The sequence below is a fragment of the Bartonella sp. AD24XZML genome (genome assembly GCF_042196485.1).
Classification (GTDB): Bacteria; Pseudomonadota; Alphaproteobacteria; order Rhizobiales; family Rhizobiaceae; genus Bartonella.
In genome coordinates this window covers 1-115,343 of the sequence record NZ_JBHIQH010000063.1, presented here as the reverse complement: position 1 = coordinate 115,343, position 115,343 = coordinate 1, and the positions used below count along the sequence as shown (strand labels likewise).

Sequence of the window (115,343 nt, the reverse complement as noted above, 5' to 3'; positions counted from 1 at the left end):
AATATGAATTTTTGTGTTTATAAAGGCGCAAAAATAGATCAATAAAATTATCAGGTAAGGGAATTTTCATGGCAGGCATAGAAATAAAAAAAGTTGAGGCAGATGAAAATGGAATGCGCTTAGATCGCTGGTTTAAAGTGCATTATCCAGGACTTGGTTTTGGAGCTTTGCAAAAATTGTTGCGTTCTGGTCAGATACGGGTTGATAGTGGACGTGTTAAAGCCGATACGCGTCTTTGTATAGGGCAAGCTGTTCGTATTCCACCTCTTCCTATTAATGACAAGGAAAATCTTTCAATAACGGGTAAAACACTTCGTGGGCAGGATGATGGGACCGTTTTAAAAAAAATGCTGCTTTATGAAGATCCAAAAGTATTTGTTTTTAACAAACCTGCTGGATTGGCTGTCCAAGGAGGCTCTGGTTTAACACGTCATATGGATAGTATGCTTGAGGTATGGCGCAATAAAAAAGGTGAAAAGCCGCGTTTGGTTCATCGTCTTGATCGTGAGACGTCAGGTGTGCTTATTGTTGCGCGATCAAGGGGAGCTGCTCAGTCCTTAACAGCTGCTTTTAGAGCGCGAGAAACAAAAAAGACTTATTGGGCGTTGGTTCGGGGCGTGCCTAAAAAAAAGCAGGACAAAATTTCAACGTGGATGGTTAAGGAAATCACTGCACAAGGTGACAAAATGCGTGTTTGTGAACATGGGGAGCCAGATTCACATCATGCGGTTTCCTACTATCGCGTTTTAGATACGCGAGGGCAGGCTCTTTCGTGGCTTGAAATGGAACCCTATACAGGGAGAACACATCAGCTTCGTGTGCATGCAGCCCATATGGATCATCCTATCATTGGCGATACAAAGTATTTTTTTTCTGATAGTAATTGGACATTGCCAGGAGGAATTCAAAATCGTCTTCATCTTCATGCACGTCGTATTCGTATTCCGCATCCTTCAGGAGGAATATTGGACATTGTTGCACCTTTACCACCTCATATGGTCCAAAGTTTTAATCTTTTATCTTTTAATGAGAGTGATGCTGAAACCAACTAAACAAACTTCATTTGTTCTTTTTGATTGATACAAATTTTGTCTATAAATTTGATAAGATGAATAGGGCATCATTTGAAGAAAGTTTTTGATAAGTCAATCGCTATGAGAAAATTGTGTTTTTGAGTGATGAAATTTTCGAATATCATGGCTTTCTTTCTACAGATCTTTATCCATAATTGATTGTATTGTTATTTTTGGATATGGTGTATCGTTTAATAATCTGAGTTTATGAAGCTGCTCCTTTGAATTATCTACAGAGGTCATATATTGGGGAGGCGTGTCTGTTGAGGGAGATGAGTTAGATAAAATCTGAAAGATATTTACTAAAATAGTGAAGGCGATTTTAGTTTTTTCATGGGAGATAAAGGAGGCATTTTATAGTAATGCTGAGGAAAAGTAACCTCTCAAAAAATTCCTGTTGTCAAGGAAGTTTGTTTTATTATCAATGTGGTTTGATATGCTTATAGTATAGATTTATGCTTTGTATCTTTGCTTACACAATGAAGCTTTCTTAGCAAAGCTCTCCTTTCAATGACCAATTATTTTTCTACTTACTTAGTTTATCCAAAAGACTATCTTTCATAAAAGAAGAAATAAGTTTTTAGTATCTTAATGCTGCATTGAAGTGAACTCATCACATTGAAAAAATATCTAGACAAAAAATTGGAGATAAAACGTCAGGTGCGTTTTATTGCTCTAGGGAGGGCTTGAACACTTTTGTTTTTTCTAGTGAACAAAAACAGATATTTATTATGGGAACATTTAAAGGGGGATAAATTGAAATGAGGAGTGACTGATGGGATCATTATTGATTGACGTTAATAACGTCTCAAAAATATATCGCAACATTGACAGAGAAATTGGTTTTAAAAACAAGGTGTTTTCTCTCTTCAAGCCGGATTATACAAATCATTATGTGTTAAAAGATATGAGTTTCACCCTCTTTTCAGGGCAATCGTTAGCAATTCTTGGCCCTAACGGAGCGGGTAAATCGACACTGATTAAAATACTTTCTGGTATACAATACGCTGATGAGGGATGTGTTAAAGTCCTTGGTGTTGATCCTTATAAAGCGAAGAAAAATCTGTTCAAGTCTTTGGGGGTGGTCTTTGGTCATAAGAATTGTTTATGGTGGGATTTGCCCTTACGCTACAGTCTGGATATGGTTCAACCATTATATGGTCTTGAACGCGCCTCTTTTACCCGTGATCTTAAAGAGATCGCTGAGTTACTGGGTCTTGAGCATATTATGGATAAGCCAGTGCGGATACTTAGTCTGGGTGAGAGAGTGAAAAGTGAATTGGCATTTAATCTCTCCTTTAGACCTAAACTGTTGTTTCTCGATGAGCCAAGTATTGGTCTTGATCTTACATCTAAGCATGAAATCAGGGAGCTTCTTAAAAAACTGAAAAGGGAGCGTGGCACTGGGTATATCATCACAAGTCATGATATGGGAGATATTGATGGATACGTCGATGATATTATTCTCTTGCATAAAGGAAAGAAACAGTTTCATGGTAATCTTCATGCGCTTAAAAATGTCATTCCTTCTTTGGTGAGAATGACACTTTTTTGTGAACACTTGGCGGCACCTTCAGCTGTTGTAGAAAAAATTGATGAGATTGCGTTGAAATTATCTACTCCTTTAAAAGATAAGTACTTTAACGCTGAAGAATGCTCGCTGGAGGTTTCGTTGCCCCGTGAGGATTTTGCGCGTTTTGTACGCGAAATTACAACCAAATTGAACTGTACGTTCTCTGTATCCACTCCCTCGCTTGAAGAGATGCTCCGTGTTAAATTTAAAGAATTTATCTAACCACTGCTTTGGTATGTTTCTTTTTGCCAAGAATGGATTACTGACTGTTCTAAGTGATAGAGCAATGTTTTTACCGATATTATCATTGGGACACTTTCGCCATTTGTTATTCAACTTCTATTATGGAATGCACTTTTCTCTGATACGGGCAACACCATAAATGGCTTTAGCTTTTATGATATGATGTATTATTATGCTTTTGCTTTAGTCCTAGGTCGCTTAAATAATGGTTATAATGTGATTAAGTTTTTCTCTCATCATGTTAAAGAAGGTCAATTAGAAGTATATCTTACAAAGCCCTTTAGTTATATGACACAAATGCTTTTTACTTTTTTAGGGGAGAGTGTATTATATAGCATTCCCTTATTGGCTCTTTTTGTTGTTAAGCTTGTTTTATCTTATGAAAATATTCTGGGATTGGTCATCGCTTTTCTGTTCTTTTTTTGGTTGTTATTCTATCACAATTGCTTTGTTTTTTAATCTCTTTTGGAATTGCCTTATTAAGCTTTTGGGTGATTGAGTACAATATATTACTTTCTTTCAGTATTCTCAGTTCAGCGCTTCTTGGAGGTGTTCTTTTACCACCATCTTTTTGGCCGGTGTGGCTTATTCCGCTTATGCAATTTAATCCTTATCGTTTCATGATATCAGCTCCTGCCGAGTTTTTCGCGACGCAAAATTTAGCGTTGTTTCAGCAGTTTATTTTCGGAAGTTTTACTTATATTTTGTGTTTTTTATTCTTAATTTATATTGCTTGGAATAAAGGGATGAAAGCATATAATGGAGCAGGTGGTTGAGATGAAAATCATCCTTCATTTTATCAGTCTGAATATCCGCCGACAGATTGTTTATGGTAAGAATTTGGCTGGGGAGTTTATGCTTTCTCTATGCTATTATTTTATTCAATTCATATTTATTGATAGAATATCTTCTTTTTCAGGAAAGATCGGTAACTATAGCAGAGATGAAATCCATTTTATCTTTGTTGTCTTTGTTTTACTTGGAATATTTTTGAATATTTTTACTAATTCTATTGAAACGTTTTTTGAAAAAGTAGCGGATGGTAAAATTGAACCATACTTGATAAAGCCCGTTTCAATCTGGTTGTTGATGTTGTTTGGTTGGTGTAAACCTCTTAATTTGATCAAGCTCTTTGTCCTTTATGTTAGTGCCTATTTATTTGTATCATTACCGAATATTTCTGATCTTAAGCTAAGATGGATCTCTTTTATTGTTGCAATATTTTGTGTTTTTATCGTCAATATTTGTTTTTTCATGATGTTCAATTTTATAACATTTATTATTAGCCGTAAGATGCCTGTCGAATATTTTCATGAAATGATTTACGAGCTTTCATTTGTGCCAATAGGAATTTATCCTTTAAGCATCGTAAAATGGCTTTTGTTTATGCTTCCCATGGCTTTTTCTGCTTCCTTGCCTGTGTCATTGTTGCTTGGTAAAGACGAATGGAATATTGGATATCTTCTGTTGAGCGCTTTTCTTTCCATGGTCATGACTTTCATAAGTTATAAGAAAACAATGCGTAAATTTAATGGATTAGGGGGATAATATAAAAGTCATCATGATTATAAAAATAAAAAATTGAGTGAAAATTCTATCGTACTGTAAAATATCGTTATTTATGCTGGCGGTATAAGTCATGTAAAATTTACACATGAGGATTTTTTATTAGACATATTCATGCATAAAATCGGTTGTATTTCTATAGCTATGAGCAAAGAATTTACAATAAAAATCAGATAGTTAAATTTCTTGGTTTTAGATTAGTTTGAGTTTAGATGGCTGCTTGATGACACAAGCCAATGGTAAGATGGTGTACAATATTAGTAGTGCTTTCTCCTCCGAGCAAAATTTATTTTTGTTGCGTTTATAGTACTAAAAAATTGTCAAAGATGGGTAATTTTTATATGTGCAGAATGTGGTTATTCGTGCGGATTTTGTTGGTGCATTCAATATATTATTACATGGATGAGTTTTTGCTTAAACAATAAGAAAATTGACAGAATAAAGCTTTTAAGTTGCCCGATAGAAAGCTAAGAACTTCGCCAAACAACATGATAGCAATTATCAAGACAACAATCACATAGAGATTTTTCAGTATGCTGAGCAGTCAAAATTCAGTTAATAATTGCTTGGAAATAAAAGGATCCACTAAGCCAAGCAGGAAAAAACGATGGCAACGCAACTGAGTTCAATAACATAATTAAATATATTTCTTTGTTGTTCTTGTAAACAAAGAGAATTATAATTGATTTTCTTGTGAATTCCTTATTCTATTTAATAGAAAGATAATTATTATGTAATATTTTATTGTTATTATAAATATTATTATTTAATTTAAAATATACAATTTAAACACATACAATATAAACATAATATATTTATATTATTTTAAATAGGTTATTTTAAAAAGTAATTAAATAAAATATTATTTTGTAAAAAATTATTTTCTATTATTTAAATATTAATAAGCTCATTTTTCAATTTTTCTTAACAATGATAAGAGTAAAATGAAGTTTTACATACTCTTTTACAATAAATAAAAATGATACTTTAATCTGGTGTTGCTATTTAAGCTTAGAGCTATACAGATGTTATTGCTTATCATTAATAAAACTAATGTGATTGATGGCGTAGAGATTACAAAGGGCTAAATTTTTTTGCATGTAATTCATATCTTTTACAAGACTTTAAAAATAACACAGAAAAAATGAGTGATGAAGGAATAGTGAACAAGAGTGATAAGCTTTTTCACTTTCTAGTGTTATGATTACTTTTGTATTTTACGGTTCATTCATTGTATGTATGATCAATTCCAAAATTTTTATTTTAAGCTTATAGTGAATCTATATTTTAGTCTGTTATTGAAGTGTTGTCGTGATTGAAATTACAATATCATAGTAGTGAACACTCTGATTTAATAGAGAAGATTGTTTGCTAGCAAATAATCTATCCATATCAACGTTATTTAAATTTTTATTTCTCTATTTTATCTTAAAGTCGTGAATTATATTAATGTTAGAAAGTTATAATTGTGGAAGACAATGAACTTTATTAAAATTATTCCACGTTCTTGTAGAAACGCATGGCTGTGAAATCGTTGAAATGTGTAATAGCTTATGGCATTAGATTTAGCGCATTCACCAAAGTTATCCCTTATATTACCTAATTTAGCTTTTTCAATCAAAGAATTAAGCTGGTGCTTACGCTAATTGTAGCTGGGGCAAATATTTTTTCTCAATATATACTAAGGAAAAATTATTTTATAAAAATATTTATTTTACTATATTATACAAAAAAATAAAAATATTATGTGTAACTAAAAAACAACATATTGATATTTTTTATATTATAAAATCATAATAATATTTATGATAATAAAGATAAATTTATAATAAAAACAATAAAATAATTGACAATTATTAAATAAACATGTAACGGATATATTATAAGTGTAATATAATACAAAAAACAACAATTAAAATAAAGTTATTAATTAAATTTTGTATTATATTTTTATTATAAGAAGATAAATATACTTTATCGATAGATGATGGAATGTTTTCTATTTAGAGGGGGCGGTAAAGAAAATTTATTTTATTAAATATTGTAATTAGGTGGTTATGATGAAAATATTCAAGCATTGTATAGTATGTTTTGTTGCAGTAGCGATTTTCTTTTCACAGATTTTAAGAGCCAATGCTGATTCTTTAAATGGTAGATTTCAAAATGCTGGTTTTATTTCTGTAATGACACAGGAAAATAGAGTTATTAAAGCTGTTGATATGGTTATTAGCCAGTTTGAAGGACAGGGGGGTGAGAAAAATGTCCAAAAAGTCGCGGGTTTAATGGGGATGGAGGCAGCGATTTTTGGTTTCATCGCATATCTTGTATATTTCTTTACTAGAAAGCCACCGGATCCTAGAAGAAGCGCAGGTGAAAGAGCATTCGATGCTTTTGTTTATAGTGCATGGGCTTTGTAGTAAAAGATATTTCCTTGATAAATTTTGAATTGTTCTGTTATTAAATGTTGTATATTAAATAAACCGTGAGGTTTAATCACGGTTTATTTATTTTTACTTTTAATAATATTGGTAAATTTATCCTTTAATATCATTAAGATATTGTTGGGGAGATGGCAGCATAGGGGGTTTTAAATTTAAATAATCAGCTGCTTTTTAAAGTTAATTAATTTTTTTCTCTTCAAAATACGCATTTGAGCTGAGTTTGTGGTGGATATTTTTTTATGATTAAAACGCGTATGCATTAATTGAGATATCCATAAACTTTGCATATCCACTCAAAAAATATAGGGTAATACAATACTTATGGTTATTATGGATTTCATTCTTATCAACTGAAAAAGTATAGTGATGAGATTACAAATGTTTGCAAAAAAATACTTTTATTGGAATCTTTTAGTCTCTTTGTAGTTTACAATTTTTTTTATCATTTTATCTTAAACAAGGAGAATGTGGATTCATTTCTATTTCTTAATTTTGTCTAAGAAGGGTGGAGTTATACGAATGTCAAAAAAAGTCATGATCGTGGAAGATAATGAGCTTAATATGAAGCTATTCCGTGATCTTGTAGAAGCGAGTGGCTATGAAACCGTTGAAACGCGTAATGGTCTTATGGCATTAGATTTGGCACGTTCATCAATGCCATCTCTTATCCTTGTGGATATTCAGTTGCCAGAGGTATCAGGCATAGATGTTATTAAACAATTAAAAGAAGATGAAGAACTTCGATCAATCCCCGTTGTTGCTGTAACAGCCTTTGCTATGAAGGGAGATGAAGAACGAATTCGTGCAAGTGGATGTGAAGAATATATGTCAAAACCTATTTCTGTCCCTCATTTTATTACAATGGTAAAGCATTTCTTGGACTAAAGCTTGTTAAGTGATGATAGAAAAATATTGAAAAGCTTATAAGATTGCTAAAGTTGTCGCGTAAATATTTTTGTGCTTTAGCACGTCGATATATTACAAGTTAGTAAAACAGATTTTAAAAATTGAAACTGAAGTTTTGAATTTTTTCGGTCTATTTTTCTTGCCTTTTATCTTAAGAGAAGAGGTTGTTCTGCATTCTTGTTTTTTTTAATCGGTATAGATTTGTTCCTACATTCATCTAAAAGTCTGTTTTAGCAGTTTAAAAAAGCCCCGTTTCCATCTGAGGCTTTATGCACTGAACAAAAATTGAAATTAACGCTTTGAAAATTGGAAAGAACGACGCGCTTTCGCTTTACCGTACTTTTTACGTTCAACAACACGGCTATCACGGGTAAGAAACCCACCTTTTTTCAAGATTGAGCGAAGCTCTGGTTCGTAATAGGTTAGAGCTTTGGAAATGCCATGGCGTACTGCACCGGCTTGTCCGGAAAGACCACCGCCTGCAACGGTTGCAATAATATCAAACTGGGTATCCCTATTTGTTGCAACAATTGGTTGACGAAGAATCATTCTAAGAACAGGACGAGCAAAATATTTGTCAAATTCCTTATTGTTGATCGTGATTTTTCCAGAACCTGGTTTAATCCATACACGTGCAACAGCGTCTTTACGCTTTCCTGTTGCGTAAGCACGTCCTTGTGAATCAAGCTTTTGCACGTGAACAGGAACAACATTTTCATGTGTTTCTGTAATACTTGTTACTATGCTAAGCTCAGAAAGAGAATTAATTTCAGCCATAATCAAACAATCCTTTTGTTTTTGCGGTTTAAAGCACCAACGTCAAGAGATTCAGGCTGTTGTGCTTCATGTGGATGTTGGCTTCCAGCGTAAACACGTAGATTCTTCAATTGACGGCGACCAAGAGGTCCACGAGGAATCATACGCTCTACCGCTTTTTCAATAACGCGTTCGGGAAAACGCCCCTCAAGAAGTTGACGTGCTGTACGTTGTTTGATTCCACCAATATAGCCGGTATGCCAATAATATTTTTTATCCGTATATTTTTTGCCAGTGAGAGCTATTTTATCTGCATTAATGACAATAACGTTGTCACCATCATCAACATGTGGAGTAAATGTAGCTTTATGTTTGCCACGTAAGCGGTTAGCAACAAATGTGGCAAGACGACCTAAAACAAGGTTTTCTGCGTCAATAATAACCCATTTTTTCACCACTTCAGTTGGCTTTTGTGAAAAAGTTGCCATAGAAGTATCCTTTATTAGAACCCTTTTAATATAAGGGAATTTTTACTGTTTTGCGTTGAAAATTGTTACCATAGCGAAATATTTAACGCATACCACTTGTTCTGATATAATGTCTTTTGATTGACGTCAAGAGAAAATAAAAACTTTATAAAACAACATGTTATGAGAAAGGTATTGTAATACCACATTAAAGAAGTTTGTGGACCATTTAAATTTAAAATGAATGTTGCAAAAGACTATTTTATCTTTAACGCATGATTGTATTTTATCGTTCTTCATTATAAAATAAGTAATAATGCAGTGGTCTCGTTATTTTCTCAATGTTGAATCTTCTGCTTGTGGTCAAGCTTGGTTAGATGCCCTTGATGTTCAAGGGATAAATAATGCGCGCGCTATTTCTCAAAAATTTGGTTTTCCAGATCAGTTAGCTCGAGTACTTTCAGCAAGAGATGTGGATGAAGCTGAGGCAGTTGCTTTTATTAATCCAACATTGCGTACGCTTATGCCTGATCCAGAAAGTTTTAGGGATATGCAATGCGCTGCAGAGCGTATTGTTAAGGCTCTTCTCAATCAAGAACAGGTTGCTGTGTTTGGTGATTATGATGTTGATGGTGCTTGTTCATCGGCACTCATAGCGCGTTTTTTTCGTTATTTTGGTATTGAAGTCAAAATTTATATTCCTGATCGTATTGTTGAAGGCTATGGTCCGAATGAACAAGCAATGAGGATGCTTGTGCAAGAAGGCGCTCGGTTAATTATCACTGTTGATTGTGGCGCAAACAGTCCAGATGCCGTAAAAGCAGCTAGGCTTGCTGGTGCTGATGTTGTGATTTTAGATCATCATCAAATGTCAGAGATTCATCAAGAAGCTGTTGCTCTTGTCAATCCTAATCGTCCTGATGATTTTTCTAAACAGGGGCATTTATGTGCAGCTGGCGTTGTTTTTGTTACGTTAGCTTGGGTTCACCATTTGCTGCGGAAAAAACAATTCCAAGGACCGCTGCCTGATCTTTTAAGTATGCTTGATCTTGTTGCATTGGCAACCATATGTGATGTCGTTCCATTACAGGGGGTTAACCGTGCTTTTGTGATAAAAGGGCTTCAAGTTGCTCGTTCTATGCATAATCTAGGAATAACAGCTTTAACAAAGGTTGCACGAATAGGGGAGCCGCTTAATAGTTTTCATTTAGGTTTTTTATTAGGTCCTAGAATTAATGCAGGAGGGCGCATTGGTGATCAAGCTTTGGGAGCACGTTTGCTTAGCTGTGAGAATAAAGATGAAGCGGACAGAATAGCAGAACAATTAGATCGGCTTAATCAAGAACGCCAAGAAATGGAGAACATTCAATTAGCACAAGCGGAATCTTACATTTCTTCTCTTTATCAAGATCAAGAAATACCATTGTCACTTGTGATTTCTCATAAAGAATGGCATCCGGGAATTATTGGTATTCTTGCTTCCCGTCTCAAAGAGCGTTTTTTTTGCCCTGTTTTTGCTATTGCTTTGAAAGAAGATGGAAATGGCGTAGGGTCGGGACGCTCAATTAATGGTATAGATTTAGGAGCACTCGTTCGTGAAGCTGTTACATTAAATTTATTAGAAAAAGGAGGGGGACATAGTATGGCAGCAGGAATTACAATTCAATCAACAAAAATTGAAATTTTTCGAAAATGGCTAGAAGAAAAAGTTTCTTTAATGGTTTCACAGTTGCGTGCAAAAAAATCTCTTAGTATAGATGGTTCTCTTTCTGCTTCTGGTATTAATGAAGCGCTGTTTGAATTGCTTGAAAAAGCAGGGCCATTTGGGGCAGGGAATGCAACACCTGTTTTTGTTCTTCCCTCTCATCGACTGGTGAATCTATCTGAAGTTGGTAAAGGACATCTTCGCCTCATTGTATCTAATGTTGAAGGAAAAAAACTACAAGGAATAGCTTTTCGTGCTGTAGGGACATCGCTTGGTGATTTTCTTTTTGAAAATATTGGTGAAATGATTCATTTAGCTGGTCATCTTAGTTTGAATTATTGGAATGGAACGATCAATCCGCAGCTGCGCGTGATTGACGCAGCCGCAGTGGCTTGAAAGGGATATTTTTTACATTAGATGTCTAGATTAGAAGCAAAAGTAGAATTTTCTTGTATGAAACGAAATCGTGCTTCTGGTTTTGTTCCCATGAGACTTTCTACAGTCTTTTTCGTTTCTTGCATTTCCACGGCATCAATAGAAACACGAAGCAATGTACGTTTTTGAGGATGCATAGTCGTTTCTTTAAGTTGTTCTGCGCGCATTTCACCCAGCCCTTTAAAACGCCCGATTTCGATTTTAGCTTTTCCAGTAAATTCAGTTTTGAGCAATTCATCCTTATGAATGTCGTCACGAGCATAAGCAACTTTTCCTCCTTGTGATATTCTATAAAGGGGGGGGACGGCAAGATATAAATGTCCCTGATGAATAAGGTCAGGCATTTCTTGAAAGAAGAAGGTAATGAGCAGTGACGCAATATGAGCACCATCAACATCAGCATCTGTCATGATGATAATACGTTCATATCTGAGATCTTTTTCACGATACTTGGAGCGTGTTCCACATCCAAGAGCAAGGATAAGATCGCTAATTGTTTGGCTTGAGTTCATTTTTTCATGTGCAGCACTGGCGACATTTAAGATTTTACCACGAAGAGGTAAAATTGCTTGGTTTGCTCTATTTCTTGCTTGTTTAGCAGATCCTCCTGCAGAATCTCCTTCAACAATGAATAGTTCAGCACCCACAGCATGGTTCTGGCTACAATCTGCAAGTTTACCGGGCAGACGTAATTTACGGACAGCAGTTTTTCGACTTATTTCTCTATCTTGGCGTCGTTTAACACGTTCTTCAGCACGTTCAATAACCCAATCGAGAAGTTTTGTTGCTTCTTGTGGGGAATTTGCTAACCAATGATCAAAAGGATCGCGGATTGCATTCTCAACGATACGCTGTGCTTCAATGGTTGCTAATCGATCTTTTGTTTGTCCAACAAATTCAGGGTTACTGATAAAGACTGAAAGTATTGCGGCTGTTGAAATCATAATATCGTCAGACGTAATAATCGTTGCGCGCTTGTTTCCTATTAACTCAGCGTAGGATTTCAATCCACGCAAAAGAGCTTGACGTAATCCTATTTCATGTGTTCCGCCTTCTCCTGTAGGAATCGTATTGCAGTAAGATTGCACACAAGAATCACCACCATGCCAAGCGATAGCCCACTCAACGGAGCCATGGCCATTATTGTGTTGTGTTTTGCCAGAAAAAATTTCTGACGTTACTCGAGATTTATCTTTTAGTGACGAAAGTAAATAGTCTTTAAGCCCATCGGGAAAATGAAAAACAGCTTTTTCAGGAATATTTTTTGCGCCTTCAAGTATGACGGGATCACAAGACCAGCGAATTTTTACGCCACCAAAAAGATAGGCTTTGGAGCATGTCATCTTATAGATTTTTTCTGGATCAAAAGCTGCTTTTTCACCAAAAATTTCATGATCAGGATGAAAACGAACGCGCGTACCACGACGATTATAAACATCTCCCAGATCTTCCAATCCAGATTGAGGAATACCACGTGAGAAACGTTGGCGGTAAAGTTTTCGTTCTCGTGCAACTTCAACTTCCATATCATCAGAAAGAGCATTGACGACAGAAATTCCTACTCCATGAAGTCCACCTGCAGTTTGATAAGCCTTTCCATCAAATTTTCCCCCTGAGTGGAGTTGTGTCATAATAACTTCAAGAGTCGATTTCTCAGGCATTTGAGGATGATTTTCGACAGGAATACCGCGTCCATTATCTGTAACGGTTATATAACCGTTCCTATCTAATGAGACCTCAATAGAATCTGCATAACCCGCAACAGCTTCATCCATCGCGTTATCAATAATTTCGGAAAATAAATGATGAAGCGCTTTACTGTCTGTTCCACCAATATACATTCCAGGGCGTAAACGTACGGGCTCTAAACCCTCAAGAACTCGAATAGAGAGGGCATTATAGTCATCTTCTTGCGTATCTTTTGCACTTTTTCTTGAAATCATCGCGTTTGATTTCATTGAAGACTGCAGAGTGTTTTCTTTTGTATTTACCCGAGATTGGGCTTTATTAAAAACACTAAAAAGATCCTTTTTGTTATCGCTCATAGCGTTTAACTATCCACCTCATAAAATAAAATATTTATTAAAATAATTTTATGCCTGTTTTTTGTTTAAAAATCAATGCACTTAGGAAACATCGATTGTTGGGCCAAAAATTTGTTCAAAAGCGTGTTTGAGAGCAATATCAATATCATGCATTGCTACAGGGCAACCGAGATTAAGAAAGCTTGTGACACCGTGGTTTGTAATTCCACAAGGAACAATTCCTGAATAATGGGCTAAGTTAGGATTAACATTGATAGAAACTCCATGAAAACTTATCCATTTGCGCACTCGAATGCCAATGGCTGCAATTTTATCTTCGGAAGAAAGATCATTTTGTTTTGATGGGCAATGAGACTGTTTAACCCAGACACCAACGCGATCTTCTCTGCGTTCGCCTTTAATATTAAAGTTGGCAAGCATCTGTATGATCCATTCTTCTAATGCACTAATGAAAGCACGAATGTCTTGTTTCCGGCGTTTAAGATCAAGCATGATATAAGCAATACGCTGTCCTGGACCGTGATATGTAAATTCACCTCCACGTCCTGCTTCATAAACAGGGAATAAATTAGGCGCCAAAAGATCTTTTTTATTTGCACTCGTTCCCGCTGTATAAAGGGAAGGGTGTTCAAGAAGCCAAACTTGTTCATGCGCGGTTTTTGCAAGAATTTTTTCTACACGTTCTTGCATATAACGCAGAGCTTCAGGATACTCAACTAGATGATCACTTATCTTCCATTCAACGGGTGGATTTCCTAGAATTGCATTAAAATGATGTGATAAGTGATTACGATCCGTATGTTTCAATTCAAATGTCATTGGTAATATTTATCTTGATGTTTGAGTTTATTTTGTAATCAATAAAAGTGATTACAGAGTAAGGTATAGAATTGTTGAATAAAAGAGAATACGTTCATAAATTTTATCTTAAGAAGATTTGCTACGCTTAAAAATCGACGTTCCTTTTACCATCTTCCTGTTGCACCACCACCACCTGATGATCCACCACCACCCCTAAATCCCCCTCCACCTCGAGGACCACCGAACCTTCCACCAGGATATCTGCCACCGGCACTTAAGTTAAGAAACCAAGGTGTGAAGATGATCCCCAGCCAGAGATACTTTTGTGGACCCACTTTTTTACCAAAAATCATTGCAAGAATGGGCAAACCAACGACTATAAAGAGAATGAGAAACATGATTATATTTATAATCATTTCTTCTTTTTCAGCTTGTTTACGTTGTTCTTCAACGATTTTAGCTTTTTCTTTGATGCGAAAAGTAAAATCAGAATCACTTTCTGTAATAACTTTGATAATTGCATCAACTGCTTCAGCAATTCCTTTTTGATAATTTCCTTCACGAAAATTAGGAATCATGAAGCTATTAATAATGACAGAGGAAAGAGCATCTGTTAGCTCTCCTTCCAAACCATATCCAACTTCGATACGTGCTGTGCGTTCATTCGGTGCAATGACCAGTAATACACCATTATTGATCTTCTTTTGGCCTAATCCCCATGTACGAAAAAGAGAATTGCTGTATGTTTCTATATCATTGCCCGAAAGAGTAGGGAGTGTCACAAGAACAATTTGATCTCCCGTTTTCTCTTCGAGTGCTGCCAGTTTTTTTGTCAAGTCTTCCTTGGTTGCATTATCGAGCAAATGAGCCACATCATTAACATAACCTGTTAAATGAGGAAATTTTATTTGCGAACAAGCGATACTTCCCAATGCAGCAACTAAATACAGAGAGCAGATAAAAGCCCATAATTTTGGAAATACAATACGTTGCAAAGAGTATCGAAATGATTTCATTAATTAAAATTAACCTTTGGTGTTTGTTGGCTATCAGTATCGATGGTAAAAGTTGGCATAGGTTTAGCATCACGAAACCAGAATTTTGCCCAAATCATCGTTGGCATTGTTTTGAGTGCAGTATTGTAGGCACGTACTGTTTCAATATAATCGCGGCGTGCAACGGAAATACGGTTTTCTGTTCCTTCTAATTGTGATTGAAGAGCAAGAAAGTTTTGGTTTGCTTTAAGATCCGGATAGTTTTCAACAACAGCCATAAGCCGCGAAAGTGCACTTGATAAATTTGCTTGATTTTTGAGATATTGCTGCATAACTTCTGGATTATTCAACATATCTGCATTAATGTTGACTTGCGTTGCTTTGGCGCGTGCTTCAATTACATTTGTGAAAACGCTTTGTTCATGAGCTGCGTAAGCTTTAACTGTTTCTACAAGATTGGGAATGAGATCTGTACGACGTTGATATTGATTGAGCACTTCACTCCATGCTGCATGTGCTTTTTCTTCATTTGTTGGTATCGTATTAAATCCGCACCCACTTAAAAATGGCACTAACCATGCCAAAAAAATCACGATTGGAAATTTTTTTAATATTTTAAACATTGAAGAAGTTTGTACATTTAACATAAAGATGTCTCCACAGATATTTTATGTATTATATAGGGTTTATTTTCTTGGTGGAAAGTATTTTGAACTTTATAAACAGGCGTATTTATCAATAAATTGATATCTCTATGCGTTTTAGGTACGCTTAAGTGACTTGTTGATATTAAAATAATAATAGTAATATAGATGTCATCTTATAAAAGATCAATAATATTTATATCAATTATTATTACAGAAAATTATATTATTTTCGTAGGAGTTTTGGATTTCGCAACGTGCAGATAACAATTGGAAAAGAGAAAAATGTAAGTATCAATCTTATGGAAAGATAGAAGGTCAGGGCAGTTCTTATTTTCCTCCTTTAGAAGTTTTAATACATTGGATAAAAAAGGCTTTTTTATTATGTATGGTAGTAATTGAGAAGGAGGGTGAAAGTCCTATGATAGAAAGTGTTCAGCGGCAAAGTGAAAAGTTTGATGGATTGGCTAATGATTATGATCGTTATCGTCCTCGCTATCCCCTTACTTTATTTAAAACCATGCTCCATCCTTTTAAGAACAAAAAGTATTTGTCCATTGTGGATGTGGGTGCTGGGACAGGCATCGCATTAGAGGGAATTGTTAAATTTTTAGGAAATGAGCACCAATATCATGCTATCGATGTATCGGCAGATATGATTAAGCAGGGGCGAAAAAAATTTCCTACGGTGCAGTGGTATCAGGGCCGTGCCGAAGACCTATTGCCTCAAATTGGCGAGGTTGATCTTGTCATTGCAGCGCAAGCTTTTCAGTGGATGGATCGTTCTAAGTTGCTTTGTTCTGTTTCAGATCAACTTCGGGTCAATGGTGTCATGGCGGTTATTCAAAATAATCGCGATTTCCAGCATAGCGAATTTCTAGAGGCTTATGAGACATTGTTAGAGAAAATGAGTCCGAACTATTCTCGGTATTATCGTAATTTTGATTTTTTACAGGAAATGAGTGATGGCTTTGGGGTAGATCCAGAAAAGATTTTTTTTCATACGCACAATTGGACGATGATGATCCCATCTGAAGCTTTTATTGGAATGAGCCGCTCTTCAACGCAAGCGCAACGCGCTATTGCTTTCTATGGGGAAGAATATTTGCGGCAATTGGTCGCATTGATAAAGAAATATGAAGTGCAAGGCAATTTGGAGCTTTTGTATCGAAGTGAGCTCTATATGTATGCTGGATAATCCGATATCGATGATTACTTTTGCTCTTTTAGCACATCTGAGTGGGCGGTATTCAGGAAATTAACGCATTATTAAGGCAGACTTTGAGGGGGAAAGTTTTTTTCTTCAGCATTCACATTGACATCTTATTACCGCTGATTTTCATTGTTCATTTAATATGAGAGAGTTTAAATAGAAAATTTATGCACTGCATTATAGCATCGAAGCGCTTTCTTTACTGCAGTTTAACAACAGATTATTTTATAAAATGGAAAGAGGTAGATTGAATAGAAATGTTTTATAATTCTTTGTTTTTATGATTGCTTTTTATTATTAAATGAGAGTGTTTTTAATAAATTTTGACAAAAATAACTGAAAAAGTACAAAAAATTATCATAATCAGAAATTTGTAGTAAAAAAGGTAATGGCTTGGAAGAACCTTAAAAAAACAACTCATTTTGAAATTATCTCTAAATTCAGATTGAATATAATAAAAAGTAAAATATAAATATGCTATATGAAGCATTTCTCTTTTTAGAAGATATAATATAAAAACAATATATTAATTAATTTTTTTGATATAAGAAAACTTCTTTTATTTTCTATTTTAAATAACGGGTTAGTCCGAGTCTTATGTGGTTTTATTGAAGATGTGTTTTTCAAGGTTTAATCTGGCGCTTTAAATACAATTTTAGAAGTGGCAAATAAGCTCAATTTTTTCTCTGTTGTGATGTGTTGAATAAGTTTTTTAATTTTCTATAGAGTTTAATTTTTGCAATCATGATAGATTGTGGCAGCTATCTATTTAAGGTTTTTATAAGTTTAGTAGGAATAGCTTGATGATAAATCCATTGAGTTCTCCATCTTTACGCTTCATAAAAGAATAAGCCTGCACCATCACACACTTTGTCATTTCCCAATGTTGCGACAGCCCTTGACATGGTTTATAAGAGGAGTTTTTAGTCCTTTTTTGTACAGTTTTATCCATACGACAATCTCGCTTATGACGTGCAAGCGAATGGTTTTGATTGATTCAACATACACAGATTTGGAATGAAAGAGTCTTAAGATATTCCGCTCTCTCATTTAATATTAATAATGCTAGATTATGATTATAAATTAATGTGTTGTCTATTTTTGAAATCCATGACTTTGGTTGAGCTTGTCAATATTTCATTTTCATTTATCGTGATAATAACTCCATTGTAAGGAATACCTTTAAGAAAGCATTCTCGCTTTAAAGAGTCGTTATAGTTTTTTTTGTTTTATAGAAGGATCAATAATGCTAAACATTATACTTTGATAAAAAAAGAAAGTAAATTATGGCTATTATACTGAAACCGAGCGAGGTGACGCTTAGTGAGCTTGCAGCTATTTATTTTAATGGTGAAGTGAGTAAACTTCATAATGACACGCATTTAGCTATCGAGAAAGGGGCTCAGCGCATTGCTGAAATTGCTGCTGGAAGTGAGCCTGTGTACGGTATTAATACTGGTTTTGGGAAGTTGGCTTCCATTAAAATTGATGCGGACGATGTCGCTGTTTTACAGAGAAACCTTATTTTGTCCCATTGTTGTGGGGTAGGAGAGCCTTTAGCTGAAAATATTGTGCGTTTGATAATGAGCTTAAAGCTTATCTCTTTAGGAAGAGGGGCTTCAGGAGTTCGTCTAGAATTGGTAAATTTGTTGGAAAATATGCTTGCAAAGGGCGTCATTCCTGTCATCCCTGAAAAAGGGTCTGTTGGTGCTTCAGGTGATCTAGCTCCACTTGCTCACATGGCGGCTGTTATGATGGGAGAAGGAGAAGCATTTTTTCAAAATATTCGTATGAGTGGGGCGGTTGCATTAGAGAAAGCGGGATTGTCCCCTATTATTTTAGAGGCAAAGGAAGGTCTAGCTCTTATTAATGGGACTCAAACATCAACAGCCCTTGCACTTGCTGGTCTTTTTCGAGGTTATCGGGCATTGTGTGGTGGATTGTTGGCAGGGGCTTTGACGACAGATGCCATCATGGGATCAACGGCGCCATTTCATCCTGATATCCATATTTTACGAGGACATTATGGGCAGATTGCTGTATCGAAAACATTAGAAAAGCTTGTAGAGGATTCAGAAATTCGTGCAGCACATTTACGGGGGGATGAGCGTGTACAAGATCCTTATTGTATACGTTGCCAGCCACAGGTCATGGGGGCATGTTTTGATATTTTGCTGGCAGCAGCAAAAACACTGATTATTGAAGCAAATGCTGTTACAGATAATCCATTGATTTTAAGGAATGGTGAAGTTGTATCAGGTGGGAATTTTCATGCTGAACCTGTAGCGTTTGCTGCTGATCAGATTGCTCTTGCTTTATGTGAAATAGGATCTATTTCTCAACGGCGTATTGCTCTTATGGTTGATCCAGCAGTTTCTTATGGACTTCCAGCTTTTTTAGCACATAATGCGGGTCTTAATTCAGGTTTTATGATTGCTGAAGTAACAGCGGCAGCTTTAATGTCTGAAAATAAGCAAATGGCCCATCCTGCTTCCGTTGATTCAACCCCAACTTCTGCCAATCAAGAAGATCATGTTTCAATGGCTTGCCATGGAGCGCGTCGGTTATTGGTAATGAGCGAAAATCTTTTTACACTTATTGGCATTGAAACGCTTGTTGCAGCACAAGGAATTGAATATCGTGCACCTTTAAAAACAAGTACTTTTTTGCAATCTGTTATGGAATGTCTACGAAAAAATGTTGCTTCTCTTAAGGAAGATCGCTATCTGGCTCCAGATCTTCATCAAGCACATATACTTGTGCGTGAAGGGCACTTATTATCTGTTTTACCAGAAACAATTTTTCCTTCATTAAGTTTTCAATAGTATTTGTTTTAAGGTCAATGCTGAAGGGCGGATATTGAATTTTAAAACTTCCTCATATGAAAATATAGAGTAGCGATACTATATTTGAATTATTTAATAAATTATATATTTTTTACTGTATATATCTGATTTTTGTAGTTAACTAGATATTTTGTTATTTTATAGAAACTATAAACTTAAAGCACCTATATTTTCTGATTTATATCAGAAATTTTAATATAAGTTAAATAATATCCACGAATTATATATTCTTGATATTATATTTATATAAATATAAATTATAATATATGTATTGTATAGAGTAAAAATAAAAGTTTTATTTTATATTCTTCTTATTTGTTAATACTTTATGAATTTTATAGTTCATTTTTGATATTTATAATAAAAAAGGAGAAAGGAATGTTTAAAAGTGCTAAATTATGTGTTTCAATAACAGTTCTTTTTTTTTCTCAAATTCTTGAGATTCATGCAAATTTTAGGAGAGTTAGCTTTCCAGAGGAAGTTTTCATTATGATAGTTGACCAAGAGAAAGAGCCTCTTATTTCAGCGAAAAACAAAGATTTTATTGCTATCTCAGGGCAAATTTCCAGAGGTAAGGAGAACGCTATCATCGGACCAACAATCAAAGATGCTCTTTTTACCGTATATTTTTTTTCATTGGAAAGCTTGTAGTTAAGGCAGCTGGAGTCCTTAAAAGATGGGTTGTAGATAGATTTTCTCATGCTTTTGAAAACTTGCGAGATTCGTATTATCATTAATTGAGCTATTCAATTGGCGTAAAAAGTTTTTTTATAAGCTCAAAGAAAGTTAGCTTAAAGTAACAAAAAATTAATTGTATGCATAGTTAATGTGTTTGTTATGAATTTTTAGGCTTCTATTTCAGTACACTGAAATAGAAGCCTAAAAGTTTAGATTACATTAAGGTTAATTTTCTCTGTAAAAAACTAGAGAATACGAAATGAATTAAATGACAATTATGAAAAAATTCATTATCACTTTATTTGAATAAAATAATACGAAATTGCAGGCTATAAAAGCTGAATAATTCGCAATAAAAGTATTTTTTCATTGTTTAGAGCAAAGTGTTAGATTGGCTGGTCTTCGATGTTTTTTGAAATATATTTGTGAAAGAAACATGAGGCTTTATTTCTCATAGAGCTGTTATCGTGGTGTGGATTGTCAGCATTTCAAAAAGTAAGGAAAGAAATGGCAATAAATGAACTGAAAAGAGGGATGAGTAAGCGCCAAGTTATTTTTTTAGCTCTTGGTTCTGCTATTGGAACAGGTCTTTTTTATGGGTCTGCACAGGCAATTAAGCTTGCGGGTCCCAGTGTTTTGATTGCCTATTGTATTGCTGGTTTAGCTATTTTTATGGTTATGCGGGCTCTAGGAGAGATGATACTTCATAATCCATTGCCTGGTTCTTTTGCTCGTTATGCGGCAAATTACATATCACCATTAGCAGGTTTTTTAACGGGATGGACATATGTATTTGAGATGATTCTTGTTGGTTTGGCTGATATTACAGCTTTTGCGACTTATATGGGGTTTTGGTATCCTGATGTTGCTCCTTGGGTATGGGCACTGAGTATTACATTAATCATCACAGGTATTAATTTAGCTGCTGTAGAAGTCTATGGTGAACTAGAGTTTTGGCTATCTTCTATTAAAGTTATCGCTATCATTGCGATGATTATTTTAGGAATAGCAATTATTTTTTGGGGGTGGGGTGAAGGTGCAGATTTTTCTACCGTTACTGTTCATAATTTATGGAAAAATGGTGGACTTTTTCCCAATGGTTGGTTTGGTTTTTTAGCTTGCTTTAGTGTTGTTGTTTTTGCTTTTGGTGGCATAGAAATCATTGGCATGGCAGTCATGGAAGTTCAAAACCCTCATCAAACGATTTCAAAGGCAATTAATTCTACTCCAGTTCGTATTTTGCTTTTTTACGTCATGACGTTAGCTATTTTAATGTCTCTTTATCCTTGGAATGAGATTGGTCTCATGGATAGCCCTTTTGTATCCATTTTTGAAAATCTTGGGATTTCATATGCAGCAAATATTTTAAATATTGTTGTTGTTACAGCGGCTATTTCAGCAATGAATAGTGGAATGTATGGTGCTTGTCGTATGATCCATGGTTTATCGCAGGAAGGTTATGCTTTAAAAAAGTTTCAATATTTATCAAAAAACGGTATACCAGTTTTTGTTATTTTGATGATCTTTGGTATTTTTCTTCTTGGTGCTGTCCTTAATTATTTTTATCATGAAAAGCTTTTTTTTCTTATTGCTGCAATGGCAACATTTGCGACAGTTTTTGTTTGGATGATGATTCTACTTTCACAATTTTTTATGCGAATTAAGATGCCTAAAGAAGCTCAGAATGGTTTAAAATTTCCCATTCCATTTTGGCCAATAGGATCGATTTTTTCTATTTTATTTATGGTTTTTATTTTTATTCTCCTATGGTACTTTGATGAGACACGACCAGTTTTAATTATAGGTGTTATTTGGATTGCTTGGCTTGTTATTTGTTTCTATGCACTTAAACTTTATAATTTTAAGCAAAAGAAGCTGAATAAAATGTGAATAGAGAAAAAACTCAAAACAAATAGCTGATGTCATCAGGAGAACAGGTGTTTGATTGTTTTCTCTAAAGGTTAGAACAATCTAGATTGAAAAAATCTGCTCGTTATTATTTTGCTTTGGAAGTTTTTGTGAGCCATTGCTTACGGTAACGACAAAATCATATAAATATTAGGCGTTTTTTTGATGGTGAGCTGTGCCATCAATATAAGTCTTTCAGGTTAAAATGCCTAACAGTGCAAATAGATTTTACCAGATACATGATTATAGGCAGATATCTTTTTCTAAACGTATTAATGAAGTTCTGTTTCACAAGAGAAGTTATTGTAAGAATTGTTTTTTAAGCTCTTTAAAAAATTGGTTGTTTAAATTTTGTTGTTTAGAAAATTACTATTGCTTTTAGAAGCGAAGATAAAGTTCTTTATGTATTTTTTTCTCAAAGAGGATTGGCGTTGGTAGAAAATAGTGGATAACAAAGTTACAGGAGGCATTGTGTCATCGTTTTTACAAAAACTTTAATAAACAGCAGCAAGGTATTACAATAAAATCTCATAGAAGAGTAAATTAAAGAGAACAATGAACGTGTGACAGTTTTACGATTCTTATTGTTATTGCTTTCAGAAGAGGAAGGATCAAACTTATTTTTTTAATATTGATACAAGAGTAATTTTTATTACAAGTGGAGGCGGACAAAATGCACTCCGCAACTGTATTTCGGTGCAAAATTATTCAATATTACCATAAAAGGTGCTCAAGAACACTACGACTAGCAAAAACAATCATCGGAAAATGGCTTTTTACACGAGAAATCTTCCAATAGCTCTGAAACACACACAACAACAATTCTCTCTATCCTTGAGGCAACAGGCAATGTTGATATGGATGTATAATGAGATGCTACGATTATTGCTTCTCATCTGATTTCCGGTCAAGATATCAATGTAATGGGAGAAAGTATGACGATTGTTGGCATGACAGACCATCATAGCAGCCATTCACAGACGCGTGAAACAGGTTTTGATGGGAATAGCTTTGACTTTGTAAGCAGAATTATTAGCGGTAATGGCTATACCTACGAGACGATACCTGCTGGCAGTAACGTTTGGATAGAATGGTAGAGAGTGGCTACAAATCCCATAAATCCCCATACTTGCCTTGGAGATGCGAGCCAAGCATGTCGGTATGTTCATGGCTCATTCAATCGAGTACAAGTCCCTTTAAGGAGGAAAAAATGAAACAAAGTTTAAAATTATTGAGTTGCATAGCTTTATTAGTTATAATGGGATGCCAGTTTAATAAACCTCCTGAAGAATACTTCACGGTGTGGGAGAAATCAGGAGCGGATTGGTTTGAGGTAAAAAAGCACTTTTAGAATGTGGAATGCCAGCTCCTTATGATGTGTTTCCGGAAAACAGAAATTTAAGCAACAATGCATGGGCAACCATAGAAGCTTGTATGATTCAAGCTGGTTTCCATGATAAATATGATAGGGGGGCTGGTGTGGAAATCATAAAGCCGAAAACTTGCCGATTTGTCGTCCAGGCGCTGTCATCCCGAGGCGCAGTGTCAAGAAGCGCTTAAACAGCCCTTTTTGTAAAAAGCATCCAGAACAATATGAATGCTATCCTTAAATCTTGCAGCTAGTGATAAGCAACAATCCGCTATCCTTGCCTTCGCTTGGAATGGCGGGATTGTTCCCTCTCTTTCATTATTTAACGGATGAAGAAAAGCAGCATTTGCAAGAAGGTTCTGATGGCAAGGTGCATGTGTCCTTTAATGGCATCTTTACTCCACCAGAGGAAGCCGCTGTTTATACAGAGCAACATGCGAAGGATAAAAATAATCCGCTTTATTTTGTTGTGTTCCCAGAAGCCGATTCTGCTATCTCAGAACTTCTGGTCGCGGGATACCAGAAGTTTATGGAAAATAACTTTTGGGGTTTGACTAATTCCACACAAGAAGCAAAAGACTTGATGTATAGCCATGGTATTACAGGGTTGGAACTTTATGGACATAGCCGCGGTACCATAACATTGGGGAATATGCTGAATTCTTTCAAACAAGAAGGTGTTCGCGGGATAGCCGACAACACGAATATCAATTTCTATGGACCAGCCTTTAATGTTTTAGTTGCATACGGTCTGTTAGGTTATGTGAGTGATGGCAAACAAACCATTATTGGTTTTGATGGGAATAGATTTGACTTTGTAAGCAGAATTATTGGCGGTAATGGCTATACCTACGAGACGATACCTGCTGGTAGTAACGTTTGGAAAGAATGGAGGAGAGTGATCATGAATCCCATAAGCTTCCATACTTGTCTTGGAGATGTGGGTTATAAATGCCAAAAGTTTTATGGCACATCTCATTTAGAACAAAAGCCTTGAATTAAATCATGGAGTAAAAATGAAACAAACTCTAAAATTATTAAGCGCGATAACTCTATTGAGTATGCTGGGTGCCAGTTTAATAAAACTCCTCCAGGAGAGATAGCTACGTGGGAGAAACCTGGAGCAGATTTTACTGAGGTAGCAAAAGCATTATTAGAATGTGGTATGCCAACGCCTTATGATGTTGATCCAGAAAGCAGAAAGCTCAGCTACAATGCAATAGCAACCATAGAAGCTTGTATGTTCCAATCAGGTTTCCGTGATAAAGTGGGGGGACTTGGTGCGAGAATCATAGAGCCGAAAACTTGTCCATTTGTCGTCCAGGCGCTGTCATCCCGAGGCGCAGTGTCAAGAAGCGCGTGAACAGCCCTTTTTGTAAAAAGTATAAAAATAGTCGCAAATGCCAACCTTAAGTTTTGCTGTTTGTGACGATCACAATCCCTACCTTCATGTTTCTCATACCCGTACGCGGGGGGCTTAATTCAGCATGTCAATGCTATTTATTTATGGGTACCACAACTGTTGGCGCAATAATATAAAATATCTATTTTGGTTGTAATCAAAATATTGATAATAATTATAAGCATATCGTTGATAGATATATGATTTTAGTAATAATTTTACCGTATTTTTGATATAATAATTATGGCATAATCTTCGGAAAGATAAAAATAATATAGGTTGATAATGTTCATCATTGTTTTGGAAATAAAAAACAGCATGTAAAATAATTTATAGATTGTTTCGTAATCTCAAAATTACTCAAGGATAGGAAAATGAAGCAGATTTTAAAATTATTAAGCGGGATAACCTTATTTGTTATGGCTGGATGCTACCCTGAGCAGCCTTCTCGAACAGCTGTAGATGCATGGGAAAAATCCGGTACTGATCAGCTTGAGATCAAAAAAGCTCTGTTAGAATGTGGAATACAGCATTTTGATGGTCGTCTTGATACAGAAACAAGTACGGATGAGAAATTCAATGCTGAGGAGTCTGTGAATGCATGTATGATCCAAGCAGGTTTCCAAGATAAATTGGGAAGAATGAAGTGGTGTGAGAAATATAAAAATCTTCCAATTTGTCAGCCTGATGCAGTTATTCCTCAGCGAAGTGTAGAGAGGCGTTTGAATAGTCCTCATTGTCAAGAGCATAAAGAACAACCTGAATGTCAACCTTAAGTATTGAGGCTGCTGTAATCAAAAATCCTTACATTCTTGTTTTTCCATGGGGGGTGGGATTGTTTCTTCAATATCTATATGCTAACAAAAGTCATTTTGCGTGTGAGTAAATATTAGAAGACTTATCAGTCTTTCTATCGTAAATATTGACGGAGGGGGAAATGAAAAAAACATTGAAATTATTGAGTGCTATAATTTTATTAAGCTCTGCTGGGTGTATTAGCAAACCTCCCCCATCGACGTTAGAATTATGGGAAAAGTCTGGTGTCAGTAAGTCTATGGTCCAACAAGCACTGTCAAAATGTGGTTGGAAACCAATCTACGCTTCTTCTAAAAATATGGATTTGCGTGCAAGTGATTTTGCAGCAGTTTATGAGTGCATGACTAAAGCAGGTTATCGGTACAAATTACAAGTTTCAAAGGGAATCTATTTTTCATCAACGCCGCGAAGTGATTCATTTTTAGTTAATTTAATGGTAGCAGGGTATCAGCAGGTTATGGACAATGATACTTTTGGTGTAACCAATTCGACACAACAAGAGCGAGATTTGATGTTACGTTTTGAAAATGATAAAAAGCGACAGAAAATAAAAAAGCTTTGCATAAGTGATCATAAACAGTAGAATGTTGATTTTTAAAGCAATAATTAAATAAAAATATTAAACGGGAGAAGAGAGAAATATAGCTCTTTTGTCTCCAATGTAGTTATATTCATCAGCTACGAGATTGGCAATAGTGTTGTTGTCAGATGATGCTAGCGGAGGATAGTGAGTTGTTGTTTAGAGAAATTTATTCAATATAAAGAATGGCAAATAATAGCTTTGCTAAAATATCTGCTTTAACGATAATAAACAGATAGCTTTCATAGAGCTAATTTTGATGAAATTTTATTTTGGTGTTTTTTAAGTTCAGAATAGTGAGTGTTTTACTGTATTTTAGATTTTATCAAAAGATCTAAAATATTACATTTATTAATTCAAATCATTGATGATAGGGTATTAGGAGAAGTTTTTTATTTATTCAAATTTCTTTGTTAGATATTTAGCATTTTTAATATAGAAATTGTGTACATTAGCTTATACATTAGTGTGCAATTTCTTGTTTTTTTGTTGTGGTTGAAGAGATGATGCGGTTATAGATTTCGTATATTGTATCTTTTTGTGCTGTGTTTTATTAAAACGTTTTAATCGTTTAATCTTAAAAGTTATTCTCATGTTGTTGTATTTTTATTTTTTTGTGGTGAGATAAATTGAATATTATATCTCTTCAAAATTCGCATTTTTTCACGTTTTTTTAAGATTGGTTTTTGAGACTTTTGTAATTACAGTTTTCAGCGGTTTTTGAGATACCTTCTTTAAAGGGATTTTCATCCTAAATGGTATTTTTAAACTTTTTGTTCTTTCTTTACATAAAACACAAAACATATTATTGAATGCTATGATTTTATCATAAAAAAATAAAATAATTTTGTTTGTTTTGTTCTTATTGTGTTTAATTTGTGGTTTATTTTTTTCCAGCATTTTTTGTTTTTGTTGAAAAAAGAAAGTTTTGAGAAACAATGATAGTCAAGGTATCTAACAATCACTTGTATTCGTGCTTTTTTACAGCAGCTATTTTTTCTTTTTTGTTAAATATAAATATTGAGGCACATTCTCATTCATATACATCACTGTCATGTGATGAAAACAAATTACCTTACGGATGCAGTGATGGTTCAAAGCATACAATTAGTGATAAAGTATATAAATTCACGGCGCCTGTTAAAGAAAAGAATGGGGAGGGTCGTTCTCTCATGTTACCTGCTGCTATAGTAGTGCAGGAGCCAAATACAGTTATTCAGGCAACGCGTGTAGAGGTTGAAGCTACTGCGAGTATAGAAGATATTTATGGTGTTTTTGTATCACGAGGGGGAAAAATTGTTTTGAGCGATTCAGCTTTTAAAAATGTATCAATAGGTCTTAAAGCTGATAGTGGAATGATTGAGGTTAATCGTGGAACAATTGAGGCTTCTCAGATTGCTGCTTATGCAGAGAAGCGAGGAGCATCTGTTACGTTAACGAATACAAAAATTAAAGTGGAAGGTTTGGGTATCGGTCAAGAGAGTGCTCTTTTCGTTAGTGCTGATGCGGGTATTCAGATGAAAAGTGGATTTATTGATGTGAATGATGCTGCTGCGCTTTATGTGGGGAGAGAGGGGAGTGCGACTTTAGATGGTGTTACCATTGCTTCAAAATATCAAAAAACAGAAGACAAAGAAAATACAAATGAAAAAAGTACACATACAGTTTTCAATGTAAAACATCAGGGTTCTGTTTATGTAAAAAATACGAATATTATTTCTACGGATGTTCATGTTTTAACAGTTGGACAAGATTCTAACACGCCATCCAATAACGGCAGGGAAGGAAATATTTTAATTTCGCGGGTTAATATTGAAGATTCAACAATTAAAGCAATAGGTAACAAACATGGTATGTATTTTGAGAGGGATGGGGAAAATGATGCGTATGAACAGGGGCTTGTCTTTTTGAAAAGGACGATTTTTGAGGTTCCAGATGGGACAGCTGTTCATAGTAATAACAGTCGTAGTTATATTGGAGTAACAGAAGGTACAAAAATTTTTGGTGACTTATTATTAACAGTTGAAAAGGGGGGGAGTGTAGCGATTTTGGCTAATTCTTCTTCATTGATAGGAGGGACTCGTGTTGCCGATGATTCTATTGCTGAGCTTTATTTAACAGGGGGATCAAAATGGTTTTTGACAAAAAGAAGAGAGATCGATTTGCAAGTTGCAAACCGTACAAGTTCGTCTATTTCATTTGTGAAAGTTTCTGATAGTTTTATTGCTTTTGAGACTCCAATGTTTCAGGAGTATCAGACACTTCATATTGGGAAGGGAGAAAAAGAAGTTTATAGTGCGCAAGATAGGGCAGATATTTATCTCAATACGCATCTCAGTAGTGATGGTTTGCTCGATAATAAAAAAACTGATCGGCTTTTAATACATGGTGATGTTTCTGGAAAAACAACAGTTTATGTGCAATTTGTTGCAGGAAATCAGGGTGAGATAGCAACCGGTGAAAATGCTCATAGTATTTCACTTATTCAGGTTTCTGGAAAAGCGGCAGAGGATTCTTTTCAGTTAAATCGTGCTTATATCGCATTAGAGGGTTTGCCTTACCAATATTATCTTCATGCTTATGGTCCAGCTTCTGCTCTTGGAAATGCACAAACTTCTCAAAGATTGGTTGAAGGAGATGGAGATTTTTGGGATTTTCGCCTTGAAAGTAAATATATTCAGCCTGCTTTAGAGGTGTCTGCTATTCCCCCTTCCGAGTTAAAGGTCAGAGAGGTTGTTCCACAAGTTCCAACTTATCTTTTGTTACCAAATGCTTTATTTCATGTTGGGCTCATGGATATTGGTCATCAACAAAAGCAGTTGCAAGCTACGCGGTCTATTCCTCGTAAATTATTAAAAGTTGAAGGGAACTTTGCTTTATCTGTCCACGGTTATGGTGGGAGTTATCGTTATGTCTCAGATCTTTCTATACTTAAATATGGGTACGATGGTCATGTTGATTATAACGCTATAAAAACAGATATTTTGCTCAAAACAATAGAGAGCGCATATAGTACGACATCTTTTGGGATTATGGGAACCTATGGAAAGCTTTCTTTACAACCTCGTAACGTGGAACGAAGCCAAAAGAGTACGTTTAATAAATGGTCATTTACGTCATACGGTAGTGTGGAACACAAAACTGGTTTTTATATAGATGGTCTTTTATCTTATGGTTTGTTTAAAGGGGATGTGCGTAGCCATGTTTGGGGTAAGACGGCGACATTAAAAGCAAATCCTTTGAACGTTTCGTTTTCTGCTGGTAAAACGTTTATGACAGGATATAAAGATCTTATTTTTGATCCGCAACTTCAGCTTATTTATCAACATCTTCAATTTGATAAGTTTCGTGATATTGATGGATTTGATGTTGATATGAAAAAAATGAGTCAATGGTTTGTGCGTGTTGGTGGGCGTTTAAGTAAAACATTTACAGCCTCTGATAAGGATCGTATCACTTCTTTTTATGGCAATATTCATCTTGCTCATTGTTTTGGTAAAGAACAATTTGTTCATTTTAAAGATGTTTTTCAGTTGAGTGCTTTCGGTTCTTCCTTAGAAACAGGTTTGGGTATCAATGCGCAGTTTTCTTCTAAAGTTACACTTTACAGTGATCTTAGCTATCAGCATAGGTTAACCAAGGCTGGTTTTTCTGGAGTTCATTTTTCTGGTGGTTTGCGCTATCATTTTTAATAAATCTTTTAAAAAAATAATAAATGTGATTTTCAAAGTCTTGTTCTACTATCGGAATTAAAACCATTGTTTGTGCAGAATTTTAGTTGCTTCTTTTAATAATGATATCATGTGTTTTAATAAATATGAAAATATCGTGTTGATTTATTTTTATCTACTATAGCATTTTTCAAATGCTTTAAAAAATTTGTTCATCTGATAAACAGATTTAAAATGAGAAAATCCTACGATATCGGCGTTCTCATTCAATATGAATAACGATAAATTATCATTATAAATCAGTATTTTGCCATATGATGCTTAAGGTATCATCGAGCCATTTATGGTAATTGCGTGCTTCTTCGTTTGAGTTATGAACAGAGAAAATAAAACCAGGATATCCACCAAATGCTGGTGGAGGTGGTGAAATGTGATTGGTTTCAAAAAAAATGATAGTTCTGGCGGTTTGAGGATGCTGTGCAACCTTATCTAGACCTGAAAATCCAGAAAACCGTCCATACCCATGAAGAGGAATAATATAATTTGCCGCCACTTTTTCAGTTGGGAGTATATCGGGAAGGTCTGGGGTTTGTTCAGCTAAAGCGGCATTCATACATAGTTTTGCAAATGAAATTCCTGTACCTTGCTCAACAATAAAATGGGAAACACCTGATCCACCTATACGAGCGCCTATCTCAATGATATAAGGTAAATTATTAGTATCTAGGCGTAGCTCTACATGGGCAGCTCCCATATTTATACCAAGAGCTTTAACTCCAGAGCATGCAGCCTCACATAAAGCAATAATTAAAGGATCATCTATATCACAGCGTTGACGATAAATTGTTTCTTCAAACCATGGTCCCTCAGGCTGTCCCTTGTCTCCAACGGATAGAACGTGTACACCTGCTGTATCAACAAAGCATTCTACGACAAACTCTTTTCCTGACAAATACTGTTCTACGACTAAACCTACAGGTTTATTTTTATCATTAAAACGTGCCATGTCTTTATGCTGAACATTCCATACGGCTTTAATGAGATCAGGAAGTTCGGTGGAATTTTTAGCTAACATGACGCCTGCACTTGCCCATCCAGAGACGGGTTTAATAACGAGTGGACAGTCTAAGGCATGTACTTGTGATAGGTCTTCTGGATTATCTATATAAAAGAATCCTGGTGTTCTTAAGCCTGCTTTAGCAAAAGCTTGACGCATGAGATATTTATTTCTGGTTAATGCTGCTACTTCTGGTTCAATACTTGGAGTATTGATTTTTTTTGCAGCCAAAGCTGTCCATAGAATGGCTTCTTCGCGAAGGGTCATAACCCCAGCAATATTGCGTTCTTTTGCTCCTGTTGCAAAAGTGTCTAGAGCTAGCTCTGGGTTATCAAAAACAGGAAGTTGCCAAGTTGAAGTGACTGCTGCGGGGTGTTGAGTGGGAGCGCTTTCAGCGGTATCATAGATCATTACTAATTCGATATTAGCTGCTTGTGCTGCTTCAAATATAAATGGTAATTTTGCATTGCGCTGGCAAACTAACGCGATTTTTTTCATTTTGTTTCCTTATTAAATTTGGAGTTTTGAGAATGGCGTTTATGTTGCCATGTAGATACCTTTGATGCATCTATAAATAAGAGTGTCATCCCTATAACAACTACAATCATAGCAATTATTTTGATAATGTTGAGAGAAGGGCTCGAGTCGATTATCCATTCACATGCAACCACTGCAAAAGGGGATAATACGCCGATAGTGTTGGCGTATAATACGCCTCCTTCGGCTAAAACTTTTTAGTATAATACGTAAACTGGTGCCGAGCAAACAGTTCCTAAAATCAATATTTTAAATATATCTTCTAACTTAAGATATAAGAGTGGGGCAGGATCAAAAATAAATAATGGCATAAATGATGCTGCAGAAATTATCGTGATCCAAGCCAGTGAGGTGAGCAAAGGTAGATTTTTAAGATAACGTTTAGACAATAAGCCATAAGCAGAGTAAGAAAGGGCTGCTGTTAAAGCAAGAGCTATTCCTATTAGGCTGTATCCACCTTCTCCACTGTTTATATTGAATACTACAGCTGCTACACTGAAAATTATCACTCCACTAAGCTTCAGCCATGAGAATTTAAGGACATTTGTCAATGCACCTAATATATAAGTAATTCCTGGAATAGTAGCGAGCACCATGGTTAAATCACTGGCTTTGAGTGATTTTAATGCACTAAAGCTGCATACAAAATACAGCGAGAATCCTAACACTGATAGAATTAAAAAAGAAGGTATCATGGAAAGCAATGGTAGGGATCTGAAAACAGCTTTCTCACGAAATACTGCAATCAGCCATAAGGTGGCAGCGGTGGCAAACAACCTAAGTCCAACCGCATGCATGACGGGTATATTGCTAACCAAATTCTTAGATAATAACCAACTTATGGAAAACAATGCTAGAATGGCAAAAGTAAATAATAGTAATCGTTCTTTTATAAAACTCAATGATTTAATCCTCTAATCACTCGCTGTGCATAAGATGATGTTGAAAAATTAAATCGTGACTTTGAGGTCTGTGGTTTTCCAAGATTATTTTGGATATAATCTTTAGCTCCTGCCAAATAAGCGTCATCATCTAATGCTTCAAGTGCTTCTATATCTGCTATCATCAATATTATTACTTTTTCAAGACGCTCCAAATCAAATTGAAGATAACCTTGATTTGTTTCAATCAATGCTTTGTTCCGCATCAATATTTCAAAAAGCAAGATCCCTGTACCAGCATCGAATGTCATATGCTGATCAGAATCTTTTGGATAACGGAATATGCGTTCTAATAGGACAAATTCAGTTATTTCTTTCCAAAATTTTGGATGATTTTGTAGCATAATACGGACTATAATTAAATCAACTTTAGTTTCTTCTAGAAGACCAGTGAACCAATTTAATTTTATATATAGATTTTTATCCAATGGCCGCGGTCCAGTATGATGTGCATAGTCATGATAATAGCCCCACAAACAGCGAGCATCGTAAATGTCTTCTTTAGATAAGTTACGACTCTGCAATTGACCGAACAGGAATTTACTATTACGGCCGAGTAAACGTTCAGCTTCCACAATTGTTTGCTTGTTGTAGATATCAAAGAATTTACTGAAAAAAAACAAAGCAAATGCTTGCTTATCAATTTTTTGAGCAGTCGCTACAGATTCTGGGAATAGAACAATGCAATTGCCTTCTAAAAAACCTCTTGATGCTATTCCCATTTTTATACATTGAAAAGGTGATAGATAATTCTTTGTATATTTTGAGGCGTCAGCAAGATAGGCCGTTTCATGACGATATCCTGTAACTAATTCCAGCCGGAATCCTTCTGGATCAGGTCTATTTGTTGCACGCATTGGAGCCAAGAAAAACAAGGGAGCATCTGGTAATAGGGCTTTGAAAGCAGCCAAAGTGTTATCAAATTGAGGAGGGGGCGTTAAACCGCTGAGCATCCACTGATGAAGATCATCAGAAATGGTCGCTAAAAGTTTTGGAGATAATCTGTCAAGAATATTAGCATGGTGGTTCAGCAGAGTGATCAATTTATTGATCATATTACTATCTGCTGAAGTTGGTTCCTTAATGCTCCCATCTCGTTCTTGGCGCATACGGAATTTGTCAACCAAGTTAACAATGGAAAGAAGCGCTTCAGATTTTTTCATGATTAGTTGACTTTAGTGAGTGGAGCAAAAAGGCCATTGGCACTTGTCCAAAATTTTCGACAATATTCAGCTTATAGCGATTTGCCGCAACCGATGTTGTGATACAAGCATCGGCTTTTTCAGCCTTACAAAGAACGGCTGTATCAGCATGGCTGTTGGCAAATACTTTGTCATATTGATGAGCTACCAGAGATTGCGGGGCAGGATGAGTCGCTATGGTTTTAATTTCATCAGCGTTATTGCGTTTAGCTAAAACCATAGAGTGAGTAGGCATGATAAAGCTGTCAAATAATTGCATATCACCTAAACGGGTAAATATGAGTGTATGCAAATCAGGGTAAGCAGCACAACTTAAGAGATAAGCATCTTTTTTTGAGCAAGTTCATTAAATGCTTCTTCAAGAGTTGCGTATAAGATAATACGGAATCTCGAGTTAGTGGACAAAATATTTTTATTGTGATTGTTAAGCCACTATTGTTCTGCAGCTGCACAGTTAGTATCTGCAGGGCCAAGTGTATAAATAAAAGTATTATTTTCAGATTGCATGATCTCTATTCTTTTAATTATGCGACTAAATTTAAACTAGTGTGATATGATAGAGTATATCAAGCACAATGCGTTAAGTAATTTAGTGCTTTATAAAATAATGTATATGTGAAAGCAAATTTACGATAAATTTTGTCTGTTCATTATTCTATCATGCCGTAAAACAGCGTCTTTTAAGGGAGTAATTGAGCAGAAAAATTCTATGCAGGGTATTTATTGGATATGTTAGAGAATTATTGGAATGGTTAAGCGAAGGTGAATGACACGTAAACCGTACTGCTCTATCATTTTTTGGATGAGCAGCGTTTTTGAATCTGTTCATATTGATAATACTATTATAGGTGAATAATAAGCAAATTGGTAAGGCGTGAACATCTTTGCCATAAAACTCAATATATTTAACTTCTTAATTAAGATAATACTTTTAAAAATTGTTTTACTATTATGATTGTATTAAATATATAAAAGGCAATCATCATTGTCTTGTTTGTAAAAGAAACATGAAATATAACTCTTAAGTTAGATTGAGATTGGCAAGATTTTTTTTCTTCTTTGGAATCGTTAAGAAGGTCAGATTAAACCTTATTGAAGCTACAGAACCTAAAGAAACAGTCGCTTTCTTGAAAAAATCAGAGGTAAACAAATATGCGTGAGATTTTGGATCATTTTGATATGCCATTGAATAAAAAGAGTTCTGTTCAAAAAATTCAAAATCTTTCATTCCAATCACACCCAAAATGGTTTTATAAGCAAGTGAAGATCGCTTGTGGGGAGGGCGGCTTTACGATTTTGTTGGATGAACGTCCTGTAAAAACGCCCGCAAGACGTCATTTTCATGTGCCAACAGAAGTGTTTGCTGAATACGTTGCTCAGGAATTTGAGAACCAAAAGCACGTTGTTGATCCTGCAAAAATGCCGATGACGCGTTTGGTTAATACTGTGATTGATGGTATCGCTGATGATATGCAGGCGGTTTTTGAAGATTTATTGCGTTTCGTTGCATGTGATATGATCTTTTATCGTGCACAGACACCTAAAGAGTTGGTGCAAAAACAATCTGAACAATGGGATCCTTTATTAGATTGGGCAGAAAAAAAACTGGGTGCGCGGTTTTATTTGACAGAAGGGCTGATGCATGTGGAACAATCACCAGAAGCACTTCAAGCGGTGAGTCATTATTTACGAAGAGTTGAGTCTGCTTATATGCTTGCTGCACTTCATATGATGACAACATTAACGGGATCTGCTCTCATTGCTTTTGCTGTTGCTGCGGGAAATATTGATGCTGATCATGCTTGGTCTATTGCCCATTTAGATGAAGATTGGATAATGGAGCAATGGGGAACGGATAAAGAAACAATAGCACGCCGTGCTCATAAAAAAGTTGAATTTAATGCTGCTGCTACAATTGTTACAACTTGTTTATAGGGGAAAATCTTTTATTTACGTGCATTCTTTTCGCTCAGAGTATTTTTGTGACTTTTTGAGGATTGGTTTTTACTTTATCAAGTCCAGGAAATAGTTCATTGGTTATGGTTAAGAGCGCTTCGTCATTACCACGGATAAAATACCATTGGTTATTGTGAAGTAGGGCAATAATTTCAGTTTGAATAGAGCATTTTTTTCCAGCATTTGTTGTGGTTACAAGCTCCACGGGTATAACAAAATAAGGGGTACCATTATCAAGGGTACCTTCACGTTTTTGTTTTTGATCAATGTTGATCGTTTCAATCTTGTAACTTTCTGCCAACCGTTCTATTTGGCTTTTCATGATTTGTAGAAATTGTGATTGATTAAGATTTTTTTTGGCGATTAAGCGGTTGATGACTTGGGGAGGAATAGCATTTAAGATGGCATTTGCATCGGCATTTTTAAGTGCTTTACTATAAGCAGATGTTGCTTTCTCAAGAGTTGTAAGTTTTTGGTTGGTTATTGTATGTGCTTTAGTTGTTGATGTGATAAAGACAATGCATAAAAGAACGGGAACGAGAAAACAAATTCGCGGCATTAGAAACCTTTGTTAATTCATTTGAAGAGATTCAACACATTATAAAGGAAAAGCGGACGAGCAAAAAGCCTCTTGCGCTTTTGCATGAGACGAATATCCACAAAAATGGAGGCTTTTGCCTCCATTTTTAAAATCAAAAGAATGCGTATTGATTGTTTAAACAGAATAGTACATATCAAATTCAACAGGATGGGGTGTTGTTTCGTAACGCAAGACTTCTTGCATCTTTACTTGAATGAAGGAATTAATCTGATCATCATCAAAAACGTCGCCAGCTTTAAGAAATCCACGATCTTTGTCAAGTGCTTCAAGCGCTTCACGCAGGCTTCCTGAAACAGTAGGGATTTCTTTAAGTTCCTTTAAGGGAAGATCATAAAGATCTTTATCCATAGCATGTCCGGGATGAATTTTGTTTTTGATACCGTCAAGACCAGCCATTAAAAGGGCTGCAAATGCCAAATAGGGATTTGCTGTTGGGTCTGGAAAACGAACTTCTACGCGTTTTGAATTTGGTGAGGAGCTCATAGGAATACGGCAAGATGCAGAACGATTACGTGCTGAATAGGCAAGAAGAACAGGAGCTTCATAACCAGGAACCAAACGTTTATAGGAGTTTGTGGATGGGTTGGTAAAAGCATTTATTGCTTTTGCGTGCTTAATAACACCACCGATAAAAAACAGACAGGTTTCTGATAGTCCGGCATATTCATTTCCTGCAAAAATGGGTTTGCTATCTTTCCAAATGGAAATGTGGACATGCATTCCAGAGCCGTTATCACCAAAAACTGGTTTTGGCATGAAGGTTGCTGTTTTCCCATAACTGTTTGCTATTTGATGTACAACATATTTAAAAATTTGCATCTTGTCAGCCTCGCGAACAAGTGTATCAAAACGAATACCCAATTCATGTTGGCCTGCTGCTACTTCGTGATGGTGTTTTTCGACCTGTACGCCCATATCCTTGAGTGCTGTGAGCATTTCAGAACGCATATCTTGGCAGGAGTCAATCGGCGGAACAGGAAGGTAGCCTCCCTTTATTCGTGGGCGATGCCCTAGATTTCCTGTTTCATATTCCGTATCATCATTAGAGGGAAGTTCACTTGAATCGAGTTTAAACCCTGTGTTGTAAGGGTCCGTTTTATAGCGTACATCATCAAAGATAAAAAACTCAGCTTCTGGACCCACATTGATTGTATCTCCAATGTTTAAAGATTTCATATAAACCTCAGCCCTTTTGGCGATAGAACGAGGATCTCTACGATAAAACTCACCAGAGACAGGATCAAGTACATCACAAAATATGACCAAAGTAGATTGAGCAAAAAAAGGATCAATATGTGCTGTTGCTGGATCTGGCATTAAAACCATGTCAGATTCATTAATTGTTTTCCAACCAGCAATTGAAGAACCATCAAACATGACACCATCACTAAAAGTATCCTCGCTGATCTCTGCGATATCCATTGTAATGTGATGCAATTTTCCTCGTGGATCAGTAAAACGTAAATCAACAAAACGGATTTCGTTGTCTGTAATCTGTTTGATAATATCTGATGCGGTTGTCATATTCAATTTCCTTAATATGGCGTTGAGGTGGATAAAAAAGTGAATTTTCTCGTTATTTATTAAAGGGCATCGATACCGGTTTCGTCCGTGCCTATACGAATTGCATCATCAATGGAAAAGACAAATATCTTTCCATCCCCTATATGTTTGGTTTGAGCTGCTTTACGTATTGCATCAACAGTTTGTTCCAGTTTTTCATCGGACACAACAATTTCAATCTTTACTTTAGGTAGAAAGTCAACAACATATTTCGTACCACGATAAAGTTCTGTATGTTCCCTTTGACGACCAAAACCTTTCGCTTCTGTTACTGTAATACCATGTAACCCAATTTTTTGAAGCGCTTCTTTCACTTCATCAAGTTTGAAAGGTTTTATAATGGCTTCAATTTTTTTCATGCTGAAATTATCTCCAACGTTATTTTGTCTTTTTAGACTGCATCACATTATATTGACAACTGTAAGATGTCCAACAGATACTTTGTGCACAAAAAGTCGAAAATAATGATACTCTAAGCTCTTTTAGGAGAGTTTCTTTTGTAGAATACAGCCAAATACTGTTTTTTGGGAAAAAAACTTACAATTCTTATACAAGAATTCAAATAATATAATAAAAGAGTTTTGTTTCTTTTTTGTTAGATAATATCTTGACTTATAAGGATAATTAGACTCTCTCCACATTAAATGAGAAATTCTAATAGCGTAAGATTTTCTCATTTTAGATCTTTTTATCGTCAATCAATCAAAACGATACTTTTATATATCATAAATAGTTATGAGTGTGTGGATAACAACATTTGAAAAAATAAATAAAATGCTTTTTATGAAAGCTTTCGATAACTAAAGGCTTTACAATATTAGGGAGTAGGGAAGACAAATATTGGAAAAAAGTGTGATGATGCCGATTATGCTTCTTCATAAACGTAAAGATGGTGGTGTACAATAATGAATTTATCATTATAGCATTCATAGGAGCCGTCGTGAAATGGGCTTGAGAGCATTGAGAAATGTTTCTTTAAAACAGATGTGGGAATTGGCAACGCAAATATATTCCGTTTGGGGCGTTTTGTCCCTTCGTGAGGAATGTGATCTTCATTAAGGAACGCGATAAATAAAAGTGTGAAGCAATGGCAATCTTCATTATAAGATATTGCTGTGGATGTCTTTGAAAATCATAAAGATAAATTAAAAGGAAATGGAAAGATAGGAACTTATTTATACCCTTAAAACTTCGTATTCTTCCCAGTTTAGGCTGTCTGATCGTTTCAGGTATAAACAAAACAGAGAATAAATACGCAATTATGTGCGCGTTCCTATTTGGCAATACGACAACTGAAACAGCTTATAAAGCGCTAAATTGTTTTTAGTCTTTGCTTCAAACGTGTTGCACCACTGGAATTAGGTGTTGGTTTACAGGTAATAATAAAAGTACAGGCTTTGTTAGTATGCTGTATTTTACAATAGAAAGCGTTTCTAAGAATCGGAATTATAGAGAGATGGGCGCAGTAAAACATCTTTTAGAAATTTTCCCGTATAGGAAGCGGGAACCTTAATGATGTCTTCAGGGCGTCCAATGGCAACGATTTCACCACCGCGATCTCCACCTTCTGGTCCTAAATCAATAATCCAGTCGGCTGTCTTTATAACATCAAGGTTATGTTCAATGACTATAACTGTGTTGCCTTGCTCGACTAGTTCGTGAAGCACTTCAAGAAGTTTGGAAATATCATGAAAATGTAAACCTGTTGTCGGTTCATCCAAAATATAGAGTGTACGTCCCGTTGTTTTACGAGAAAGTTCTTTCGCAAGTTTTATACGTTGTGCTTCCCCACCAGAAAGTGTGGTTGCTTGCTGTCCTACTTTTATGTAACCCAATCCTACTTTAATGAGAGTTTCCATTTTATTATGAATAGCGGGAATAGCTTGGAAAAATTCCTCCGCCTTTTCAATTGTCATATCCAAAATATCGGCTATAGATTGTCCTTTGAATTTTATTTCTAGTGTTTCTCGGTTATAGCGTTTTCCTTTACAGACATCGCAAGTAACATAGACATCAGGTAAAAAGTGCATTTCAATTTTGATAACTCCATCGCCTTGACATGCTTCGCAACGTCCTCCTTTAACATTAAATGAAAAACGCCCAGCTTTGTAACCGCGGGCTTTTGATTCTGGAAGATCGGCAAACCACTCACGAATCGGTGTAAAAGCGCCTGTATAGGTTGCGGGATTAGAGCGTGGGGTGCGTCCAATAGGGGACTGGTTGATATCGATGACTTTATCAAGAAATTCTAATCCTTCAATTTTGTCATAGCTGGCAGGGCTGTGATGAGAGCCCATGATATGATGTGACGCTGCTTTGAAAAGCGTTTCAATAAGAAATGTTGATTTTCCTCCTCCAGAAACACCAGTTATGCATGTGAAGGTTCCAAGAGGGATGTTTGCATTGATATTTTTGAGGTTATTGCCTTTGGCGCCAATAACTTTAAGTATTTTCGTTTTTGATATTTTGCGTCGCTCTGTCGGCATTTTAACAGCCATTTTTCCTGAAAGGTATTGGCCTGTGAGAGAGGCTGAATTTTCTATAATTTCCTGCGGTGTCCCTTGCGCTATGATTTCTCCACCATGAACGCCCGCGGCAGGCCCCATATCGACAACATGATCCGCTGTGAGAATAGCATCTTCATCATGTTCAACAACAATAACTGTATTGCCAAGATTGCGCAAATGGCGCAGCATTTCCAACAGGCGTTCGTTATCGCGTTGGTGTAAACCGATAGATGGTTCATCTAAAATATAAAGAACGCCTGTAAGACCAGAACCAATTTGGGATGCCAACCGAATGCGTTGGCTTTCTCCACCTGAAAGCGTTCCTGAATTTCGAGACAAGGTAAGATATTCCAATCCTACATGATTTAAAAAAGCCAAACGTTCACGAATTTCTTTTAAAATACGTACGGCGATATTACGTTGTTTTTCTGTGAGATATTGATGAACATTGGCAAACCAATCATCTGCTTTTAGAATAGAAAGATCTGATATTTGCCCAATATGCATTCCGTTGATTTTTACAGCAAGTGCCTCTGCTTTTAAACGATAACCGTGACAAGCTGGGCAGGGCGAAGAAGACATATAACGTTCGATTTCTTCTCGAGACCAAGCAGAATCGGTTTCTTTCCAGCGTCTCTCCATATTAGGGATGATTCCTTCAAAAGGTTGGGTCGTTTTATGCGAACCAGAATTATTTTTATAGATAAAAGAAATTTCATCTCTTTTTGTACCGTAGAGAATAGCCTGTTGTGCTTCATTAGAGAGTTCACACCATTGATCTGTGAGTTTGAAACCGTAAGCTTTTCCTAATGCTTCTAGGGTTTGGCTATAATAAAGTGAATCCGATTTAGCCCAAGGAGCAATGGCGCCATTTTTGAGGGTAAGATTTTTATTGGGCACAATTTTCAGTGGATCCATTGCTTTTTTGATGCCCAGTCCATCGCAGAGAGGACAGGCGCCAAAAGGATTATTGAACGAAAAAAGGCGTGGTTCAATTTCAGGAATAGAAAAACCCGATACAGGGCAGGAAAACTTTTCTGAAAAAATGAGCCGTTTGTGTGTATTATTTTTCGACTTATGAGCAGATTCCTTTATCGTTTCTTTTTGTGCTAAGGGTTGGTCTGCCATTTCAGCAATGGCAAGCCCATTTGCTAGCTGTAAACAGGTTTCTATACTATCAGCTAAGCGAGAGGTGATATCCTTCTGTACAACAATGCGGTCTACCACGACATCGATGTCATGTTTATATTTTTTATCAAGAGGTGGAATATCAGCGATTTCATAGAATTTTCCATCAACTTTAGCGCGTTGAAATCCTCTTTTTAAAAGTTCTGTTAGCTCTTTTTTATATTCTCCCTTTCGTCCTCGCACCAAAGGGGCCATAATAAAAATTCGCGTTCCTTCTGGTAAGGACATAATTTGATCCACCATTTGGCTTACTGTCTGGCTTTCAATAGGAAGTCCTGTCACAGGAGAATGAGGAATACCAATACGTGCAAAGAGAAGACGCATGTAATCGTGGATTTCAGTAACGGTACCTACCGTTGAACGAGGATTGCGACTGGTTGTTTTTTGTTCAATGGAGATAGCTGGAGAGAGACCGTCTATGCGGTCGACATCGGGTTTTTGCATGACTTCCAAAAATTGGCGTGCATAGGCTGAAAGGCTTTCGACATAGCGACGTTGTCCTTCAGCGTAAATTGTATCAAACGCTAAGGATGATTTCCCTGATCCAGAAAGTCCTGTTATAACAATGAGTTTATCACGAGGAAGATCGAGATCAATATTTTTAAGGTTATGCTCACGTGCACCGCGAATGGAGATATATTTTTGATGAGTCATACTTTATCCTTGGCATATGTGGCAAAAATTGAGCACCTAAAATGGAATAAAACTGTTTTTTTAGAATTATAATGTGTTTAACTGCTTTAATGCAAAAGGAAGGTATAAGTTTTGTGAAAAAAATACAAATGAGCAGCTTTTTATTCTCTCGTGGTGGAATAAACTATGCGTTTTTATCATCTTTTGTTATAATTACACTGAATACAATATTGGTAAAGGATAGCAATACCCATATTGATGGTCAATTGCGACATGTAAATTGAAGCTCAAGATGGTTATAACTGTTATAGAACAGAGTATTTTACAAATTAAAATTTTGGAGTTTATGCGATGGCTGGTAGCCTTAATAAAGTTATTTTGATTGGTAATCTTGGTGCGGATCCTGAAATCCGCCGTTTGAATTCTGGTGATCAAGTGGCAAATTTGCGTATTGCTACTTCAGAAAGTTGGCGCGATCGGAATACAAATGAGCGAAAAGAACGCACTGAGTGGCATAATATTGTTATTTTTAATGAAAACCTTGTCAAAGTTGCAGAGCAATATTTAAAAAAAGGCAGCAAAATTTATATTGAGGGGCAGTTACAGACACGAAAATGGCAAGATCAAAATGGAAATGATCGTTATACAACAGAGATTGTTTTGCAAAAGTACCGTGGCGAATTACAAATGCTTGATGGTCGGGGAGCTGCGAGCGGGGAGCAAGGAGCAAGTCAAGGGGGGAGTTATAGTGGTGGCTTTGCCGATAGTCACTCAAATCAGAGAAATGCTTTTGGTCAAAATAATAATCAATTGGGAGAAAGTTTTTCACACAAATTAGATGATGACGTCCCTTTTTAAGAGTCTTTAAATTGCAGTATTATGATCATTTTATGGTTTGCTTGTTTCAGATTTTTGAAGTTTATCGAAGTGAAAATTGTTAATTATTATTGGTAATTTAAAATATAAATTAATAACATCTTGAAAAATATTGTTAAATTTCTTTTTTGTCATGGGAGAGAAATTAGCATTTTTGTGTATTTTTCGCTATAAATAAAGTGAAATGATTCTTTTTTGAAAGTTTTGAAATTGTGACCGATCTTACTCCACACCCAGAACGTGATGTGCTAACCGGTATTGAACCAATCAGTATTATTGATGAAATGCAACGCTCCTATCTCGATTATGCGATGAGCGTGATTGTTTCACGTGCACTCCCTGATGTTCGTGATGGTCTTAAGCCTGTTCATCGACGTATCCTTTATGCTATGAATGAGATGGGGCTTTCTTTTAATAAGTCATATCGTAAATCTGCTGGTGTTGTTGGTGAGGTTATGGGGAAATTCCATCCCCATGGTGATGCTTCAATTTATGATGCTTTAGTGCGTATGGCGCAGGACTTTTCTTTAAGAAATCCATTGATTGATGGTCAGGGAAATTTTGGTTCCGTTGATGGTGATCCACCCGCGGCTATGCGCTATACTGAGTGTCGTTTAGAAAAAGTTTCAGAAGAACTTTTAGCTGATATTGATAAAGATACTGTTGATTTTCAGGATAATTACGATGGGCGTGAGCGTGAACCGGTTGTCTTGCCAGCGCGTTTTCCCAATCTTTTGGTTAATGGGTCAGGGGGGATTGCTGTGGGAATGGCAACCAATATTCCTCCCCATAATCTTGGTGAAGTCGTTGATGGTTGTATCGCTTTGATTGATAATCCCGATATCACACTCGATAAAATAATTGAAATTATTCCTGGTCCGGATTTTCCTACAGGGGGTATTATCCTTGGCCACTCTGGTGTTCGTGCAGCTTATGAAACAGGGCGTGGCTCAATCATTATGCGTGCTAAAGTTGAGATCGAAGAAATTCGCAGTGGTCGACAAGCAATTATTGTGAGTGAGATCCCTTATCAAGTTAATAAGGCAACAATGATTGAGAAAATGGCTGAATTGGTGCGCGATAAACGCATTGAGGGAATCTCTGATTTGCGTGACGAATCTGATCGTGATGGATATCGCGTTGTTATTGAGCTGAAGAAAGATGTTGTTGCGGAAGTTGTTTTAAACCAATTATATCGGTATACGCCGCTACAAACTTCCTTTGGTTGTAATATGGTTGCTTTGAATGGGGGAAAACCCGAACAGATGACGTTGCTTGATATGCTTCGTGCATTTGTTTCTTTTCGGGAAGAAGTTGTCAGTCGGCGAACAAAATATCTTTTGCGTAAAGCGCGTGAGCGAGCACATGTTTTGGTTGGTCTTGCTCTTGCTGTTGCCAATATTGATGAAATTATAGCGCTTATTCGCAAAGCTCCTGATCCGCAGACAGCACGTGCACAGTTAATGGAGCGACGCTGGCCAGCAATGGATGTCGCGCCTTTGATTAAACTTATTGATGATCCTCGTCATATTATTCATGAGGATGGTACTTATAATCTCTCTGAAGAACAGGCGCGTGCTATTTTAGAATTGCGTTTGCAACGATTGACAGCCCTTGGGCGTGATGAAATCGCTGATGAATTGAATAAAATTGGTGTGGATATTGCTGACTATCTTGAGATCTTGGCATCACGTGTACGCATTATGTGTATTGTTAAGGATGAGTTGAGTGCTCTTCGTGAGGAATTTGCAACGCCGCGACGTACCGTATTTGGTTTTGGTAGCGCTGAGATGGAGAGTGAAGATCTGATCGCATCAGAGGATATGGTGGTAACGGTAAGCCATAGTGGCTATATTAAGCGTGTGCCTCTTAATACCTATCGTGCACAGCGACGTGGTGGTAAGGGGCGTTCTGGTATGTCCACGAAGGATGAGGATTTTGTAACGCGGTTGTTTGTTGCCAATACGCATACTCCGGTTCTTTTCTTTTCATCACGTGGGATTGTTTATAAGGAAAAAGTTTGGCGACTGCCGCTGGGGACACCCCAATCGCGTGGGCGGGCTTTGATCAATATGCTTCCCTTACAACAAGGTGAGCGTATTACAACGATTATGCCTTTGCCTGAAGATGAAGCGAGCTGGAGTGCATTAGATATTATGTTCGCGACAACACGTGGAACTGTGCGTCGTAATAAATTATCAGATTTCGTTCAGGTTAATCGTAATGGTAAAATTGCGATGAAACTTGATGAAGAAGATGAAATTCTTTCTGTTGAAACCTGTACAGAACATGATGATGTTGTTCTAACAACAGCCAATGGACAATGTATCCGTTTTCCAGTTGTTGATGTTCGGGTCTTTGCTGGGCGTAATTCTGTGGGAGTTCGTGGTATCAATTTAGCTAAAGGCGATAAAGTCATTTCGATGACAATTTTAGAGCATGTCGAGGCGAAGTCCATTGAGCGTTCTGCTTATATTAAACGTGTAATGAATGAACGGCGTGCTTCTGGTACAGATGCTGATATTGAAGATATTATAACTCTTGATGAGGAAGATGGGGGTGCTGAAACAGAGTTAACAGATGAACGTTATGCAGAACTTCATGCACGTGAACAAATGCTTTTGACGGTGAGTGAGTTTGGTTATGGTAAACGCTCTTCTTCCTATGAGTTCCGGATTTCGGGACGTGGCGGAAAAGGGATTCGCGCAACAGATCCATCTAAAACAGCTGAAATTGGTAAATTAGTAGCGGCTTTTCCGGTGAAGGCGCAAGATCAAATTATGTTGGTATCAGATGGGGGGCAGCTTATTCGTGTCCCTGTTGAGGGAATTCGTACTGCTGGGCGCTCAACTAAGGGAGTCACAATTTTTAATACAGCCAAAGGTGAAAGAGTCGTATCGGTTGAACGTATTTCTGAACCTGAAGATGATACGAGTTCATTAGATGATGAAGGTGAGAAGCATTCTGATACAGTTGATATGAGCGAAGAAAAATAATTTTTAAGAGGAAGGAGTAAAGTCATGAAAATTGCTCTTTACGCGGGTTCTTTTGATCCTCTTACAAATGGTCATCTTGATGTTTTGAAAGGGTGTTTTGTGTTAGCTGATAAGGTGGTCGTCGCTATAGGGATACAGGCTGACAAAAAAACACTCTTTAGCTTCGAAGAGCGTGTTGATTTCATTATGCAGGTCGGGAAGGACTTATTTGGTGCAGATTCTAATCGATTGCAGGTTCTTTCATTTAGTAACCTTCTCATTGAAAAGGCGCGTGAAGTTGGTGCTTCATTTCTCGTTCGTGGATTGCGTGATGGTACTGATCTTGATTATGAAATGCAAATGGCAGGGATGAATGGCATTCTAGCTCCTGAATTGCAAACTGTTTTTTTGCCGGCAAGTGTTTCTGGGCGTGCGATAACTTCTACATTGGTACGCCAAATTGCCTCTATGGGAGGTGATGTGACACCATTTGTACCGCCCAATGTTGCACAAGCTTTAAGCTCGAAATACCAATCTTTTAAGGGAGAATAAGTGTGTTTCGTAGAATTTTTGCTGTTTTGATATGTTTTTTTTCATTGTCTGCTGTCGCTGGTAATCCTAGCCCAGCAAGTGATGCAAGCCTTCTTGTTTTATCTCTCAAAGATGGTGATGTCATTATTCGTCTGCGTCCTGATTTGGCGCCAAAACATGTTGCGCAAATCAAAAGATTAACAGAGGAGGGGGCCTATAATAATGTTGTTTTTCATCGTGTAATTCCTAATTTCATGGCGCAAACTGGTGATGTAGAATTTGGAAAAAAAGGCAGTAGAGATTTTGATCTGAAACGCGTTGGTATGGGTGGCTCAAATTATCCTAATATACCGGCAGAGTTTTCAAAACAGTCATTTAAGCGTGGTACAGTTGGGATGGCACGATCACAAGATCCGGATTCCGCGAATTCTCAATTCTTCATTTGTTTTGATGATGCTGCTTTTTTAAACGGTCAGTATACGGTTGTTGGAGAGGTTATAAAGGGGATGGATGTTGTTGATAAAATAAAAAAAGGTACGACAAGTAATAATGGATCTGTAAAAAATCCTGATGTTATTAATGCTGCTACTTTACAAGTTGAGAAATGAATCAAGGGAGCTTTCCATATGGCTGAGAATAAAAATCCAGAGAATACTTTAATTCTTGAAACAACAAAGGGCAGAGTTGTTATTGAGCTTTTTGCTGATTTAGCACCTTGTCATGTTGCACGTATTAAAGAACTGGTACGTGAAGGTGCTTATGATAATGTTATTTTCCATCGCGTTATTGATGGTTTTATGGCGCAAACAGGGGATGTGCAATTTGGAAAGAAGGATAGTGATAAATTCGATTTATCACGTGCTGGTATGGGGGGGGCAGAAAAACCAAATTTAACAGCAGAGTTTTCAAATCTTTCTCATAAGCGTGGTACAGTTTCTATGGCACGGAGTCAGAATCCAAATTCTGCTAACTCTCAGTTTTTTATTTGTTTTGCAGATGCTCCGTGGCTTGATCGTCAATATTCCATATGGGGGCAGGTTGTTGAAGGTATGGAAAATGTTGATAAAATTAAACGTGGTGAACCTGTTGCAGATCCAGATTCAATTACCAAAGCCATTATTGCTGCGGATGTAGAATAGTATAAACTATACTGATTTTAATTATAAGTTTCTAAGAAAAAATACTCTTTTCTGATCAATAAAGGCACACGAAACTCTTTTGTAGTATCACGCTTACCTTTTATAATTTCTAGCTAAGCATTGTCCATATATTTTCTTCAATTGGATCTTCCTGAAGAATATAACGCAAAGGATTTGTACAAATACCTGTCAGAATAAGAAAACGCAAAGTCTATTGTATTATGGTTGTTGTTTGGCAAAGTGTTTTATAAAAAATTCGGCATTTCTCTTCAATCCATTGCCGCTCTTAATGGTTTTATGATGTTACTTTCCTAAGAGAGCGTGTGCTTTTGTTTCTGCTCGTAAATCAACATTCAATCCTAATGCAGAAGCATATTTGAAACACATATTAAGACGGATAAGAGCTTTACTAGCTCATCCAGTTTTCCTAGTAAGGTGGAAAACCAGCATTTATATATTATCGTAATCTTTAAAATAAGAATTAATCTTAGAAGAATATAATAAAGGCGCAGAAGTGAAACAAATGGCTAGTCTTGCCATCTCCTTTTTAATGCAGCTTTACTTTTTTAAAAGTATCTAATGCAATATCTTTTAAATAATGAAGATTATGCATGGACTTACGCTTTTATTTTTCTCGTTTTTTAATAGAGGAATGCTCCAAACGGAATACACTTGTGTTGCTTATTTACGTGTTTTTAAGAAGCATTTCTTAGTGCATATCAACATTCACTTCCACGATGACCTTCATGGCGTGTATAGTTTTAAAGCTATAAATAGTATAAAATCTATTATGCACTACCTTCTTTAAAGCTTGTGAAGGAACAAGCAGGTACCATCATACGTTTTTTCAGACTCTAATGTTACGATAGAGCTTTTGGTATTTGAGAATCTTTACAAAAAGCATTTTTAGTTTTTTTAAGTATTTTTATTTACACGTTAATTTCTTTTGTGAATTATCTTAAATGCCAAGAGCTATCTCAATATTGTGAGTGGATAAGTGATTATGCTCATTTGCGCTTTTATTAAGCGTGAGGATCGCTGTATTCAGTAGATGAAAAATTTTTTATCTGTAAAAGTTAAAGAATATTGTAAGCTGTACAATGCATTCAGAATTTTCTTCTATGGGTACAAAGTTACTGCTTATGGAAGTATGTGAAGATGAAATTATTGTGATAATAATTTTGCAGTTCTGTTAAGGCTTTAGTGCGTTAAGCGTAGGTATTTTGAGGTATGGTATTATAAGGATTTTACTATTTTTTTGGAGCTAGATTATTACTTTTATTATGGTGATTTCTTAACAAGAAATGTTCTTTTATCTCGTTTAATTTTTGATGCTGATTACAATATTGAGCGAATCAAAAATTAATTCATAAAGCTTATGACAATGCTCGTAGGGGATATCTTTTTTCTTTCTATAGAGATATGCATTGGTGGAATCAAAAAGACGAGAGTTATGATAAAGACATTTCAGTATAGAAAAATTGCTCAAGATGGGTATGCACGTCGAGGCGAAATTATAACGGGGCGAGGATGTGTTCGTACACCCGCATTTATGCCTGTTGGGACGGCAGGAACCGTTAAGGCTATGTATATGGATCAAATTCGTGATCTTGGTGCAGATATCATTTTGGGAAATACTTATCATTTAATGTTACGTCCAGGAGCTGAACGTGTTGCGCGTTTGGGAGGATTACATGAATTTTCACGCTGGAGCGGACCTATTTTAACCGATTCTGGTGGCTTTCAGGTTATGTCATTGGCGGGAATCCGTAAAATTACTGAACAAGGTGTGATTTTTCGCTCTTACATTAATGGAGCTTACTATGAAATGAGTCCAGAGCGTTCTATCGAAATTCAAGGACTTCTTGGTGCTGATATCCAGATGCAGTTGGATCAATGTATTGCATTACCAGCAACTGAAAAAGAAATGGAAGAAGCTATGGAACTTTCATTGCGGTGGGCGTTGCGTTGTAAAACAGCTTTTGGAGATCAGCCAGATAAAGCATTGTTTGGGATTGTTCAAGGTGGTGATAATATGAAACTGCGTGAACGTTCTGCTCAAGCATTAAAAGAAATCGATTTAAAAGGTTACGCTATTGGAGGGCTTGCTGTTGGTGAGCCGCAGAGTGTTATGACAGCAGTATTGGATACTACTTGTCCGATTTTACCAGAGGATAAACCACGCTATCTTATGGGAGTAGGGACACCTGATGATATTTTACAAAGTGTTGCACGTGGTGTTGATATGTTTGATTGTGTTATGCCAACGCGTGCAGGACGTCATGGTTTAGCTTTTACCCGCTTTGGTAGAATTAATTTGCGTAATGCGCGTTATGCAGAAGATCCACATCCTCTTGATCCACAGTCACTTTGTCCAGCAGCACATGATTATAGTTGTGCTTATTTGCATCATTTGATCAAATCTGGTGAATCTCTTGGGGGGATGTTGTTGACTTGGAATAATCTTTTTTATTATCAAAAACTTATGCAGGGAATTCGTGATGCCATTGAGGAAGGCTGTTATGCTGATTTTTGCGCTGAAACGTGTGCTCTATGGGCACAAGGACGCTAAAATATTAATCGTAATATAGCACCTCATTTTTTTATTGAATTTATTCTCGCACTTACAAATTTAGTTAAAAATATGAAATTAGAAACATCTTCCAAAATTATAAAATTTCACTATCTTAGGATATAACAGTGCGGTTTTATAAGGGCACATATTCTTTTCTAATTACTATATAAAACAGAAACTGTTACTCCGGTACGCGCTACCTGATCCGGAGAAAAACAGTTTTTCTGTTTCTGATGACTGTTTACAGCAACAATGTTAATGAGGCGTTAGCGAACTCTTAAAGAAGTATGAAAATTGTACTTTTATGAGCTACTTGGTGTTTTTTATTACTAAAGGTAAAGAATGGATTATATACAATCGAACAGATAAATTTTTAGAAAATTAAAATAAAGCTAAAATAAAATTACAAAATTTAAAATGTTATAATTTTATTTTTTAAGTTTTTATATATAAATTTTATTTAAAATAGCTTTATTTAATATTATAAAACTATATATATTATGTCATAATAAATTAAATATTAATCACAATAATTATAATATATTATAAAATATCAATAGATATATTGAAATAAAAATTATTATATTTATTTTATACTTTGTTTATAGAATTTATCTGAAAATAATCAATAATATATTTACGTGAATATTTTAATTTACAGATAGTGAGTTAGATATCTGATGCGATTCCTCTGTGAGGGAGGGGGAAAGATGCCTAAAAGAGGATATTTAATAAATCTAGAAACCAAGCACTATTATCATGAGAATTTTTAAAAGACTCTATAATAATTTATAAGAATGGCCTAGAGTTGAAATTATAGCTTATCGATTTGGGGGATCTGCATTTAGATAGCAAAAATAAAGCAACAATAATTGGGGGAGAGGTTTTATCTTTGTATCAAGATAATGATGAGATATTGTTCACTTGTTTGAAATGCATTATTCAGCAAATTTTAGAATTATTTATAGGGTATAGTATATCGTTGTAAAATAAATTTTTCACCGTAAATTTCAACGGCTAAAAAGAGGAGACAAAGTTTATTATCTGGTAGATCTGATAGAAATAGGTGAATACGTCTATGATCTTGAGGTTTTCAAAGATTTTCCATTAAAGAATCTTACTTAAAACTCCATAAAATGCTTTATATATCAAAATATTTCTAAAACTTTATTGGGGACTATTGGGCATGCGTATAACAATGTTTTGAATTTTTGTTTGTGTGTATTACAGATATTTACAGTTAAAACTCCTATTCAGAAGTGATGATATGAGGGATTCTTATCAACAAAAGGTTCTTGTATTGGGAATTGATTCGAGAATACGACGTTTAATAATTTTAGCTCTTGCCGTGGGCAGTTTTGCTATTGGTACTGCAGAGTTTGTTGCAATGGGGCTACTGCCAGAGATGGCACGAAGTTCCTATGTTGATATTCCTACCGCTGGTCAATATATTTCTGCTTATGCATTAGGAGTTGTGATTGGAGCACCTCTTTTAGCTGTGGCAACAGCTCAGGTATCACGCAAAACTGTTTTGATAGGATTGATGCTTTTTTATGCTTTAGCAAATATTGCTAGTGCCTTTTTTTCTGATTTTAGCATATTAGTAGTATTACGCTTTCTCAGTGGACTTCCCCATGGAATCTATTTTGGACTTGCGGCTATGGTTGCTTCTTCAATGGTAGAAATGAAAGAACGTTCTAAAGCTGTTGGATATGTTATGCTCGGCTTAACAATTGCAACCGTTTTGGGAGCACCAAGTGCTACTTGGATTGGTCAACTTATTGGTTGGCAGATTGCTTTTATCCTTGTGGGTATGATTGCTTTATTGTGTAGCTTGCTTATTTGGAATTTTTTTCCTTGTGATTCAATTTTTCCAAAAACGAATCCTTTGCAAGAAATGGGTGCATTAAAGCAAAAGCAGGTGTGGCTTCTTTTGTTGATGGTTTCGGTGGGAGCGTCAGGATTATTTTCTGTTTTTACTTATATCAAGCCAACGTTAATGCATATTTCTGGTGTTTCACTTGAGTTGGTACCATTTATCATGCCGTTAGTTGGATTGGGTATGGTGGTAGGAAATCTCTTGGGGCCTAAATTGGCCGTTAAAATTGGTATTTCGCCGATGATATTTTTGTCTATGCTTTGGAGCGTATTTGTTTTTTTTGTTTTTTTCTTTTTATCCTATGCTCCGTTAACAGCGGCAATAGGATGCTTTTTTGTTGGAACTTCTTTTGCTGCTATGCCTTCTATACAAACAAAAATTATGGATGTTGCACTACAGGGACAGATTTTGGCAGGAGCATTAATGCAGTCTGCTTTTAATATTGCCAACGCTCTTGGTGCAGAATCTGGAGCATTAGTTTTAAAATTGGGTTATAATTATGAATATACAGCTGTTTTAGGAAGTGTTCTAACTTTGTGTGGATTAATGGTTTTTTGCGTCTCATGGTATATGGAAAAGCATGCTTAATATTTTTCATTTTTAAAATGAAGAAGGAATTTTTATATTTATTTTTAGTTATTGGAATGTCCTGTTGGGTTTTTTAATATGCAGTAAGAAATGCGCAGTGCTAATGGAATAGCAAGACAAAATAAAAGACCCATGAGCACTATAAGAAGAGTTTTTGCTGCTAAGATCATTCCTATTGTTCCTCCAGGATTAAAGAGACCAGCAAGATTGGTGATGACTCCTGCTAGAGTTGCACTTAAGGCCGCTGAAAATAGTTGTACAGAGGTAAGGGATTCACTGGCACGGAGAGCATCTTCATCATTTGCACATTGTAAGATCCTTGTGAGCAAATGTGGCCATGCTATGCCCGCACTGATTCCAATAGAAAACAGTGCTAAGCAAATAATAAAAATATATTTAAGCGCGGAAACTTCTGTTGGGATGAGCCATAAAAGAATCACTATGCCTAACAGTTTTAATAGGGGCGAGTATACAATGATGTTGCGAATTTTTTTTGTGGAGACACCAGCACTTGAGATGGCTCCACATGTCCACCCTAGGCTCATAAGTGCTGCTATATAACCAGCAATAAGTGGAGCTTGCCCATGAAGCTCTTGAAGAAAAAGTGGAAAATAAAGTTCTATACTGTATACGACTGTTGTCATAACAAGTATCAATGCGTAAACAGAAAAGATTTCAGAAGAGAAAGAAAAGGATTTGCGGGGCAACATAGGATGAGGGGTAGATGATTCGATTTTTGCTAGAACAAAGAGAAGACTAAGTCCGATAACTAATCCGCAAATTTTTGCTATTGTAGACTCCATAGCCCCTCCAACAGAAATAATAAAAATCAATAAGGTGAGTATGAAAAGCTGGAGAAGAGGAAGAGGGGGTGTTGGAACATCGTTTTCATTCTTTTTTGGTAAAAATTTAAAGGCGATGAGTGAGAAAAATATAGCTAATACGCCAATGACCAAAAAGGATGCTCGCCATAGGCCATAATATACAGAAAGCCCCCCGATTGCTGGTCCTAACAAGGTTGATATTCCCCACATTCCAGAGATAATACTTAATGCATGTGACCATAAAGATGGGCTGAAAACAATCCGTACCATGGAATAGGATAGGGATAACAAAGAACCACTTCCAAATCCTTGAATAAAGCGTCCTATTAAAAACAATGGCATAGATGAAGAAATGCTGCACATAAAAGTACCTAGGGTGAAGATAAGTCCAGAAATAACATACGCATTGCGAGGACCTAATTTCCCTAATATTTTTGTTGCAAGTGAAGTACCCACGAGTGAAGCTGTAATAAAGACAGTAGCTACCCAAGAATAATATATTTCACTGCCAATATGATTCATAAGAGAGGGTAAAATAGTAATAACAATATAAACGTTGGTGGCGTGTAACACAACTCCACCTGTAAACGTTAAAAAGCAAAGACCATTTTTACCCAATAAAAGCGCAGACCAGCCCTGTTTTTTCACTGTTTTTTGCTATTTAATAAAAATTTATCCTCTTTTTACTTATAAGGTACTTCTTTGAATTTGCCAAGAGAAATTCAAAGCTCTGTTTAGAGCTTTGAATTTTAATTTAAGTAATAACTTAATTGCCCATTGCTTTTTTGAGATTCTCATCAATTTTATCGAGGAAACCTGTTGTAGAAAGCCACTTTTGTTTAGGCCCAATCAAAAGTGCGAGATCTTTAGTCATAAAACCTTCTTCGACGGTTTTAATACAAACTTCTTCCAATGTCGTGGAAAAGTTTTTTAACTTCTCATTGTTATCTAGTTTAGCACGGTGCGCTAGTCCACGCGTCCATGCAAAAATAGATGCAATAGAGTTCGTTGATGTTTCTTCATTCTTTTGATGCTGACGATAATGGCGTGTTACAGTGCCGTGTGCTGCCTCTGCTTCAACAATTTTGCCGTCAGGTGTCATGAGAACAGAAGTCATGAGACCCAGAGAACCAAAGCCTTGGGCAACAATATCAGATTGGACATCACCATCATAGTTTTTACATGCCCATACGTATCCACCTGACCACTTTAATGCAGAAGCAACCATATCATCAATAAGACGGTGTTCGTAATATAATTTACGGTTTTCAAATTCAGTTTTAAATTCTATATCGAATATTTCTTGAAAGATATCTTTAAAACGACCATCGTAAGTTTTTAGAATGGTATTTTTTGTTGAAAGATAAACTGGAACATTCCGTTGTAGTCCATAATTAAAGGATGCGCGGGCAAAATCACGAATTGACTCATCAAGGTTATACATAGCCATGGCAACCCCTGCGCTTGGAGCATCAAAAACATCATGTTCAATAATTTGATTATCATCACCGACAAATTTAATACTTAATTTCCCTTTTCCTGGAAATTTAAAATCTGTTGCCTTGTATTGATCACCGAAAGCGTGACGTCCGATAATAATTGGCTTTGTCCAGTTAGGAACAAGGCGAGGGACATTTTTACAGATAATGGGTTCGCGAAAAATGACTCCTCCTAAAATATTGCGGATTGTGCCATTAGGTGATTTCCACATTTTTTTTAGGTTAAATTCTTTAACGCGTGCCTCATCAGGTGTGATGGTTGCGCATTTTATACCAACCCCATATTTTTTGATAGCATTGGCAGAATCGATAGTTACCTGATCATTGGTTGCATCACGATTTACGACGGAAAGATCATAATATTTTAGATCAATGTCGAGGTAGGGATGGATTAATTTATCTTTGATATATTTCCAGATGATGCGGGTCATCTCATCCCCATCAAGTTCAACAACGGGGTTTTCTACTTTGATCTTTACCATTAGAAATCCTTTTTCTTTTAAGCGATACTACTTGTATAACACTTTCAAGTTTATAATGAAAAGTAAAAACAAGGGAAAAAAGCTTTCAAATATGAGCTTTTAGAATATATATCAATAGAGTGTAAAATTTTGTTGGAGGGTTTAATTTTTGAAAAGAAGTGATGTGTTTGCAAATCTATAATTATTCTATGATTGATGAAGAATCTGTTTAATAGATAAGGTAGTTAGATCACCGGGGGACAGGGATTATGCATCTTTATTATCAGAGATTCCATTTAATAAGTTGATCGTATTCTGAATTATAGTTTCTTGATTTGTTGTGTTAGGTGAATAAGAAACTATTTTTATATTGCTATTTCAATTCTAAACTTATGGTCTGTTTGTTTATAAAAAGTTTAATGTGATAACAAAGGCACTGTAATTAGAAATGCTTCATATAAAATGCGTTTGGGAGAAACTTCAATTTTGAAGGTTGGAAAAAACGTATAAATAATGCGGCTGGTTTTAATTTAAAAATTAACAACAGACGCAAAAATATGACTTATAAATTACCGTATCGCGAGCTAGAATCTTCTAATTCTTATGTTTTATCGATTCTTATTGTTATTAACTGTGTGCAGTAAAGCACTATCCTCGAAATGCAACAAAGAAATTAATCACCTAATGATTCTTGTATCCTTTTTACGAAGAGATTCCTTTTAAAATCTTATTCCCTCATTTTTATTTATGCATCCCTCATTTTAAAAAAAACAAATAAAATGAATATATTACACATAGAAAAAAGAAACATGGTACGCCCAAGGGGAATCGAACCCCTGTTTCCGCCGTGAAAGGGCGATGTCCTAACCGCTAGACGATGGGCGCAAACCAATGATGAGGCTTATAGAGAGGATCTTTTTACTTCGCAAGCCCTCTGTGTCATTTTTTTTGAAAAAAGTGTGTTTTATTGAATAATTTTTGAGCGATTCCTGTTTGGATCATTTTATTTTCTAAGATTTTTTGTAGAAAAAATATAAAGTTATCATGATTGATAGAAAATTTTGATGTGGGTATCATCTCAGGGAATGATATTTTCAGTTTGAGGAGTAGGCAAAAATGATCAAAAGCAGCATTTTTAATGTATTTATTTTTTGCATATTTTATTGTTTGTTATCTTTGCTCACCACATGAGAATATTATTTAACTTGCTTGAAAGAGCCTTTATACAGAAAGACTTCTCATTTGAGCTTATCATAAAGCAAAAACTGTATAATTTATGAAGTGGCAAGACAATATTTATTACCAAATTAACAAATAATACCAATCATACAAAAGTTTTTTTGAGGAACAAGCCACAGATTCCTTTCAGTTTAACAAAATATAAAAAGATTCTTTACAATAAAAATATTAAAGCAATTTTTACAGAATATATTAAAAAATAATTTTCTTATATTTACTTTTACATGACTGTAAAATTTTTAAAATTAAAAACCATTCATTTGTTCTTTCACATATTGAGAAGTTCTTGATTTGAAAATGAATTAGCGTGGATAAACGGTAAATTGAGTTTTTTGTCATTTCAATTCGCTAGTTTTGCAAAGAGGTGGTAATAAAAAGAGGTGGTAATAAGTTGAGATAAAATATTCGAATTTTGCAAATTTATTCTCCATATTTATAATATTTCAGAATTATGATGTACACATATCAAGTCTTGTTTTTTACTTTAATGTAAGGTTCTATTTTGATATATGAGTGCGTTAAGATTTTTGCATTAAAGATTTATAGTTAAAGCTATGGAATGGTAGGAAGGAATGTGTTATCATTTACTGATCTACTTTATTTTGTCCATTCCCTTAATTTATCATATGAAAGAATGTTTTTTGTTCCATACTTGTTGATTTAGAAGAGATTTTTTTATTATTTCTTACCAAGTCTTCAATATTCTTTAACTTGTTATTGATTATTTTTAGAACTTTTCTTTATGGAAACTTGTATTTATAAGTTTTACAGATTTTCATTCTGAATTAGATATTTTATAAAGATTCTGAAAGCTTTGAAGACAATAAATATTATATTTTTAGGAATGTTGATTGAACAAGCGGGGATAATTCTATTAGAGAAAATGAATGAATAGAGCAGGGTATTTCTTTTGTTCTTATGAACATAAGTACTTTTTGTGTTGATTGGCACATCATTTAAACGATTTTTCAATGAAGATAGGGATCAGTGGTTAATAATGGCAGAAGCTTTAAAAGTTGGTGTTGCGGGACTTGGTACAGTTGGTACTTCAGTTGTTCGAACTCTATGTGAAAAAGCGAATAGTTTAGCTTGTCAATGTGGACGATTCATCAAAGTTGTTGCTGTTAGTGCGCGTGATAAAGGTCGCAATCGTGAAATTGATCTTAGTGGTATAAAATGGTTTGATTCACCTGTGGAGTTGGCTGCTTCTGATGAGATTGATGTTTTTGTAGAGTTAATTGGTGGTGAATTGGATGTGGTGTATACCGCTGTTAAGAGAGCGCTTGAGGCGGGACATCATGTTGTAACAGCCAATAAAGCTCTTCTTGCTCGACATGGAGTAGAGCTCGCTATAATTGCAGAAAAAAAGGGTGTTTTTCTTCATTTTGAAGCAGCTGTTGCAGGGGGAATTCCTGTTATCAAAGCGATGAGAGAATCACTTGTTAGTAATCGCATATCGCGAATTTATGGTATTCTCAATGGAACCTGTAATTATATATTAACACGTATGTTTACGGAAGGTCTTTCATTTAAAGATTGTTTAGCAGATGCACAGAGACTTGGGTATGCTGAAGCAGATCCAAGTTTTGATATTGAGGGAAATGATACTGCTCATAAATTAGCTTTGTTGACAAGCTTGGCATTTGGGACTGCTGTTTCGTTAGATGATGTTTATGTTGAAGGAATTCATAATATTTCGCAAATTGATATTCGAGCAGCTGATGAATTGGGGTATCGGATTAAGCTTTTAGGGGTTGCATTAAAAACGGATTCTGGAATAGAGCAACGCGTTCATCCAACAATGGTACCAACATCCTCAATGATTGCACAGATAAATGGTGTAACCAATGCTCTTTCTATTCAAAGTGATTTATTAGGTGAATTACTGTTTTCTGGTCCTGGCGCCGGAGGAAAGGCAACAGCATCAGCCGTTATTGGTGATTTGGCTGATATAGCAAAAGCGCGTTCTGGTTTTCAGTATGCACCTGTTTTAAGACGCCCAGCATTAGAACTTGCTCCTCATAAAAAAGCACGTATTTCGCATCATGCAGGTGGTTATTTTATTCGTTTAAATGTTCATGATCGTACTGGTGTTTTTGCCGCGGTCGCAAGGCATATGGCTGATAATCACATCTCATTGGAGTCGATTGTTCAAAGATCTTTTGTAGAAGATCAAATTGAAAAAACAATTATTTTAATTACGCATGAAACAACAGAGGTGAATGTACGACAGGCACTTGCAGAAATTGAAAAAGATGGACATCTTGTTGCAAAATCTCAATTTATTCGTATTGAACCTATGGCAGAGAATTGATAACTTATCTTGATAATGACAAAAGTCACGCTTGGGTTCCTTTATCTCTTGTGGAAAATTTTCATTTTTGCCAAAAAACTTTATTCTTAGTATTTAATAAGGACTCATATTTTTTCTGGTATTCATTCGGTAGGATTTTTTCATATGCCCACAACTCAGAAGATTTTAAATGGACTTGATCGTATTTTGACGCTTGAATTGGTACGTGTTACTGAACGTGCTGCTGTTGCTGCTGCACGCTGGCGCGGACGTGGCGATGAAAAGGCAGCGGATCAAGCTGCTGTAGATGCAATGCGGCAGGAACTTAATCGATTGCCTATTGATGGTACAGTGGTGATTGGCGAAGGTGAGCGGGATGAAGCGCCTATGCTTTATATTGGAGAAAAAGTAGGTCTTCAAAGTGGATTGGCGATCGATATTGCACTTGATCCACTAGAGGGAACAACACTTTGTGCTAAAAATATTGCCAATTCTTTGGCAGTAGTTGCAATTGCTGAAAAGGGTAATCTCCTTTATGCCCCTGATGTTTATATGAACAAAATTGCTATTGGTCCTGGTTATCCAAAGGGAGTAGTCGATATAGATGCTTGTCCTACCGATAATATACATGCTCTTGCGAAGGCTAAAGGAGTGACTGTTAATCAGATTGTTGTTTGTATTATGGATAGACCTCGTCATGAAAAATTGGTTAATGAAGTACGAGCGACAGGGGCGTCGATTCGCTTGATTGGGGATGGAGATGTGGCTGCTGTTATTGATACAACTGATCCAGAAGAAACAGGTATTGATATCTATATGGGGATTGGTGGAGCACCTGAAGGTGTCTTAGCTTCTGCTGCTTTGCGCTGCATTGGAGGACAGATGCAAGGTCGTTTGCTGCTTGATACAGAAGAGAAAATTGCTCGTGCAGCTAAAATGGGGATTAGTGATCCCAATAAGGTTTATACAATGGAAGAAATGGCAAAGGGTGATGTTTTGTTTTCAGCAACAGGGGTGACAGATGGCAATATGCTTTCTGGTGTTAAATTTACATCTCGTTACATTCAAACGGAAACTCTCGTAATGCGCTCCCATACGGGTACAGTCCGTAATATTAAAGCAAAGCATAGAAATCATTCGAAATTTGATTAATGCTTTCTTTTTTTGTCACTAAAAATAGAGGGAGTTTTTCTAGGAAATACGCTTCCATGAATCTACTTTCATGGAAGCGTTTATAGATATGAGAATACCTTATTATTATGAGAGCTGGACAGAATGTACCCAGCCATTTTTATCTTCTATGTTCCCTTTTTGAATGCCAACCAATTGTGTACGAAGCTGCTTTGTAACTTCTCCAACTGTTTCATTTCCAATAATAAATTCTCCCCCTTTATACCTAAAACGACCAATTGATGTGACAACGGCAGCTGTACCACAAGCAAAAACTTCTTTAAGGTGTCCACTCTTTGCATCTTCTTGAAGCGCTGCAAAAGAATAAGGACGCTCTTCTATTTTTAATTCCATTTGTTGCGCTAACCTTAAGATTGAATCACGGGTTATCCCTGGAAGGATAGTTCCATTAAGTGGGGGGGTTACAAGTGTATTATTGTCCATAATAAAGCAGACATTCATACCACCAAGTTCTTCAATCCATTTATGTTCAATCATATCAAGGAAAAGTACTTGGCTACAATTATTTTCAGTTGCAGTTTTTTGTGCAAGTAAGCTTGCTGCATAGTTTCCACCACATTTGGCAGCTCCTGTTCCTCTTGGACCGGCACGACTATAATCTGTTTCAATCCAGACGCTGACAGATTTTTCTTCTCCTTTGAAATAGGATTCAACTGGAGAGGCTATGACACAAAAAAGATATTCTTGAGAAGGGCGGACTCCCAAAAAGTTTTCATTGCCAAACATAAATGGACGGATATAGAGGCTAGCGTTGGGCTGATCAGAAACCCATTTTTGATCAATCTTTACTAATTGATGAACGGCATCCAGAAAAATATCTTTTGGCAATTCTGGCATAGCTAAACGCCTCGCTGATTCTATAAAGCGTTGTGCATTGGCATCAGGACGGAAGAGCAAGATGCGTCCATCTTTTGCGCGATATGCTTTTAAACCCTCAAAAATTTCCTGTCCGTAATGTAAAACGGTACTTGCAGGGTTAATTTCTAAAGCTTTGTATTGAGAAATGATGGCATTATGCCAGCCTTTGTCTTCAGTCCATTGAATAGTACACATGTAGTCTGTAAAAAATTGACCAAAACCGGGACTTTTTAAAATTTCTTCACATTTTTCTTCTGACAGAGGAGATGGGTGTTTTTCTATTTTAAAGGGAAGCGACGATATAGGAGATTTCATAAAAAACCTTTTGAGTATGTTTCATTTTTATTAATAAAAATAATGAAATATTTTGATTATAACTCTATTATTAACAAAACCTTTGTGTCAATGTTTTATTATAGAACATAAAGGAGTTTATTATAGAATTCAAAGGTATGGTAGGTATTTTAATTCTACTCTCGCCTCTTTTTCTCAACTTTATGAAGTAAGCTGGAACTTTTTTCTATAATTATCGTTTTCTCACAATAAGTATCTGAATAATTTCATATATGCATATTTTCTAGAAATTAAAAGGTAAGGGAATTGAGAAAAGGAATCTACTATGATTGATAAAAATTATTACACATATGAAGAACGTATGGCAGCAGAAAGAAGAGATAGTGAACAACGTGTTTCAATTGCTAAGGGTATTTTTGCTATTCTTCTTGCGGTCGTTATTCTCTGGTTTGTTTTTGGTTTTTTAGGATCTTTTTTTGCAAAATCTCCTGAACATAGTTCGCGTTATAATACTCCAGAAACAAGCCAAAGCGTAACAACGCCCAAAAAAGATTTAAATTCGCTTCCTTCTGTACCTTATACTTATAAGGGTACGGAGTGATTTTTTATAAATATAATCTTTTAGATAGGACGAAAATCGACGTAGACTAAAGAATAAAGTCAGCGCAAAGACATAAAAAAGATTAGACGATTTTAATTTCTGAAGTTTTTGATAAGTAATTAAATGGTATGGAAATAAATAATGCAACGGTTTTAATAACCGTTGCATTATTTATTTAGCGCGTGATGAAGCAACTTCCTCCAGAACTTTTAATGGTTTCACAAAGGATTATGGCTTCATTACGGTCTTGTGTTTGAATCCGAACACGGTAATAAGTGCCTTTTCCTGGTATAAAAGCGGATTGAATATTTAAAGAACGGGTACCGATAAGCAATCCAAATTTAGATTTCATATTTTTTAAAGAATTTCTAGCGAGCTCATACGTTGGTTGAGATGCAAGTTGTACGTAATAACTTTCTGAATTTTGTGCTGCGACTCTGTTTCGTGATATGGGGCGAGACGCGGCTGGTGTTTCAACTTGTGTATTTCTTTCTGCATGAGAAGGGATAGGGATAAATTTTTCTTCAATATTTGAGCTAGAATTATTTTCTGCGATTATTTTATCAATATTATTTTTGAGATCATGATCTTTTTCTTGGTCGTTTATATCAGAATCATGCGACGAAACAAGGGACGAATCTTGAAGTTCATTAGAAGTTTGATCAATGCTTTCTTCAGATTGAGCAGCAGTTTTGCTGTTTGTTTGATGCGCGGGGGCTAGTGTAACTGTACCATCTTGATTGACAATAACAGTTTGTACTTCTCGCATTGGAATAGTATGGTTTATGGCTTCTGTGACTGCATCTTCAACATCAGATTCATTTAAAGACGATGAGGAAACGTTTGAAGATTCTTCAGGGTTTAATTCTTTTAAATTTTCAGGTTGTTCAGAGTTATCAATAAGAAATTGTTGTGTATTTTCTTGTTTCTCATTTTGTTCAGTTGTTTGTTTATAGATATCTAAATTATGTGCAACATCATTTTTCGTTTCAGTTGTTTCTGGTTTGAATTTAAAAGGCGTATTATCAGCGTGGATAATGACCGTTTCTTCATTTTTTTGTGATGGCATAAAAAAATGAGAATAACCAGCAAACCCAAGTCCTATTAAAATAAGTATAAAAAAACCTTTAACGAAAGTTTTACTAAAAATAAAACTTTTTAAGGGAGGAGGAGCTGGTGGATGCGTGGGAACCTCATCTGAGCTTGTATATGATGAATTCTCGCTAAAAGGGGGAAAATTATATTCCATATTGGCAGAAGAAAAATAGTCGGAATTTTGTTCTTTAGAGTTTATATAAACACCTTCTTTTGAATTTTGCATAGACTGATGAAAAACTTCACTAAAAACCTCATTTTTCTGTTGTTTTTGAGAAAAATTATCCGTTGGGACATTTCCTACATTAAGTACATCAGCAAATTCTTCTTCTAAACCACCACTAGTTGGCACATCATATTCTGGCGCTTCATACGGGATTTCTGGAACCATAATAGGACCAGTTTTTTCTACGATTTCCTCTGAAAATTTATAAGTATCAACATTGGGAGGGGGAGTATCTCTGTGCGTATAGTTATAGGCAAAAAAGCCATCCGTTTGTTTTGTATTTAAAGAGGGGGATGAGGAAAGAAACTCATCTAAATTATTTTCATTATATGAAATTTCTCTATTTGGGTTAGAGGCATCTTCGGCGTTATTGATGTATTGGGCTCGAGCCTCATCATATATCGGAACTTTTTCGCCATAAGTTTCTTGTTGTGAGGGGGGGGCTGCAAAAAAATGGGGATAATTGGTTGTATGATCTTCTTGTGAAGCCCCCTTTAAATAAGATTGTCTATCAACTGGTGGAGAATCTAAAGGTGAGGAGAAGGTACTTGTTGTTTGATTTCTTGCAGTGTTTTGTCTTTCTGACACAAGATTAGAAGATGAGAAAAACTCATTTTCCTCTGTAGAAGAGGAGACATCAGGATAATCTTTTTTAATCCAATTTTCTTGATCAGCTGAAATTTTATAGGGATAGTTTATAGGAGTGTCATAGAGGTTTTGATTGTCCTCATAAGTTTTTTGTATATTCGTAGTCTCAGTTTGTTGTGAATTTATTTGTGAAAAACGATTGGTTTGTTCAACATCTTCTGGCATCTCTCTCTTATTTTCGTGCTTTTCAGATTTATCAAAAAAGAAATTTTCTGATTCTGATTGTGACATAAGATTACTTTTTTCAAGAAAAGGATCAGCGCTGGTTGCTGTTGTTTTTTGTTGAGGTGATTGATTTCTTGGGATTGGTAATGGAGAAAGCGCATCTAAAATTTGTTCTTCATCATGACTGCTAGGTGAAGAATATTCCTCTTCAGATAAATTATTTTGTTTTGAATGGTTGAAAGAAGCAGCTTGTGCAATATCTGAGGCTGTTGCGTTGCTGGTTGCATGCAAGTCCCATTGTTTTTTTTGATTATCAAAAGGTAAGTCATGTGCTAAATTATTTTCAAGTTCCTCTTCTAGAAAGGACAAATCAAAATCATCATCATGGGATGATGTTTCGGGGTGAGATGTTGATCGATCTGTTTTTAAAGAAGATTGCTCATTTTGGTTTCCGTTTTGTTTGTGCGGATTAAAAATGCGCGTAAGCCTTTCTAAAGGATCATGGTGTTCATGATCGTGTTTTGTTTCGTGTAGATTTTTGCGATCGTTATCGCTCATAGCTTTTCTCACATGATGGTTTGCACTTACGTGCAATCAATGGTTGATTTTGATTTGTTATATTAAAATTATAAATTTTCCCCCTCTCATGCAAGGATACATGAAAAAGTTTATCAATAGAGTACCTATTGTATGTATTTATAGAACTTTTTCAACGCATTTCTATCGGTGCTTCGACTCCTATGATGGTAAGCCCTGATGATAAAATATTGATAACAGCTTGTATCAATCCTAATCTTGCAAAGGATAACTCTTTATCATCAGGTTGAATAAAGCGTAAATTGAGATTTTCACTCCCTTTATTCCAATGGGTGTGAAAGCTGGAGGCAAGGTCATAAAGATAAAACGCTAATCGATGCGGTTCTTTATGAATTACGGCCTGTTCAATGATACGTGGATATTCAGAAAGTTTGCGTATTAACAATATTTCATGGTCATCTGTTAATCGATGAAGATGGGCAATCAATGTATCATTTGAAAAGCTTTTAATATGAAGCACTTCTTGTGCTTGACGAAAGACTGAGTGACAACGTGCACTTGCATATTGTACGTAAAAGATGGGGTTATCTTTTGATTGTTCTGTTACTTTTGCAAAATCAAAATCAAGAGGTGCTTCACACTTACGGTATAGCATCATAAAACGCACAGGATCACGCCCAACCTCTTCGACAACATCCCGTAGAGTGACGAAAGATCCTGCTCTTTTTGACATGCGTACAGGATGACCGTTGCGAAAAAGTTTTACCAATTGACACAAGAAGACACTTAATTTAGCTTTATCCCCAGAAATTGCTTTTGCCATTGCCTCTAGCCGCTTTACATAGCCAGCATGGTCTGCGCCTAGAATATAAATCATTTCATCAAAATGACGATTAAATTTATCCCGAAAATAAGCAACATCAGCAGCAAAATAAGTGTAAGAACCGTCAGATTTGACTAAAACACGGTCTTGGTCATCACCGACGTTTGTTGAACGGAACAAAGTTTGTTCGCTTGGTTCCCAGTCTTCTGTATTTTGTCCTTTGGGAGGGGGGAGTTTTCCTTTGTAGATATAACCATTTAAAGTGAGGTCGTTGATGGTGTTACGAATGGCGCGTGCATTATCTGCATAAAGCATTCGCTCAGAGAAAAAGATATCATGATAAATATTAAGAGCAGCCAAATCTTCGCGAATCATGGACATCATTGCATGAATTGCACGTTCTTTCACAAGAGATAAGACTTCATCTTTATCCATCGTGAGGAGTTGGTCACCAAACTCTTGAGCAAGCGATTGACCCAATGGTATCAAGTATTCTCCAGGATAGAGTCCTTCTGGAATTTCATTAATTTCTTGCCCAAGAGCCTCACGATAGCGCAATAGTACAGAATGGGCGAGGACTTCGATTTGTTGACCCGCATCATTGATATAGTATTCTTTTGTAATGTTATAGCCCGTAAATTGTAGCAAATTGGAGAGAACATCCCCAACAACCGCTCCGCGGCAGTGTCCTACATGCATTGGTCCCGTGGGATTTGCTGAGACATATTCAACATTGACGCATTTTCCTTGTCCCATTGGAATACGACCATAAGAAGAGCCTAATTCAAGCATGGATTTTATAGCATCTTGCCAAAATAATTTTGTAAGCTTTATGTTTATAAAACCAGGACCGGCAACATCTATATTTTCGATAGAGGAATCATTTTTAAGAAGTTCTATGATTTTATCTGCAAGTGCACGTGGATTGATTCCAATAGATTTTGCAAGCACCATAGCAGCATTGGTTGATAAATGACCATGAGAGGAATCACGCGGAGGATCAACAGTGATTTTTGATAAATCTGGAGCTTCTCCATTTTTTCCTTTTATATCAGATAATTCAATTGATCTCTTAATTTTTTTTTCGAAGTTTTTAAAGATATTCATATTTAGCTTCCATGATGATGCCAAAAGCCATTAAACGAAATTATCTGTATGGTCAAATAAACGCTGATATTCACGTAGAGCGTAGTGATCCGTCATGCCTGAAAGAAAGTCAGCAATCAAACGTGCTAACTCTTGATTTTTTAAGTGCACTGTTTTGCTCTGCCAACTTTCAGGCATTGTATTTGGATTTTCATAATAACAATTGAATAATTTTTGTACAATGCATTTTGCTGCATTGCGACGACTAAGAACTTGTTCATGGTAGTAAAGATTTTTAAATAAAAAGTTTTTTAGTTCTTTTTCATAAACGGTCATTGTCGGTGAAAAGGTGACAATAGTTTGTTTTGCTTGGTGAATATCGTTTATGCTTGTTGGTTTGATGCGTGCTAAATTTTTTTGTGACTGTTTGATAACATCTTCAACCATGGTTGTTATTTGTCTTCGTACAAGTGTGTAACCGCGACGCGTTTGGTCGAGGTGGGGATGCTCATCTGTTATATCTTTTAATATTGCTGCTGTTAGTGAAACATGTTCAAATTGATCGAGTGTTAAAAATTGCGAACGTAGACCATCATCAATATCATGCGCATTGTATGCGATATCATCTGCAATAGCAGCACATTGCGCTTCTAGTCCTGCAAAACAATCGAGTGCAAGGTCTTGCTCTGCATTGTATTGTAAAATATCGATAGGAACTTCCTTATTCTTCGCGTGAGGACCTAAAAGGGGACCATTATGCTTTACAAGTCCTTCGAGGGTTTCCCATGTAAGGTTAAGTCCATCAAAATTTGCATAGCGCTGTTCTAGTTTTGTGACAATGCGTAATGCTTGTGCATTATGATCAAAGCCGCCATAATGTACCATGGCTTCATTAAGTGCATCTTCTCCAGCATGGCCAAAGGGCGTGTGTCCAAAGTCGTGAACAAGGGCAATGGCTTCGGCAAGGTCTTCATCAAGACACAGGGCACGGGCTAATGTTCTTGCAATTTGAGAGACCTCTATGGAATGGGTTAGGCGAGTACGATAATGATCGCTTTCGTCAGCAATAAATACTTGCGTTTTATGTTTAAGACGTCGAAATGCATTAGAATGGATAATACGATCTCTATCTCGTTGAAAAGGTGAGCGTGTGGTACTCATCGTTTCATGGTATAATCGACCACGGCTTGTTTGCGGATGAGCACTGTACACTGCTCGAGATTGGTAATTAAAGTTGATATTGCCTATATCCATTGCAAGTTGCCCATTATCATCTTAAAATTGAGAGTGTTTTATGACAAATAAACTGCTCTTTGAGTATGGGATACTCTTTCTTGATGGTTTAATGCAAGGATATATAAAATGAATGTGAAAATTTCAGATGTTGCTGCCAAAAAAATTGCACAGATACTTTTGCGTGAACCCGATAAAATAGCATTACGTATTTCTGTTGAAGGTGGTGGGTGTTCTGGTTTTTCTTATAAATATGACTTGGTTTCTGAAATGTGTGAAGATGACCTCGTCCTCAAAAAAGACGGGGCAGTTGTGTTTATTGATTTACTATCACTTCCTTTTATGGAAGGAGCTGAGATTGATTTTTTTGATGATCTTATGGGGCAGTCTTTTCAAATCCACAATCCCAATGCTGTTTCATCGTGTGGTTGTGGTGTAAGTTTCTCAATTTAAAATGATGGCTGTGTGATATTGTTTCTTGAAAAAAAGATCATGTTGGTCAACAATGCAAAAATGGGTATTCTTATAAAAATAGTGCACCGATGTGTATGGTTGTGCGTGGTGCTTGCTTTATTGACTTGGAGCCACTGTGCTTTTTCTGAAGCAGGAGAAGGACAAGATCAGCAGCAGAGACAATCAAGGAGTTTTATTGTAAAGACTCAAGAGCAGGAGAACGAAAACTTAGCATCTCAAACACAACTCATTTTGAATGCTCGATTAACAAATAGTCATCCGGATATTGAAAAAGGGCTTGTCTGGCGGGTTTATGCCCCTATTCTAGGGATTGATAATAAATTACCATTAGTGGCAACCTATAAGGGGGGAAGTGCACGTTTTGATCTCGAACCAGGAAATTATCTTGTTCATGTCTCATTTGGTCATATGAGTGCTGTGCGCCATATTCGTTTAGAAAATGGGCAGAGTCTTGTAAAAAACTTTAATCTTGAGGCTGGTGGTGTCATTTTAAATGCAACACTGCTCAATGGCGTAATGAATGAAAAGGAACTCCGTTTTACCATTTATGAGGATGAAAAAGAAAATGATGATACGGGAGTGATTATATCAAATGTTAAACCCCAATCAGTTGTGCGTTTAAAAGCTGGCCGCTACCATGTTGCTTCCCATTATGGTTCTATTAATGCGACGGCTCGTTCCGATATTCAAGTGGATGCGGGTAAAATAACAGAAGTTACTCTTGAACATCAGTCCGCTCAGATTGTCTTAAAGTTGGTGCGACAAGAAGGAGGGGAAGCGCTTGCAGATACAAGTTGGTCTCTTGCCAATGATTCTGGTGATATCGTTTATGAAACAGTTGGTGCGTATGTTTCACTCGTATTAGCGGAGGGAGAGTATATTGCAATTGCTAAAAATAAAGATAAAATCTATCAAAAAGTTTTTTCAGTCGTTTCTGGTCATGATGAAGATATAAGTGTGGTGGCGAATGAAGAAAATATGCAACAAATTGATGAAGATGTGGATTGATCGTTGTTCATGGGGGTAAACTATGATGAAAGACGGGGTATGAATTTTGATTGAAATTTCAACAGTTGGTGTGTTTTTTGCTGGGGCACTCTCTTTTTTGTCACCATGCGTTTTGCCATTAGTTCCTCCTTATTTGTGCTATATGGCAGGGGTTGGTATTGATGATTTTCGTTCAGAAAAGCCTGATGAGAAAGTCTTTATCCGGTGGGCTTTATTATCTTCTGTTATTGCTTTTGTTCTTGGGTTTACGACTGTTTTTGTTGCTTTAGGTGCCAGTGCTAGTACAATTGGGAAATTCACCGGTTATTATCGTGATTGGTTTGCCCTTGCTGCTGGAATTGTCATTATTATTTTTGGTTTAAATTTTTGGGGGATTTTCAAGATCGCTTTTTTATTTCGTGAGGCGCGTTTTCAGACCAAAAAAACACCTGCTGGTCCTTTAGGCGCGTATATTATCGGTTTAGCTTTTGCCTTTGGTTGGACACCGTGTATTGGCCCTATTTTAGGTCCTATTATAACGCTTGCTGGAACAAAAGAAACTGTGGGAGAGGGAGCTGTTCTCTTAGCGGTTTATGCATTAGGTCTTGCTATTCCTTTTATGTTAGCAGCTTTATTTTCGAGCAGTTTTATGCGATTTTTAGGAGCTTTTCGTATTCATTTAGGAAAAGTTGAAAAAATCATTGGTGTTTTTCTTATTCTTACAGGGATTTTGTTTTTAACAGGTTCTATGCAGGATCTTTCATTTTGGCTTTTAGAACATTATCCTTCGTTGAATTATATTGAAGATATTCGTTGGCACAGTATTATGAATTTTTTTGGATTTTCTCGTTAGTCTTATGTGTTTTATGGTTAGAAGTTGTCTTTCTATTGTTCTTGCCGCAGGTGAGGGGACGCGCATGAAATCGTCTCTGCCTAAGGTACTTCATAAAATTGCTGGATTGCCTCTTATATGCCATGTTCTAAAACAAATAGAATTGGCAGGCTCTTCACAATTAGCGGTTGTTGTGGGATATGGTGCTAAGGAGGTTATGCACGTTGTTCAGTCATTTGTAAAAGATGTAATGATTTTTGAACAAAAAGAGCGTTTAGGAACTGCCCATGCTGTTTTGTCTGCTCGTTTAGCTTTGCAAAAGGAGGTGGATGATGTGCTCATTGTTTTTGGGGATACTCCTCTCATTCAGCAAGATTCATTGCACCAAATGCGTGCACAGCTTGCTGATGGAGCAGATGTTGTTTTTGCAGGTTTTCATACCAAACATCCAACAGGTTATGGGCGTCTTCTCGAGAAAAATGGTCAATTGATTGCAATTGTAGAAGAAAAAGACGCTAGCGATGAAGAAAAAAAGATTTCTTTTTGTAATGGTGGAATACTCGCTATGCGTGGAAAACATGCACTTTCTCTTTTAGAGAAAGTTGGTAATAATAATGTGAAAAAAGAATATTACTTAACAGATATTGCTTCTCTTGCAACACGCGAAGGATTAGATGTGCGTGTTGTTGAAGTTCCTTTTGAAGATATTGTAGGAATTAACAACGGTCTTGAGCTTTCTGAGGCTGATTCTTTGTGGCAAAAACGTAAAGCGCGCGATTTAATGTTATCGGGTGTTACACTCTTAAAGCCAGAAACACTCTATTTTTCTTATGATACAGAAATTGAACCAGGGGTGGTGATAGAACCAAATGTTTATTTTGGGTTAAACGTAAAAGTACAATCTGGTGCGGTTATTCATGCATTTAGTTATCTCGAAGGTGCTGTGGTTGGTAGAGATGCACAGATTGGTCCCTATGCACGTTTGCGTCCTGGAACAGAGTTGGCTAAGTCCGTAAAGATTGGAAATTTTTGTGAAGTCAAACAAGCTAAGGTAGGAGAATCTTCTAAAATCAATCATTTAAGTTATATTGGTGATGCCGAAATTGGTGCACATACCAATATTGGAGCCGGTACGATTACTTGCAATTATGATGGATTTAACAAATATAAAACCATGATTGGTGATCATGCTTTTGTTGGGTCTAATACGGCACTTGTTTCCCCATTGGTAATAGGGGATGGCTCTTATGTTGCTTCAGGAAGTGTTATTACTGAAAATATTCCTATGAACAGTATGGCTTTTGGGCGTGCACGACAGGTTATAAAAGAGGGCTATGCGATAAAATTTCGAGAGCGTTTGTTAGAAAACAAACAGAAAAAATGATTATTTTCAGCTTATTCTTTTGTTTCGTGTTAATCTAACGATGGATGGAAGATTTATTCTTAAAGATTGCCGTATTCCATGTTTGAATTATTTTTATTATTTATAGTTTTAAATAAAGGCTGTTGGATTGTTTTGTAAAATTTGAATCTTAAGATGTGGGTTGGAGCTTTTTAATGTGTGGAATTATTGGAGTTCTTGGAAAGAGGTGTGTTACGTCCTCTTTGGTTGAGGGGTTAAAACGTCTTGAATATAGAGGGTATGATTCATCTGGGGTGGCAACGGTCCATAATGGGCATCTTTATCGTGTACGTGCTGAGGGGAAGCTTGTTCATTTAGAAGAAAAATTAAAAAAAACACCTCTGGAGGGAAGTTTAGGGATTGGTCATACCCGTTGGGCTACGCATGGAATTGCTGTTGAACGCAATGCGCATCCCCATGTGACTGAAAAGCTTGCGATTGTTCATAATGGTATTATTGAAAATTTTGTAGAACTGCAAAAGGAACTCATAGAGGATGGTTGTATCTTTGAAACAGAGACGGATACGGAAGTTATTGCACATTTAATAACGCGTGCATTAAAAGATGGTCTTTCTCCGCAAGAAGCCATACGTACCAGTTGGAAAAGGCTGCAGGGGGCTTTTGCTATTGCTCTTATTTTCGAAGGTGAAGATAACCTTATGATTGCGGCTTGTTCTGGTCCACCTCTGGCAATTGGTTATGGAAAAGATGAATTTTTTGTGGGGTCAGATGCCATTGCTTTGGCACCATTCGTTGATTATATTAGCTATATGGAAGATGGGGATTGGGCTGTTCTCACACGGGAAGGTGTTACAATTTATGATGCTAATAACCAACCGGTAAAACGTCCTGTGACGACATTACTTGAAGGGGCTTTATTGATTTCTAAGGGTAATCATCGTCATTTTATGCACAAGGAAATGTTTGAACAACCTGAAGTGATTTCTCATAATTTGGCACATTATCTTGATCTTGGAAATTATGTCGTTCGACCGCTTGAGAATTTGATTGATTGGAAAAATATTCATCGGCTTCTTTTTGCGAGTTGTGGAACGGCATATTATTCAACCTTAGTTGCGCGCTATTGGTTTGAGAAATTTGCCGCTTTAAGTGTTGATAATGATGTTGCTTCGGAGTTTCGTTATCGTGAACCTCCTATAACGTCTGATGTGTTATCGCTGTTTGTTTCTCAATCTGGTGAGACAGCTGATACATTGGCTTCTTTGCGTTATTGTCGTGAGCGGGGTGTAAAAACAGCAACAATTGTGAATGTAGAGCAATCAACAATGGCAAGGGAGGCTGATTTTATTCTCCCAACACTTGCCGGACCGGAAATAGGTGTTGCTTCAACAAAAGCTTTTACCTGTCAATTGGCAACGCTTGCTTCACTCGCTCTTAGTGCGGCTAAACAACGTGGCTATCTCTCGGCTCAAATAGAAAAGCAACTGGTTCAACAGTTGGCAGAAATTCCACGTATTTTAAATGAGGTCTTAAAATTAGAGAGAAAAATTGAATGTATTTGTCGTGATTTGGTGAATGCAAAAAGTGTTCTTTATCTGGGACGTGGAACTTCTTATCCGATTGCTTTGGAGGGAGCTCTTAAACTGAAAGAGCTTTCTTATATTCATGCTGAAGGTTATGCGGCAGGTGAATTAAAGCATGGACCAATTGCTCTGGTGGATGAGACAATACCCGTTATTGTTGTTGCACCTTATGATCGGTGGTTTGAAAAAACTTTTTCTAATATGCAAGAAGTGGTAGCGCGTAATGGTCGTATTATTTTAATAACCGATAAAAAAGGAGCAGAGGTGGCTTGTCTTAAGACTTTATCAACGATCACTTTGCCAGATGTTCCAGAATTTATTTCTCCTATTATTTATGCACTCCCTGTTCAGTTAATCGCTTATCATACGGCTGTTTTATTAGGAACAGATGTTGATCAACCCCGTAATTTAGCAAAATCAGTCACGGTTGAATAACAGTATATTTCTGAATCTTTTGGAGAATAATCAAGTGTAAGAAATTGATTTATAATGAAACTTATTTTTTCATTTTCTCTGTTGAACGAGAATGCTGTAGACAGTTTTTTTCTTTCTCAATCCTTTACGATAAAACGAAAAATATTTTCTTACCTATCAAAAAATGGATCAGCTATGTGAATATAATGGTAAAAAAGACACAATATTGCTTCTACTGTTTTAATGCAGTTGATTTGTTATTCGTTCATGAAGCATAAAGATGGTAAGAGACTGCGTAGATCATTTATGGGTAATTCTAAGAAAAAACCATATTTGAACAGAGAGATATTTAAGTTTTTTATTAGAGGGTCTTTGTTATCCTGCTCGTAAGAGGCGTGCAGCATCGTTGTGTCCGAAAAGATAAAGGAGCAACCGTAAAGCTTGTCCTTGCTCAGAAGAAAGATGAGGATCGCGTTGTAAAAATAAACGAGCATCTTTTCTTGCCATTGACAAAAGATCGCTATGAACTGCAAGGTTTGCTATATGAAATTCAGGGACTCCAGATTGTTTTGTACCTAAAAGCTCTCCTTCGCCTCGTAGGCGCCAATCTTCTTCAGCGATTTCAAAACCATCTTCTGTATTGCGGATAATATTAAGGCGTGTTGCTGCTGTTTTAGTCAGTGGATCTTTATAGAGCAAAATGCAGGAAGACTTTTTATCGCCTCGTCCTACACGTCCACGTAATTGGTGCAATTGTGAAAGGCCAAAATGTTCCGCATGTTCGATGATAATGATCGAAGCATCTGGAATATCTACTCCCACTTCAATGACTGTGGTTGCAACTAAAATACGTGTATTTCCACATTTAAAAGATGCCATAGCGGCTTCTTTTTCTGCTGTAGACATTTTTCCATGGATCATACCAACGTGTGCTCCAAAGCGCTCATGGAGAAATGCAAAGCGGTTTTCAATTGAAGTGAGATCAAGAGCTGTCGATTCCTCTACTAAAGGACAAATCCAATAGAGCTTTTCTCCTTTTTCTAATGCAATTGCGATTCTCTCTATAAGCTCATGAAGACGTTTCAAAGAAAGCGTTGCTGTTGTAATGGGTTGTCGTCCCATTGGTTTTTCGGTAATTTTAGAGACATCCATATCACCAAAAGCTGTTAAGACAAGTGTGCGCGGAATGGGCGTGGCGGTCATAACCAGCATATCAGCTTTATTGCCTTTTTCTGTAAGAGCGATACGTTGATGGACACCAAAACGGTGTTGTTCATCGATAATGGTTAAAGCGAGATTATTATAAGTAACACTGTTTTGTATGAGAGCATGGGTTCCGATGACAATAGAAACTTGACCTGACAAAATATCATTCACGATGTTTGTCCGCAATTTCCCTTTTTCTCGTCCTGTTAAAAGCGTTGTTTGTAATCCGACCTTTTCGGCAAGAGGAGCGATGGTGGCAAAATGTTGCCTAGCAAGCACTTCAGTTGGTGCCATTAAAGCTGATTGTCCTGAATTTTCAGCAATTTGTGCCATTGCCATCAATGCAACAACAGTTTTTCCTGCGCCTACATCACCTTGAAGTAGTCTTAGCATCGGTTCTGGTGAAGCAAGATCATTTGCGATATCTTCTACTGCTTTTTTTTGTCCGGTTGTGAGTTGAAAGGGGAGGATATTGAGCAATTTTTTAGTATAAATGCCTGTTGATGGTCGAGAAGTGCCAACAAGAGATTTAGTTTTCAAACGCACGAGTCCTAGTGCCAATTGACAAGCGAGCAATTCATCATAGGCAAGACGTTTGCGTGCTGTACTTTCTAAGGATAGATCATCGGGGTTAATGGGCGTATGGATACGGCGTAAAGCAACAGAAAAAGAAGGAAAATTTTGCTGCTTTTTTACATTTTCATCTATCCATTCTGGTAGAAGAGGAATAAAATCAAGAGCGTTTTGTATGGCGCGTCTTAGTGTCTTTACAGTTAGTCCTGCAGTAGAGGGATAGACAGGTTCGATGAGAGGTATCTGATTTGATTGTTCGCTTGGGGCAATATAGTCTGGATGCGCCATTGAAAGCTGTCCATTAAACCATTCAACTTTTCCTGATATAATGACTTTTTTTCCTTTGGGGAGTTGTTTTTTTAGCCAAAGAGGTTGAGCATGAAAAAAGACTAAATTTATTTTTCCTGTGTGATCATGGGCAATAACACGATAGGGAATTCGGTTGTGACCACGGGGTGGTGGTTGATGCTGATCGATGATAATTTCGAGCGTAACAGTATCTCCTTTTTTTGCACAAGTAATGTTGGGACGCATTCTGCGGTCTATAACGGAATGGGGCATTAATTGAAGAAGGTCAATAAGGGTTGCTTCGCGTTGTGTGGGATTAACATCTAAGAGTTTGGTCAATAAACCATAGACTTTAGGTGTAATACCAGAAAGAGTTCGGATAGAATTAAAAAGTGGGGTAAGAAGACTTGGAGGCATGAGCAAATTTAACCTGCCCTTTTTGTTTTTTCTAGACCTTTAGAAGAGCTTTTTGGGGATAAAGTCATAAAGAGGAGGTTGCTTTATTTACACATTGAACTTTAGGAAGAGAAATTAATATTTAAAGAAAAATACAATTAAATGGTCAAAAATTAAAGTGCTTAGATGAGGTATATTGTTTTTCTTTTTATTTTAGGTGTTTATTTGCTGTGAATAGAAGCATTTTCTTGATAGAACTCTCTTATAAATATTAATAAAATTGGGATATTGCTCCTATGTAGGATGATGAATTTATAGCTTTAAAGTTTGATGATGAACAGAAGTTTTTTCTTTTATAAGGGGTGCTGTTTAGCATTTATTTTGTAGTGGGAAATTGTGAGAGTGGTAAAAAATAAAATGCAAATGCAAGAGAACAAAAATTCTCTTCCTCGCTTTATTCATTTGAGAGTGCATTCAGCTTATTCCTTGCTCGAAGGGGCTTTAAAAATCCCCCAAATTATTCAACAGACGATTTCAGATCATGCACCAGCGGTTGCTATTACCGATACCAATAATTTATTTGGTGCTTTGGAATTTTCACAGCATTGTCTTTCTCATGGGGTCCAACCTATTATTGGTTGTCAGCTTACTGTTGATTTTTGTGATGAAAATGATCATTCACGTTTGGCTAAATGGCGTAATCCTTCTGATTTTTGCTCTATTGTTCTTTTGGCAGCTAGCGAAACCGGTTATGCTCATTTGGTTCGTCTTGTGAGCCGTGCTTATCTTGATAAGTGTGATACTGATCCTCCTCATATTAAAGCTGATTGGTTGTCAGAACACAGTGAAGGTATAATCGCTTTAACGGGTGGAAAGGGAGGACCTATTAATCTTTCTTTGGCAGAAGAGAAAAAAGAACATGCTGTTGAGCGCTTAATTTATTTGAAAAAATCTTTTGCGGATCGTCTTTATGTGGAGTTACAACGGCATGGCTCTTATGACCGGAGTGTAGAAGCTGATCTTATTGAATTGGCTTATGCGCATGAAATTCCTCTTGTTGCAACGAATGAAGCCTTTTTTCTGAAAAGAGAAGGGTATGAAGCGCATGATGCGCTGATGGCTGTTTCAGAAGGACAAATTGTCTCTAATCCAGATCGCAAACGTGTGACGCCAGATCATTATTTGAAGTCACAAGATGAAATGGTTACACTGTTTTCTGATCTTCCAGAAGCTTTGGAAAATAGTGTTGAAATTGCATTGCGTTGTCATATTGCCTCGCCTCTTCGAAAACCGATATTGCCTCGTTTTATAGAACAATCTGTTAATTCAGAAACTACTTTAGAAATAGAAGATAGTGAGTTGTTAAATCAGGCTAAAGCTGGTTTGAAGATGCGGCTTGAAACAATAGGGTTGGCTGAAGGGTATACGATTGCAGATTATGAACAGCGGCTTGATTATGAAATTTCAGTTATTACGCGTATGCAATTTTCTGGATATTTTCTTATCGTTTCAGATTTCATAAAATGGGCAAAGGTTCATGACATTCCCGTTGGACCAGGACGGGGTTCTGGTGCTGGTTCACTTGTTGCTTATGCATTGACAATTACTGATGTGGATCCCTTGCGGTTTTCTCTTCTCTTTGAACGTTTTCTCAACCCAGATCGTGTTTCGATGCCAGATTTTGATATCGACTTTTGTCAAGAGCGGCGCGAAGAAGTTATTCAATATGTTCAAAAAAAATATGGACGTGATCAAGTTGCTCAAATTATTACCTTTGGTAAGTTACAGGCACGTGCAGTTTTGCGTGATGTGGGGCGTGTTTTAGAAGTTCCTTATCGTCAGGTGGATTATCTTACAAAATTAATTCCTGCCACGCCAGGAAGCCAGGTAGAATTAGCTGATGCTATTAAGGATGAACCTAAATTTGAAGAGGAAAAGAAAAAAGATCCCGTTGTTGGCCGCGCATTAGATATAGCACTTCAGTTGGAGGGACTTTATCGTCATGCTTCAACTCATGCTGCTGGGATTGTTATCGGAGATCGTCCACTTTGGGAGCTTGTCCCGATGTATCGTGATCCTCGTTCTGATATGCCTGTTACACAATTTAACATGAAATATGTGGAACAGGCGGGGCTGGTAAAATTTGATTTTCTTGGATTAAAAACGCTTACTGTTTTGAAAATGGCAGTCGATTTTGTTGCCAGAAAGGGGACTAAAATAGATTTATCAAATATTTCTCTGAATGATGAAGCAACCTATGCTATGATGGCACGTGGTGAAACGGTTGGCGTGTTTCAGGTGGAAAGTTCTGGTATGCGCAAGGCGTTGATTGGAATGAAGCCAGACCGTATTGAAGATATTATTGCGCTGGTTGCACTTTATCGTCCAGGTCCAATGGAGAATATTCCAACCTATAATGCACGCAAACATGGGGAAGAGGAAATTTCTTCTATTCATCCTAAGATAGATCATCTGATTAAAGAAACACAAGGTGTTATTGTCTATCAAGAACAGGTGATGCAGATTGCTCAGGTTCTTGCTGGCTATTCGCTTGGAGAAGCTGATTTACTACGTCGTGCTATGGGGAAAAAAATTCATGCTGAAATGCAAAAACAGCGTACGCGTTTTATCAATGGAGCTGTTGCAGGTGGTGTGGATAAAGATCAAGCTGATATTATCTTTGATCTTTTAGCAAAATTTGCCGATTATGGTTTTAATAAATCGCACGCTGCTGCTTATGCAATTGTTTCTTACCAAACAGCTTATATGAAAGCAAACTATCCCGTTGAGTTTTTAGCTGCTTCAATGACATATGATATGACGAATACAGATAAGCTCAATGATTTTCGGCGTGAAGCATTAAGGTTGGGTATTGAAATTATTGCACCTTCTATACAAACATCTCATCGTGTTTTTGAGGTTGGTGATAACTGTATTTATTATTCTCTTGCTGCCATTAAAGGTGTGGGAGAAACTGTTGTAGATCATATTGTTTCTTGTCGTGGGAATAAGATTTTTAAGGATTTGGAAGATTTTTGTGCGCGTGTTGATCCTCGTATTGTTAATAAGCGTGCGATGGAAAGTTTAGTTTGTGCTGGTGCTTTTGATTGTTTTAACATTGCACGTGAGGTTTTATTAGCCAATCTTGGAACCCTTCATGCGCGTGCACTTCGTATTCTCGATGACAATTCTAGCGGGCAGGTTGATATATTTGGAATGGCAGGCGGATTAAAAGAACCATTGATTTTATCGCAAACAACCCCTTGGTTGCCGGCTGAGAAACTTTATCGAGAATTTCAAGCTATAGGTTTTTACTTTTCCGCGCATCCTTTGGAGGAGTATCAAGTTATTCTGGACAAAAAACGCATTCAGACTTGGGGTAATTTTGCCAATGCCGTTAAAGGGGGAGCAACAGCTGCACGGCTTGCTGGAACTGTTGTGGCAAAAAGCGTGCGCAAAACAAAATCTGGTAAAAAAATGGGAATTATTCATTTTTCTGATACAAGTGGACAATATGAAGCAGTTCTCTTTTCTGAGGCACTCTCGGATTATGAAGAGATGCTAGAACCCGGAAAATCTTTTATTATTACGGTGAGCGCAGAAAATCGTTCTGAAGGAGTTAGTTTGCGAATTGAAACAATTCAGTCTTTGGAAAATGAATCATTACAACAGCATAAAATGATGCGTCTCTTTATAAAAACAGTTGATATGCTTCCACAAATTGAACAAAATTTAAATCTTGGGGGGAATGGAGAGGTTGGGCTTATTTTAATTCAAGAGGATGGATTGCGAGAAGTCGAAATTGCGCTTCCTAAGCGATATAAGGTAAATTCACATGTCGCAAATGCTATGAAATTAATTCAGGGTGTTGTTGATGTAGAATTGAGTTAAAGAAAGATTAAAGATGGGAGCTGATTTTGAGTGGTGTTTTTGCTTTTAGGAGAGCTAAAAATTGAGCTTTTAAAATCGGATTGTAGATTTCGAAAAATATTGCGTTTATTTGAGTAAATTATGATATTTTTTTAGTGTCATAAAATTAAAAAAATCTCGTTCTTTCGTAATATTCAAAGTGCCGGAAGAATTTTATAAGTTTTTATCATTATTTTTTATAGAATTCATCGCATCATACATGTAAAGCCAATTGAGATCTGACATAATGCTCTCTGGTGTACGAATTTTCATCATGAGATTGCGTGCAATTGCTATGGGACCGGTTGCGTGATAGGCTAATCTATTGAAATCTGCGCGTTTTTTTACTGCTGCAATACGGGGGGTGCGTATTGTTTCGTAAAGCGAAAGTGCTTTCGTTAATGAAAAATCTTTCAATGAAAGTGCTTTTGCTAATGTGGCGGCATCTTCGATTGCCATAGCGGCACCTTGTGCTGCAAAAGGTAAGGCAGCATGTGCGCAATCGCCAACAAATACTTGTTTCTCTAAACCGATAAAACGATTTTGTTTCATTTGAAAAAGTGGCCAATAGCTCCATTCATCAATATGATCGAAGATTTGTAAGATTTTTGAATTCCAATCTTTAAAAAGAGATTTGAGTTTTTCTTTATCTCCTTTATGGGCCCATCCTTCTTTTGAATTTTCTCCATGCGTAATGGCGACAAAATTAAAAATTTTTTCTGATGATTGAATGGGGTAGACAACAAGATGATTTTTTGGTCCCATCCAAGCCGTAATTGTCTTCATATTTTGCAATGAAGAACGAAAGTTTTGAGGAAGATTATCAGATGTTGTTGTTGCACGCCAAGCAATAAAGCCACTAAAATTTGCTTTTTCATGAAAAGGAGATTGTTGCCGTAATGTTGACCAAACGCCATCACATCCGATCAGGAGGGGCGTTGAATGAAGCTGTTCTGTTGCCGTATCTGTTTTTATTGTCGTGATTTTAATGTTGCTTGCAGATTGGGTAGAAGATACAACCGTTTCGCCTGCTTTGTATTTGATCAAAGGATTTTCAATCACTGCATTATATAAAATTTTTTGTAAAGCCGCGCGGTGAATCGTCAGATAAGGGGCTTTCCAATATTTTTCTGTTAGATTAATAAGATGAGCCCGTAGATGTATTTTTAAAGATAATCCATCTTTTAACTCAAAAAAATGTGGGATTGTCGCGACTTCAGAGAGTTTGTTAAGAAGTTTCCAGCGAGCAAGAATAGATGTTGCATTTGGTGTCAGTTGAATACCAGCGCCTATCGTTTCAAGTTGTTTACACTTTTCGATAATGGTGCTTGCAATTCCTTTATGAGCGAGTGCTAAAGCGGTGCTTAAACCAGCAATTCCTCCCCCAACGATGATGGGTGATTGTTCTACAAATGATTTCATATTAAACAAGCAGAATTAAAAGAGTAGTTATTAAGAAAGCCAAAAAACGCAATTATAATAGCTTTTCTGGATTATATAAGCATCCTGTTGGGTTTGTTTGATTGTATGATAGTGAGGGAACATAACGATAAAGGGTTGAGCAGTAAGGGCAAATTTTTTCATCTGCTGTTCCCATGTCGATAAAGATATGAGGATGATCGAATGGTTGTGTAGCGCCTACACACATAAATTCTTTCACACCAATTTCGATTGTTTTATATCCAAGGTCATTTTGAAAATGAGGAATGTTGTGATCAGACATGGTGTACAAACTCCAGAATAAATTTTCTCATCAGCTATGATTGGGCTCTTCTATTTTATAGGCGTGAGTTTGTAATAAAGCGTAGAATAATGCAAGCTGCTTTTTAAGACAAATTTCTCTTCTTTTATGCTATATTAGAATAGTTGTCTTACTTTTAGTACTTTGCGCATAGCAATAATTCCAAGTATTTTAAAATATTAAATGGAAAAATGATGAGGGAAGTTAGGCATTGATATATTATTATAATTATAACATATTATCAAATATTATGTGAGATATTTCATCAGGGATTTTAGAAAATGTAAAAGAAAATTATTTAGGATATATGGAACAGAGGGTGGTAGATAAAATTTCTATATCGAATATAACAATGAAAAATCCGGTACGGTTTATTAATCGAGAGTTTTCATGGCTACAATTTAATAATCGTGTTTTGATGGAAGCGGCTAATTCGAAACATCCTTTATTAGAACGTCTACAATTTCTTTCTATTTCAGCTGCAAATCTTGATGAGTTTTTTATGGTTCGTGTTGCAGGACTAGCAGCTCAAATTCGTGCTCGCGTTACAGCGTGCAGTGCAGATGGGCACACTCCACAGGAACAACTTGATATTGTATTAGCTGAGATTTCAAAGCTGCAGGCTCACCAACTACGAGAATTGAATGTTTTATGTGATGAATTAAAAAAGAATGATATTGAAATTATTTGTTCTGATGATCTTTCAGAAATTGAAAAGTCATGGCTTGAAAAATATTTTCTTGAGACAATTTTTCCTGTTTTAAAACCTTTGCCTGTTGATTCTACTCATCCTTTTCCATTTATTCCTAATTTAGGGCTTTCTATTGCGCTTCAATTGTCTGGAGAAACTGATCAGAACTCACACACAGTGTTGTTGTCTATTTCAATGCTTTTAAGGCGTTTTATTCTTCTTCCTCAAGAAGGCAATCATTTTCGTTTTATTGCATCTGAAGATGTTATTTGCCTTTTTATTAAATATGTATTTCCTGACTATGAGGTTAAAGAAATTGGTACATTTAGAGTAATCCGAGATAGTGATATTGAAGTAGAAGAAGAAGCTGAGGATCTTGTTCATTTTTTTGAAACTGCTCTTAAAAGGCGGCGCCGTGGGCAGGTTATTCGAGTTGAGTTTGACGCAAAAATGCCAGAGAGTTTACGCCAATTTATAGCGAATAGTCTCGCTGTTCCTGATAATTGTATTAATGTTCTTGATGGATTTTTAGCGCTTAATACGGTAACAGAAATTGTTTCTATTCCCCGTGATGATCTCAAATTTATTCCTTATATTTCTCGTGTTCCAGAATGTATTCGTGAACATAAAGGAGATTGTTTTGCGGCTATTCGTGAAAATGATATTGTGATTCATCACCCCTATGAGACATTTGATGTTGTTGTCCAATTTTTACGTCAAGCTGCTTGCGATCCTGATGTTGTGGAAATCAAACAAACACTTTATCGTACATCAAATGATAGTCCAATTGTTGGCGCTTTGATTGAAGCAGCTGAACAGGGAAAGTCTGTGACTGCTTTGGTAGAACTTAAAGCACGTTTTGATGAGGAAGCCAATATTCGTTGGGCCCGGGATCTTGAATGTGCTGGGGTTCAAGTTATTTTTGGTTTTATTGCATTAAAAACGCATGCTAAGATGTCATTGGTTGTGAGACGTGAGGGAAAACGTCTTCGCTCTTATGTTCATCTTGGGACAGGAAATTATCATCCCATTAACGCTAAAACTTATACCGATCTTTCTTTTTTTTCCACGGATGATGATATCGCTCATGATGTTGCGTTATTATTCAATTATATTGCGCAATATGAGCGTCCAAATGAAACAATGAAGATTGCTTTTTCACCCTTAACATTGCGTGGTCGTATCTTAAAGCATATTGAGGGAGAAATTGTTCATGCACAACAGGGAAGGTTTGCTGCTATTTGGATGAAAGTTAATGCATTGGTTGATCCTGAAATTATTGATGCTTTATATCGTGCCAGTCAAGCAGGGGTGCAAATTGATTTGGTTGTGCGGGGGATATGTTGTTTACGTCCTGGTATTCTAGGAATTTCAGATAATATTCGTGTAAAATCAATTGTCGGGCGTTTTCTTGAACATAGTCGCATTTTTTGTTTTGGGAATGGTCAAGATTTGCCTAATGAAAATGCACTCGTTTACTTAGGCTCTGCTGATATGATGCCTCGTAATTTGGACTATCGTATTGAAATATTGGTTCCAGTTTTTAATAAAATAGTGCGTCAAAAAATTCTTTTACAGATTATGTTAGCTAATATCATTGATAATCAACAAAGCTTTGATATACTTAAGAATGGAACATCAAAACGTATTACACCGCAGATAGGTGAAAGTCTATTTAATGCGCAGGAGTATTTTATGGCCAATACAAGTTTTGCGGGGGAAAATGAGTCTTTTGAGTCTTCTGTTTCGCGCTTGGTTGCGTTGCATCGGCAACAAGCCGAAATACATAAAGACTAAAATCCAATGACATATAGAGATGCTCAAGGTCGGTTAAAAGGGCGTAAGCCTGTTGCTGTTATTGACATTGGCTCAAATTCTGTTCGGTTGGTTATTTATGAGGGGCTTGTTCGATCACCAACAGTTTTATTTAATGAAAAGATTCTTTGTGGTCTCGGTCATGGTGTGGCGAAAACAGGATTTTTAGAAGAAAAATCGATGAAAATGGGGTTGCAAACACTGAAACGGTTTCGTACGCTTTGTCGACAGATTGGGGCAGATGAGGTCTATACTTTAGCAACAGCAGCAGCACGAGATGCACAGAATGGCGTAGCATTTATTCAGCATGCTGAAGATATTTTGCAAAATAAAATATATCTTCTTTCAGGAAGTGAAGAAGCTATGTATTCAGCATATGGAGTTGTGTCTACTTTTTATCAACCAAAAGGTATTTCTGGGGATCTTGGTGGTGGAAGTCTTGAGCTGATTGATATTGATCATTCTGATGTTGGTGAAGGGATAACGCTCCCATTGGGTGGTTTAAGGCTACAGTATATGTCAAATAATGATAGTGCTGTAGCTAAAAAAATTGTACATGAGCAATTTTATAAATCGTCTGTTGTTCGTACTCGTAAAGGTATAGCACGTTATTTTTATGCAGTAGGGGGGACATGGCGTAATTTGGCAAAACTCCATATGGCAATGAAACACTATCGGCTTCCTGTTATGCATGGCTATGAAGTTGATGCTGTTGAAATGGAGAACTTTTTACGTCTTGTAGCATGTGGCAATATTGATAATATGAGAGGGATTGCAGCGGTTTCTCAGAACCGTCGAAAACTTTTATCTTATGGGGCAATAGTTCTTATTGAACTCATTCAGTGTATGGAGTTTGAAAAGATAATCTTTTCTGGTGCTGGCGTTCGTGAAGGTTTTCTTTATTCACGATTGCCGCAGGCGATTCGACTTTCAGATCCTCTCATTGCAGCATGCACAGAAATGGCTATTTTACGGGCACGTTCACCAAAACAAGCAGAAGAACTCATTGATTTTACGACGAATGCTTTTGAAGTTTTTGGAATTTCAGAAACGGAAAATGAATGCCGTTATCGTCAAGCCGCTTGTCTTCTTGCGGATATTGGTTGGCGTATACATCCAGATTATCGAGGCAATGAAGCAGCAAATCAAATAGCTTTAGGATCTTATCCAGGAATTTCTCATGAAGGGCGCCTTTACGCGGCGCTTGCTGTTTTTTTTCGCAATACGAGTTTATTGGTTGATAAAGAATCTCTTCCCATTTTTCAATTAGCAACTCAAAATATAATTGAAAAAGCACGTATTCTTGGCGAAACTATGCGTATTGCTCATCTTTTCAGTGCTTCTGTTGTAGGAATTTTACCTCATTTATTGTGGCATAGAAAAGCAGATCATATTATCCTGCAGATCCCAAAGAATTACGCTGGATTATTAGGAGAACGTCCTTTTGGACGATTACAGAAGTTATCAAAAATAATAAAACAACCTCTCGCTTTTGAAATTTTTTGATTTTTTTCCTAATTTATTCGTGTTTTATGTCTTATAATATAGGGCTATTGACGAGGGATAAACTAGGTAGCCTATCATCATGAGCTGGACAATAGGACTTGTTCCATAACGCGCCCATGCTAGACACCACGCAAAGCATTTGTTAATGCCTGAGCATTCATAAAAGAAAACATAATTTTTTATTCTGTTATTTGCGTCACAGGATGGATTTTTCACTTCATAAGCTTCATGTGAAAATGAAAAGTTTTGTCCATTTTTACGTGAAAAGGTTTTCTTTTTATGCTGCGTCGTTATAATGTTTCTGTTTAGCTTGCTCGATTATCTTGATAAGATTCGATTGTAACCAACGCGATAAAAAACAAGTTTTAAAGATTTTGGGAGAGATCCATTGGTTACATGACGCTGGAATGTTGAAATACTCATATGAAACAGTTTTGCACTTTTACGGTCTGTCAAAAGAATATCATTTCAGTCATTATAAAATCCTTTCAATATAAAAAATAGAAATAAATCATAACTATTTATTAACCATGATTTTTGAATCCTTTGAAAGGTGTTTAATTTATAAAAAACAGTGCTTTATCATATAATTTCTTATGTGAAAATTTATGAGTCTTATTGAGATGAAATGAGAGAATCTTACGATATTCGGAGGTCTAATTCAATATAAATAACGCTAGATTATCGTTAGAAATCAATATATTGCTTTTGTTAGGTATTTTAGTTGTTATGCTGGCTTGTTTTTGATTGTTAGATTGCAATCTCGGTAGTTTTTTAATATGATATGGTGACGTGAGGCATTATATCTTTGTTTGTTCCTATTTCTAGGCTGCTATTTTTGTAATGAATGCGCTTTTATATCAGAACTTTTTCTTTTCAAAACTTTTAAATAAGGAGCTGTTTGTTTTTTTAGATTATTTTAAAAGGGATTGCTATTTGATTGACCTGATAAAGATTTAGCTATCATTTTAATAAGAGTTTACTATTTAATTTTTTAACTTTGTCAGAAGTAGGCTTTATTTATCCTATTTCCGTTGGCCTATAGGGTATACCAATTGATGTAGATAATGAGTAGCATATAATGGATTTTTCAAAATGAAAATGTAAATTAAAGCTGTTTTGTGTTTATTTTTCCATCGTTACAGTAAAACCCTATCTGGCCCTTTAGCAGTTGTTCGGCTTTTTGACCAAATATTTCATAGCGCCAGCCATTCATAGCGGGAATATTTTTCTTTATTCCTCCATTGGCAATTTTTTCTAAATCATTAGATGTTGCAATAAGTTTAGGGGCAATGCTGTTTTCATTTGCAACAATTTTTAATAACACTTTGAGCAGATCGATAACAGCGGCTGTCGTATCATTGAGTGGATTATGTTTAGGAATGGGGGGTAAAGTAGAAAGATCTACCTCTAAGCCTTCGTGGACAGCTTTGATTAATGATTGAGCAATTGAGAGTTTATCCCAATTCTTATTAAGACTGCGCAACCGTTTTAATGCAGATTCATCTTTTGGTTGTTGGGTTGCTATTTCTATAAGACATTCATCTTTTATGATATGACGGCGTGGCATATTGTATTTTCGTGCTTCACGTTCCCGCCAAGCTGCTATCTTTTGTAATACAGCAAGTTCACGTGGCTTTTTAATTTTTCCTTTCACTTTTTTCCATGCTTCATCTTCTGGCATATCATAGGTTTTAGGATTTAAAAGGATTGTTATTTCATCGTTCATCCAGTGAGCACGTTGATTTTTTTCTAACCTTTTTTTCAATAACAGGTAAACATCTCTTAAGTAAGTTACATCGGCAAGTGCATAGAGCAGTTGTTTTTCAGACAAAGGGCGATAACTCCAGTCTGTAAAGCGGGAGGATTTATCAAGATGATGCCCCGTGCAGCGTTGTACAATTTGATCATAGGAGATAGAATCACCAAATCCACAAATTGATCCTGCTATTTGCGTATCAAAGAGAGGGGAAGGAATAACACCTCCAAGATGATAAATTGTTTCAATATCTTGGCGCGCAGCATGAAAAACTTTTACAACTTTTTTATCGATCATAAGGTCAAAAAAAGGTTGTAAATCAATATTTGGTGCTATGGGATCAATCAAAACTGTGACATCTGGTGATGCGAGCTGGATTAAACACAGTTGAGGCCAAAAAGTTGTTTCGCGAATAAACTCAGTATCGACTGTTACAAAATCAGAGGTACGTAGAGCGTTAAGTGCAATTTCAAGATCTGTTGTTTGTGTAATAAGATTCATCATTTTATTATAATTCGATAAATTAAATTTGTGCTTTATTGACTTTATTTCTGAGTTTTTATTCTCATATCTTGACAAATGGTTATTAAAAAGCGTTTGTAGCGCATGTGAATATTATAATCAAAGGCAAAAAACATGCACCGTTATCGCAGTCATCATTGTGCGGCTCTTCGTAGATGTGATGTAGGAACACAAGTTCGTCTTTCGGGGTGGGTTCATCGTGTTCGTGATCATGGAGGAATTCTTTTTGTAGATTTACGTGATCATTTTGGAATCACACAAATTGTTGCTGACCCTGCTTCACCAGCTTTTAAATTTATTGAAAAAGTGCGTTCTGAATGGGTTATTCGTGTGGATGGGGAGGTATGTGCTCGTTCTGATGAGGTTATTAATGCAACGCTTCCAACAGGTGAGATTGAAATTTTTGCACAAGAGGTAGAAATTCTTTCAAAATCTGATGAGCTTCCTTTACCGGTTTTTGGTGAGCCTGATTATCCAGAAGATATTCGATTAAAATATCGTTTTCTTGATTTGCGTCGGGAGACTATGCACAAAAATATCATGCGTCGGACTGAAATTATTGCGGCCATGAGACGGGCTATGCAAAATAATGGTTTTACGGAATTTACGACGCCGCTTTTGACAGCTTCATCGCCGGAAGGCGCACGTGATTTTTTGGTTCCAAGTCGTGTTCATCAGGGAAAATTTTATGCGCTACCGCAAGCGCCACAGCAATATAAACAGTTGTTGATGATGTCAGGTTTTGATCGTTATTTTCAGATTGCTCCATGTTTTAGAGATGAAGATCCAAGGGCCGACCGTCTTCCTGGTGAATTTTATCAATTAGATGTTGAAATGAGTTTTGTTGAGCAAGAAGATGTTTTAGCAACTATGGAACCTATTATGCGTTCTATTTTTGAAGAATTTGCAGATGGAAAAACTGTGACACAAAGCTTTCCTCGCATTTCCTATGATGAAGCAATGCGAAAATATGGTTCTGATAAGCCTGATCTACGTAATCCGATCATTATGGAAGATGTTTCTCAGCATTTTTATAATTCTGGTTTCAAAGTTTTTGCTCAAATTTTAGCGAATGATGAGAATGCACAAGTGTGGGCTATCCCAGCTAAAACGGGTGGAAGTCGTGCTTTTTGTGATCGTATGAATGTATGGGCACAAGGCGAGGGGCAACCAGGACTCGGCTATATTTTCTGGCGTGAAGAAGAAGGAAAATTTGAAGGAGCAGGGCCTATCGCCAAAAATATTGGTGAACAGAGGACTGAAGCAATTCGTATACAGCTTGGACTTGAAAGTGGGGACGCCTGTTTTTTTGTAGCTGGCGATCCAAAAAAGTTTCCATCTTTTGCCGGAGCAGCACGCACAAGGGTAGGGGAAGAATTAGATCTTCTTGATAGAGATAGTTTCTCTTTGGCGTGGATTGTTGATTTTCCATTTTTTGAATGGAATGAAGATGAAAAAAAGATTGATTTTGGACATAATCCTTTTTCCATGCCTCAAGGGGGAGAAAATGCTCTTGCCTGTCAAGATCCTCTTACTATTAAAGCCTTTCAATATGATCTTGTTTGCAATGGTTATGAAATTGCATCAGGTGGAATTCGTAATCACTTACCAGAAATGATGCTTAAAGTTTTTGAACTTGTAGGACTTTCTAAGGAAGTTGTGAAAGATCGTTTCGGTGGTCTTTATCGTGCATTCCATTATGGGGCTCCGCCACATGGTGGCATGGCTGCGGGAATTGACCGCATCATTATGCTGTTGCAAGGTGTTAAAAATTTGCGTGAAGTTGCTTTATTCCCTATGAATCAACAGGCGCTTGATCTTTTGATGAGTGCTCCGTCTGATGTTTCTCCTACACAATTACGTGATTTAGGAATCCGCATGGCTCCTACTCACAAAAATAGCTCATAAAGTTGATAATGGATTGTTTTCATCTTTTCTACGTAGAGTGAAGTTTTGATGCCTCTCAAGAGCCATCGGTGTGTGTGTACTGTTTGTGAAATTTAGATAGGCAAAACGCTATTGTTTAATTTTTTACGAGGCATTTTTATTCCTTGTTTCTATAGTGGCTCTTCTCCTTGTGATAGGTGAGAAAATAATTATGATTGCTTGGTCATGAATAAATTAGAAATAAAAGAATTCTATAATATTCGAGAGTCTCATTTTAGTTGAAAAAAATGAATTATCTTTATATGTCAATATATTATTTGTTTTTTATTGAAGTTTTTACAACGTTGTAGCAGAGAATTGTGTCTCTTCGTTTTTATGAGAATAATGTGATTTTCCATTCTATGGACTTACTCTGAAAAGTTTAAATTTCATAAGTTTTGAATATTTTTTAGTTTTTCATAGAAAAACTGAATGTGGTTGTTATACAATTTATCTTTATAATAAAAGATGATGTTTGAAAGGTGCTTTTGTCATTCCAGAAAAGATGAAATAACTCTTTGTGGGCAGTTAAATTATCGTCGAATTTGACAAAGCTTTCAATAAATTACTTAGGACAAGGGGGGAAGGACATGTATAAATTTTTCAAATTGATATAATTTTCTGTTCATGTTCTAATTGCAGCGTTTGTTTTTATGTAATTGACTTTTAATAAAAAAGCCGACTCATAGAAGCTTTCATTAAATAAATCCTATAAAATAATTTCTTATTATTGTGGGAATTGTTGTTTTAATACTATGTCTGATAAAATGAATTTACCTTTTGATAAAGAACATATTGAACCAATAGAATTACGTTCTGCTTTACAGGAACGTTATTTGGCTTATGCACTTTCTACGATTACACACCGTGCATTGCCTGATGTGCGTGATGGATTGAAGCCTGTCCACCGGCGGATTGTTCATGCGATGCGTCTTCTCAAACTAAATCCTGGACAGTCTTATGCGAAATGTGCGCGGATTGTTGGTGACGTCATGGGAAAATTTCATCCTCATGGGGATTCGTCTATTTATGATGCCTTGGTGCGCTTGGCTCAAAATTTTGCTGTTCGTTATCCGTTGGTTGATGGGCAAGGCAATTTTGGTAATATTGATGGTGATAATGCTGCTGCCATGCGTTATACGGAAGCACGTATGACTGAAGTGGCTGCATTGTTACTTGAAGGAATTAATGAGAATGCTATTGATTTTCGTTTAACCTATAATGAGGAAGATGAAGAGCCTGTTGTTTTACCAGGAGCTTTCCCTAATCTTTTAGCAAATGGTTCTTCTGGTATTGCTGTTGGTATGGCAACATCTATTCCACCCCATAATGTTGCTGAGCTTTGTGATGCAGCGCTCCATTTGATTGCGCATCCCGATGTAAATGATGAGGAATTAAATCAATTCGTTCTTGGTCCTGATTTTCCGACGGGGGGAATTTTAGTTGAACCTAAAAAAAGTATTGAGGAATCCTATCGTGTTGGGCGTGGATTCTTTCGCTTGCGTTCACGTTGGCATCAGGAATCTGGTAGCCGTGGTTCTTATGTGATTGTTGTGACTGAAATTCCCTATCAGATTCAAAAGTCACGTCTTATTGAAAAAACAGCAGAGTTATTGCTTGCACGCCGATTGCCAATGCTTGAGGATATCCAAGATGAATCAGCAGAAGATATCAGAATCGTGCTGGTTCCTAAAAATCGGTCGGTTGATCCGGAGCTCCTTATGGAGTCTCTTTTTAAATTGACTGACTTTGAAGTAAGATTTCCCCTTAATCTTAATGTTTTGTCTTTGGGAAAAATACCCAATGTCCTTTCTTTGCGAGAAAGTTTGCAGCAATGGCTTGAACATCGTCAAGAAGTGCTTATTCGTCGCTCTCATTATCGGCTTGATCAAATTGATAGCCGATTGGAAATTCTTCATGGATATCTTATTGCCTATTTAAATCTCGATGAGGTCATTCAGATTATTCGTGAAGAGGATGAACCTAAAAAGCAGCTGATCAGTCGTTTTGAATTAACAGAAAATCAAGCTGAAGCTATTCTTAATATGCGCTTGCGTTCTTTGCGTAAGCTTGAGGAATTTGAAATTCGTAAAGAATTTGAAAGTTTGAAAGCTGAAAAAGAAAAGCTACAGAATTTGTTAGCTTCTCCTATAAAACAGTGGAAAATAATTTCAGAAGAAATCAAAAAAGTTCGAAACACTTTTGGTCCTGAAACACTCTTAGGGAAAAGACGTACGACGTTTGAAGAGGCACCAAGTCATGATCTTGATGATATTCAACAAGCAATGATCGAAAAAGAACCGATTACTATTGTTATTTCTGAAAAGGGGTGGATGCGCGCTTTGAAGGGACATTTGACCGATTATAAAGCGCTTTCTTTTAAAGAAGGAGACAGTTTAAAGTTAGCATTTCCAGCATTTACGACCGACAAGATTGTGCTGATCAGTACGGGGGGAAAGTTTTTTGCTATTGGTGCAAATAGTTTACCTGGAGGGCGGGGACATGGTGAACCTATTCGTCTTTTAGTTGATATGGATGATGAGCACGATGTTCTTACAGCTTTTGTGCATCACGCCGAGGAAAAATTGCTCTTGGTTTCATCTCACGGTAATGGTTTTATTGTTTCTTCTTCAGAAGTGATCGCCAATACACGAAAAGGAAAGCAAGTAATGAATGTGAAAGCTCCTGATAAGGTAAAGCTTTGTGTTCCGGTAAATGGTGATCATGTTGCTGTAGTCGGTGAAAACCGTAAAATGCTTATTTTTTCTATTGAACAAATACCAGAAATGAATCGCGGTAAGGGTGTTCGTTTACAGCGTTATAAAGAAGGTGTTGTTGTTGATGCCAAGACTTTTAATTTATCAGAAGGCTTAAGTTGGCAAGATACAGCTGAACGAATCTTTAACCGTCAAGCTGATGATCTCATTGAATGGATGGGAATGCGTGCGGGCGTCGGGCGTTTGGTTCCAAGAGGATTTCCAAAATCAGGAAAATTTATCAATTAAATGTATTTTATACACGGGAAAGTTCCCTATGGTTTTATGATTGTGTAAGATATTAATTTATAAAGATAATTTATTATTTTTTATATTGAACGAAAGACCTAAAGCGTAAGTTCTTCTCTTATTTCGATCTTGTTTATGTTAAATCAATCAAAACTGTTTGTTTGCCTGTCATGAGATGAGGGGCCAGCCCGTCTTCATAAAAACTATTGAAGAAAAGAATCAAAATATTTTTTAATAAACTGTTTCACAGACAAGAGTTGTTGCAACAATAGATATGTTTATTTTTTTACATTATACCATTTATGGGTGCTGTCGTGAAATGATTTGATATTTCGAGAGCTGTACCTTTAAACAAACAATGTGAATGTTTAACACAAGAGTGTTCTATTTGGAGATGTTTTATTTTGTCTGATAGGTTTATCCTCTTATTGTTCAAGAGAGATGTTATTAATCTTTCGTAGTAATATTTATTCGTTAGGATTACTATTATATTGCCTAAAAAGATGACCACGTTCAGCCCATAAGACGAGAAGTATGGCAGTGAGACTCAGAAAGAAAAATCCTGCTGAGTTTGGGATGGTTGTTTCATCAAATTGTTGGGCAATAAAAAAGCTAAGTCCTGCACCGATAGATGTTTGAAGAAAGCCGGATACAGAAGAAGCTGTTCCAGCAATTTCTCCTACAGGTTCAAGAGCGAGTGTATTGAAATTGGCCATAATACCACCGCAGGTAAACATTAATATACAATATAACGTCATATAAAAAGGAAAAGGGATAACACCACCTGCTAAGATGGACCCAATAAACCAAATGCATGAAGTGGCACAAAAGAGCAAAAGCATAGTATGAGCAATACGCCGCATTCCAAGGCGTCCAACGAGTTGAGAGTTAAAGAATGATGATAGAGCTTGAAATGCAGCACCAACTGCAAAAGCAATAGGGAACCAAAGTCCTAGATTATAGATCCCTTCATACGTTTGTTGTGATGTATTAACGGCGGTAAAGATACAGCCTAAAATAATGGAAGTTGCAAGTGTATAGCAAAGTGTTGTGCGATTGGTTATTACAATCCATAAGTTGTGTTTAACTGAAGAAAAGGAAAGAGAGCGTTGCGCATAAAGAGTTTCAGGCAAGCGCAGTTGAATCCAAATCATCAGTCCTAAACCAATCATTGCCATGAAAATAAAAATATATTGCCAATGTCCGAGTAGTAAAATGATCTGTCCTGTTGCGGGACCAACCATTGGTGCAACAAGAAAAACCATCATAACAATAGACATAACTTCTGCCATTTTTCGACCACTGTAAAGATCACGTACGACGGAAACTGTAAGAACCCGCATAGCAGCCCCTCCAATACCTTGCAAGATACGTAAAATAAGTAAGAGAGAAAAATCAGTTACAAAGGCACAGCCAATCGCTGTAAATGAATAAAAAGCAAGCCCGAGAAGAATAAGTTTACGTCGTCCATATCTATCGCTTATTGGACCGAAAAATATTTGAGCAATGCCATAGCTAATAAGATAACTTGAAATGATATAATGTTGATCATTTTCATTGAGAACATTTAAGCCGTCTAAAATATTGGGCATAGCTGGCAGCATAATATCAACAGCTATAGCGTTAATAGCCATGAGCGAAGCAATAAGAATAACAAATTCTTTATAGCCAATTTTGTTTCTAATCGCATCTCTATGCATTTGTTCATCGACTGAATATGACATATGGCATCCTTGAAATAAAGATTTCGTCTGAAAACAGCTCTTTTTAAGAGTCTGAATAAAATGAAAGATACCTATGATTGATTACATGGAATATTTTTTTCTTTCAAAAGTTCCTGTAACTCATTGTTTTGAAACATCTCTTTAACAATATCACAGCCTCCGATAAATTCACCCTTGATATACAGCTGTGGAATTGTTGGCCAATTTGAGTAATCTTTAATCCCTTGACGCAATTCGTTAGAAGTTAAGATATTAATCCCTTTATAATTCAATCTTAAATAATCAAGAATTTGAACAACTTGTCCTGAAAACCCGCATTGCGGAGCGTCAGGTGTTCCTTTCATGAATAAAATGACGTCGTTTGTTTTAATTTCTTTGTCAATAAAATCATGAACAGTGGTCATTTTTATCCCTCGATATTTCAGATTTTTATCAGTGTGTAATTTATATTCATACTGCTTTTAATCGTATTAAATGTGTGAATGCAAGAAGAAATTTTAGATTATTTTGGGACATTTGTTTGCAATATTAAGGCGTGAAGGTCATTTCCCATATTGCCTTTAAGGGCATCATAGACCATTTTATGTTGTTGAACACGGGTTTTACCACGAAAACTTTCAGAAATAACTTCTGCAGCATAATGTTCTCCATCTCCAGCAAGATCATGAATTGTTACAGTAGCATCAGGAATGCCTTCACGAATAAGCGTTTCAATTGCATGGGCACTCATTGCCATCATTATTCTCCTATGTTGTTCATTTTTTTATAAAGGCTGTTTAAGAGAAAAAACAATTTTTACTCTTCACCCATAAATTGGGGAAACCAGTTTTCATAGGCTTTTGTGAGTTTGTCTATAGAAAGTTTTAGTATTCCATCTATATCAAGTGCATCACCTGCAACTTGACCTAGCTCTGTTAAAGAAACTGCACTTATTTGTGCGAGCTCTTTAAGACTATTAAGAGAGTGAGGTTTGACGGCTAAAAGATAACGTCCTTGGTCTTCTCCAAAAAGTTCTGCATGATGGGGTGATTTATTGCTTAATTTTACTTTGATTCCTTTACCTGCTTTAATCACCATTTCAGCAAGTGCTATCGCTAATCCTCCGTCAGAAATGTCATGAGCAGCATGAACAAAACCACGATGTATGACATCTCGAATAAATTGACCATGCTTTTTTTCAAGTTGTAAATCTACAAGGGGGGGGGCACCTGCATCAATATTTAAAATGTTACGTGCATAGATTGATTGTCCTAAATGGGAGCCGCAATTTCCTACTAAAACAAGAATATCTCCATTTTGCATACCACTTATTGTTACCATTTTAGACCAATCATTAAGAAGACCTACACCAGCAATTGTAGGGGTTGGAAGAATGGCTTCCCCATTTGTTTCGTTGTAAAGAGAAACATTGCCTGAAACGATAGGAAAATCGAGGATTCTACAAGCTTCTCCTATACCTTTAATAGCAAAAACCAGCTGTCCCATAATTTCAGGTTTTTCAGGGTTACCAAAATTGAGATTATCTGTAGCAGCCAGTGGTGTTGCACCTGTCGTACTAATGTTTCGCCAGCATTCTGCGACAGCTTGTTTTCCTCCTTCATAAGGGTCTGCTTCACAATAGCGAGGTGTTACATCAGAAGAAAAAGCAAGAGCACGTTTGCTGTTGTTTCCTAAACGGATAACGCCTGCATCACCTCCTGGACAAGCAAGGCTATTTCCTTGGATAAGAGTATCATATTGTTCATAAACCCATCGCCGAGAACTTTGATCAGCAGAATTCAATAAGCTCAGAAGCGCATCACCAAGATTTTCAACTTTTTTGACGTCTTCTGCTTTCAAGGATGTTTTTTTTGCCGGCTCACTCCAAGGACGATCATAAACAGGCGCTTCATCACCAAGCTCTTTGATGGGAAGATTGATAACTTCTTCCCCTTGATGAAATACACGAAAACGTAAATCATCGGTTGTTTTTCCAATGATAGAAAAATGTAGTCCCCACTTATGAAAAATTGCTTCTGCTTGCTTTTCTAGTTCTGGTTTAAGGACCATGAGCATACGCTCTTGACTTTCAGAAAGCATCATTTCATAGGCTGTCATGTTTTCTTCTCGAACAGGAACTGTATCAAGATTAAGCTGTATCCCCAGATTTCCTTTTGCTCCCATTTCAACGGCAGAAGAGGTGAGTCCTGCTGCCCCCATATCTTGAATAGCAACCACGGCTCCAAGTTCCATGAGCTCTAAACATGCTTCAAGAAGACATTTTTCTGTAAAAGGATCACCTACTTGAACAGTTGGGCGTTTTTCACTGATTGAATCATCAAATTCAGCAGAGGCCATTGTTGCTCCACCGACACCATCACGTCCTGTTTTTGCACCCAGATAAACAACAGGGAGTCCAATACCTTGCGCTTTAGAATAAAAAAGAGCGTTTGTCTTTGCAATACCGGCGACAAAAGCGTTAACAAGGATATTGCCATTATAACGCTTATCAAAATTTACTTCTCCACCAACCGTTGGAACACCAAAAGAATTGCTGTAACCACCTATTCCAGAAACAACACCAGAAACAAGATGGCGTGTTCGTGGGTGATCAGGAGCACCAAATCGCAATGCATTCATAGCAGCAACAGGACGGGCTCCCATTGTAAAGACATCACGTAAAATACCACCAACACCTGTCGCTGCACCTTGATAAGGTTCAATATAAGAAGGGTGGTTATGGCTTTCCATTTTGAAAACAACACATTGTCCTTCGCCAATATCAACAACACCAGCATTTTCACCAGGTCCTTGGATGACACATTTTCCTTCTGTCGGAAGAGTTTTTAGCCATTTTTTAGAGGATTTATAGGAACAATGTTCGTTCCACATTGCAGAAAAAATTCCTAGTTCAGTAAATGTTGGTTCTCTACCGATTAACGTCAGGATACGTTGATATTCATCTTCTTTTAGCCCGTGTTGTGCAATGAGTTCTGGTGTAATAGTGATGTTATTGCAAGGCTTCATGAGTATTTATCCGTCAAATTAATCGAAATTTAGTGTTTTTATTTTTTTAACCTAGCAGCTTATATTATAAACAATAATGTTGTTTAATAATAAAAATATTTATAGACCGTAAGCTGAAGATTTTGTCCGTTTGTTTGGTGGGATTTAAGACTAAAAATGGTCTTAAATAATTATGTTTTTAGAAAATAATATCCATTGTTGTTTGTGAAGAGCTTTGTTTAATAAATTTACGATGCAAGAAATGGTATAAATCCTTGTTTTTTTTAATTATGGAGCGCGAGTATTTTTGCAGTATTATCCATTTACTAACTCTAAAGCACTTTGAAAAAGTAAACGACCGTCAGTACCTCCGTGGGCGGGTTCAATAAAGTTTTCAGGATGAGGCATCATACCAAGAATATTACCAACTTTATTAACAATACCAGCAATATCTTTCATTGAGCCGTTCGGGTTTGTATTTTCTGCATAGCGAAAAACAATTTGTTCATTGTCTTCCATTTGTTTCAATGTTTCACTATCAACAAAATAATTTCCGTCATGATGGGCAACAGGACAACGAATAATTTGTCCTTTAGAATAATATTGAGAAAATTTTGTCTTGGCGTTGACGACTTCAAGTTTGATTTCACGACAAACAAATTTTAAAGAAGCGTTACGCATTAAAGTACCGGGTAATAATCCTGCTTCCAACAAAATTTGAAATCCATTACAGATACCTATTATTGTTGTACCTTCTTGTGCTTTTTCACGAATGGCTTTTAAGACGGGAGTTCGCGCTCCAATTGCACCACATCTTAAGTAGTCGCCATAGGAAAAACCACCAGGAATAATAATAACATCTACATCTGGAATTGTTGTTTCTGTTTGCCAAATTTTTAGTGGCTCAACTCCCGTTATATGATGTAATGCTGCAACCATATCTCGATCACGATTTAATCCAGGAAGTTGAATGATGGCAGTTTTCATGAGCGTTTCACTTACAGAAGTTCGATTGTATAATTTTCAATGACAGTATTTGCGAGTAACTCTTCACACATTTGTTCAAGTTTTTTCTTTGCAGTTTCAGAAGGTAGATCATCAAGAACAATATCAAAAACCTTTCCTTGACGAATGGATTGAATGCCTTCGAAAGCCAAACTTTTTAAAGCACCGACAATCGCTTCTCCTTGTGGATCAAGAACGCTTTCTCTTAAAGTAACTGTAATGCGTGCTTTCATTTTTTGCTTCCTGCTTTTTAAAAGAACCTCTCCTTTGAAGAGGGGGGGTTGTATAAGGTGATGTTTTTTACCTTGTTTTTACTTTACGAGAACGGGACCACTTGGTCGTGTTGGTTCGTTTTCATTCATAATACCAAGACGTTTGGCAACTTCTTGATAGGCATTAATAAGCCCTCCCATATCACGACGAAAACGGTCTTTATCCATTTTTTCTTGTGTGTGCATATCCCATAGTCGTGCAGAATCAGGAGAGATTTCATCAGCAAGAATAATGCGCATTGTTTCATCTTCCCACAGGCGACCAAATTCCATTTTAAAATCAATTAATTGGATGTTAACACCGGCAAAAAGCCCAGAAAGAAAATCATTAATACGAATTGAAAGTTGCATGATATCTTCTATCTCTTGTGGGACAGCCCACCCAAAAGCTGTGATATGTTCTTCCGTTACCATAGGATCATCGAGAGAATCATTTTTATAGTAGAATTCAATGATGGATTGCGGAAGCGGGGTTCCTTCTTCCAGTCCTAAACGCTTAGCAAGAGAGCCGGCAGCAACATTGCGAACAACAACTTCCAACGGAATGATTTCCACCGCTTTAATAAGCTGTTCGCGCATGTTTATACGTTTGATAAAATGTGTTGGGATGCCCAAACGTCCAAGATGGCTAAAAATATGTTCCGAAATTCGGTTGTTTAAAACCCCCTTTCCGTCGATAATTTCATGTTTTTTTGCATTAAAGGCAGTTGCATCATCTTTAAAAAATTGAATATAAGTCCCTGGTTCAGGTCCTTCATATAAAATTTTAGCCTTGCCTTCATAAATACGGTGGCGACGATTCATCATGATTCTCTATTTATCTTGAGAGGTTTTTAATAACATTGATAAATGATACTATCCTAATTGATAGAATTTCTCAATGATATTGCTATGATACTTTTATAATTTTTATCATTACACGTTTATCCAAAGGTGAAGATACATAAGCGATGAGAAAGAAGATCACCTCTTTTGGATCAAATTTTTGCAAGAAAGTGAGAGAGGACCATAAGCCCTTCAGGCCAAGGTCCGTGTCCGGATTCTGCGTTAATATGGCCAGAATACCCAGCATCAACAAAGAGTGATCCCCAATCATTGGCAATTTTTTCTGCTACTGAAAATTGACAAAACTCATCGTTGCGACTGGCTATGACAATAGAAGGAAAAGGAAGCTTTTGGCGATGATAGGGGCCAAATGTCATTAAATGTTTGGGACGTATTTTTTCATTGGCGACATCTGGAGGGGCAACAAAGAAAGCACCACAAATTTTTTCTGTATTTTGTACAGTTGCATGAATAACACTGGGAACTCCTAATGAATGAGCAATAAGCATAACAGGTCTTTGAGCTTTTGCGATGGCGGTTTTAACTTTGTTAACCCACTCTTCACAAACAGGCTTTGACCAATGGAGTTGTTCAATGCGGCGGGCTGTCGACAATTTTTTTTCCCAGCGTGTTTGCCAATGATCTGGACCAGATCCTTTGTAGCCAGGAACAATAAGAATATCGAGTTGATTTGCTTTCATGAATTGTTTTCTTTGTTACAACAGATTTTTGATCATAGGTGGAATGGATTTTGGTTTTCTATGTCGCTTTATTGTTCTTCAAAAACACGTTTAAAAATCGTATTGATATGTTTGGTGTGGTAAGAAAGATCAAATTTTTCGCGAAGTTCTTCTTCACTTAAAGCTTTGGTAACATCTTTATCGTTGAGGAGTTCTTCTAAAAAATCTTTTCCTTGTTCCCAAACTTTCATCGCATTTCGTTGTACAATCCGATAAGAATCTTCACGACTAATCCCTGCTTGTGTGAGTGCTAAAAGAACCCGTTGTGAGTGAACAAGACCGCGGAATTTATTGAGATTTTTTTGCATATTTTCTGGATAGACAATGAGATTTTCAATGACAGATGTGAGGCGAGAAAGAGCAAAATCAAGTGTAATAGTCGCATCTGGAGCAATATAACGCTCAACAGATGAATGGGAAATATCACGTTCATGCCAAAGAGCTACATTTTCCATGGCTGGGAGTGCAAATGCACGTACCATACGGGCTAATCCAGTTAAATTTTCTGTTAAAACTGGATTACGTTTATGAGGCATTGCCGATGAACCTTTTTGCCCAGGTGAGAAATGTTCCTCTGCTTCAAGAACTTCTGTTCGTTGTAAATGGCGTATTTCTATTGCTAGCCTTTCAATAGAGGAAGCAATAACACCAAGTGTTGCAAAAAACATAGCATGACGATCTCTTGGTATTACTTGGGTGGAAACCGGTTCAGCACGCATCCTCAAGGCTTTTGCTACATGTGCTTCAACGCGTGGATCGATATTTGCAAAAGTTCCTACAGCTCCTGAAATCGCGCAAGTAGAAATTTCTTCTCGTGCGGCAAGAAGACGTTTGCGACAACGGGAAAATTCAGCGTATGCAAGAGCAAACTTGATTCCAAATGTTGTCGGTTCGGCATGAATGCCATGACTCCGCCCAATGGTGATTGTCTCTTTATGCTCAAAAGCCCGTCTTTTTAATGCTTCAAGAAGTTGGTCTATATCCTCTAGCAAAATATCACTCGCACGCATCAATTGAATGTTTAGTGTTGTATCGAGAACATCAGATGATGTCATGCCTTGGTGGATAAAACGTGCTTCTGGTCCAATGAATTCAGCTAGGTGGGTTAGAAATGCGATAACATCATGTTTGGTAATTGCTTCAATTTCATCAATGCGATTGATATCAAATTTAGCTGCTGCCCCTTTTTCCCAAATGACTTTGGCGGCTTCTTTCGGAATAATCCCTAATTGAGCAAGGGCATCACAGGCATGGGCTTCAATTTCAAACCAAATACGATATTTTGTTTCAGGAGACCAAATTGTTACCATTGCAGGGCGGGAATAACGTGCGATCATCATTTTTTTCCTTGTTGTGAGAGGATTGCGGCTTGCCGCAATGCATTAATACGTGTTTTGTAAAGCTCTTTATTTCCATCTTTATAAATTGCAGAGCCTGCGACAAATACATTTGCACCAGCTTTTGCAGCTATCCCAATTGTATCAACGGTGATACCACCATCAACTTCAAGATCAATAGGGCGGTTTGCAATCATGCTTTTAACGCGCTTAATTTTATCTTTTATTTCTGGAATAAAACTTTGTCCACCAAAACCGGGATTGACCGTCATGATGAGAATGAGATCTAATTGATCAAGCAAATATTCAAGGATATGTTCAGGGGTGCTTGGATTGAGTGCGATTCCTGCTTTTTTCCCCATTTTTTTGATTGTTTGTAATGAACGATGAAGATGTGGACCTGCTTCAGCATGAATAGTTATAATATCGGAACCTGCTTTTGCAAAAGCTTCTAAATAAGGGTCTACTGGTGCGATCATCAGGTGGACATCAAATATTGCTTTTGTTAATGGGCGCAGAGCTTTGACAATTTCAGGACCAAAGGTGATGTTAGGAACAAAGTGCCCATCCATAATATCAAGATGAAGCCAATCTGCACCAGCATCAACAACATCTAACATTTCTTGTCCAAGTTTAGAAAAATCAGAAGCCAAGAGAGAAGGCGAAATGAGATGTGCATGGGGCATTAAAATCTCCTTAGATTGGCAGTTTTTATCATATCGCTGTGTATACACAAATATTTTTTGTGTTATGACGGAAAAGAAAAAATATGTATTATAGGTCTTTTTATGGAAAGATCGCTTGAAATTTTAAAGCTTTATAAGTGAAAGATATGTCGAATCATAAAACATATTTGATGCCTGAACTTCAACATAAACATACTATTGCGGTTTCTTCCCAAGAATATCGAGATGCCATGAGTCTTTTTGCAGGAGCTGTGCATATTGTGACAACAAATGGTATTAAGGGAAGACGCGGGGTGACTGTTTCGGCGTGTTGTTCTTTATCTGATAATCCTCCAACCCTTCTTGTTTGTCTCATGCGCCATAATTTAAAGAATCAGGTGTTTATGGAGAATGGAAATTTTTGTGTTAATAGCTTGGCAGGAAAACATCGCTCATTAGCGGATGTTTTTTCGAGGCGTTGCAATTCTACACAAAATGAGCGTTTTGATGTTGCTCAATGGGGAGCTTTGCAAACGGGGGCGCCTAGTCTTTCAGACGCTCTAGCGTCGTTTGATTGTCGTTTGATTTGTTGGCACGAACACGCAACCCATTGTGTTTTGATTGGTGAGGTTGTTGCAATCAACTGTAATAAAGAAAAAGATGCTTTGATGTATTTGAAACGTGAATATCACACTTTGCCTTTATAAAGATTTTATTTTTTTGCATTGATGAAATGATTTATTGTTGCTTCATTTAGATTTTAAACAATGTAGAGAGCAGAGGAGGGATGGCTCTGATATCTGATTTCCTTCTTTTTAAAGTTTTTCAATAAGCGAGAAAAATGATTTTGGATGAGATTTGATCAAGAATTCAATCTACATAAAAAAGCGATCAAACCTAAACAGTGCATTTAGATATATTCGTCGATTGTTATGAAAAAACATTTTACTCTTGTGTTGATGGGTATTGCACAATATATAGACCGCACATAGCATATGTGGAGGTTTTTTATTGCATGAGCGAAGAGATTGATGGTCAATATCGCCCTAGTGAAGATGAGCCTTTTATGAATGAGCGGCAAAAGGCGTATTTTCGTGCTAAATTGGTTTCTTGGAAGAATGATATATTAAAAGAAGCTCGTGAGACTTTGGAAAATTTGCAGGAAGAGAATGTTGGTCAGCCCGATTTGACTGATCGGGCTTCTTGTGAAACTGATCGTACAATCGAATTACGTGCTCGTGATCGTCAGAGGAAACTTATTTCAAAAATAGATGCTGCTTTAGAGCGCATTGATAATGGGACATACGGTTTTTGTGAAGAAACCGGCGAACCCATTAGTATAAAGCGTCTTGAGGCTCGGCCGATAGCCGTTTTGTCATTGGAAGCGCAAGAACGTCATGAACGACGTGAAAGAGTTTATCGCGATGATTAAGGTTATTGAGATGATAAACAAACGAAATTCGTGGTGATAAAATTGTATATTTTATTTTTGAGGGGTAGGAATGAATAAAGATGGTTCTTGCCGCCCCTCAATTTCGGCGGTGATGGCTGAATCTTTTACCGCTTGATTCGTAAAAGGAGAGGGACTTTTATCCGATATATCGTTTCTTTCTGGAAGGGCGGAATTTAGATGTGTGTGTGTTTCTCTTTTTTGTATTTTTGATGTACCAGTAATATCAGATTCTACAACCACATCTGTTAATCCGCCAATAAGGAGCAAATGTTCTTTATTATCGCAACGGACTAAAACAAGGCGGCGTGCCCGATCTATAGAAATTACTTCACATAATGCTAATCGTGATAGACTTTTTTTTCTATTAATGCTGTATCTTCCCGTACTTAAGCGACGTAAAAACACGATAATTACGGTAATAGCTGCGATTGTTATTATAAAAAGCAAAAAGCTTATCGTTATGTTTGCAGCAAATACACCTATTTGCTCTGATAACCAGATATACATAGATTTTCTCCCATTTTGGATGGAAATATTATTTTTTATTGAGATAAATTTATAAACATACCCTCAAAAGGTTCACTTATAATGGTAAGAAATAAACTTTTGAATATTAAGCGAGCTTATCTTAGATAATATCATACCATATACTTTATAACAACATAACAACGAATATAAAGGAAGTTTTGTGACATAAGAAATAGCTATAAGCTAAGGCAAAGAGAGATGGATAAAGATTTTGAGAATAATGAAAGATCAGCGTCTTCGTTTCATCGGAGAGTTGTGATTTTTGGTGTTGTTTTTGTATTAGGTTTTCTTTTCATTGTGGGTATTTTAGGTTTTTTTTATACACAAAACTATTTGCAACAGGCGATATCAATATCTTTTTTGATTCTAGCAATGATCGGTGTTGCAACACTCGTTTTGTGTGGAATGGGAATTTTAAGATATCATGTGTGGTTGCATGAAGATTTTGATTTTAGCATCTTTAATAGGAGCGATGATGCAATTGTAATCTCTGATCTTTCTGGTTTTGTTTATTATTCTAATCAAAACTATCGAAAAATTCTGACCTATAAGCCTGAAGTGTCTTGTTATAGGGTTATTGCGGATCTTCCAGGAGCTGGTGGACTCTCGTACCGCTTAAAGGTTGCAGCCTGTAATAATCTTGCAGCGCAAGAGGAATTAAGAGTAGAACAGCCAATTTTTACTGATTCTACACCAAAAAAATCTGTTTGGTATAATATTTCCGTTCAACCTATCACAAAACAGAAAAAAAAGCTTTTATTTTGGCGTATTACTGATATTTCGCACTTACAACAAACGCGAGAAGTTTTTTTCTCGAACCTTCAAGAGGCTATCAATCACTTGGATCAAGCTTCTATTGGTTTTGTATCCGTTAATAAACAAGGAACTATTCTTTATGCCAATGCGACTTTTGCAGAATGGTTCTCAATTGATTTAGCGAATTTCTCAATTGGTCAACATAATTTTGATTCGTTATTTGATAGCGTTGGTGCTAAGAGCTCATGGAGTGATATCTGTTTGCAAACCAACAGATATCAAAGTTCAGGTTACTCTTTACCTTATAGGTTTTCGTTATGTTTAAATTCATACACGACTTGTGAGAAAATATTCCATTGTCTTATATCTGTTTCTTCTCTCTTAGAAGAGGAGGCCATTTATCGTATTGTGATCATTCCACAACAAGTACAAAAAGAAGAAGATGATCAATTAAAATTACCCAGTATATTAGGAGAATATTTTGATGCGAGTCCTTTTGCAATAGCTGTGGTGGATCATGCAGGGCAATTGGTTCATATGAATAAAGCTTTTTCATCACTTACGGGATGTATGGACAAAGCTGTCAATTTTTATGATGTTATTTCTCGTCGTGATTGTGTGCAGTTAGAGCGTTCTTTTCAGAGAATTGCGACAAATAAAAATTATTTTGTTTCTCTAGAAACTGTTTTAGAAAAAAATGAAGAATGCCATTTACGGCTCCATATTATGTCTGTACCGCCCTATCACGGTGATGCATTGCAAGATTTGCTTATTATCTCTGTGATTGAAACAACCGAACAAAAAACTCTTGAAGATAAAATGATGCAAAGTCAGAAGATGCAAGCTGTAGGACAATTGGCTGGCGGCATTGCTCATGATTTTAATAATGTTTTAACAGCAATTTTAATGTCGTGTGATCTTCTTTTAAATACGCATCGTAGTTCTGATCCTGCTCATGCTGATCTGATCAATATTAAAAACAATGCTAATCGTGCAGCTGCTCTTGTCCAGCAATTGTTAGCGTTTTCTAGAAAGCAAACACTTCGACCTGAAGAAATTGATTTTACTGAATTTTTATCAGATATCCGCAATCTTATTTTACCACTTTTGGGGAATAATATTCAGTTAAAAATTATCCATGGAAGAGATTTGTGGAGCGTTGAAGTTGATCAAGCATCTTTTCAGCGTGTTATTATGAATTTGGTTATTAATGCGCGTGATGCCATGTTAGATGGAGGTATTGTTACGATTGCGACAAATAATATTACAAAGCAACAAAGTGCTGAATTTAATCATCTTGGATTAGCAATTGGCGAGTATGTGCAATTGACTATTTCAGATACAGGGGCTGGTATATCTGCTGCTATACAAGAAAAAATGTTTGAGCCATTTTTTACAACAAAAGAAGTTGGAAAAGGAACAGGACTTGGTTTATCAATGGTTTATGGAATTATCAAGCAGAGCGGTGGGTATATTTATTGTGAAAGTAAAGAAGGTGAAGGAGCAACATTTCATATTTTTCTTCCCCGTTATATCCCCAATATAAAAGGAGAAATTTCTCAAAAGATTGAAAAAGATGAAGAGAAAGATATAGACTTAACAGGATCTGCGACTGTTTTATTGGTTGAAGATGAAGATGCGGTCAGAATGGGGGGGGTAAGAGCTCTTCAAATGAGAGGATATACGGTTTTAGAGGCAGCAAGTGGGGTGGAAGCACTCTCTATTCTTGAGGAACAAAAAGGAGATGTTGATATTATTGTTTCCGATGTGGTAATGCCAGAAATGGATGGGCCCACTTTATTGAAGGAAGTCCGTAAAAACTATCCTGGTATCAAATTTCTTTTCGTTTCTGGATATGCAAAAGATGCTTTTGCTAAAAATCTTCCACAAGATGCTGTTTTTGGTTTTTTATCTAAACCTTTTACACTCAAACAGTTAACTCTAACAGTTAAAGAAACACTTTCGTCATGAGCAAAAAATTATGCAATAGAAAATTGCGTATTTTAAGATTTTTTAGGCGAAATACGAGAGTATTTTGATAAATAGTGTTTATGATAATGTCATAGAACTGAATAAAGAAGAATTTTGAAAATGAACTAAAATTCAAAAACACCACATATTTTGTGCAAAAATTTATGAAGAGATGGACTCTATTATGTCAACATTTCATAGAGATTTTCAATTGTAGAAACTGAGTAAAAACTATGTGTAAAGCATTGAAATATGCTGATTAATAGATTGTTGATACACTCAAAAAGATAAAAGCTGTTGTTGCGTATCTATCATTTTGCTCTTTCCTTCAATAAATGCTTTTAAAGCTTCGGGGTAGAGTTTATGCTCTACTTTAAGAACTCTTTGTGCTAAGCACTCAGCAGTATCATGGGGATAGACTGGAACGGCTGCTTGGGCAAGGATTTTTCCTGCATCCATGTCTTCTGTAACAAGATGAACAGTGCAACCCGTGATTTTTACACCTGCTTGTAAAGCTTTTTCATGTGTGTTTAAGCCTTTAAATGAAGGCAAAAGAGAAGGATGAATGTTTAAAATTCGTCCTTCATAAAGTTTTACAAAACGTGGTGAGATAAGACGCATATACCCTGCAAAGCAGAGAAAATCCGGTTTATATTGATCTAAAATCGTAAAAATATTTTCTTCATGCTCTTCTTTTGTTTTGTAAATTTTACGATCAACAATATGAATAGGTAAGTTATGGTTTTGCGCCTTTTCAATACCGTTTGCGCGCGGATTATCGCAAATAACCGCGACGATTTCAGCAGGATATTCTTTTTGTTGACTAGCTTGAGCAAGTGCGACCATATTGGACCCATTACCAGAAATAAAAACAACAATTTTTTTTTTCATAAATGCAGTACCCCTTTATAAAGTATTCCTTTATTTTGATCTTGGCATTTTGTTAAAATGCCAAGGGGAGTTACAGTTTCTCCTTTTCTTTCAAGAGCTTGTGTAATTGTTTCAGCTGCATGCTGTGCTACGATAATGATCATGCCAATACCACAATTGAATGTTCTTAACATTTCTCTTTCTTCTATTTTACCTTGTTTGGCAATCCATGAAAATACTGCTGGAACATTGATGGTAGAAAGATTAATTTCAGCGCAGAGAGAAGATGGAAGGACACGTGGAATATTTTCAGGAAAGCCTCCACCCGTAATATGAGCAAGAGCTTTAATCCCTTCATATTTTCGCATGATGGGAAGAAGCGATTTTACATAAATGCGTGTTGGTGTAAGAAGTGCTATACCAAGGCTGTTTTCGGGGGAAAAAGGGGCAGGGTTATTCCATTTGAGATAATTTTGCTGGATGATTCGTCGAACAAGCGAAAAGCCATTGGAATGAATTCCAGAGGAGCTTAGACCTAATATAACATCACCTTCTATCAAATCTTTTGAAGGGAGTAGCTTGCTGCGTTCGCATGCTCCTACAGCAAAACCGGCTAGATCATAATCTCCCTCTGCATACATTCCTGGCATTTCTGCAGTTTCTCCTCCAATAAGAGCAGCACCGGCTTGTTTACATCCTTCTGCAATACCAGAAACAATCGCAGCACCTTGTTCAGGGTCGAGCTTTCCAGTTGCAAAATAATCCAGAAAAAAGAGAGGTTCAGCTCCTTGTACGAGTAAATCATTGACACACATAGCTACAAGGTCAATACCTACAGTGTTATGGTGCCCCACTTCAATGGCAATTTTTAATTTTGTTCCCACACCATCATTGGCTGCTACTAGGATAGGATCTGTAAAGCCAGCTGCTTTTAAATCAAAAAGGCCACCAAACCCGCCAATTTCTGCATCTGCTCCGGCTCGTTTTGTCGCGCGTATAAAGGGTTTAATTTTTTCTACCATAGCATTACCCATATCGATGTTTACACCGGCTTTTGCGTAGGTAAGACCAGCTTTGGATTTATCCCCAGCCTTGGATTTATTATTTGTAAGATCTTGATTGCTCATTGGAGCCTTCCTTTAATGGAAAATCAGGTTTTGATATTATGCAATGCCATGATAGAGTTCTCTCTGCAAGAGATATTGATAAGAAAATAAGCAACTTTTCTTGTACCTTATTTTGAAGTTGTTTATAATTTTTTGTGAAGATTTTTTTAGGATATTTTATGAGCAAGATATCAGATAATCACGAACAGTCTTCTTGGCAACTTATGAGAAAGAAAGTGAGTGAGAATACATCTCGTGATCGTTATAAGACTTATGTGCCAGCGTATACTCAATTACCGTTGCCGAATAATATGAAAAGACAAATCTTTTTTTGGCTTGGTACGCTGATTTTTTTCATTCTTTTTATGTTTGTTTTTGGATCGATTTTGCTTCCTTTTGTGGCAGGGATTGTGTTGGCTTATTTTCTCAATCCCATTGTTCAATTACTTGAAAAATTTGGTATTCGTCGTGTGTTTGGGACTGTCCTTATTACCTTATTTATTGTTATTACCTTTGTTGCTGCTTTAGTTATTTTGATTCCTGTTATTAGTTGGCAAATACAGCAATTTATGAGTGATGGTTTACCTGTTTATATTAATCGTATTCAAACCTTTTTTGTTGAGCATGATTTTGATTGGTTAAGGCGCTATTTTGGAAGTGATCCAAATGAATTACGGAATAATATTAAAGGATTTTTGGGCGAAGGTTCGGATTTTATTACGTCTCTTTTGAATTCACTTTTAAAGTCAGGAAAGTCAATCGTTAATATCGTTAGCCTATTTGTTGTGGCACCTGTGGTGGCATTTTATATGTTATTAGATTGGCCACGTATGGTAACAGCAATCGATTCGTTAATACCGCGTGATCATCTTGAAACCGTCCGTAGTATTTTTCATGAAATGGATAGAGCTATTGCAGGCTTTGTTCGTGGACAAGGAACAGTTTGTCTCATATTGGGAGGCTATTATGCTATTGGTTTAACGATTGCAGGACTCAATTTTAGTCTTTTGATTGGTATGTTTATTGGTCTTATTAGCTTTATTCCTTATATCGGCACAATGAGTGGTTTGGTCCTTTCTGTTGGTATTGCATGGGTCCAGTTTTATCCCAATAATTGGGGGGGAATCATTGTTGTGATGGCACTTTTTTTAATTGGTCAATTTATTGAAGGTTATATTCTTCAACCCAAGCTTGTAGGTTCATCAGTGGGATTACATCCTGTATGGTTGATGTTTTCACTTTTTGCTTTTTCTTCACTCTTTGGTTTTACTGGTATGCTTGTTGCTGTTCCTGCGGCAGCGGCTGTTGGCGTTTTAGTTCGTTTTGCTCTTCATACTTATCTGAGTTCTCAGATGTATTCGCGAAGCGGAAATTCGGAGCCGCTAAAATGAATGGGCGTGAAACGCAATTATCTTTAAATTTTCCTTATGATCCGATTTTTCAATTTGAGGATTTAGTGGTAACGGAAAGCAATCGTATGGCTTTTCAGCTTATTGATCACTGGCCCAATTGGAGCTTACCTATTGCAGTTTTGGTTGGTAAAGAAGGATCTGGAAAAACGCATTTTTCTAATATATGGCTCCAAAAAGCAGATGCTTTCAGGATTCAGCACAATGAACTTGATCAGGCTGTTACTATGGCTTCTTTAGGCAGATCATTTTTAATAGAGGATATTGATACAGGTGAAATCAATGAGACAGAACTTTTTCATTTAATTAACAGTATTAAGCAAGCAAATCTTGATGCACGACAAGCTACTTTATTGATGACGGCACAAACACTTCCTTCCGCTTGGAATTTAATGTTAAATGATCTAAAAAGTCGTCTTAATTCGGTGATGTTCGTTGAAATTAATCAGCCTGATGATGCATTGTTAACAGCTGTTGCATTTAAGCTTTTTTCCGATAGGCAACTTATTGTACATCCAGATACGGTTTATTATCTTGTAAGCCGTTGTGAACGTTCTTTATTTTCATTGAAGCGTGTTATTGATTCTGTTGATCAGTTGGCATTACAAAGAAAAAGAAAAATAACACGTGCTGTTATTGCTGAAGTTTTAAATAGAAGAAATCCGTAAATACTCCTTATCATGGCTTACTTATTCTGTCCTTCTATTATCGTTTCAATATGTGGAAGACAAGTCATTTAAATTTTTTTCTTTTTGGATATCTATATAAGAGTAAAAAATAGTATTTTTTACTCTTATCGTGTTTTTATTTTAAATAGCTTTGAGATTTTATTGTATGATGTTGAATTCTTACCATCTTCGTATTTGAAAATTTTTCTAAAAAGAGCGCTTTATTTTATTTATAATAAAACCTTTGTGCTTTGAAAAAATGTTTGTTGTTTATGGATTTGGATTGTAGAAGATTCTAGAATTTTTAATAAAAGAGTCTCTGGGAAGATAGAAAAAGAGGGGGAAAAAGCTTAATACAGCTGAATTTTTTGGCTTATGTTCTCTTTGGGAAAGTTTTTCTATGATATTTAAGTCATTTTTTTCTAAAATTGTATCTGTGGAATGTGTTTTGATACAATGAGAGCTTGATTAAAACAGGATAAAAATTATGAAATACTTATAGAGAAATTCGTTATTTTTTAATATAGATTGGATTTTCTTACGGAAGTTATTTTCTACTATTTGTCAATAAATTTGTTATTGAGTAGGGGGAAAAATTAAAAAATGTGCTTTTTTGTAAAGAAATGCAACAAAATTAAAAAAAAGTGTGTTTTTCTCTTGCACTTCTGTTGTGAAAATTTTAGGAAATGTGCATCAAGTAAATGTAAATGGCGGAGCGTAGCGCAGCCTGGTAGCGCACCTGATTTGGGATCAGGGGGTCGTAGGTTCGAATCCTATCGCTCCGACCATATTTGATTGAGTGTGTGAGAATGACCCAATTGGGTACGTGTGGTGAAAACTATCATCCAAGTGTTGTGTAATCTGAAGGAAAAAGGCATGATCGCACGTATTTATAGTCCTGCTAAGACAGCTATGCAGTCAGGTAAGGGGAATACAGGTTTTTGGATTCTAGAGTATGAGCCAATGAAAGCAAAAATGCTTGAACCTCTTATGGGCTACACGGCAACGTCTGATATGAATAATCAGGTAAGGATTCGATTTAATAGGAAGGAAGAAGCGATTGCTTTTGCACGTAAGAATGCTATCTCTTACCGTGTAGAAAAGAAACATACATCGATTCGACGTGCTATTTCTTATTCTGATAATTTTCGCAGTGATCGGCAGCATTCTTGGACACATTGAATTGAAGATGCTATTTTGAATTGAGAAAATAATCAGTTGGGTCCCGTAGCTCAGCTGGATAGAGCAACGGCCTTCTAAGCCGTGGGTCACAGGTTCGAATCCTGTCGGGATCACCATGTTTAAATGATATTTATAGGCTATAAAAAGTTAGAGAGTTTTCCTTTTATTCTATTAGCTTATTTTTCTGTATAATCCCGAACCTTTTTGATGTTTTTTGGTTTATTTTGTTGTTAAACGTTTTCTGTTGACTGTTTTAGTATAAAATGATGCTGTTTTCTCTTTTTTCAGTAAAAATTGCTTTTGATTGTTGAAACTTTAGCATTGCATATTCTTGCCGCGTGTTGCTACTATATCACATGCTTTAGGAAACAGATTACAAAAATTCTTTTTTATGAGCTTCTTTTCATCTTTCTGAAAATGAATATTTTATTTCTTAGATTAGATTTAAGCATTAGCCGCAATGCTGGTGAAATTGCCAAAAAACATCTATTGTGATTTTTTTATTTTTTATGAATAATATTATTACGTTTTTTAGCATGATCTTTGGTAAGATCGATTTTGATTAGATACAAGGCATGATGGATTCGATTTAGAACAGTTTATGAAACATTGAAGAATAAAAACGATATCTGTTTATGATGAGAATTTACAGATGGCACAAGAGGTGGAAAATATCTTCTTGTCTTGGAAGCTGTGATTCATAACGAATTACTTCTTTATAGTTTTTTCGTATAAAAAGATGTTATATGTGCCGTCCAGATAAGATATTGTTTTTTTCAATGAGAGACACTTGCGGACAATTTGATTTAACATGATTGTCACTGTTTCTCAGGTAGGGTTTGCGACAGATCTTGCATTAAGACGGTTCATAAGAGCCATTTTTAGTCCTTTCTTGTATAAATTTTACCCACACACCAGCCCCGCTTTTGATGTGCGAGCAAGTGATATGAATTGATTCAATCTGAGAGGGTTTAGAATAAGAAAATCTTACTATATTCGGGACTCTCATTCAATATGCAAAACAGTGAATTATTATTATAAATCAATTCGTTGCCNAAATCAGAGAAGGGACTTCGCAAGACAGCGTTGTTGTTCCGAAGCTTTTAGGGACGGCCTCTTTGTATTCGTATGAAACCTTTGCGCCGTTAGAGCAGGTTGTTAATGCACGTCAAGAAGCAGAAAAAGCCATGTCGCGTGCGAATGGTGCGCAACAGGTTGCAGAAGAATCGAAGAGGGTTTCGGAACAAGCGCTTAGCGAAGTGACGAAAACAGTTCAAACAGCGACAACAGCGCTTACGACGTCTCATGAAGCGAAGGAAGAAGCTAAAGCAGCGACGACAACGGCTAGCCTTGCGAAAGAGACAGCGGATACAGCCAATGGCTTAGCAGAAGAAGCCAAGAATACTTCTGATGCAGCGAAGCGCATGGCAGAAGAGACAAAAGCAGCAGTCGATAGAGCCTCAGGGGAAATCAATAGTACGAAAGGTTCCCTTTCTACGGCATTACAACGTTTTGAAGAGGTCAAACAGAGCAGTGAGAATGCTGTTAATTTATCGACCGAAGCCAAGAGGTTAGCCGATGAATCGAAGACCATTGCAACTCGTGCAGAACAAACAGCAAGAGAAGCTTCACAAACAGCAACAGAGACGATGCAAGTAGCAGCGACGGCGGTAGCAACGTGTCATGAAGTTAAGACTGTAGCCATGCAAGCAAGTCTAAAGGCAGATGGAGCCAAACAGGCAGCCGATGAAGCCAAGGATATTGCAGAACAAGCAAAAGAGTTATCAGAAGGTGCGACATCTTCTGTTACAGAACTCACAAAAACAGCCTCACAAGTACAAGCGGGAGTAGAGACAGCATTAACAGCTTCAAGAGAAGCCAAATCACAATCAGAGGCAGCTGTAAGCACGTCAGAAGAGGCGAAAGGTTTAGCGGAAAAAGCGAATACGGCATCTACAGAGGCGCAAAAGGCATCAGAACAGGCATTAAGAGAAGCGACTTCTGCGAAAACAACAGCGGGCGGGGCATCTAGTATAGCCAATGATGCGAAAGGGAGTGCTGAGGCAGCTAAAACATTATCAGAAGAAGCAAAACGGTTGGCAGCAGCATCACAGGAGACAGCAGAAACAGCAAAGGCTAAAGCCGAAAGTGTAGAGGCAGTTGCGAATGAAGCAAAATCTACAGCGACTACAGCATTAACAGAAGCAAGAGAAGCTAAGAGTACGGCATCTGAGGCGAAGGGTTTGGCGGAGGAAGCGAAAAGCGCCGTTGATAAGGCGACAGCGAAAGTAGAGCAAGCTGTAAAAGAGGCTAGCGATGCGAAATCTAAAGCAGAAAATTTAGAGACTGTTGCGACTGAAGCGAAATCCACGAGTGAACAAGCAAGTCAAACCGCCTCTAGTGCAAAAAGCTTATCAGAAGAAGCAAAAGAAGAAGCAAGGAGCGCCAAAGCGACAGCCTTAGAAGCCAAAAGTGCGTTGGATAGTGCACAGACGAAAGCCGAGCAAGCGCAACAGAGTGCAACAGAAGCAACACGAATAGCCAACGAAGCGAAGGTAGCAGCAGAAGCATCGGTGCGTTCAGGAGAAACGGCAGGTGAAGCGAGTGTGGAGGCGTTGAAGGGTATAGCTACAGCAGCAAAGAGTAAAGCGGAAGCGGCAGAGAAGGTAGCAGAAGAAACGAAAGGTGCTTTGGATGGTCTAAAACAAGTAGCAGGTAGTGCGAAGTCTATAGCCGAAGAGGCAAAGAAGGTAGCTGATGGTGCACAAAAGAAGGCATCACAGGTAGAGACAGTAGCGGGTGAAGCTGAAAAGATAGCAAAAGAAGCCAAGGAGTCTGCTGGTTATGCAAGACATGATGCGACGCAAGCGCGCAATCAGGCAGAAAATGCAGAGAAAATAGCC

The 115,343-nt window shown here is 36.6% G+C and carries 82 protein-coding genes, 3 tRNA genes and 4 pseudogenes; 49 read left to right on the top strand and 40 right to left on the bottom strand.

Annotated features, from left to right (window positions below):
• The first annotated feature begins 68 nt into the window (after positions 1 to 68).
• From ACFIMX_RS06315 to ACFIMX_RS06285, 7 genes are all read left to right on the top strand, one after another.
• Entirely contained in the window at positions 69 to 1,052 is a 984-nt protein-coding gene (locus tag ACFIMX_RS06315; protein ID WP_375694193.1) for an RluA family pseudouridine synthase, read from the top strand.
• A 796-nt stretch (positions 1,053 to 1,848) separates the two neighbouring features.
• A complete protein-coding gene (locus ACFIMX_RS06310) occupies positions 1,849 to 2,868 on the top strand; it encodes an ATP-binding cassette domain-containing protein (protein WP_375636967.1) in 1,020 nt (339 codons plus the stop codon).
• Positions 2,869 to 2,946: 78 nt separating this feature from the next.
• A complete protein-coding gene (locus tag ACFIMX_RS06305; protein ID WP_375694201.1) occupies positions 2,947 to 3,348 on the top strand; it encodes an ABC-2 family transporter protein in 402 nt (133 codons plus the stop codon).
• A 32-nt stretch (positions 3,349 to 3,380) separates the two neighbouring features.
• Entirely contained in the window at positions 3,381 to 3,665 is a 285-nt protein-coding gene (locus tag ACFIMX_RS06300) for a hypothetical protein (RefSeq protein ID WP_375639893.1), read from the top strand.
• Entirely contained in the window at positions 3,649 to 4,437 is a 789-nt protein-coding gene (locus ACFIMX_RS06295) for an ABC-2 family transporter protein (RefSeq protein WP_375633785.1), read from the top strand. The genes ACFIMX_RS06300 and ACFIMX_RS06295 overlap by 17 nt, the downstream gene beginning before the upstream one ends.
• Before the next feature lie 2,078 nt (positions 4,438 to 6,515).
• Positions 6,516 to 6,872 carry a hypothetical protein gene (locus tag ACFIMX_RS06290; RefSeq protein WP_375694200.1) on the top strand — a complete coding sequence of 119 codons (357 nt, stop codon included), beginning with the start codon at positions 6,516 to 6,518 and terminating at the stop codon, positions 6,870 to 6,872.
• Between the two features lie 543 nt (positions 6,873 to 7,415).
• On the top strand, positions 7,416 to 7,781 hold the full coding sequence (locus tag ACFIMX_RS06285) for a response regulator (RefSeq protein ID WP_273724078.1): 366 nt from the start codon (positions 7,416 to 7,418) through the stop codon (positions 7,779 to 7,781).
• A 77-nt stretch (positions 7,782 to 7,858) separates the two neighbouring features.
• Here the strand turns inward: ACFIMX_RS06285 and ACFIMX_RS06280 are convergent, their stop codons facing one another.
• From ACFIMX_RS06280 to rplM, 3 genes are all read right to left on the bottom strand, one after another.
• Positions 7,859 to 7,936, bottom strand: a complete 78-nt coding sequence (locus tag ACFIMX_RS06280) for a hypothetical protein (RefSeq protein ID WP_375606729.1) — start codon at positions 7,934 to 7,936, stop codon at positions 7,859 to 7,861.
• A 157-nt stretch (positions 7,937 to 8,093) separates the two neighbouring features.
• Positions 8,094 to 8,579 carry a 30S ribosomal protein S9 gene (gene rpsI / locus ACFIMX_RS06275; RefSeq protein WP_015856545.1) on the bottom strand — a complete coding sequence of 162 codons (486 nt, stop codon included), beginning with the start codon at positions 8,577 to 8,579 and terminating at the stop codon, positions 8,094 to 8,096.
• Between the two features lie 2 nt (positions 8,580 to 8,581).
• On the bottom strand, positions 8,582 to 9,046 hold the full coding sequence (gene rplM / locus ACFIMX_RS06270; protein ID WP_375617739.1) for a 50S ribosomal protein L13: 465 nt from the start codon (positions 9,044 to 9,046) through the stop codon (positions 8,582 to 8,584).
• Between the two features lie 295 nt (positions 9,047 to 9,341).
• Between rplM and recJ the strand changes: the two genes are divergently transcribed.
• Positions 9,342 to 11,126 carry a single-stranded-DNA-specific exonuclease RecJ gene (recJ, locus tag ACFIMX_RS06265; protein ID WP_375639891.1) on the top strand — a complete coding sequence of 595 codons (1,785 nt, stop codon included), beginning with the start codon at positions 9,342 to 9,344 and terminating at the stop codon, positions 11,124 to 11,126.
• A 17-nt stretch (positions 11,127 to 11,143) separates the two neighbouring features.
• On the opposite strand, the gene parE is transcribed toward recJ, so the two are convergent.
• From parE to ACFIMX_RS06245, 4 genes are all read right to left on the bottom strand, one after another.
• Positions 11,144 to 13,210 (bottom strand): DNA topoisomerase IV subunit B, encoded by a 2,067-nt coding sequence (gene parE / locus ACFIMX_RS06260; RefSeq protein ID WP_375639890.1) that lies wholly within the window; start codon positions 13,208 to 13,210, stop codon positions 11,144 to 11,146.
• A gap of 81 nt (positions 13,211 to 13,291) precedes the next feature.
• Positions 13,292 to 14,029, bottom strand: coding sequence for a lipoyl(octanoyl) transferase LipB (gene lipB / locus ACFIMX_RS06255; protein ID WP_375639889.1), 738 nt, complete (start codon positions 14,027 to 14,029; stop codon positions 13,292 to 13,294).
• A 146-nt stretch (positions 14,030 to 14,175) separates the two neighbouring features.
• Complete coding sequence (locus ACFIMX_RS06250; RefSeq protein ID WP_375617743.1) at positions 14,176 to 15,027, bottom strand: TPM domain-containing protein; 852 nt, start codon at positions 15,025 to 15,027, stop codon at positions 14,176 to 14,178.
• Positions 15,027 to 15,653: a LemA family protein gene (locus ACFIMX_RS06245; protein WP_375617744.1), complete on the bottom strand. Its 627-nt coding sequence runs from the start codon at positions 15,651 to 15,653 to the stop codon at positions 15,027 to 15,029. Before ACFIMX_RS06245 ends, ACFIMX_RS06250 begins: the two co-directional genes overlap by 1 nt.
• Positions 15,654 to 16,071: 418 nt before the next feature.
• Here ACFIMX_RS06245 and ACFIMX_RS06240 point away from each other — a divergent pair, with 418 nt between their 5' ends.
• The 11 genes and pseudogenes from ACFIMX_RS06240 (at position 16,072) to ACFIMX_RS06190 (ending at position 30,154) form a co-directional block, all read left to right on the top strand.
• A complete protein-coding gene (locus ACFIMX_RS06240) occupies positions 16,072 to 16,848 on the top strand; it encodes a class I SAM-dependent methyltransferase (protein WP_375617745.1) in 777 nt (258 codons plus the stop codon).
• 1,301 nt (positions 16,849 to 18,149) lie between these two features.
• Positions 18,150 to 19,688, top strand: a complete 1,539-nt coding sequence (gene hutH, locus ACFIMX_RS06235) for a histidine ammonia-lyase (protein WP_375639887.1) — start codon at positions 18,150 to 18,152, stop codon at positions 19,686 to 19,688.
• A gap of 399 nt (positions 19,689 to 20,087) precedes the next feature.
• Positions 20,088 to 20,360: a hypothetical protein gene (locus ACFIMX_RS06230; RefSeq protein WP_375694192.1), complete on the top strand. Its 273-nt coding sequence runs from the start codon at positions 20,088 to 20,090 to the stop codon at positions 20,358 to 20,360.
• Between the two features lie 534 nt (positions 20,361 to 20,894).
• The gene (locus tag ACFIMX_RS06225; protein ID WP_375613124.1) at positions 20,895 to 22,277 is read left to right on the top strand and encodes an amino acid permease; all 1,383 of its coding nucleotides are present in this window, start codon (positions 20,895 to 20,897) and stop codon (positions 22,275 to 22,277) included.
• Positions 22,278 to 23,230: 953 nt separating this feature from the next.
• Positions 23,231 to 23,392 carry a hypothetical protein gene (locus tag ACFIMX_RS06220; protein ID WP_375694191.1) on the top strand — a complete coding sequence of 54 codons (162 nt, stop codon included), beginning with the start codon at positions 23,231 to 23,233 and terminating at the stop codon, positions 23,390 to 23,392.
• 113 nt (positions 23,393 to 23,505) lie between these two features.
• Positions 23,506 to 23,905: pseudogene (locus tag ACFIMX_RS06215) on the top strand (hypothetical protein).
• A gap of 51 nt (positions 23,906 to 23,956) precedes the next feature.
• On the top strand, positions 23,957 to 24,661 hold the full coding sequence (locus ACFIMX_RS06210; RefSeq protein ID WP_375694190.1) for a filamentous hemagglutinin: 705 nt from the start codon (positions 23,957 to 23,959) through the stop codon (positions 24,659 to 24,661).
• Positions 24,662 to 24,680: 19 nt separating this feature from the next.
• A pseudogene (locus ACFIMX_RS06205) lies at positions 24,681 to 25,077 on the top strand (hypothetical protein).
• A 363-nt stretch (positions 25,078 to 25,440) separates the two neighbouring features.
• Entirely contained in the window at positions 25,441 to 25,842 is a 402-nt protein-coding gene (locus tag ACFIMX_RS06200; protein WP_375617749.1) for a hypothetical protein, read from the top strand.
• 161 nt (positions 25,843 to 26,003) lie between these two features.
• A complete protein-coding gene (locus tag ACFIMX_RS06195; protein WP_375694189.1) occupies positions 26,004 to 26,465 on the top strand; it encodes a hypothetical protein in 462 nt (153 codons plus the stop codon).
• A gap of 935 nt (positions 26,466 to 27,400) precedes the next feature.
• Complete coding sequence (locus tag ACFIMX_RS06190) at positions 27,401 to 30,154, top strand: autotransporter outer membrane beta-barrel domain-containing protein (protein WP_375694188.1); 2,754 nt, start codon at positions 27,401 to 27,403, stop codon at positions 30,152 to 30,154.
• A gap of 271 nt (positions 30,155 to 30,425) precedes the next feature.
• Here the strand turns inward: ACFIMX_RS06190 and ACFIMX_RS06185 are convergent, their stop codons facing one another.
• The 4 genes from ACFIMX_RS06185 to ACFIMX_RS06170 all read right to left on the bottom strand — a co-directional run bounded on the left by ACFIMX_RS06185 (position 30,426) and on the right by ACFIMX_RS06170 (position 34,105).
• Positions 30,426 to 31,688, bottom strand: coding sequence for an acetyl-CoA carboxylase biotin carboxylase subunit family protein (locus ACFIMX_RS06185; protein WP_375639881.1), 1,263 nt, complete (start codon positions 31,686 to 31,688; stop codon positions 30,426 to 30,428).
• Between the two features lie 236 nt (positions 31,689 to 31,924).
• Entirely contained in the window at positions 31,925 to 32,629 is a 705-nt protein-coding gene (locus ACFIMX_RS06180; protein WP_375694187.1) for a DMT family transporter, read from the bottom strand.
• Positions 32,626 to 33,831 carry a DUF6421 family protein gene (locus tag ACFIMX_RS06175; protein ID WP_375694186.1) on the bottom strand — a complete coding sequence of 402 codons (1,206 nt, stop codon included), beginning with the start codon at positions 33,829 to 33,831 and terminating at the stop codon, positions 32,626 to 32,628. Before ACFIMX_RS06175 ends, ACFIMX_RS06180 begins: the two co-directional genes overlap by 4 nt.
• Positions 33,818 to 34,105: a hypothetical protein gene (locus ACFIMX_RS06170; protein WP_375639877.1), complete on the bottom strand. Its 288-nt coding sequence runs from the start codon at positions 34,103 to 34,105 to the stop codon at positions 33,818 to 33,820. Before ACFIMX_RS06170 ends, ACFIMX_RS06175 begins: the two co-directional genes overlap by 14 nt.
• A gap of 917 nt (positions 34,106 to 35,022) precedes the next feature.
• On the opposite strand from ACFIMX_RS06170, the gene ACFIMX_RS06165 reads away from it, so the two are divergent.
• Positions 35,023 to 35,805 (top strand): ATP12 family chaperone protein, encoded by a 783-nt coding sequence (locus ACFIMX_RS06165; RefSeq protein WP_375694185.1) that lies wholly within the window; start codon positions 35,023 to 35,025, stop codon positions 35,803 to 35,805.
• Positions 35,806 to 35,839: 34 nt separating this feature from the next.
• Here the strand turns inward: ACFIMX_RS06165 and ACFIMX_RS06160 are convergent, their stop codons facing one another.
• The 4 genes from ACFIMX_RS06160 to uvrA all read right to left on the bottom strand — a co-directional run bounded on the left by ACFIMX_RS06160 (position 35,840) and on the right by uvrA (position 42,339).
• Positions 35,840 to 36,385 carry a hypothetical protein gene (locus ACFIMX_RS06160; RefSeq protein WP_375617758.1) on the bottom strand — a complete coding sequence of 182 codons (546 nt, stop codon included), beginning with the start codon at positions 36,383 to 36,385 and terminating at the stop codon, positions 35,840 to 35,842.
• A 156-nt stretch (positions 36,386 to 36,541) separates the two neighbouring features.
• Complete coding sequence (gene glnA / locus ACFIMX_RS06155) at positions 36,542 to 37,951, bottom strand: type I glutamate--ammonia ligase (protein ID WP_375639875.1); 1,410 nt, start codon at positions 37,949 to 37,951, stop codon at positions 36,542 to 36,544.
• Positions 37,952 to 38,010: 59 nt separating this feature from the next.
• Positions 38,011 to 38,349 carry a P-II family nitrogen regulator gene (locus ACFIMX_RS06150; protein ID WP_015856528.1) on the bottom strand — a complete coding sequence of 113 codons (339 nt, stop codon included), beginning with the start codon at positions 38,347 to 38,349 and terminating at the stop codon, positions 38,011 to 38,013.
• Between the two features lie 1,074 nt (positions 38,350 to 39,423).
• The gene (uvrA, locus tag ACFIMX_RS06145; protein WP_375694184.1) at positions 39,424 to 42,339 is read right to left on the bottom strand and encodes an excinuclease ABC subunit UvrA; all 2,916 of its coding nucleotides are present in this window, start codon (positions 42,337 to 42,339) and stop codon (positions 39,424 to 39,426) included.
• A gap of 330 nt (positions 42,340 to 42,669) precedes the next feature.
• Here uvrA and ssb point away from each other — a divergent pair, with 330 nt between their 5' ends.
• The 7 genes from ssb (at position 42,670) to ACFIMX_RS06110 (ending at position 52,881) form a co-directional block, all read left to right on the top strand.
• Positions 42,670 to 43,176, top strand: a complete 507-nt coding sequence (ssb, locus tag ACFIMX_RS06140; protein WP_375617760.1) for a single-stranded DNA-binding protein — start codon at positions 42,670 to 42,672, stop codon at positions 43,174 to 43,176.
• 230 nt (positions 43,177 to 43,406) lie between these two features.
• Positions 43,407 to 46,190, top strand: a complete 2,784-nt coding sequence (gyrA, locus tag ACFIMX_RS06135) for a DNA gyrase subunit A (RefSeq protein ID WP_375639872.1) — start codon at positions 43,407 to 43,409, stop codon at positions 46,188 to 46,190.
• 24 nt (positions 46,191 to 46,214) lie between these two features.
• The gene (gene coaD, locus ACFIMX_RS06130) at positions 46,215 to 46,721 is read left to right on the top strand and encodes a pantetheine-phosphate adenylyltransferase (RefSeq protein WP_375617762.1); all 507 of its coding nucleotides are present in this window, start codon (positions 46,215 to 46,217) and stop codon (positions 46,719 to 46,721) included.
• 2 nt (positions 46,722 to 46,723) lie between these two features.
• Positions 46,724 to 47,308, top strand: coding sequence for a peptidylprolyl isomerase (locus ACFIMX_RS06125; RefSeq protein WP_375639871.1), 585 nt, complete (start codon positions 46,724 to 46,726; stop codon positions 47,306 to 47,308).
• A gap of 18 nt (positions 47,309 to 47,326) precedes the next feature.
• Positions 47,327 to 47,839, top strand: a complete 513-nt coding sequence (locus ACFIMX_RS06120; protein WP_375617764.1) for a peptidylprolyl isomerase — start codon at positions 47,327 to 47,329, stop codon at positions 47,837 to 47,839.
• Positions 47,840 to 49,292: 1,453 nt separating this feature from the next.
• Positions 49,293 to 50,411 carry a tRNA guanosine(34) transglycosylase Tgt gene (gene tgt, locus ACFIMX_RS06115; protein WP_375639869.1) on the top strand — a complete coding sequence of 373 codons (1,119 nt, stop codon included), beginning with the start codon at positions 49,293 to 49,295 and terminating at the stop codon, positions 50,409 to 50,411.
• Positions 50,412 to 51,681: 1,270 nt separating this feature from the next.
• A complete protein-coding gene (locus tag ACFIMX_RS06110; RefSeq protein WP_375617766.1) occupies positions 51,682 to 52,881 on the top strand; it encodes an MFS transporter in 1,200 nt (399 codons plus the stop codon).
• Between the two features lie 44 nt (positions 52,882 to 52,925).
• On the opposite strand, the gene ACFIMX_RS06105 is transcribed toward ACFIMX_RS06110, so the two are convergent.
• The 3 genes from ACFIMX_RS06105 to ACFIMX_RS06095 all read right to left on the bottom strand — a co-directional run bounded on the left by ACFIMX_RS06105 (position 52,926) and on the right by ACFIMX_RS06095 (position 56,550).
• Positions 52,926 to 54,353: an MFS transporter gene (locus tag ACFIMX_RS06105; RefSeq protein ID WP_375617767.1), complete on the bottom strand. Its 1,428-nt coding sequence runs from the start codon at positions 54,351 to 54,353 to the stop codon at positions 52,926 to 52,928.
• A gap of 118 nt (positions 54,354 to 54,471) precedes the next feature.
• Positions 54,472 to 55,686, bottom strand: coding sequence for an NADP-dependent isocitrate dehydrogenase (locus tag ACFIMX_RS06100; RefSeq protein ID WP_375694183.1), 1,215 nt, complete (start codon positions 55,684 to 55,686; stop codon positions 54,472 to 54,474).
• Between the two features lie 789 nt (positions 55,687 to 56,475).
• Positions 56,476 to 56,550: transfer RNA gene (locus ACFIMX_RS06095), tRNA-Glu, on the bottom strand.
• Positions 56,551 to 57,901: 1,351 nt separating this feature from the next.
• Here ACFIMX_RS06095 and ACFIMX_RS06090 point away from each other — a divergent pair.
• Positions 57,902 to 59,218: a homoserine dehydrogenase gene (locus ACFIMX_RS06090; protein WP_375617769.1), complete on the top strand. Its 1,317-nt coding sequence runs from the start codon at positions 57,902 to 57,904 to the stop codon at positions 59,216 to 59,218.
• A gap of 144 nt (positions 59,219 to 59,362) precedes the next feature.
• Positions 59,363 to 60,349: a class II fructose-bisphosphatase gene (gene glpX / locus ACFIMX_RS06085; protein ID WP_375617770.1), complete on the top strand. Its 987-nt coding sequence runs from the start codon at positions 59,363 to 59,365 to the stop codon at positions 60,347 to 60,349.
• A 105-nt stretch (positions 60,350 to 60,454) separates the two neighbouring features.
• Here glpX and ACFIMX_RS06080 read toward each other — a convergent pair whose 3' ends face one another.
• On the bottom strand, positions 60,455 to 61,561 hold the full coding sequence (locus ACFIMX_RS06080) for a branched-chain amino acid aminotransferase (protein WP_375617771.1): 1,107 nt from the start codon (positions 61,559 to 61,561) through the stop codon (positions 60,455 to 60,457).
• Between the two features lie 304 nt (positions 61,562 to 61,865).
• On the opposite strand from ACFIMX_RS06080, the gene ACFIMX_RS06075 reads away from it, so the two are divergent.
• Positions 61,866 to 62,141, top strand: coding sequence for a hypothetical protein (locus tag ACFIMX_RS06075; RefSeq protein ID WP_375617772.1), 276 nt, complete (start codon positions 61,866 to 61,868; stop codon positions 62,139 to 62,141).
• Between the two features lie 175 nt (positions 62,142 to 62,316).
• Here the strand turns inward: ACFIMX_RS06075 and ACFIMX_RS06070 are convergent, their stop codons facing one another.
• The 3 genes from ACFIMX_RS06070 to ACFIMX_RS06060 form a co-directional block, all read right to left on the bottom strand.
• Positions 62,317 to 64,833: an SPOR domain-containing protein gene (locus ACFIMX_RS06070; protein WP_375694182.1), complete on the bottom strand. Its 2,517-nt coding sequence runs from the start codon at positions 64,831 to 64,833 to the stop codon at positions 62,317 to 62,319.
• Positions 64,834 to 64,984: 151 nt separating this feature from the next.
• A complete protein-coding gene (gene argS, locus ACFIMX_RS06065; protein WP_375639863.1) occupies positions 64,985 to 66,742 on the bottom strand; it encodes an arginine--tRNA ligase in 1,758 nt (585 codons plus the stop codon).
• Between the two features lie 30 nt (positions 66,743 to 66,772).
• Positions 66,773 to 67,975, bottom strand: coding sequence for a deoxyguanosinetriphosphate triphosphohydrolase (locus ACFIMX_RS06060; RefSeq protein ID WP_375694181.1), 1,203 nt, complete (start codon positions 67,973 to 67,975; stop codon positions 66,773 to 66,775).
• Between the two features lie 108 nt (positions 67,976 to 68,083).
• Here ACFIMX_RS06060 and ACFIMX_RS06055 point away from each other — a divergent pair, with 108 nt between their 5' ends.
• From ACFIMX_RS06055 to glmS, 5 genes are all read left to right on the top strand, one after another.
• Positions 68,084 to 68,407 carry a HesB/IscA family protein gene (locus ACFIMX_RS06055; protein WP_375639862.1) on the top strand — a complete coding sequence of 108 codons (324 nt, stop codon included), beginning with the start codon at positions 68,084 to 68,086 and terminating at the stop codon, positions 68,405 to 68,407.
• A 39-nt stretch (positions 68,408 to 68,446) separates the two neighbouring features.
• On the top strand, positions 68,447 to 69,436 hold the full coding sequence (locus tag ACFIMX_RS06050; RefSeq protein ID WP_375694199.1) for a carboxypeptidase regulatory-like domain-containing protein: 990 nt from the start codon (positions 68,447 to 68,449) through the stop codon (positions 69,434 to 69,436).
• A gap of 43 nt (positions 69,437 to 69,479) precedes the next feature.
• Positions 69,480 to 70,268, top strand: coding sequence for a cytochrome c biogenesis CcdA family protein (locus ACFIMX_RS06045; RefSeq protein ID WP_375694198.1), 789 nt, complete (start codon positions 69,480 to 69,482; stop codon positions 70,266 to 70,268).
• Between the two features lie 13 nt (positions 70,269 to 70,281).
• Positions 70,282 to 71,631 (top strand): bifunctional UDP-N-acetylglucosamine diphosphorylase/glucosamine-1-phosphate N-acetyltransferase GlmU, encoded by a 1,350-nt coding sequence (gene glmU, locus ACFIMX_RS06040; protein WP_375694180.1) that lies wholly within the window; start codon positions 70,282 to 70,284, stop codon positions 71,629 to 71,631.
• 173 nt (positions 71,632 to 71,804) lie between these two features.
• Positions 71,805 to 73,628, top strand: coding sequence for a glutamine--fructose-6-phosphate transaminase (isomerizing) (gene glmS / locus ACFIMX_RS06035; RefSeq protein WP_375694179.1), 1,824 nt, complete (start codon positions 71,805 to 71,807; stop codon positions 73,626 to 73,628).
• 354 nt (positions 73,629 to 73,982) lie between these two features.
• On the opposite strand, the gene recG is transcribed toward glmS, so the two are convergent.
• Positions 73,983 to 76,091 carry an ATP-dependent DNA helicase RecG gene (gene recG / locus ACFIMX_RS06030; protein WP_375694178.1) on the bottom strand — a complete coding sequence of 703 codons (2,109 nt, stop codon included), beginning with the start codon at positions 76,089 to 76,091 and terminating at the stop codon, positions 73,983 to 73,985.
• A 402-nt stretch (positions 76,092 to 76,493) separates the two neighbouring features.
• On the opposite strand from recG, the gene dnaE reads away from it, so the two are divergent.
• Positions 76,494 to 79,961, top strand: coding sequence for a DNA polymerase III subunit alpha (dnaE, locus tag ACFIMX_RS06025; protein WP_375680623.1), 3,468 nt, complete (start codon positions 76,494 to 76,496; stop codon positions 79,959 to 79,961).
• A 192-nt stretch (positions 79,962 to 80,153) separates the two neighbouring features.
• Here dnaE and ACFIMX_RS06020 read toward each other — a convergent pair whose 3' ends face one another.
• Together ACFIMX_RS06020 and ACFIMX_RS06015 are read right to left on the bottom strand one after the other, a co-directional pair.
• Complete coding sequence (locus ACFIMX_RS06020; RefSeq protein ID WP_375639858.1) at positions 80,154 to 81,401, bottom strand: FAD-binding protein; 1,248 nt, start codon at positions 81,399 to 81,401, stop codon at positions 80,154 to 80,156.
• 52 nt (positions 81,402 to 81,453) lie between these two features.
• Entirely contained in the window at positions 81,454 to 81,702 is a 249-nt protein-coding gene (locus tag ACFIMX_RS06015) for a zinc-finger domain-containing protein (protein WP_375617781.1), read from the bottom strand.
• A gap of 325 nt (positions 81,703 to 82,027) precedes the next feature.
• On the opposite strand from ACFIMX_RS06015, the gene ACFIMX_RS06010 reads away from it, so the two are divergent.
• Both ACFIMX_RS06010 and ppx read left to right on the top strand, forming a co-directional pair.
• A complete protein-coding gene (locus ACFIMX_RS06010; protein WP_375639856.1) occupies positions 82,028 to 84,208 on the top strand; it encodes an RNA degradosome polyphosphate kinase in 2,181 nt (726 codons plus the stop codon).
• Between the two features lie 6 nt (positions 84,209 to 84,214).
• The gene (gene ppx, locus ACFIMX_RS06005) at positions 84,215 to 85,732 is read left to right on the top strand and encodes an exopolyphosphatase (RefSeq protein ID WP_375639855.1); all 1,518 of its coding nucleotides are present in this window, start codon (positions 84,215 to 84,217) and stop codon (positions 85,730 to 85,732) included.
• A 277-nt stretch (positions 85,733 to 86,009) separates the two neighbouring features.
• Here ppx and ACFIMX_RS06000 read toward each other — a convergent pair.
• Positions 86,010 to 86,194: pseudogene (locus ACFIMX_RS06000) on the bottom strand (DNA-binding protein).
• Between the two features lie 646 nt (positions 86,195 to 86,840).
• Positions 86,841 to 87,995, bottom strand: coding sequence for a ribonuclease D (gene rnd / locus ACFIMX_RS05995; RefSeq protein ID WP_375639854.1), 1,155 nt, complete (start codon positions 87,993 to 87,995; stop codon positions 86,841 to 86,843).
• 132 nt (positions 87,996 to 88,127) lie between these two features.
• Between rnd and aspS the strand changes: the two genes are divergently transcribed.
• Entirely contained in the window at positions 88,128 to 89,921 is a 1,794-nt protein-coding gene (aspS, locus tag ACFIMX_RS05990) for an aspartate--tRNA ligase (RefSeq protein WP_375617785.1), read from the top strand.
• A gap of 773 nt (positions 89,922 to 90,694) precedes the next feature.
• Positions 90,695 to 92,944, top strand: coding sequence for a DNA topoisomerase IV subunit A (gene parC / locus ACFIMX_RS05985; RefSeq protein WP_375639852.1), 2,250 nt, complete (start codon positions 90,695 to 90,697; stop codon positions 92,942 to 92,944).
• 467 nt (positions 92,945 to 93,411) lie between these two features.
• On the opposite strand, the gene ACFIMX_RS05980 is transcribed toward parC, so the two are convergent.
• From ACFIMX_RS05980 to rpe, 10 genes are all read right to left on the bottom strand, one after another.
• Complete coding sequence (locus ACFIMX_RS05980) at positions 93,412 to 94,668, bottom strand: multidrug effflux MFS transporter (protein WP_375617787.1); 1,257 nt, start codon at positions 94,666 to 94,668, stop codon at positions 93,412 to 93,414.
• A gap of 71 nt (positions 94,669 to 94,739) precedes the next feature.
• Entirely contained in the window at positions 94,740 to 95,072 is a 333-nt protein-coding gene (grxD, locus tag ACFIMX_RS05975) for a Grx4 family monothiol glutaredoxin (protein ID WP_375617788.1), read from the bottom strand.
• A 98-nt stretch (positions 95,073 to 95,170) separates the two neighbouring features.
• A complete protein-coding gene (locus ACFIMX_RS05970; RefSeq protein ID WP_375639915.1) occupies positions 95,171 to 95,404 on the bottom strand; it encodes a BolA/IbaG family iron-sulfur metabolism protein in 234 nt (77 codons plus the stop codon).
• Between the two features lie 59 nt (positions 95,405 to 95,463).
• Positions 95,464 to 97,674 carry a phosphoribosylformylglycinamidine synthase subunit PurL gene (gene purL / locus ACFIMX_RS05965; RefSeq protein WP_375694177.1) on the bottom strand — a complete coding sequence of 737 codons (2,211 nt, stop codon included), beginning with the start codon at positions 97,672 to 97,674 and terminating at the stop codon, positions 95,464 to 95,466.
• Positions 97,675 to 97,968: 294 nt separating this feature from the next.
• Entirely contained in the window at positions 97,969 to 98,640 is a 672-nt protein-coding gene (gene purQ, locus ACFIMX_RS05960; protein WP_375639851.1) for a phosphoribosylformylglycinamidine synthase subunit PurQ, read from the bottom strand.
• 11 nt (positions 98,641 to 98,651) lie between these two features.
• Complete coding sequence (gene purS, locus ACFIMX_RS05955) at positions 98,652 to 98,891, bottom strand: phosphoribosylformylglycinamidine synthase subunit PurS (protein WP_375611546.1); 240 nt, start codon at positions 98,889 to 98,891, stop codon at positions 98,652 to 98,654.
• Positions 98,892 to 98,969: 78 nt separating this feature from the next.
• Entirely contained in the window at positions 98,970 to 99,734 is a 765-nt protein-coding gene (purC, locus tag ACFIMX_RS05950; RefSeq protein ID WP_375617805.1) for a phosphoribosylaminoimidazolesuccinocarboxamide synthase, read from the bottom strand.
• Positions 99,735 to 99,907: 173 nt separating this feature from the next.
• Positions 99,908 to 100,456 (bottom strand): alpha/beta hydrolase, encoded by a 549-nt coding sequence (locus ACFIMX_RS05945; RefSeq protein ID WP_273791178.1) that lies wholly within the window; start codon positions 100,454 to 100,456, stop codon positions 99,908 to 99,910.
• Positions 100,457 to 100,524: 68 nt separating this feature from the next.
• Positions 100,525 to 101,832 carry an adenylosuccinate lyase gene (purB, locus tag ACFIMX_RS05940; RefSeq protein ID WP_375617806.1) on the bottom strand — a complete coding sequence of 436 codons (1,308 nt, stop codon included), beginning with the start codon at positions 101,830 to 101,832 and terminating at the stop codon, positions 100,525 to 100,527.
• Entirely contained in the window at positions 101,832 to 102,518 is a 687-nt protein-coding gene (gene rpe / locus ACFIMX_RS05935; RefSeq protein WP_375633165.1) for a ribulose-phosphate 3-epimerase, read from the bottom strand. Before rpe ends, purB begins: the two co-directional genes overlap by 1 nt.
• A 146-nt stretch (positions 102,519 to 102,664) precedes the next feature.
• Between rpe and ACFIMX_RS05930 the strand changes: the two genes are divergently transcribed.
• Positions 102,665 to 103,204, top strand: a complete 540-nt coding sequence (locus ACFIMX_RS05930) for a flavin reductase (protein ID WP_375606632.1) — start codon at positions 102,665 to 102,667, stop codon at positions 103,202 to 103,204.
• Between the two features lie 308 nt (positions 103,205 to 103,512).
• Positions 103,513 to 103,929 (top strand): RNA polymerase-binding protein DksA, encoded by a 417-nt coding sequence (gene dksA, locus ACFIMX_RS05925; RefSeq protein ID WP_015856486.1) that lies wholly within the window; start codon positions 103,513 to 103,515, stop codon positions 103,927 to 103,929.
• Positions 103,930 to 103,980: 51 nt separating this feature from the next.
• Here the strand turns inward: dksA and ACFIMX_RS05920 are convergent, their stop codons facing one another.
• Positions 103,981 to 104,457, bottom strand: a complete 477-nt coding sequence (locus ACFIMX_RS05920) for a hypothetical protein (RefSeq protein WP_375617793.1) — start codon at positions 104,455 to 104,457, stop codon at positions 103,981 to 103,983.
• A 219-nt stretch (positions 104,458 to 104,676) separates the two neighbouring features.
• Here ACFIMX_RS05920 and ACFIMX_RS05915 point away from each other — a divergent pair, with 219 nt between their 5' ends.
• The gene (locus tag ACFIMX_RS05915; RefSeq protein ID WP_375694176.1) at positions 104,677 to 107,205 is read left to right on the top strand and encodes a response regulator; all 2,529 of its coding nucleotides are present in this window, start codon (positions 104,677 to 104,679) and stop codon (positions 107,203 to 107,205) included.
• Positions 107,206 to 107,484: 279 nt separating this feature from the next.
• On the opposite strand, the gene purN is transcribed toward ACFIMX_RS05915, so the two are convergent.
• Positions 107,485 to 108,096 carry a phosphoribosylglycinamide formyltransferase gene (gene purN, locus ACFIMX_RS05910; RefSeq protein WP_375633163.1) on the bottom strand — a complete coding sequence of 204 codons (612 nt, stop codon included), beginning with the start codon at positions 108,094 to 108,096 and terminating at the stop codon, positions 107,485 to 107,487.
• Complete coding sequence (purM, locus tag ACFIMX_RS05905) at positions 108,093 to 109,202, bottom strand: phosphoribosylformylglycinamidine cyclo-ligase (protein ID WP_375617796.1); 1,110 nt, start codon at positions 109,200 to 109,202, stop codon at positions 108,093 to 108,095. The genes purN and purM overlap by 4 nt, the downstream gene beginning before the upstream one ends.
• A 158-nt stretch (positions 109,203 to 109,360) precedes the next feature.
• Here purM and ACFIMX_RS05900 point away from each other — a divergent pair, with 158 nt between their 5' ends.
• The 6 genes and pseudogenes from ACFIMX_RS05900 to ACFIMX_RS05875 form a co-directional block, all read left to right on the top strand.
• The gene (locus ACFIMX_RS05900; RefSeq protein ID WP_375617797.1) at positions 109,361 to 110,572 is read left to right on the top strand and encodes an AI-2E family transporter; all 1,212 of its coding nucleotides are present in this window, start codon (positions 109,361 to 109,363) and stop codon (positions 110,570 to 110,572) included.
• Positions 110,569 to 111,258: a DnaA regulatory inactivator HdaA gene (gene hdaA, locus ACFIMX_RS05895; protein ID WP_375617798.1), complete on the top strand. Its 690-nt coding sequence runs from the start codon at positions 110,569 to 110,571 to the stop codon at positions 111,256 to 111,258. The genes ACFIMX_RS05900 and hdaA overlap by 4 nt, the downstream gene beginning before the upstream one ends.
• Positions 111,259 to 111,969: 711 nt before the next feature.
• A tRNA-Pro gene (locus ACFIMX_RS05890) sits at positions 111,970 to 112,046 on the top strand.
• 88 nt (positions 112,047 to 112,134) lie between these two features.
• Positions 112,135 to 112,440, top strand: coding sequence for an ETC complex I subunit (locus tag ACFIMX_RS05885; RefSeq protein WP_375617799.1), 306 nt, complete (start codon positions 112,135 to 112,137; stop codon positions 112,438 to 112,440).
• A 39-nt stretch (positions 112,441 to 112,479) separates the two neighbouring features.
• Positions 112,480 to 112,556, top strand: a tRNA-Arg gene (locus ACFIMX_RS05880).
• 1,002 nt (positions 112,557 to 113,558) lie between these two features.
• Positions 113,559 to 115,343: pseudogene (locus ACFIMX_RS05875) on the top strand (hypothetical protein); the annotation flags it as partial.

Excerpts from the sequence above, each read along its gene's own strand:
- ACFIMX_RS06120 (WP_375617764.1), top strand. The coding sequence starts at position 47,327 with ATGGCTGAGAATAAAAATCCAGAGAATACTTTAATTCTTGAAACAACA.
- recJ (WP_375639891.1), top strand. The coding sequence starts at position 9,342 with ATGCAGTGGTCTCGTTATTTTCTCAATGTTGAATCTTCTGCTTGTGGT.
- ACFIMX_RS06190 (WP_375694188.1), top strand. The coding sequence starts at position 27,401 with ATGATAGTCAAGGTATCTAACAATCACTTGTATTCGTGCTTTTTTACA.
- ACFIMX_RS05970 (WP_375639915.1), bottom strand. The coding sequence starts at position 95,404 with ATGGCAATGAGTGCCCATGCAATTGAAACGCTTATTCGTGAAGGCATT.
- purQ (WP_375639851.1), bottom strand. The coding sequence starts at position 98,640 with ATGAAAACTGCCATCATTCAACTTCCTGGATTAAATCGTGATCGAGAT.
- ACFIMX_RS06220 (WP_375694191.1), top strand. The coding sequence starts at position 23,231 with ATGACGATTGTTGGCATGACAGACCATCATAGCAGCCATTCACAGACG.
- ACFIMX_RS06150 (WP_015856528.1), bottom strand. The coding sequence starts at position 38,349 with ATGAAAAAAATTGAAGCCATTATAAAACCTTTCAAACTTGATGAAGTG.
- purL (WP_375694177.1), bottom strand. The coding sequence starts at position 97,674 with ATGAAGCCTTGCAATAACATCACTATTACACCAGAACTCATTGCACAA.
- ACFIMX_RS05885 (WP_375617799.1), top strand. The coding sequence starts at position 112,135 with ATGATCGCACGTATTTATAGTCCTGCTAAGACAGCTATGCAGTCAGGT.
- ACFIMX_RS06010 (WP_375639856.1), top strand. The coding sequence starts at position 82,028 with ATGGAACAGAGGGTGGTAGATAAAATTTCTATATCGAATATAACAATG.
- ACFIMX_RS06315 (WP_375694193.1), top strand. The coding sequence starts at position 69 with ATGGCAGGCATAGAAATAAAAAAAGTTGAGGCAGATGAAAATGGAATG.
- glmU (WP_375694180.1), top strand. The coding sequence starts at position 70,282 with ATGGTTAGAAGTTGTCTTTCTATTGTTCTTGCCGCAGGTGAGGGGACG.
- ACFIMX_RS06070 (WP_375694182.1), bottom strand. The coding sequence starts at position 64,833 with ATGAGCGATAACGATCGCAAAAATCTACACGAAACAAAACACGATCAT.
- ACFIMX_RS06080 (WP_375617771.1), bottom strand. The coding sequence starts at position 61,561 with ATGAAATCTCCTATATCGTCGCTTCCCTTTAAAATAGAAAAACACCCA.
- dksA (WP_015856486.1), top strand. The coding sequence starts at position 103,513 with ATGAGCGAAGAGATTGATGGTCAATATCGCCCTAGTGAAGATGAGCCT.
- glnA (WP_375639875.1), bottom strand. The coding sequence starts at position 37,951 with ATGACAACCGCATCAGATATTATCAAACAGATTACAGACAACGAAATC.
- parE (WP_375639890.1), bottom strand. The coding sequence starts at position 13,210 with ATGAGCGATAACAAAAAGGATCTTTTTAGTGTTTTTAATAAAGCCCAA.
- ACFIMX_RS06055 (WP_375639862.1), top strand. The coding sequence starts at position 68,084 with ATGAATGTGAAAATTTCAGATGTTGCTGCCAAAAAAATTGCACAGATA.
- ACFIMX_RS06100 (WP_375694183.1), bottom strand. The coding sequence starts at position 55,686 with ATGGTAAAGATCAAAGTAGAAAACCCCGTTGTTGAACTTGATGGGGAT.
- ACFIMX_RS06195 (WP_375694189.1), top strand. The coding sequence starts at position 26,004 with ATGAAAAAAACATTGAAATTATTGAGTGCTATAATTTTATTAAGCTCT.
- ppx (WP_375639855.1), top strand. The coding sequence starts at position 84,215 with ATGACATATAGAGATGCTCAAGGTCGGTTAAAAGGGCGTAAGCCTGTT.
- ssb (WP_375617760.1), top strand. The coding sequence starts at position 42,670 with ATGGCTGGTAGCCTTAATAAAGTTATTTTGATTGGTAATCTTGGTGCG.
- ACFIMX_RS05945 (WP_273791178.1), bottom strand. The coding sequence starts at position 100,456 with ATGAAAGCAAATCAACTCGATATTCTTATTGTTCCTGGCTACAAAGGA.
- recG (WP_375694178.1), bottom strand. The coding sequence starts at position 76,091 with ATGCCTCCAAGTCTTCTTACCCCACTTTTTAATTCTATCCGAACTCTT.
- dnaE (WP_375680623.1), top strand. The coding sequence starts at position 76,494 with ATGCAAGAGAACAAAAATTCTCTTCCTCGCTTTATTCATTTGAGAGTG.
- ACFIMX_RS05930 (WP_375606632.1), top strand. The coding sequence starts at position 102,665 with ATGTCGAATCATAAAACATATTTGATGCCTGAACTTCAACATAAACAT.
- glpX (WP_375617770.1), top strand. The coding sequence starts at position 59,363 with ATGCCCACAACTCAGAAGATTTTAAATGGACTTGATCGTATTTTGACG.
- ACFIMX_RS06020 (WP_375639858.1), bottom strand. The coding sequence starts at position 81,401 with ATGAAATCATTTGTAGAACAATCACCCATCATCGTTGGGGGAGGAATT.
- ACFIMX_RS06015 (WP_375617781.1), bottom strand. The coding sequence starts at position 81,702 with ATGTCTGATCACAACATTCCTCATTTTCAAAATGACCTTGGATATAAA.
- ACFIMX_RS05900 (WP_375617797.1), top strand. The coding sequence starts at position 109,361 with ATGAGCAAGATATCAGATAATCACGAACAGTCTTCTTGGCAACTTATG.
- ACFIMX_RS06170 (WP_375639877.1), bottom strand. The coding sequence starts at position 34,105 with ATGCCTACTCACTCTATGGTTTTAGCTAAACGCAATAACGCTGATGAA.
- glmS (WP_375694179.1), top strand. The coding sequence starts at position 71,805 with ATGTGTGGAATTATTGGAGTTCTTGGAAAGAGGTGTGTTACGTCCTCT.
- ACFIMX_RS06210 (WP_375694190.1), top strand. The coding sequence starts at position 23,957 with ATGGCGGGATTGTTCCCTCTCTTTCATTATTTAACGGATGAAGAAAAG.
- ACFIMX_RS06090 (WP_375617769.1), top strand. The coding sequence starts at position 57,902 with ATGGCAGAAGCTTTAAAAGTTGGTGTTGCGGGACTTGGTACAGTTGGT.
- purS (WP_375611546.1), bottom strand. The coding sequence starts at position 98,891 with ATGAAAGCACGCATTACAGTTACTTTAAGAGAAAGCGTTCTTGATCCA.
- hdaA (WP_375617798.1), top strand. The coding sequence starts at position 110,569 with ATGAATGGGCGTGAAACGCAATTATCTTTAAATTTTCCTTATGATCCG.
- ACFIMX_RS06060 (WP_375694181.1), bottom strand. The coding sequence starts at position 67,975 with ATGGATATAGGCAATATCAACTTTAATTACCAATCTCGAGCAGTGTAC.
- ACFIMX_RS06165 (WP_375694185.1), top strand. The coding sequence starts at position 35,023 with ATGCGTGAGATTTTGGATCATTTTGATATGCCATTGAATAAAAAGAGT.
- ACFIMX_RS06250 (WP_375617743.1), bottom strand. The coding sequence starts at position 15,027 with ATGAAATCATTTCGATACTCTTTGCAACGTATTGTATTTCCAAAATTA.
- lipB (WP_375639889.1), bottom strand. The coding sequence starts at position 14,029 with ATGACATTTGAATTGAAACATACGGATCGTAATCACTTATCACATCAT.
- ACFIMX_RS06225 (WP_375613124.1), top strand. The coding sequence starts at position 20,895 with ATGGCAATAAATGAACTGAAAAGAGGGATGAGTAAGCGCCAAGTTATT.
- ACFIMX_RS06230 (WP_375694192.1), top strand. The coding sequence starts at position 20,088 with ATGTTTAAAAGTGCTAAATTATGTGTTTCAATAACAGTTCTTTTTTTT.
- ACFIMX_RS06200 (WP_375617749.1), top strand. The coding sequence starts at position 25,441 with ATGAAGCAGATTTTAAAATTATTAAGCGGGATAACCTTATTTGTTATG.
- ACFIMX_RS06245 (WP_375617744.1), bottom strand. The coding sequence starts at position 15,653 with ATGTTAAATGTACAAACTTCTTCAATGTTTAAAATATTAAAAAAATTT.
- ACFIMX_RS06310 (WP_375636967.1), top strand. The coding sequence starts at position 1,849 with ATGGGATCATTATTGATTGACGTTAATAACGTCTCAAAAATATATCGC.
- tgt (WP_375639869.1), top strand. The coding sequence starts at position 49,293 with ATGATAAAGACATTTCAGTATAGAAAAATTGCTCAAGATGGGTATGCA.
- purB (WP_375617806.1), bottom strand. The coding sequence starts at position 101,832 with ATGATCGCACGTTATTCCCGCCCTGCAATGGTAACAATTTGGTCTCCT.
- ACFIMX_RS06175 (WP_375694186.1), bottom strand. The coding sequence starts at position 33,831 with ATGAAAAAATCTGAAGCGCTTCTTTCCATTGTTAACTTGGTTGACAAA.
- hutH (WP_375639887.1), top strand. The coding sequence starts at position 18,150 with ATGGCTATTATACTGAAACCGAGCGAGGTGACGCTTAGTGAGCTTGCA.
- parC (WP_375639852.1), top strand. The coding sequence starts at position 90,695 with ATGTCTGATAAAATGAATTTACCTTTTGATAAAGAACATATTGAACCA.
- aspS (WP_375617785.1), top strand. The coding sequence starts at position 88,128 with ATGCACCGTTATCGCAGTCATCATTGTGCGGCTCTTCGTAGATGTGAT.
- ACFIMX_RS05920 (WP_375617793.1), bottom strand. The coding sequence starts at position 104,457 with ATGTATATCTGGTTATCAGAGCAAATAGGTGTATTTGCTGCAAACATA.
- ACFIMX_RS06290 (WP_375694200.1), top strand. The coding sequence starts at position 6,516 with ATGAAAATATTCAAGCATTGTATAGTATGTTTTGTTGCAGTAGCGATT.
- purN (WP_375633163.1), bottom strand. The coding sequence starts at position 108,096 with ATGAAAAAAAAAATTGTTGTTTTTATTTCTGGTAATGGGTCCAATATG.
- ACFIMX_RS06285 (WP_273724078.1), top strand. The coding sequence starts at position 7,416 with ATGTCAAAAAAAGTCATGATCGTGGAAGATAATGAGCTTAATATGAAG.
- uvrA (WP_375694184.1), bottom strand. The coding sequence starts at position 42,339 with ATGACTCATCAAAAATATATCTCCATTCGCGGTGCACGTGAGCATAAC.
- ACFIMX_RS06185 (WP_375639881.1), bottom strand. The coding sequence starts at position 31,688 with ATGAAAAAAATCGCGTTAGTTTGCCAGCGCAATGCAAAATTACCATTT.
- ACFIMX_RS05915 (WP_375694176.1), top strand. The coding sequence starts at position 104,677 with ATGGATAAAGATTTTGAGAATAATGAAAGATCAGCGTCTTCGTTTCAT.
- rpe (WP_375633165.1), bottom strand. The coding sequence starts at position 102,518 with ATGCCCCATGCACATCTCATTTCGCCTTCTCTCTTGGCTTCTGATTTT.
- ACFIMX_RS06075 (WP_375617772.1), top strand. The coding sequence starts at position 61,866 with ATGATTGATAAAAATTATTACACATATGAAGAACGTATGGCAGCAGAA.
- rnd (WP_375639854.1), bottom strand. The coding sequence starts at position 87,995 with ATGATGAATCTTATTACACAAACAACAGATCTTGAAATTGCACTTAAC.
- argS (WP_375639863.1), bottom strand. The coding sequence starts at position 66,742 with ATGAATATCTTTAAAAACTTCGAAAAAAAAATTAAGAGATCAATTGAA.
- ACFIMX_RS06050 (WP_375694199.1), top strand. The coding sequence starts at position 68,447 with ATGTTGGTCAACAATGCAAAAATGGGTATTCTTATAAAAATAGTGCAC.
- purM (WP_375617796.1), bottom strand. The coding sequence starts at position 109,202 with ATGAGCAATCAAGATCTTACAAATAATAAATCCAAGGCTGGGGATAAA.
- rpsI (WP_015856545.1), bottom strand. The coding sequence starts at position 8,579 with ATGGCTGAAATTAATTCTCTTTCTGAGCTTAGCATAGTAACAAGTATT.
- purC (WP_375617805.1), bottom strand. The coding sequence starts at position 99,734 with ATGAATCGTCGCCACCGTATTTATGAAGGCAAGGCTAAAATTTTATAT.
- rplM (WP_375617739.1), bottom strand. The coding sequence starts at position 9,046 with ATGGCAACTTTTTCACAAAAGCCAACTGAAGTGGTGAAAAAATGGGTT.
- grxD (WP_375617788.1), bottom strand. The coding sequence starts at position 95,072 with ATGACCACTGTTCATGATTTTATTGACAAAGAAATTAAAACAAACGAC.
- ACFIMX_RS06240 (WP_375617745.1), top strand. The coding sequence starts at position 16,072 with ATGATAGAAAGTGTTCAGCGGCAAAGTGAAAAGTTTGATGGATTGGCT.
- ACFIMX_RS06160 (WP_375617758.1), bottom strand. The coding sequence starts at position 36,385 with ATGCCGCGAATTTGTTTTCTCGTTCCCGTTCTTTTATGCATTGTCTTT.
- coaD (WP_375617762.1), top strand. The coding sequence starts at position 46,215 with ATGAAAATTGCTCTTTACGCGGGTTCTTTTGATCCTCTTACAAATGGT.
- ACFIMX_RS06295 (WP_375633785.1), top strand. The coding sequence starts at position 3,649 with ATGGAGCAGGTGGTTGAGATGAAAATCATCCTTCATTTTATCAGTCTG.
- ACFIMX_RS05980 (WP_375617787.1), bottom strand. The coding sequence starts at position 94,668 with ATGTCATATTCAGTCGATGAACAAATGCATAGAGATGCGATTAGAAAC.
- ACFIMX_RS06110 (WP_375617766.1), top strand. The coding sequence starts at position 51,682 with ATGAGGGATTCTTATCAACAAAAGGTTCTTGTATTGGGAATTGATTCG.